Origin of the sequence: Aestuariirhabdus haliotis, assembly GCF_023509475.1 — a bacterium.
GTDB classification, from domain to species: Bacteria; Pseudomonadota; Gammaproteobacteria; order Pseudomonadales; family Aestuariirhabdaceae; genus Aestuariirhabdus; species Aestuariirhabdus haliotis.
Genome location: NZ_JAKSDZ010000011.1, coordinates 1 through 84,979, shown reverse-complemented (window position 1 = coordinate 84,979; position 84,979 = coordinate 1). Strand labels below are relative to the sequence as shown.

At 52.6% G+C, this 84,979-nt stretch carries 79 protein-coding genes and 1 other RNA gene; 41 read left to right on the top strand and 39 right to left on the bottom strand.

Translation table 11 applies throughout. The features are described 5' to 3' along the window. Positions 1 to 209: 209 nt before the first annotated feature. From hemB to MIB40_RS09435, 3 genes are all read left to right on the top strand, one after another. A complete protein-coding gene (gene hemB / locus MIB40_RS09445) occupies positions 210 to 1,223 on the top strand; it encodes a porphobilinogen synthase (protein ID WP_249693369.1) in 1,014 nt (337 codons plus the stop codon). An 83-nt stretch (positions 1,224 to 1,306) separates the two neighbouring features. Next, positions 1,307 to 3,487: a polyphosphate kinase 1 gene (ppk1, locus tag MIB40_RS09440; RefSeq protein WP_249693367.1), complete on the top strand. Its 2,181-nt coding sequence runs from the start codon at positions 1,307 to 1,309 to the stop codon at positions 3,485 to 3,487. Positions 3,488 to 3,752: 265 nt separating this feature from the next. After that, entirely contained in the window at positions 3,753 to 4,907 is a 1,155-nt protein-coding gene (locus MIB40_RS09435) for an acyl-CoA dehydrogenase family protein (RefSeq protein WP_249693365.1), read from the top strand. Positions 4,908 to 4,964: 57 nt separating this feature from the next. Here the strand turns inward: MIB40_RS09435 and hemH are convergent, their stop codons facing one another. After that, positions 4,965 to 5,972: a ferrochelatase gene (gene hemH / locus MIB40_RS09430; protein ID WP_249693356.1), complete on the bottom strand. Its 1,008-nt coding sequence runs from the start codon at positions 5,970 to 5,972 to the stop codon at positions 4,965 to 4,967. Between the two features lie 237 nt (positions 5,973 to 6,209). Here hemH and MIB40_RS09425 point away from each other — a divergent pair, with 237 nt between their 5' ends. Both MIB40_RS09425 and MIB40_RS09420 read left to right on the top strand, forming a co-directional pair. Then, positions 6,210 to 8,333: an FAD-dependent oxidoreductase gene (locus tag MIB40_RS09425; protein ID WP_249693354.1), complete on the top strand. Its 2,124-nt coding sequence runs from the start codon at positions 6,210 to 6,212 to the stop codon at positions 8,331 to 8,333. A 115-nt stretch (positions 8,334 to 8,448) separates the two neighbouring features. Continuing rightward, a complete protein-coding gene (locus tag MIB40_RS09420; RefSeq protein WP_249693353.1) occupies positions 8,449 to 8,805 on the top strand; it encodes a hypothetical protein in 357 nt (118 codons plus the stop codon). Between the two features lie 74 nt (positions 8,806 to 8,879). On the opposite strand, the gene MIB40_RS09415 is transcribed toward MIB40_RS09420, so the two are convergent. The 3 genes from MIB40_RS09415 to hppD all read right to left on the bottom strand — a co-directional run bounded on the left by MIB40_RS09415 (position 8,880) and on the right by hppD (position 11,656). Next, positions 8,880 to 9,893 (bottom strand): fumarylacetoacetate hydrolase family protein, encoded by a 1,014-nt coding sequence (locus tag MIB40_RS09415; protein WP_249693352.1) that lies wholly within the window; start codon positions 9,891 to 9,893, stop codon positions 8,880 to 8,882. Between the two features lie 79 nt (positions 9,894 to 9,972). Further along, positions 9,973 to 10,533: a VOC family protein gene (locus MIB40_RS09410; RefSeq protein ID WP_249693351.1), complete on the bottom strand. Its 561-nt coding sequence runs from the start codon at positions 10,531 to 10,533 to the stop codon at positions 9,973 to 9,975. Positions 10,534 to 10,543: 10 nt separating this feature from the next. After that, positions 10,544 to 11,656: a 4-hydroxyphenylpyruvate dioxygenase gene (gene hppD, locus MIB40_RS09405; protein ID WP_249693346.1), complete on the bottom strand. Its 1,113-nt coding sequence runs from the start codon at positions 11,654 to 11,656 to the stop codon at positions 10,544 to 10,546. 251 nt (positions 11,657 to 11,907) lie between these two features. Here hppD and MIB40_RS09400 point away from each other — a divergent pair, with 251 nt between their 5' ends. Further along, complete coding sequence (locus MIB40_RS09400) at positions 11,908 to 12,351, top strand: MarR family winged helix-turn-helix transcriptional regulator (RefSeq protein WP_249693345.1); 444 nt, start codon at positions 11,908 to 11,910, stop codon at positions 12,349 to 12,351. A 67-nt stretch (positions 12,352 to 12,418) separates the two neighbouring features. On the opposite strand, the gene hisC is transcribed toward MIB40_RS09400, so the two are convergent. Next, positions 12,419 to 13,474, bottom strand: a complete 1,056-nt coding sequence (gene hisC, locus MIB40_RS09395; protein ID WP_249693343.1) for a histidinol-phosphate transaminase — start codon at positions 13,472 to 13,474, stop codon at positions 12,419 to 12,421. Between the two features lie 142 nt (positions 13,475 to 13,616). Between hisC and MIB40_RS09390 the strand changes: the two genes are divergently transcribed. Then, positions 13,617 to 14,393: a hypothetical protein gene (locus MIB40_RS09390; protein ID WP_249693341.1), complete on the top strand. Its 777-nt coding sequence runs from the start codon at positions 13,617 to 13,619 to the stop codon at positions 14,391 to 14,393. 33 nt (positions 14,394 to 14,426) lie between these two features. Here MIB40_RS09390 and pdxH read toward each other — a convergent pair whose 3' ends face one another. Further along, a complete protein-coding gene (gene pdxH / locus MIB40_RS09385; protein ID WP_249693338.1) occupies positions 14,427 to 15,065 on the bottom strand; it encodes a pyridoxamine 5'-phosphate oxidase in 639 nt (212 codons plus the stop codon). A 148-nt stretch (positions 15,066 to 15,213) separates the two neighbouring features. Here pdxH and MIB40_RS09380 point away from each other — a divergent pair, with 148 nt between their 5' ends. Together MIB40_RS09380 and MIB40_RS09375 are read left to right on the top strand one after the other, a co-directional pair. Beyond that, the gene (locus tag MIB40_RS09380; protein ID WP_249693337.1) at positions 15,214 to 16,128 is read left to right on the top strand and encodes a diguanylate cyclase; all 915 of its coding nucleotides are present in this window, start codon (positions 15,214 to 15,216) and stop codon (positions 16,126 to 16,128) included. Between the two features lie 256 nt (positions 16,129 to 16,384). After that, positions 16,385 to 17,422 carry a GMP reductase gene (locus MIB40_RS09375; protein ID WP_249693336.1) on the top strand — a complete coding sequence of 346 codons (1,038 nt, stop codon included), beginning with the start codon at positions 16,385 to 16,387 and terminating at the stop codon, positions 17,420 to 17,422. 28 nt (positions 17,423 to 17,450) lie between these two features. Here MIB40_RS09375 and MIB40_RS09370 read toward each other — a convergent pair whose 3' ends face one another. From MIB40_RS09370 to rpiA, 3 genes are all read right to left on the bottom strand, one after another. Then, a complete protein-coding gene (locus MIB40_RS09370; protein WP_249693335.1) occupies positions 17,451 to 18,173 on the bottom strand; it encodes a sensor histidine kinase in 723 nt (240 codons plus the stop codon). A gap of 158 nt (positions 18,174 to 18,331) precedes the next feature. Continuing rightward, complete coding sequence (locus MIB40_RS09365; protein ID WP_249693334.1) at positions 18,332 to 19,960, bottom strand: tetratricopeptide repeat-containing response regulator; 1,629 nt, start codon at positions 19,958 to 19,960, stop codon at positions 18,332 to 18,334. A 27-nt stretch (positions 19,961 to 19,987) separates the two neighbouring features. Beyond that, entirely contained in the window at positions 19,988 to 20,659 is a 672-nt protein-coding gene (rpiA, locus tag MIB40_RS09360; RefSeq protein ID WP_249693333.1) for a ribose-5-phosphate isomerase RpiA, read from the bottom strand. 257 nt (positions 20,660 to 20,916) lie between these two features. Between rpiA and ilvA the strand changes: the two genes are divergently transcribed. From ilvA to MIB40_RS09345, 3 genes are all read left to right on the top strand, one after another. Next, complete coding sequence (gene ilvA / locus MIB40_RS09355; RefSeq protein ID WP_249693376.1) at positions 20,917 to 22,431, top strand: threonine ammonia-lyase, biosynthetic; 1,515 nt, start codon at positions 20,917 to 20,919, stop codon at positions 22,429 to 22,431. 157 nt (positions 22,432 to 22,588) lie between these two features. Continuing rightward, entirely contained in the window at positions 22,589 to 23,566 is a 978-nt protein-coding gene (locus MIB40_RS09350; RefSeq protein WP_249693332.1) for a helix-turn-helix transcriptional regulator, read from the top strand. A 267-nt stretch (positions 23,567 to 23,833) separates the two neighbouring features. Beyond that, complete coding sequence (locus MIB40_RS09345; RefSeq protein ID WP_249693331.1) at positions 23,834 to 23,992, top strand: hypothetical protein; 159 nt, start codon at positions 23,834 to 23,836, stop codon at positions 23,990 to 23,992. Here the strand turns inward: MIB40_RS09345 and MIB40_RS09340 are convergent. The 4 genes from MIB40_RS09340 to MIB40_RS09325 all read right to left on the bottom strand — a co-directional run bounded on the left by MIB40_RS09340 (position 23,977) and on the right by MIB40_RS09325 (position 25,387). After that, positions 23,977 to 24,573 carry a 5-formyltetrahydrofolate cyclo-ligase gene (locus MIB40_RS09340; protein ID WP_249693330.1) on the bottom strand — a complete coding sequence of 199 codons (597 nt, stop codon included), beginning with the start codon at positions 24,571 to 24,573 and terminating at the stop codon, positions 23,977 to 23,979. The genes MIB40_RS09345 and MIB40_RS09340 overlap by 16 nt on opposite strands. Before the next feature lie 11 nt (positions 24,574 to 24,584). Continuing rightward, a non-coding RNA gene (ssrS, locus tag MIB40_RS09335) (6S RNA) lies at positions 24,585 to 24,764 on the bottom strand. Positions 24,765 to 24,854: 90 nt separating this feature from the next. Then, the gene (locus MIB40_RS09330; protein ID WP_249693328.1) at positions 24,855 to 25,181 is read right to left on the bottom strand and encodes a cell division protein ZapA; all 327 of its coding nucleotides are present in this window, start codon (positions 25,179 to 25,181) and stop codon (positions 24,855 to 24,857) included. Further along, positions 25,178 to 25,387, bottom strand: a complete 210-nt coding sequence (locus MIB40_RS09325; RefSeq protein WP_249693326.1) for a TIGR02449 family protein — start codon at positions 25,385 to 25,387, stop codon at positions 25,178 to 25,180. The genes MIB40_RS09330 and MIB40_RS09325 overlap by 4 nt, the downstream gene beginning before the upstream one ends. A 138-nt stretch (positions 25,388 to 25,525) precedes the next feature. Between MIB40_RS09325 and MIB40_RS09320 the strand changes: the two genes are divergently transcribed. The 9 genes from MIB40_RS09320 (at position 25,526) to arfB (ending at position 36,857) form a co-directional block, all read left to right on the top strand. Then, positions 25,526 to 26,113 carry a UPF0149 family protein gene (locus MIB40_RS09320; RefSeq protein ID WP_249693324.1) on the top strand — a complete coding sequence of 196 codons (588 nt, stop codon included), beginning with the start codon at positions 25,526 to 25,528 and terminating at the stop codon, positions 26,111 to 26,113. An 81-nt stretch (positions 26,114 to 26,194) separates the two neighbouring features. Next, the gene (gene pepP / locus MIB40_RS09315) at positions 26,195 to 27,535 is read left to right on the top strand and encodes a Xaa-Pro aminopeptidase (RefSeq protein WP_249693373.1); all 1,341 of its coding nucleotides are present in this window, start codon (positions 26,195 to 26,197) and stop codon (positions 27,533 to 27,535) included. Continuing rightward, complete coding sequence (ubiH, locus tag MIB40_RS09310; RefSeq protein WP_249693322.1) at positions 27,532 to 28,761, top strand: 2-octaprenyl-6-methoxyphenyl hydroxylase; 1,230 nt, start codon at positions 27,532 to 27,534, stop codon at positions 28,759 to 28,761. Before pepP ends, ubiH begins: the two co-directional genes overlap by 4 nt. A gap of 68 nt (positions 28,762 to 28,829) precedes the next feature. Continuing rightward, the gene (locus MIB40_RS09305; RefSeq protein WP_249693319.1) at positions 28,830 to 30,062 is read left to right on the top strand and encodes an FAD-dependent monooxygenase; all 1,233 of its coding nucleotides are present in this window, start codon (positions 28,830 to 28,832) and stop codon (positions 30,060 to 30,062) included. 45 nt (positions 30,063 to 30,107) lie between these two features. Beyond that, the gene (locus MIB40_RS09300) at positions 30,108 to 31,610 is read left to right on the top strand and encodes a Wadjet anti-phage system protein JetA family protein (RefSeq protein WP_249693318.1); all 1,503 of its coding nucleotides are present in this window, start codon (positions 30,108 to 30,110) and stop codon (positions 31,608 to 31,610) included. Beyond that, positions 31,607 to 32,440, top strand: a complete 834-nt coding sequence (locus MIB40_RS09295) for a DUF4194 domain-containing protein (RefSeq protein WP_249693317.1) — start codon at positions 31,607 to 31,609, stop codon at positions 32,438 to 32,440. Before MIB40_RS09300 ends, MIB40_RS09295 begins: the two co-directional genes overlap by 4 nt. Positions 32,441 to 32,443: 3 nt before the next feature. Beyond that, positions 32,444 to 36,082, top strand: a complete 3,639-nt coding sequence (locus MIB40_RS09290) for an ATP-binding protein (RefSeq protein ID WP_249693316.1) — start codon at positions 32,444 to 32,446, stop codon at positions 36,080 to 36,082. 119 nt (positions 36,083 to 36,201) lie between these two features. Next, positions 36,202 to 36,432, top strand: coding sequence for a DUF1289 domain-containing protein (locus tag MIB40_RS09285; protein WP_249693315.1), 231 nt, complete (start codon positions 36,202 to 36,204; stop codon positions 36,430 to 36,432). Between the two features lie 8 nt (positions 36,433 to 36,440). Continuing rightward, positions 36,441 to 36,857: an alternative ribosome rescue aminoacyl-tRNA hydrolase ArfB gene (gene arfB / locus MIB40_RS09280; RefSeq protein WP_249693314.1), complete on the top strand. Its 417-nt coding sequence runs from the start codon at positions 36,441 to 36,443 to the stop codon at positions 36,855 to 36,857. Positions 36,858 to 36,894: 37 nt separating this feature from the next. Here the strand turns inward: arfB and MIB40_RS09275 are convergent, their stop codons facing one another. After that, positions 36,895 to 37,653: a YoaP domain-containing protein gene (locus tag MIB40_RS09275; RefSeq protein ID WP_249693313.1), complete on the bottom strand. Its 759-nt coding sequence runs from the start codon at positions 37,651 to 37,653 to the stop codon at positions 36,895 to 36,897. A gap of 81 nt (positions 37,654 to 37,734) precedes the next feature. Next, a complete protein-coding gene (locus MIB40_RS09270) occupies positions 37,735 to 38,952 on the bottom strand; it encodes a winged helix-turn-helix domain-containing protein (RefSeq protein WP_249693311.1) in 1,218 nt (405 codons plus the stop codon). Between the two features lie 919 nt (positions 38,953 to 39,871). Between MIB40_RS09270 and trpB the strand changes: the two genes are divergently transcribed. Further along, entirely contained in the window at positions 39,872 to 41,071 is a 1,200-nt protein-coding gene (gene trpB / locus MIB40_RS09265) for a tryptophan synthase subunit beta (RefSeq protein WP_249693309.1), read from the top strand. A gap of 219 nt (positions 41,072 to 41,290) precedes the next feature. On the opposite strand, the gene MIB40_RS09260 is transcribed toward trpB, so the two are convergent. Further along, on the bottom strand, positions 41,291 to 41,746 hold the full coding sequence (locus MIB40_RS09260) for a hypothetical protein (RefSeq protein WP_249693306.1): 456 nt from the start codon (positions 41,744 to 41,746) through the stop codon (positions 41,291 to 41,293). 1,063 nt (positions 41,747 to 42,809) lie between these two features. Here MIB40_RS09260 and MIB40_RS09255 point away from each other — a divergent pair. Both MIB40_RS09255 and MIB40_RS09250 read left to right on the top strand, forming a co-directional pair. Further along, positions 42,810 to 43,961 (top strand): iron-containing alcohol dehydrogenase, encoded by a 1,152-nt coding sequence (locus MIB40_RS09255; RefSeq protein ID WP_249693304.1) that lies wholly within the window; start codon positions 42,810 to 42,812, stop codon positions 43,959 to 43,961. A gap of 227 nt (positions 43,962 to 44,188) precedes the next feature. Then, positions 44,189 to 44,872 carry a spermidine synthase family protein gene (locus MIB40_RS09250; protein WP_249693302.1) on the top strand — a complete coding sequence of 228 codons (684 nt, stop codon included), beginning with the start codon at positions 44,189 to 44,191 and terminating at the stop codon, positions 44,870 to 44,872. Positions 44,873 to 44,923: 51 nt separating this feature from the next. On the opposite strand, the gene MIB40_RS09245 is transcribed toward MIB40_RS09250, so the two are convergent. Then, positions 44,924 to 45,787: an amino acid ABC transporter substrate-binding protein gene (locus tag MIB40_RS09245; protein WP_249693301.1), complete on the bottom strand. Its 864-nt coding sequence runs from the start codon at positions 45,785 to 45,787 to the stop codon at positions 44,924 to 44,926. A gap of 206 nt (positions 45,788 to 45,993) precedes the next feature. Between MIB40_RS09245 and MIB40_RS09240 the strand changes: the two genes are divergently transcribed. After that, positions 45,994 to 46,950 carry an SPFH domain-containing protein gene (locus MIB40_RS09240; RefSeq protein WP_249693300.1) on the top strand — a complete coding sequence of 319 codons (957 nt, stop codon included), beginning with the start codon at positions 45,994 to 45,996 and terminating at the stop codon, positions 46,948 to 46,950. A gap of 15 nt (positions 46,951 to 46,965) precedes the next feature. After that, the gene (locus MIB40_RS09235) at positions 46,966 to 47,436 is read left to right on the top strand and encodes an NfeD family protein (protein ID WP_249693299.1); all 471 of its coding nucleotides are present in this window, start codon (positions 46,966 to 46,968) and stop codon (positions 47,434 to 47,436) included. A 163-nt stretch (positions 47,437 to 47,599) separates the two neighbouring features. Here MIB40_RS09235 and MIB40_RS09230 read toward each other — a convergent pair whose 3' ends face one another. Further along, positions 47,600 to 48,238, bottom strand: coding sequence for a LysE family translocator (locus tag MIB40_RS09230; RefSeq protein WP_249693298.1), 639 nt, complete (start codon positions 48,236 to 48,238; stop codon positions 47,600 to 47,602). A 229-nt stretch (positions 48,239 to 48,467) separates the two neighbouring features. Between MIB40_RS09230 and MIB40_RS09225 the strand changes: the two genes are divergently transcribed. Further along, on the top strand, positions 48,468 to 49,592 hold the full coding sequence (locus tag MIB40_RS09225; protein ID WP_249693297.1) for a glutathione S-transferase family protein: 1,125 nt from the start codon (positions 48,468 to 48,470) through the stop codon (positions 49,590 to 49,592). A gap of 96 nt (positions 49,593 to 49,688) precedes the next feature. On the opposite strand, the gene MIB40_RS09220 is transcribed toward MIB40_RS09225, so the two are convergent. Then, complete coding sequence (locus tag MIB40_RS09220; RefSeq protein WP_249693296.1) at positions 49,689 to 50,243, bottom strand: TetR/AcrR family transcriptional regulator; 555 nt, start codon at positions 50,241 to 50,243, stop codon at positions 49,689 to 49,691. A 214-nt stretch (positions 50,244 to 50,457) separates the two neighbouring features. Between MIB40_RS09220 and MIB40_RS09215 the strand changes: the two genes are divergently transcribed. Next, positions 50,458 to 51,087 (top strand): hypothetical protein, encoded by a 630-nt coding sequence (locus MIB40_RS09215; protein WP_249693295.1) that lies wholly within the window; start codon positions 50,458 to 50,460, stop codon positions 51,085 to 51,087. Between the two features lie 98 nt (positions 51,088 to 51,185). Next, positions 51,186 to 51,887, top strand: coding sequence for a DUF4336 domain-containing protein (locus tag MIB40_RS09210; protein ID WP_249693293.1), 702 nt, complete (start codon positions 51,186 to 51,188; stop codon positions 51,885 to 51,887). A 93-nt stretch (positions 51,888 to 51,980) separates the two neighbouring features. On the opposite strand, the gene dbpA is transcribed toward MIB40_RS09210, so the two are convergent. The 3 genes from dbpA to MIB40_RS09195 form a co-directional block, all read right to left on the bottom strand. Next, positions 51,981 to 53,402 (bottom strand): ATP-dependent RNA helicase DbpA, encoded by a 1,422-nt coding sequence (gene dbpA / locus MIB40_RS09205; protein WP_249693291.1) that lies wholly within the window; start codon positions 53,400 to 53,402, stop codon positions 51,981 to 51,983. Between the two features lie 188 nt (positions 53,403 to 53,590). Further along, entirely contained in the window at positions 53,591 to 54,655 is a 1,065-nt protein-coding gene (locus MIB40_RS09200; RefSeq protein WP_249693290.1) for an MJ1255/VC2487 family glycosyltransferase, read from the bottom strand. Positions 54,656 to 54,695: 40 nt separating this feature from the next. Continuing rightward, positions 54,696 to 55,223 (bottom strand): phosphatase PAP2 family protein, encoded by a 528-nt coding sequence (locus MIB40_RS09195; protein WP_249693280.1) that lies wholly within the window; start codon positions 55,221 to 55,223, stop codon positions 54,696 to 54,698. Between the two features lie 134 nt (positions 55,224 to 55,357). Here MIB40_RS09195 and MIB40_RS09190 point away from each other — a divergent pair, with 134 nt between their 5' ends. Continuing rightward, a complete protein-coding gene (locus tag MIB40_RS09190; RefSeq protein ID WP_249693278.1) occupies positions 55,358 to 55,762 on the top strand; it encodes a putative signal transducing protein in 405 nt (134 codons plus the stop codon). 73 nt (positions 55,763 to 55,835) lie between these two features. After that, a complete protein-coding gene (locus MIB40_RS09185) occupies positions 55,836 to 56,561 on the top strand; it encodes a polyamine aminopropyltransferase (protein ID WP_249693277.1) in 726 nt (241 codons plus the stop codon). Between the two features lie 6 nt (positions 56,562 to 56,567). Here MIB40_RS09185 and MIB40_RS09180 read toward each other — a convergent pair whose 3' ends face one another. Next, a complete protein-coding gene (locus tag MIB40_RS09180) occupies positions 56,568 to 57,608 on the bottom strand; it encodes a histone deacetylase family protein (RefSeq protein ID WP_249693275.1) in 1,041 nt (346 codons plus the stop codon). Positions 57,609 to 57,674: 66 nt separating this feature from the next. Continuing rightward, positions 57,675 to 59,639: a fatty acid desaturase gene (locus MIB40_RS09175; RefSeq protein ID WP_249693273.1), complete on the bottom strand. Its 1,965-nt coding sequence runs from the start codon at positions 59,637 to 59,639 to the stop codon at positions 57,675 to 57,677. Positions 59,640 to 59,810: 171 nt separating this feature from the next. On the opposite strand from MIB40_RS09175, the gene MIB40_RS09170 reads away from it, so the two are divergent. Next, positions 59,811 to 60,836: an AraC family transcriptional regulator gene (locus MIB40_RS09170; RefSeq protein WP_249693271.1), complete on the top strand. Its 1,026-nt coding sequence runs from the start codon at positions 59,811 to 59,813 to the stop codon at positions 60,834 to 60,836. Positions 60,837 to 61,022: 186 nt separating this feature from the next. Here the strand turns inward: MIB40_RS09170 and MIB40_RS09165 are convergent, their stop codons facing one another. The 6 genes from MIB40_RS09165 to MIB40_RS09140 form a co-directional block, all read right to left on the bottom strand. Further along, a complete protein-coding gene (locus MIB40_RS09165; RefSeq protein WP_249693268.1) occupies positions 61,023 to 62,444 on the bottom strand; it encodes an MAC/perforin domain-containing protein in 1,422 nt (473 codons plus the stop codon). A gap of 184 nt (positions 62,445 to 62,628) precedes the next feature. Beyond that, on the bottom strand, positions 62,629 to 63,045 hold the full coding sequence (locus MIB40_RS09160) for an MAPEG family protein (RefSeq protein ID WP_249693267.1): 417 nt from the start codon (positions 63,043 to 63,045) through the stop codon (positions 62,629 to 62,631). 75 nt (positions 63,046 to 63,120) lie between these two features. After that, positions 63,121 to 63,855, bottom strand: a complete 735-nt coding sequence (locus MIB40_RS09155) for a crotonase/enoyl-CoA hydratase family protein (RefSeq protein ID WP_249693265.1) — start codon at positions 63,853 to 63,855, stop codon at positions 63,121 to 63,123. Positions 63,856 to 63,925: 70 nt separating this feature from the next. Beyond that, positions 63,926 to 64,525 carry a class I SAM-dependent methyltransferase gene (locus tag MIB40_RS09150; protein ID WP_249693262.1) on the bottom strand — a complete coding sequence of 200 codons (600 nt, stop codon included), beginning with the start codon at positions 64,523 to 64,525 and terminating at the stop codon, positions 63,926 to 63,928. 32 nt (positions 64,526 to 64,557) lie between these two features. After that, positions 64,558 to 64,887, bottom strand: a complete 330-nt coding sequence (locus MIB40_RS09145) for a hypothetical protein (protein ID WP_249693260.1) — start codon at positions 64,885 to 64,887, stop codon at positions 64,558 to 64,560. 27 nt (positions 64,888 to 64,914) lie between these two features. After that, positions 64,915 to 65,610: an aspartate/glutamate racemase family protein gene (locus MIB40_RS09140; protein WP_249693257.1), complete on the bottom strand. Its 696-nt coding sequence runs from the start codon at positions 65,608 to 65,610 to the stop codon at positions 64,915 to 64,917. Between the two features lie 83 nt (positions 65,611 to 65,693). Between MIB40_RS09140 and MIB40_RS09135 the strand changes: the two genes are divergently transcribed. From MIB40_RS09135 to MIB40_RS19855, 3 genes are read left to right on the top strand one after another with little or no spacing between them, the layout of a single operon-like run. Further along, positions 65,694 to 67,034 carry a glycosyltransferase family 39 protein gene (locus tag MIB40_RS09135; RefSeq protein WP_249693255.1) on the top strand — a complete coding sequence of 447 codons (1,341 nt, stop codon included), beginning with the start codon at positions 65,694 to 65,696 and terminating at the stop codon, positions 67,032 to 67,034. Continuing rightward, positions 67,027 to 67,965, top strand: coding sequence for a glycosyltransferase (locus MIB40_RS09130; RefSeq protein WP_249693253.1), 939 nt, complete (start codon positions 67,027 to 67,029; stop codon positions 67,963 to 67,965). Before MIB40_RS09135 ends, MIB40_RS09130 begins: the two co-directional genes overlap by 8 nt. Further along, the gene (locus tag MIB40_RS19855) at positions 67,962 to 68,357 is read left to right on the top strand and encodes a GtrA family protein (protein WP_406566449.1); all 396 of its coding nucleotides are present in this window, start codon (positions 67,962 to 67,964) and stop codon (positions 68,355 to 68,357) included. The genes MIB40_RS09130 and MIB40_RS19855 overlap by 4 nt, the downstream gene beginning before the upstream one ends. A 65-nt stretch (positions 68,358 to 68,422) precedes the next feature. Here MIB40_RS19855 and MIB40_RS09125 read toward each other — a convergent pair whose 3' ends face one another. The 5 genes from MIB40_RS09125 to MIB40_RS09105 form a co-directional block, all read right to left on the bottom strand. Beyond that, complete coding sequence (locus tag MIB40_RS09125; protein WP_264758506.1) at positions 68,423 to 68,854, bottom strand: GFA family protein; 432 nt, start codon at positions 68,852 to 68,854, stop codon at positions 68,423 to 68,425. Positions 68,855 to 69,202: 348 nt separating this feature from the next. Continuing rightward, positions 69,203 to 69,757 (bottom strand): DUF3592 domain-containing protein, encoded by a 555-nt coding sequence (locus tag MIB40_RS09120; RefSeq protein ID WP_249693249.1) that lies wholly within the window; start codon positions 69,755 to 69,757, stop codon positions 69,203 to 69,205. A gap of 121 nt (positions 69,758 to 69,878) precedes the next feature. Next, positions 69,879 to 70,334: a hypothetical protein gene (locus tag MIB40_RS09115; protein ID WP_249693248.1), complete on the bottom strand. Its 456-nt coding sequence runs from the start codon at positions 70,332 to 70,334 to the stop codon at positions 69,879 to 69,881. A gap of 237 nt (positions 70,335 to 70,571) precedes the next feature. After that, entirely contained in the window at positions 70,572 to 70,940 is a 369-nt protein-coding gene (locus tag MIB40_RS09110; protein ID WP_249693246.1) for a group I truncated hemoglobin, read from the bottom strand. 135 nt (positions 70,941 to 71,075) lie between these two features. Next, positions 71,076 to 71,732: a helix-turn-helix domain-containing protein gene (locus MIB40_RS09105; RefSeq protein ID WP_406566448.1), complete on the bottom strand. Its 657-nt coding sequence runs from the start codon at positions 71,730 to 71,732 to the stop codon at positions 71,076 to 71,078. A 398-nt stretch (positions 71,733 to 72,130) separates the two neighbouring features. Between MIB40_RS09105 and MIB40_RS09100 the strand changes: the two genes are divergently transcribed. The 4 genes from MIB40_RS09100 (at position 72,131) to gcvP (ending at position 78,410) form a co-directional block, all read left to right on the top strand. Beyond that, the gene (locus MIB40_RS09100; RefSeq protein WP_249693244.1) at positions 72,131 to 73,510 is read left to right on the top strand and encodes an L-serine ammonia-lyase; all 1,380 of its coding nucleotides are present in this window, start codon (positions 72,131 to 72,133) and stop codon (positions 73,508 to 73,510) included. 110 nt (positions 73,511 to 73,620) lie between these two features. Beyond that, positions 73,621 to 74,925, top strand: coding sequence for a serine hydroxymethyltransferase (gene glyA / locus MIB40_RS09095; RefSeq protein WP_249693242.1), 1,305 nt, complete (start codon positions 73,621 to 73,623; stop codon positions 74,923 to 74,925). A 111-nt stretch (positions 74,926 to 75,036) separates the two neighbouring features. Further along, positions 75,037 to 75,429: a glycine cleavage system protein GcvH gene (gcvH, locus tag MIB40_RS09090; protein WP_249693240.1), complete on the top strand. Its 393-nt coding sequence runs from the start codon at positions 75,037 to 75,039 to the stop codon at positions 75,427 to 75,429. A 71-nt stretch (positions 75,430 to 75,500) separates the two neighbouring features. Continuing rightward, positions 75,501 to 78,410, top strand: coding sequence for an aminomethyl-transferring glycine dehydrogenase (gene gcvP / locus MIB40_RS09085; RefSeq protein WP_249693238.1), 2,910 nt, complete (start codon positions 75,501 to 75,503; stop codon positions 78,408 to 78,410). A 116-nt stretch (positions 78,411 to 78,526) separates the two neighbouring features. Here gcvP and MIB40_RS09080 read toward each other — a convergent pair whose 3' ends face one another. The 4 genes from MIB40_RS09080 to MIB40_RS09065 all read right to left on the bottom strand — a co-directional run bounded on the left by MIB40_RS09080 (position 78,527) and on the right by MIB40_RS09065 (position 82,130). Then, positions 78,527 to 79,441, bottom strand: a complete 915-nt coding sequence (locus MIB40_RS09080; RefSeq protein ID WP_249693237.1) for a LysR family transcriptional regulator — start codon at positions 79,439 to 79,441, stop codon at positions 78,527 to 78,529. A 121-nt stretch (positions 79,442 to 79,562) separates the two neighbouring features. Further along, positions 79,563 to 79,895, bottom strand: coding sequence for a hypothetical protein (locus MIB40_RS09075; RefSeq protein WP_249693236.1), 333 nt, complete (start codon positions 79,893 to 79,895; stop codon positions 79,563 to 79,565). A 127-nt stretch (positions 79,896 to 80,022) separates the two neighbouring features. After that, positions 80,023 to 80,676 carry a vWA domain-containing protein gene (locus MIB40_RS09070; protein WP_249693235.1) on the bottom strand — a complete coding sequence of 218 codons (654 nt, stop codon included), beginning with the start codon at positions 80,674 to 80,676 and terminating at the stop codon, positions 80,023 to 80,025. After that, positions 80,673 to 82,130: a hypothetical protein gene (locus tag MIB40_RS09065; protein WP_249693234.1), complete on the bottom strand. Its 1,458-nt coding sequence runs from the start codon at positions 82,128 to 82,130 to the stop codon at positions 80,673 to 80,675. Before MIB40_RS09065 ends, MIB40_RS09070 begins: the two co-directional genes overlap by 4 nt. Before the next feature lie 147 nt (positions 82,131 to 82,277). Between MIB40_RS09065 and MIB40_RS09060 the strand changes: the two genes are divergently transcribed. Both MIB40_RS09060 and MIB40_RS19740 read left to right on the top strand, forming a co-directional pair. After that, positions 82,278 to 83,060 carry a response regulator transcription factor gene (locus tag MIB40_RS09060; protein WP_249693233.1) on the top strand — a complete coding sequence of 261 codons (783 nt, stop codon included), beginning with the start codon at positions 82,278 to 82,280 and terminating at the stop codon, positions 83,058 to 83,060. 118 nt (positions 83,061 to 83,178) lie between these two features. After that, positions 83,179 to 84,840, top strand: a complete 1,662-nt coding sequence (locus MIB40_RS19740; protein WP_249693232.1) for an ATP-binding protein — start codon at positions 83,179 to 83,181, stop codon at positions 84,838 to 84,840. Positions 84,841 to 84,979: the final 139 nt, after the last annotated feature.

Genomic DNA, 84,979 nt, shown 5'->3' with positions numbered 1-84,979 from the left:
CTAAAATGGTTTTTCTCGGTGTTGAAGCCCTTGTTCAGGTCTCGACATGAACGGCGAGCTTCGCCTTGATAAAAACCATTTTAGGATCTGCAGAGCTATCCGAATTAATCAGAAGTGCCTTAGCTTGATGCAGCGCATTGAAGCCCTCTAGCAATGGGTTATGATTAAAGGGAACTGCATGTACTACATTAATAGTTAGGGAGCATTTAGTGGCTTTTTCCGATTCTCAGCGTCAGTACCCGTCAACCCGTCCACGCCGAATGCGTTTTGATGAGTTCTCTCGTCGATTGATGCGGGAAAACCGCCTAACCTGCGATGACCTGATTTATCCGGTATTTGTACTGGAAGGGCAGAATCAGCGCGAAGCGGTACCTTCGATGCCGGGGGTTGAGCGTTTGAGTATCGATCTGCTGCTGAAGCAATCGGACGAGATGGTGGCCTTGGGCATTCCCGCCGTTGCGTTGTTCCCGGTGACCCCGGCAGATGCCAAGAGTCTCGATGCCCATGAGGCCTTTAACCCGGATGGCTTGGCCCAGCGAGCGGTCAAGGCCCTGAAGGATCGTCACCCTGAGCTGGGCATAATGACCGACGTCGCTTTGGATCCGTTCACGACCCACGGTCAGGATGGCATCATCGACAACAGCGGTTATGTCCTGAATCAGGAAACCATTGATGTTCTGGTGCGCCAAGCCTTGTCACACGCCCAGGCCGGCGCCGACATCGTTGCGCCGTCAGATATGATGGACGGTAGAGTCGGCGCGATTCGCCAGTTATTGGAAGCAGAAGGGCACTGCAATACCCGTATTATGGCGTACTCGGCCAAATACGCCTCGGCCTATTATGGACCGTTCCGTGATGCCGTAGGTTCGGCCGGCAACCTGGGTAAGGGTAATAAGTTCAGTTACCAGATGGATCCGGCTAACAGTGATGAAGCCCTGCACGAGGTTGCGCTGGATCTGGCCGAGGGTGCGGACATGGTGATGGTGAAACCGGGCATGCCCTATCTGGACATCGTGCGCCGGGTAAAAGATGAATTAAAAGTGCCGACCTTTGTGTATCAGGTCAGCGGAGAATACGCCATGCACAAGGCGGCGTTTGCCAATGGTTGGCTGGATGAAAACAGCGTAATGCTGGAAGCCCTGCTGGCCTTCAAACGTGCCGGTGCCGATGGCATTTTGACCTATTTTGCAATGGATGCCGCCCGTTTGTTACAGGACAGCTAGCCGCTAATGCGGCTAGTGATCGAGGGTAGTGTCAGGACGCGCGTAATCCACTGCGGCAGGTTTTAATTTATGGAGGGAGCCCTATGAATCAGAACGAAATTATTAGCCGTCAGGAGACGGAGAAAAAGGTCGATAAAACGTCGGAGAAAGCTATCGAAAAGGAAACGAAGGCGGCTTCAGTCGAGGTCGAGGCTCTGGTTGAGAAACTGACCGATTACAGCAATCCAGATTATTATATAAATCGAGAACTGAGTAACCTTCAGTTTAATCTAAGGGTGCTGGAACAGGCGGCCAATGAAGATCACCCCTTGCTGGAGCGACTTCGCTATCTGCTGATTTTCAGCAGCAATATGGATGAGTTCTTCGAGATCCGTGTTGCGGGTCTCAAGCAACAGATTGACTTCTCCCGTGAGCAAGTGGGGTTGGACGGTATGCAGCCCCAGCAGTTGCTAAAAGAGATCTGCCGTATTACCCATGAGAGTGTGGCCCGACAATACGACATGTTCCAGAATCAACTGCTTCCGGCATTGAAGGAACATGACATTCATATTTTGCGTCGTAGCGAGTGGACCGAGGCCCAGGCCAAGTGGGTGAATGAATACTTCTATTCGGAAGTGATGCCGGTGATCAGCCCGATCGGCCTCGACCCGGCGCACCCCTTCCCGCGCTTGGCCAACAAGAACCTGAACTTTATTGTCTCGCTGGAAGGTCAGGATGCCTTTGGTCGGGAAACCGGTATGGCCATTATTCCTGCTCCCCGCTCACTGCCCCGTGTTATCGCCTTCCCGCCTGAGCTCAGCGATGGTGGCACCTGCTTCACGCTATTGTCGGCGATGATTCACCAGCATGCCGAAGACCTGTTCCCGGGCATGACCATCAAGGGCTGTTATCAGTTCCGCCTGACCCGCAACAGCGACCTGATTCTGGACGACGAGGTGGAGGACCTGGCGACCGCCTTGCAAGGTGAATTGCAGTCCCGTCGTTGGGGCAGCGCGGTGCGCCTGGAGGTGGCCGATAACTGTACGCCGGAGCTGGCGCATTTCTTGTTGAAAGAATTTAACCTCACCGAAGACGAGCTGTATGAGGTGAACGGGCCGGTGAACCTGTCGCGCTTGATGGACCTGTGTAATTTGCCCAATCATCCGGATCTGCAGTACCAGCCCTTTACGCCCAGTTTCCCCAAAGGCTTGATGCCCAAGGAGAACCTGTTCGAGGCCATTACCGCCAGCGATATTTTGCTGCTGCATCCGTTCCAGTCGTTTACCCCGGTGGTGGATCTGTTGCGTCAGGCCGCCAAGGACCCGCAGGTACTGGCCATTAAACAAACTCTGTACCGTACCGGTGCCAAGTCTGAGATTGTCGACGCACTGGTCGATGCGGCTCGAAGCGGTAAGGAAGTGATCGTGGTGATCGAGCTACGAGCGCGTTTCGATGAGGAGGAAAACCTGACCTTGGCCCGTCGTCTGCAAGAAGCCGGTGCCATCGTGGTGTATGGCGTGGTGGGCTATAAGACTCACGCCAAGCTGATGATGGTTGTACGCCGCGAAGAGGGCAAAATTGTTCGTTATGCGCATCTGGGTACCGGTAACTACCATGCCGGCAATGCGAGGTTGTACACCGATTACAGCTTGATAACGCGAGACAAGGATCTCACCAACGATGTGGCAAAGATCTTCCAGCAGTTGACCGGCATGGGTAAAGCGGTTCGGGTGAAGAAGCTGTTGCATGCGCCCTTCACCCTGAAGAAAGGGCTGCTCGATCATATTCAGCAAGAAATCCAGCACGTTGAAGCCGGTGCCAAGGGCCATATTATTGTCAAGTGCAACTCGCTGACCGAATCCAAGGTGATCAAGGCGTTGTATAAAGCATCACAGGCGGGTGTCAGGGTGGATCTGATTGTACGGGGCATTTGCTGCTTGCGCCCGGGAGTCCCCGGTTTATCCGACAATATTCGCGTGCGCTCAATAGTGGGTCGTTTCCTCGAGCACACTCGCACTTTCTACTTTGCTAACAATGGCGAAGCGCGTGTCTACGGTTCCAGCGCTGACTGGATGGTGCGTAACCTGGATCATCGGGTTGAAACCTGCTTCCCGATTGAGCATCCCAAGCTGGCTGCTCGGGTCAAGAAAGAGCTGGATACCTACCTGCAAGACAACTGCATGAGTTGGCAGTTGCAGAGTGATGGCAGCTATCGCCAAAACCACCCGAGGGCCAACCAGCAGCGCAAGGATTCGCAAATTCTGTTGCTGGAAAAATTGACCTAAGCTGGATCAAGGCTGGGTACTCTGGCCACCGCCCCCTTGTTTGGGGTGGTGGCTCTCTTGCATTGCGCGACGTCATGGGGCACATTGGTGATCATAAGTTTACGTTTACGGAAACTTCCCCCACCAAGAGCCGCTGATTGTGCATGCATGCCCAAATGAGCCTGTGGGCTTCGGCCCCAATCATACCATTGCCCATGCGCCATCAGCCCCTGAGGCCCAGGAACCATAGCCTCGAAATAGCATAATAGATAATAAGGAGCCCGCCTTGGATCTTTCCCTGACCGAAGAACAATCCCTGATTCGCGATACTGCGCGCCAGTTTGCCGAAACCGAACTGATGCCAGTCGCTGCCCAGCTGGACCAAACCAGTGACGCCGAGCTATTGCAGCAACAGTTGCGCAAGCTCGCCGAGCTGGGTTTTATGGGTATCAATATCGATGCCCAATACGGTGGTACCGAAGCGGGCAGTGTGGCCTTTAGTCTGGCGATCACCGAGATCGCCAAGGGCTGCGCGTCCACGGCCGTTACCACCTCGGTCACCAATATGGTGGCAGAAGTGATCCAGGCGGTTGGCTCACAAACCCAGAAGCAACGTTACCTGCCGAAGCTTTGCAGTGGTGAATACGCTGCGGGTGCCTTTTGTTTGACGGAACCGGCAGCGGGTTCCGATCCGGCCGCCATGAAAACCCGCGCCGTTCGCGATGGCGATAGCTATGTGCTGGATGGTGGCAAGATATTTATTACCAGCGCCGAATATGCGGGTGTTTTCGTCGTCTGGGCGGTAACCGACCCGGCGGCGGCCAAGGGTAAGGGGATCTCCTGTTTTCTGGTTGAGGCGGGTACGCCGGGGCTGATCATCGGCAAGCGGGAAGAGAAAATGGGCCAAAAGGCCTCGGCCACCAACGAAGTTCGGTTCGAAAACTGTCGGGTTCCAGCGGAGGCCCTGATGGGGCAAGAAAACCAGGGCTTTCGCATCGCCGCGGGTGAGCTCGCGGGAGGGCGCATCGGCATCGGTTCGTTGGCTCTGGGAGTAGGTTTGGCCGCTATCGACTATGCCCGAGCCTATATCGCCGAGCGCCAGCAGTTTGGTCAGTCGTTGATTAACTTTCAGGGTTTGCAGTGGATGCTGGCCGACACTTACACGGAGCTGGAGGCCGCCCGTCTATTGTTGATGAATGCTGCCTGCACCAAGGAGCGAGGCGAGGCCTTCGGCAGTCAGGCGTCAATGGCCAAGCTGTTTGCTTCTGAAGCGGCGAATAAAGCCTGTTACACGGCACTGCAGTTGCTGGGCGGTTACGGCTATATCAAGGAGTACCCGCTGGAGCGCAATGCCCGGGATGTGCGTATCACCAGCATTTATGAAGGCACAAGCGAAGTGCAGCGTATTATCATAGCCCGAGAGCTGATGCGGGGCCTGTAACTCAATCTGATTTTGCCGCAACAGATGCTACTTGATTGCCGCAGACTGGGGGCGTGGTCAGTTCGCTTCGAGCCAGCCCCCGAGATGCTGTTCGGCGAGATCCGCCAGCAGTTCTATATGGGCTGGACTGGCGTTTAATGCAGGAATGTATTGATAGTCGCTGCCGCCGGCGTCGACAAAAATCTCCTCATTGGTTATGGCAACCTCTTCCAGGGTTTCCAGGCAGTCGGCACTGAAGCCGGGGCAGATCACATCCACGCCGCTCCGACCTTCCTTACCCCACTCGATCAGCGTTTCATCGGTGTAGGGTTGCAGCCAGGGAGCTACGCCGACGCGCGATTGGTAGGTCAGAGACCATTGGCTGTCGTTCAGCTGCAAGGCGCTGGCGACGGCGGTGGCGGTGGCTTCACATTGCAGAGGGTAGGGGTCGCCTTTCTTAACGTAACTCAAAGGCAGTCCGTGAAAGGAAAACATCAGATGCCCCTGGCGTCCCTGTTGCTGCCAGTGTTGTTTCACGGAATTGGCCAGGGCTTCTATATAGCCGGGTTTCTCATGGTACTGACGAATAAACCGCAGCTCCGGTATATTGCGTTCGCAGCTCAGGGCTCGGGCGATGGCATCGAAGCAGGCAGCCGTGGTGGTGGCGCTGTACTGGGGAAACAGCGGCATAACCAGAATGCGTTCGTAACCCTCTTGTTTGAGCTCAGCCAACGCATTCGCAATTGAAGGGTTACCGTAGGTCATCGCCAGCTCCACCCGTACCTGTTGTTCACCCAGGCGGGAATCCAATAGGGTTTGCAGAGCGGCTTTCTGTTGCAGGCTAATGGCTCGAATCGGTGAACCTTGCTCGGTCCAGATGCTGCCGTAAGCATGCATCAGTTTGCGCGGTCGAAAGGGCAGTATGACGCCATTCAGTACGCACCACCAGATCCAGCGGGGCGCTTCTATAACCCTGCGGTCAGACAGAAATTCTCTTAGATAGCGGCGCAATGCGGCGGTTGAGAGTTCATCCGGTGAGCCAAGGTTTAACATGAGCAGGGCGGTTTTGGGGGCTGAATGACTCATATCAATCGATGCAATCCTGATAGTCGCGGGGCGACAGTAAAATGAGGTTGCCTAGTGTATCCTGCCCGCTATCACGACGCACCCATCATCGATGTTTAGGTGTTTAGTCTGGTCGGAAAGCGTGGATTTCCGGGTTCTCGAATGTCTGGTGAAACAATTGTTACGGTGCCGCTTTCTATTCCTAGCAGTGACAGATTATGATGATGACAAGCCGCATTAAGGAAAAGTGAGCGTTCAATGAGTCGATCGAAGTGGATATTGCTGGGGGTGGTTGCCCTGGCTATGGTGTTGTTCTTTGTGTTGGATCTGCGTCAGTATTTGACCCTTGATCTGTTTTCCGAGCTTTACCGGGAGAATCCCGGCAAGACCCAGTTGATCTATTTCCTGGTCTACGTTGCCGTCACGGCATTTTCTTTGCCGGGCGCAGCGATTATGACGGTGGTGGGTGGCGCCGTGTTTGGCCTCTGGACCGGGGTTGTGCTGGTTTCGTTCGCCAGTACCATTGGTGCCACACTGGCATTTCTGATCTCTCGTACATTGTTACGAGACTGGGTTCAAAAGCGCTTTGGTTCCTATCTGGAAAGTATCAATCAGGGCATCGAACGTGAGGGTGCCTTCTATCTCTTTACCATGCGCCTGATCCCGGCCATTCCTTTCTTTGTTATCAACCTGGTGATGGGCTTAACCCCGATGAAGGTCTGGCGTTTCTTCTGGGTTAGCCAACTGGGTATGCTGGCTGGCACTTTGGTGTATGTGAATGCCGGAGCACAATTGGGCCAGGTGCAAGAGTTCAGTTTGCAGGGAATCCTGACTCCTGGGCTGATCGTTTCTTTTCTGCTGCTGGCTCTGTTTCCCTGGTGCGCGCGCTTCGCCCTGGCACGGGTTCGACAGCGCAAGCTGTACCAGAATTATCCCATGCCGGATAAATTCGATACTAATATGGTGGTGATCGGTGCCGGTTCAGCGGGGTTAGTTTCTTCCTATATCGCAGCGGCCGTGAAAGCCAAGGTGTCGCTGGTGGAAAAACATCGCATGGGGGGGGATTGTCTCAACACCGGTTGTGTGCCCAGCAAGGCTCTGATTCGTAGTGCTCGGGTCAAACATTATGCCGAGCAAGCGTCCCATTATGGCCTAAAGGTGCCTGAAGTTGAGGTGGATTTCCCCGCTGTGATGGAGCGTGTGCAGCGGGTGATCAGCACCATCGAACCCCACGATTCCATTGAGCGTTTTACCGGTCTTGGGGTTGATTGCGTGACCGGCAGTGCCGAGATCAAAACGCCTTGGCAAGTCGAGGTGAATGGCGAGACGATTACCACGCGCAATATAGTTATCGCTACCGGCGCTCGGCCCTTTGTGCCACCTATTCCCGGCCTCGATCAGGTGGGTTATCTGACCTCCGATAATGTCTGGGAGCTGCGCCAGCAGCCTGCTCGCTTGTTGGTGATTGGTGGTGGCCCGATCGGCTGTGAATTGGCGCAAGCGTTTTCGCGACTCGGAAGTCAGGTGGTTCAGCTTGATATGGCACCACGTATCATGCCGCGGGAAGACCGGGATGTGTCCGAGGCGGTTGCCGAACGGTTTGCCGCCGAGGGTATCGATATTCGAGTCGATCATAAACCGGTGCTGTTCGAAAGCGATGGTGATTGTAAATGGCTGATGGCAGAACACCAGGGGGAGCAGGTACGCATCGAGTTTGATCAGTTGTTGATGGCGGTAGGCCGTAAAGCCAATACGGAAGGCTTTGGCCTGGATCGTCTGGATATAGGCACGACGCCCCAGGGTACCCTGGAGGTTAATGAGTACTTGCAAACCAGTTACCCGAACATTTTTGCCTGCGGTGATGTGGCCGGCCCCTACCAGTTTACCCATACCGCCAGTCATCAGGCCTGGTACGCAACGGTTAATGCACTCTTTGGTCGCTGGAAAAAATTCAAAGTGGATTATTCCGTTATCCCCTGGGCGACCTTTACCGACCCTGAAGTGGCTCGTGTCGGCTTGAATGAGCAGGAAGCCGATGAGAAGGGGATCGAATACGAAGTGACTCGTTACGATATCTCCGACCTCGACCGGGCCATTGCCGACGAAGAAGCCCACGGCTTTATCAAGGTGCTGACGGTGCCGGGGCGCGACCGTATTCTGGGAGTAACCATCGTTGGTTATCATGCTGCCGAGCTGATTACCGAGTACGTCGGCGCTATGAAGCACAAGCTGGGACTGAATAAAATTCTTGGAACCATCCATATCTATCCCACCCTGTCCGAGAGTAACAAGTTTGTCGCCGGGGAATGGAAGCGGGCCCACGCGCCCCAGCGTTTGCTAGCCTGGGTCGAGAAATATCACCGACGTCTGCGGGGAGGTTGAGTTTACGCTGCCTTCCCGCTGCTGTAGCTTTAGGCTAATCTGACAAGGTTATCGCGTGGATTAAGCGCTCGATAATATGTGATGGATCGCTTGAAGACGTGGCGGAGGCCTATAGATGAGCAGACTTTTAGCTGTAGTGATGATGTTTCTGGCTATGGACGCCTATTCGTATCAGGGTTGCGATAAGCTGGCGACGGGGTATGAGGCGGGTTATACCCTCTATGTGCTGTGCGATGATCTGACCGGGATAACCGAGCCTGAAGCCTCGGCATTAATGAGAAAGCTGTTTGCGCAGTATCGAGGTCCGCGGGATGAAGTTCTGGTGTACTTTGTGAAATCCCCCGGCTCTTTTGGGCGCACGCAGTTTGAATCATCAAGTTTTGTGGGTGTGTATTACACCCATGACAATAGTTTGATTATCTGGCCGGAAATAGAGGCCAAGCGTGAGTCTTTTGCTATTGAGTGGGAATAGCTATAACAACCCCTAACGATCCTTGAGGGGGTTGCTATAAACAATCATAGTTGCCGGAATTAATCAGAGTTGCCTTAGGTTAGCTTTGTAATGGTTTGCTCGATTTGACCAAAGATAGAATCGCCTTGTTCATCATACATTTCGATTGAAATGCGGTCGCCAAAACTCATAAAGGCGGTTGAAGGGGATCCACTTTGGATGGTCTCAATCATTCGCAACTCGGCGATGCAGCTGTAACCCAGCCCACCTTTTTCGATGGGCTTGCCGGGACCATCATCCTGTTTGTTGGATACCGTACCCGAACCAATAATGGTACCTGCGCACAGGGGACGGGTGCGTGCTGCATGTGCGATCAGCTGGGAAAAATCAAAGGTCATATCGACGCCGGCGTTGGGTTTGCCAAAGGCTTTGCCGTTGAGCCAGGAGCACAGGGGGAGGTGTAGCTTGTGATTGTGCCAGTGGTTATCGAGCTCATCCGGGGTGACGCAGACCGGGCTGAAAGCGCTGGAAGGTTTAGACTGATAAAAGCCGAAGCCCTTGGCCAGTTCGCCGGGAATCAGGCCCCGTAACGAGACGTCGTTCACCAGCATTAGCAGTTTGATATGCTCACCGGCCTGCTGCGAGGAACAGGCCATGGGAACATCGTCGGTAATGATGGCAATTTCTGCTTCAAAGTCGATACCAAAGCCTTCGGACTGTGGCATCTGGATATCGTCGCGGGGCCCAAGAAAGGTATCGGATCCGCCCTGATACATCAACGGATCGGTCCAGAAGGATTCCGGTATCTCTGCGCCGCGGGCCTTACGCACCAGTTCAACATGATTGACGTAAGCGGAACCATCCGCCCAATGGAAAGCCCTTGGTAAGGGGGAGGCGCAAAGGGATTGGTCGAAGGGTTGGTGATTATTTATGTTGCCCTGGTTTAGTTGCTCATAACGTTGCTGAAGCTGAGCCTTTGTCACATCCCAGGTATCCAGTGCCGCTTGCAAGGTGGGTGCTATATCGCGGGCACTGACCATAAACTGAAGGTCTCGGGAAACAACTACCAGGGCGCCGTCACGACCCTCTTTCAACGATGCCAGTTTCATCTGTCTCTTCTCACTCTGTAAATTGTCAATCGGGCCGGGTTTGGATGACCATGGCCATAGTGCAATAGATACTGATTCGCTACTGCTCGGAAGCGGTGTTGAATTCTCCCTTACCGTGCAGCCAGTCGGCGTGGCGCGGAGCTTGTTTGGTTCTAGACCACTCTTCGAGCATGGCAGGGGCAACACGTTTCAATTCTTCGAGCATGCCAGGTTGCTGCGTATTGGCTGCCAGCTCGATGCGATGACCATTGGGATCGAAAAAATAGATCGATTTAAAGATCGTGTGTTCGGTAGGGCCCAACACATCGATGCCTGCATCTACCAGACGCCTTTTAGCCGCTAGCAAGGTTTCCAGGCTGTCGACTTTAAAGGCGATGTGTTGCACCCAGGCGGGTGTGTTTTGATCTTTGCCCATCGTTTTGGCGTTAGGTAACTCAAAAAAAGCCAGCACATTATCGTTACCCGCATCCAGGAATACATGCATATAGGGATCGGCAGCCTTGGTTGAAGGAACCTCATTTTCGGCAATCGCCAGCATGAAATCCATATCCAGATGCTGCTGATAAAAATCTACCGTCTGTTTGGCATCGATGCAGCGATAGGCGACGTGATGAATGCCCTTAAGTGCCAGTGATGTCATGCTGCGCCCTCTATTTGGTTTCGGTTTGTATCGGCTTCTGGTTGGTCTCGGAAGCCCCAATAACCCCTCGGGAAATCTGATCGCGTTCTATAGATTCAAACAAGGCTTTGAAATTTCCTTCACCGAATCCCTCATCCTGTTTGCGTTGTATGAATTCAAAAAAGATGGGGCCGATTTGGGTGTCGGAAAATATCTGTAGCAGCAAACGTGGATTGCCATCTTCTGTGTTGCCATCAAGCAGAATACCCCGGGATTTTAGCTTGTCTACCGGCTCATTATGGCCGGGCAAGCGTTCTTCGAGCATGGCGTAATAGGTATCGGGCGGAGCTGTCATAAAGGGTACACCACGGGCTTTCAGCTTGTCCCAGCAGGCATAAAGGTCATCGCAGGAAAACGCAATATGCTGGATGCCTTCGCCGTTATAAGCCATCAGGTATTCTTCGATTTGACCGGTGCCGCCGCCGGACTCTTCGTTCAGCGGGATACGAATCAACCCGTCCGGTGCGCTCATGGCGCGAGAGATCAGTCCGGTATATTCACCTTTAATATCGAAGTAGCGAATCTCTTTGAAATTGAAAATGGATTCGTAAAACTTAGCCCAGTAATCCATGCGGCCACGATAAACATTATGGGTCAGGTGATCAATGACATTAAAACCGCAACCCTCGGGGGAGCGATCAACGCCTTCGATCCATTCAAAATCAATATCGTAAATGGTGTTTTGGCCCTGATAGCGGTCGATCAGATAGAGGGGCGCGCCGCCAATACCTTTGATGGCGGGTAGATTGAGTTCCATGGGGCCGGTTTCCATAACCATGGGTTGAGCGCCCAGTTCCAGCGCTCGTTCATAAGCCTGGTGGGAGTTACGAACACGAAATGCCATGCCGGATGCACAGGGACCGTGTTCTTCAGCGAAGTAAGCCGCTGGAGATTTGGGTTCATAGTTAATGATGAAGTTGATGTCGCCTTGTCGCCACAGGGTGACATCTTTTGAGCGATGATTGGCTACTTTGAGAAAACCCAGTTTATCGAAAATTTCTTCCAGTAAGCCTTTTTCAGGTGCTGAAAATTCAACAAATTCAAAACCTTCTAATCCCATTGGGTTATCAAATAGATCGGCCATATGCGCTCCCGGCTAGGAAATTTTATTGTTTTTTTAATCGCGCGTTGCGTGGGCAACGGCTCAATAAATAGTTATGGTTGTTATAAGTAGACGGCTTATAATCGTTTTTTCGCCAAATATAGCGACAGGAAAGCCATCGAACTGACTGCTTCAGGATAATAGTTGCAAATGAAACTATTATCAAGCGCGTCTAAAATCTGGCGCAGTTAGTTAGAGTTTTCTCAATGGAGCCGCATCCCGGGAACCCTGCAATGAACCAGTCACCCTTACAACTGAACAACTTTTTGCCCTATCGCCTCTACGTGCTGGCGAACCGTATCAGCCGCTCTCTGGCAGATCATTACGAGCAGCAGTTCCAGATAACCCGGCCGGAGTGGCGCATTATTGCGGTATTGGGAGAGCAACCGGATCTCTCGGCAGCTCAGGTGGCCGAATTGACGGCTATGGATAAGGTGGCAACGTCTCGTGCGGTGACCAAATTGTTGGCTTCGAAGCTGTTGATAAGAAGTTTTGCGGTCGATGACAAACGACGTTCACAACTCAGTTTGTCTGCGAAGGGGCAAAAACTTTATCAAAAAATAGTGCCGATTGCGCAGGCCTATGAAGAGAAAATTGTCTCTCAGCTCAGCGATCATGAACGCGAATTGCTGCGCACATTGTTGGAAAAACTGGACCACCTGGAACTCGACTTTTAGCGGAGTTACGAACCCCAGGTGGTGAGTGATTGATGAGCTTCTGAGTCAGATTATTATGGCTGACGGGTTATATCAGTCCGATCAACTGTTCGATAAATTGCTTCATTTCGTCATCGGTACCGATCGTGATACGCAGGTGATTACCAATACGAGGTTTGTTGAAGTAGCGCACGAGAAAACCGGCCTGTTTTAATGCTGTATAGAGATCGCCAGCGTCATGTTCTGGATGGCTGGCAAGCACAAAATTGGCTTTTGAGGGCACCACTTTGAATCCCAGCTTGTTCAGCTCTGCGGTTGTCCATTCTCGAGTGGTGATAACTTTTTCGCAGCTTCTGATGAAATGTTCATGATCTTCAATAGACGCTGCTGCCCCGGCGAGAGCTGGGCGGTCGAGAGGGTAGGAGTTGAACGAATTTTTGATACGTTCAAGCCCGTCGATAAGATCTGGATGACCTAGCGCAAAACCGACTCGAATACCCGCCAGTGCGCGAGACTTGGACAGGGTCTGAATTACCAGCAGGTTGTCATAACGGGGTACCAGTGTCGCTGCACTTTCGCCACCAAAATCGATATAGGCCTCATCGATAACCACGACCGACTCGCGGTTACGTCGCAACAGATCCTCGATTTCACTTAATGGCAGGCAGCGACCCGTTGGTGCATTGGGGTTGGGGAAGATAATACCGCCGTTCTTTGTGGGATAATCTGGTAAGCGGATTGCGAAGTTTTCATCCAGTGGCTGGGGCTGGGTTTTGATGTCATACAGCTCACAATAGACCGGATAAAAGCTGTAACTGATATCGGGAAACAGCAGAGGCAGGTCTTTTTGAAAGAAACCCTGAAAGGTGAATGCCAGCACCTCATCTGAGCCATTGCCTACAAATACCTGGTTACTATCGAGCTGATAATAGTCGGCAATGCCTTGTTTTAGCTGGCGGCACTGAGGATCTGGGTATAACCGCAGGTCATTGTTGCAAGCCTTTTGCATTGCCTCTACAGCCTTGGGGGAAGGGCCGTAGGGACTCTCGTTGGTGTTCAGCTTTATATACTGCTGGTCCTGGGGCTGCTCGCCCGGTACGTAGGGAGTCAGGGCGTGAACCTTGCGGCTCCAGAGTCGGCTCATTATCAATGCTCGTGAAGGTTGAATCGGCTGCTCATTATAGCTATCTGGCGAGTCTGCGGACAGTGATATAGGCTAGATTAGGGCACTAACTGCAAGCGTGGACGGAATGAGGCGAACACAGGCTTTTCTTTCGGGATTACTCATGATGCTGATGGCGTCAGCCAGCTATGGGGGTGATCTTACATTGCGCTTGCCGATTATTGTCGATGCTCAGGACTCGCATCACTTCTTTCATGATGTGATGCGTGAGGCATTGGAGCACCAGGGGCACAAGGTGTCTGTTCAGTACGTGTCGGTGCCCCAGAATCGGGCTCGATTGATGTTGGCGCGGGGAGAGATTACCGCTTTCTGGATGCTGAGAACCGAGCGCCGTGATAGCCGCTTCCTGGCCATACCCGGTGGTTTGACGCAGGGCGTGGCTGGCCAGCGTATTTTGCTGATTAAACCCGGGCAGCAAGCCTTGTTTGATCGAGTGAATTCTTTGCAGGATTTTCGCGATCTTGAATTAGTCGCTGGAATGGGTACGGATTGGTTCGATGTTGATATTTGGCGGCTTAATCGGCTTCCTGTGAAAGAGCATTCGGGCAACTGGAACGCTATCTATCGCATCCTGAAAAATCGCAGAGAGTACGCTTACTTTCCAAGAGGTACGCACGAAATAATAAGTGATGCCATACAGTATCCCGGATTAGCGATAGAGCAACGGTTGGTCTTGGAATATGAGAGAGACTATATTTTTTACCTCAGCAAAGAGGGAGAGTTTGCCAGACCCGAGTATCGCTTGCTGATCGAAGACGCGATACGCAAAGCCCAGGAATCCGGGCTTATCACAAAGCTGATTGCTCAATACTGGGGTAAGGATTTACAGCAACTCAACTTCCCGCAACGTATTCGGTTGCCCTTGCAAGCTCCTCGCTAATTTTGCGGGTAGTGATAATGACTCGCAGCGGTTTTAGGGTGCCAGTCGTTCAATATCCCATAGATCATCTTCTTGTCGGGTATAGAGAAAGCGGTCATGCAATCGATGAGCGCCTCCCTGCCAGAACTCAATTGTCCGAGGTGCAACGCGAAAGCCACCCCAGAAAGAGGGCAAGGGAACCTCTCCATGGGTGAATTTGTGTTTTATCTCAGCAAACTTCTGCTCCAGTAGCTGGCGTGAGGAGATGGGGTGGCTTTGCCGCGATGCCCAGGCGGCCAGTTGGCTCTCTTTCGGACGGCTGAGGAAATAGCTGAGCACTTCTCGATTGCTGAGCCGGGAAGCGTAGCCACTGACGATTACCTGGCGATCCAGCTCCAGCCAGGGGAAATGTAAGCTGACCCGGTGGTTATCCTCAATCTGCTGTGCCTTGGCGCTACCCAAATTGGTGAAAAAAACAAAGCCCCGGTGATCGAGCTGCTTTAACAGCACAATACGCTGCGATGGATAACCCTCTTTGGAGACGGTGGCCAGGCTCATGGCCGTAGGGTCTGGCAGTTTGCCGTCGATGGCTTGTTGTAGCCAGATCTCAAATTGTGAAATGGGATCCTGGTGCAGATCCTTACGGTTCAGGCCACCGTGCAGGTACTCACGCCTCAATTGTTGGATGTCCACCTTAAAGCCTCCACGACTGTATCAATCAGGCATTATCCAGCCCGCAATGGGTTATGGCTAGTCTGGCAGGGTGGGATTTTGCGGTTTTGCCCGCCCTTGTTCGAGGGCTGATCTATACTGATGGGATAATCGACCAGAGGTATGGGAAATGAACGATAAGGACAAGCAGTCGGTACTGATTATCGAGGATGAGGAGATGAATATTCGCATCCTCGGTCAGATACTGAGCCGAGAGTTCAGTATCGATGTGGCAACCAGTGGCAAGGATGCCCTCGAAAGGGCGGAACTGGATGCACTGCCGGATCTTATTCTGCTCGATGTCAGCGTGCCGGATATCGATGGTTACGAACTCTGTCGGCAGTTGTCTGACAATGAGAAAACCTCTCACATCCCAATTATTCTCATCACTTCCGAGAGTCAGGAAAAGCAGGAGGCTTATGGCCTTTCCCTGGGAGCCGTTGATTACATCGTTAAACCCTTTTCGGTACCGGTATTGGTTGCACGGGTGCGAACCCATCTGCAGTTGAAACGCCAGCGGGATATGCTGACGGATCTGACCGTGCACGACAGCCTGACGGGGGTTTATAACCGTCGCAAGCTGGATGAATGCATTCAGAATGAGCTACGCAGGGCGTGTCGAAACCAAAGCTCGCTGGCGCTTCTGATGATCGATGTTGACTGCTTCAAGGCTTACAACGACCACTATGGTCATATGGCTGGAGATCGCTGTTTGCAAAGGGTTGCCGAGTGTTTGCTGGAAAATATTCAGCGTTCGGGTGACTTGCTTGCGCGTTATGGTGGCGAAGAGTTTGTGGCCGTTTTGCCCGAAACTGACCGACACGATGCGACCGTATTGGCGCAGTTACTTTGTGATGCCGTAGCGGATTTGAATATTCCTCATGCCCATTCTTCTGTGGCCGACAGGGTCACGATCAGTGAAGGGGTTGCCGCTATGGTGCCGGATATCGATATGGAAGCCAGTCAACTGATTGACGCCGCTGATTCAGCGCTTTACAAAGCAAAAGAGGCAGGCCGGAATTCTGTGCAGGTGTATGTTGGCTAGAGCGCTGTAAAGCTCATTTTGGCTAGTCCAGAGGGCTGTTTGTCTGCATATTAAAAGGTCGGGTTGTAGCTATTCGTTATTAACCGCCGAAATTGCCGGTGGTGGGTTTTTCCGGTGCTAGATAGGGAGCTTTACATTCGCCGATCAATATCACAGAATCGGCGGGTATAAGCTTCGGGGTGCCATTCGGTGACCCCTTTTTCTTGCTCTTCGCTTGTACGCAAATCTGGATACAACCCTTTATTGTGGAGTGATTATGCGCATAGAAACCGATATAAAACTGGGTTTCAAAGACGTCCTGATCAGGCCCAAGCGATCGACTCTTAAAAGCCGGTCCCAAGTTGCACTGGATAGAACTTACACCTTTGTACACAGTGGTAGCAGTTGGAGCGGGGTTCCCGTGGTGGCCGCCAATATGGACACCGTAGGCACCTTTGCCATGGCCAGCACCCTGGCCAATCACGGCATGGTGACCGCCGTTCACAAGCATTACAGTCTGGAGTTATGGCAGGAATTCCTGAGCGTTCAGGACGAGTCCATCTATCAGCACATTATGGTCAGTACCGGTACTTCAAGCGATGATTTCAGTCGCTTGCAGGCGATACTGAAACAGCACCCCCAGCTTCGCTTTATCTGTATCGATGTGGCCAACGGCTATTCCGAGGCTTTTGTGTCCTATCTGCGCAAAGTGCGTGAGGCGTTCCCTGATAAGGTGATCGTGGCGGGTAATGTGGTTACCGGAGAGATGGTGGAAGAGCTGATTCTTTCGGGCGCCGACATTGTTAAAGTGGGTATTGGGCCGGGATCGGTCTGTACGACCCGAGTCAAGACCGGTGTCGGTTATCCTCAGTTATCGGCGGTGATGGAATGTGCGGATGCCGCCCATGGCCTCGGAGGTTTGATTATCTCCGATGGCGGCTGTGCCTGCGCTGGAGATGTTGCCAAGGCATTTGGTGGCGGGGCGGATATGGTGATGATTGGCGGCATGTTTGCCGGCCATGATGAAAGTGGCGGAGAGCTGGTGGATCGTGACGGCAAGCGCTTCAAGCTGTTCTATGGCATGAGTTCCGAAACCGCCATGGACAAGCATGCTGGAGGCGTTGCTGAATATCGAGCTTCCGAAGGAAAAACCGTGGAAGTGCCCTACCGGGGACCGGTGGTGGAGACGGTACGCGATGTTCTGGGTGGCGTACGTTCAGCCTGTACCTACGTTGGTGCTGGATCGTTGAAAGAGTTATCCAAGCGCACCACCTTTATTCGGGTGATGGAGCAGGAAAATCAGGCGTTCTCCTAGGCCGTTGGCCGCCGAATATAGAGCGGTATCAGGGTAGATGCAGCCTGAAAACGCCGCCTCCCAAAGGCTCACCATTGGTGAGGTCGATATAACCGGATCGCCCGTTTTGCTGATGAAGGCGGGCGATTTCGGTTGAAAAGTATAGCCCCAGCTGGGTGCTGCCACTGCCAAAATTAACCACCCCCTGATTTGAGCTAATTCCTTCCATACCCTGTAGTGTTTGGCCCTGAACGCACATCTGTTCGGGGTAGCCGCTGCCGTTATCGGCGACCTCAATAACCAGGTAATCATTCTGTTGGAAGGCCCTGATGTGCAAACGATCACGGGTATAACGAATGCTGTTAAGGATGACGTTATTAATCGTGCCAGCAATCAGTTGTTGGTCAAAAAAACCGATCAGTTCCGGATCGCAATCGAGTTCGGGTACGATCTGTCTGGCTTGTAACAGGGGTTCGTTGAGTGCCAACTGCTCTTGTAACAGATCGCTGACGTAACTCTCCTCCACGGACAGCGGTAACATATCTTGCTGCAGGCGATAGATGCTGAGCAGTTGAATCAGGTTGTTATTGACTCGGGAGGCTTCGTAGTTCAGTTGTGAGTAACGGGCATAATCATCGGGGCTGTTAGGCGGATGAGCCGAGCACAGGCTATCTACCGAGTTGAGTAACAAGCCCAATGAGTTTTTCATATCATGAACAGACGAGGCCAATACGGTGGCAAAGTCGATCTTTGGGTCAGAGCCTGAGTTCATATTCTATCCTGCTTGATAATGTAAGCGATGGAATTGTCGTCGATATAATCTGGCTATTTGTTGTTCTCTGTGTTGCCACAACGGCGTTTTAAATCGGTATTGGCGACCTCGAAACTAATCATTAATAACTTGCTCGATGATAGTCGTGACCTATAGAGCTATCGGTCTGTTTTTTCCGGAAACTGTTTATCTACCTGTTGCTTCAGATGCTGGTAGCGCTCCCACTGATGATGGTTGGCGGTAAGGTGTGCAATGCGTTGTAAGGCGGTTTGGCATTGCTTTTCGTATTCCTTCCGAAATCCATCGAGGCGAGCTTTTTTTAAAATGGACTGTATCAGGTTCAGATTGATACCGGGATGTCGTCCCGACAGGGTTTGAGCGTCGAGGAAGTAGTCGATAGCCTCATCGAAACTGTCAGCCTTAAAGGCTTCGATGCCTTTTTTGTTAAGCTCCGCCGCGCGCTTTCTTTGGATGTTGCTAACGGGCTCATCCAGGATCTCATTAACAAGTGAGGTTAGCTCACTATTATTGTTGTCGACGACTAATTCGTTGAGAAGCTGTTCGCCTCGCTCATTGCTACCAGCTTGCAACAAGGTCTTACCCAGCTCCAGTTGCAGTGATTCGCGCCTATCGGAAGGCAGTTGTTCGAGTAATTCTCCAGCTTCTTGCAAGGCTTTGTCGGCGTCCTCGGTGTTGTTCTGGTTGATGTGTACCTGCGCTTCTACGATAGCGCTCTCCATCTGTATCTGCGGACTGTCACCAAAACGCTGTCGTGCCCGATCGACCATTTGCATGGCTTCTCTGGCCAGGCGACTACCAGATTCGGAATTGCCGCCGGCACTTTCTCCAAGGCAGCGGGCCAGGTTGAGATAGTGGTCCGGCGCTTCAAGGCAGGAATGCTGGCTCAGTCTGACGGTTGACCGCCACGCCTCGGTAGCAGTATCGAGATCTTCATTTTTCTGGCTGAGATTGGCAAGCGATTGTTGGCGTTCCAGGTAATGGGGGGAGATCGAAATGGCACGCTCAAGTGCCTTTTGTGCAGCCCTGGGGGCCATTAATGCGCGGTGACATTCCGCCATCAGATCACAAGCGCGTGCCAGATGAGGGCTTTTTATCAGCAGCTCTTCCAGTAGGGTAATGGCATCTTCAAAGCGCTTCTCATGCATAGCGACCTGTGCGAGCAATAGCCGAGGCAGGTCCTGTTGTCGCCCCTTGAGCAACTCATCGCAAGTCAGTTTAGCCCCCGGGTAGTCACCGGTTTTGATTTGCAGTTCGGCCAGTTGCTGCAGGCACCAGCTGCGATAGCGGCCGGGTTGATTCGCTTTTTGCTGGCACAGTTGCAGGGCTTGCTGATCGTTGTGTTGGTCCAGGGCGCTGAGGATGGGGGCCAGTTCATCTTGTTTGGAGAAAAAGGATTCCAGCCGTTTGTGGAGCAGAGCCTGAGTGAATGGCTTGGAAATATAACCGTCTGGGCTGTATTCCAGAGCACCCAGTACCATCTCGCGATTGGTTTCGGCGCTGATCATGATAAATAAGGTTTTGCGGGTCAGGATATCCAGATGTTGCAGTTCTTCCAGAACCTGCTGACCGTTTTTACCCTGCCCCAGATTGTAATCGCAAAGGATGGCATCGTAGGTTTTTTCCCTGCATAACCGGACCGCATCTCGCCCATTGCTGACGATATCGATATCGTGAATGCCAATGCTGTTAAGCATTCGCTTCAATGACAGTCGAAAATTTTCGAAGTCATCGACGATCAGCAAGCGTTTGGTGTCGTAGGTGACCATAGTGCGATAATAGGTCTCGATTCAGGATTAGTTTCGGTATTCCTTCACCCCGTCTTGTGTGCCCAGCAACAGCAAATCAGCCGGGCGTACAGCGAACAGGCCATTGGTGACTACCCCGGTGAGGTTGTTGATCTGCTCCTCCAGTGTCGTGGCCACAGTGATCTGTAGATTATGTACATCAAGAATCAGGTTACCGTTGTCGGTCACAAAACCGTCGCGATAGACAGGATCGCCGCCAAGTTTAACCAGCTCTCGGGCAACGTAGCTGCGCGACATGGGAATCACTTCCACCGGCAATGGAAAGCTACCCAAAACCGGAACCAGCTTGCTTTCATCGGCGATACAAATGAATTCTTCGGCCACTGCTGCAACTATTTTTTCCCGGGTCAGCGCGCCACCGCCTCCCTTGATCAGCTCGAGGCGGTCGTTGCTTTCATCGGCACCATCAATATAGAACTGGATACTGTTGACGCTATTCAGGTCGTAGACGGGAATGCCGTGGGACTTGAGGCGCTCAGCGCTGGCCTCTGAACTGGCTACCGCCCCGTCAAAAAGCTGTTTGACGTCAGCCAGGGCATCGATAAAGCAGTTGGCCGTCGAGCCGGTACCAATGCCGATAATGGATTCTCGTTCCAGCTTGGGGCGGATGGCCTCGAGGGCTGCGTTGGCTACGGCTTGTTTGAGCTCGTCCTGATTCATGGAAGTACCTGTGTTGAAGAGGAAAAATCGAGGGGCCAAGTATACCTCTGCAGCCCTGTCTGAAAAACCGTGGTGTCCTTATCGTACTGATGCCGTTTTACCAGTATAGCGATGAAATAGCAGGGTACGTCTACCGATAAACGGCTTATTGCTATGGGACATTTTATCGGCCCCGGTGAGTAAGACTGGGCGCCATTGCAATTGTTCGGGGGTGCCCTAGAATGGAGCGGATTTTACCCGATTCTGAAGTTGACTCGATGCCCCAGAAATATATCAAGAAGATTCTCGAAGCCCGTGTGTACGATGTCGCCGTAGAGACACCGATTCATGAGGCGCCTTTCCTGTCCGAGCGTTTGCAAAATAATGTGCTGTTGAAGCGCGAGGACCTGCAACCGGTGTTCTCTTTTAAAATTCGCGGAGCTTACAACAAGGTTTCCCAGTTGAGTGCCGAAGAGCGGGCCCGAGGAGTGATCGCGGCCTCGGCTGGCAATCATGCCCAGGGCTTGGCACTGGCGGCCAAGCGCTTGGGTATCAAGTCGATTATTGTCATGCCCAAGACAACCCCGGATATCAAGGTGCAGGCGGTCAAGGCGCGTGGCGCTCGGGTTATTTTGCATGGCGATGCCTTCGATGAAGCGCTGGCTTACTCGCAAAGACTGGTCGAGGAGAAGGGCTATGTGTATATCCATCCTTACGATGATGTCGATACCATCGCTGGTCAGGGAACTGTGGCGATGGAGATTTTGCGTCAATACAGTGATCCTATCGACGCTATCTTTGTGCCGGTGGGTGGCGGTGGCTTGATTGCCGGCATTGGTGCTTATATCAAATACCTGCGACCTGAAATCAAGATTATCGGGGTTGAGTATGAGGAGTCGGCTTGCTTGAAAGCCGCACTGGAGAAGAAGCGTCGCGTGACACTTTCTCAGGTCGGGATTTTTGCCGATGGCGTGGCTGTGGCCCAGATCGGCAAAGAAACCTACCGGGTGTGTAAAGAGGTCGTCGATGAGGTGATCACGGTCAACGCTGATGAAATCTGTGCTGCCGTGAAGGATATCTACGACGACACGCGCTCAATCGCCGAGCCAGCGGGTGCACTTGGGGTGGCGGGCATTAAACGCTATGTCGAGCGGGAAGCTGTTCGGGGGCAAACCCTGATAGCGATCGATAGTGGTGCTAACGTAAACTTTGACCGATTGCGCTACATCTCCGAGCGAGCCGAATTGGGGGAAAAGCGCGAGGCGATCATTGCGGTCACCATTCCGGAACATCCGGGCAGTTTCCGCAAGTTTTGTCATACCCTTGGCAAGCGAGCCATCACCGAGTTTAACTACCGCTATCACGACTCAGAACAGGCGCGCATCTTTGTCGGTGTGCAGACCAAGCCTGATACCGATACCCGGGAAGACCTGGTAGCGCTGCTGGATAACGCCGGATACCCGGTCGAAGACCTGACAGAAAATGAGATTGCCAAACTGCATGTGCGCCATATGGGAGGCGGTCATGCACCCGAGGGTAACAATGAGATCGTGTACCGCTTCGAATTTCCGGAGCGGCCAGGAGCCTTGCTTAATTTTCTCAACAAGCTCGGTGAGCGCTGGAATATCTCGATGTTCCATTACCGTAACCATGGTGCCGCCTACGGTCGGGTGTTGATCGGCATGCAGGTACCTCCGGCTGACAAGCATGAGGTTGAGCAGTTCCTGGATCTGATTGGCTACCACTATTGGGAAGAGAGTGATAATCGGGCTTACCAGTTGTTTTTGGGCTAGAGCCCCCGTGTAGCTGGCGGTTCAGTCTGTGACCGGGGTCTGTGCAAAGACCCCGGGCTTGGTCTATGGTTGATTCTAAAGGGGTTGTAAGATAAATTTTTAACGGTTAATCAAGAATAAAAATAACAATAACAAAACAACGAGAACAGATAGTCGCATGAATCGTGTTCCTGCCAGTTATTTATCTGCTTTAGTAGAGCTTGCCCAGCAGCAAGGTGTGCCTCAAACCGAACTGTTTCATCCTGACGACCTCAGGCGAGGTGAGCTTCCGGTTGAGTTTGCGTCTATTGATGAAATCAGCTTTAACCAGGCGCTTAATTTCCTCAAAGCCCGCAGCGGCCGCTATCCCCTGATGCTTGAATATGGCAAGTTACTCGCGCATCAACTCAGTGAGCCCTACTTGAGGGGCGAGGTTGAGGGCGCTTATAGCCTGCGTGATGCGATCTTGAAAGAGTTCTGCGGAGATAACCCGTTACTCGATTTCAGTCTGCAAGAGCGTGGAGATCGTAGCCGACTGGCTTTATTGGCGCCGCGAATGGTCGATGCCGAAGTGGTGGAGTTCAAGCTCAGGACGCTGTACCGCTTTATTCTGTGTTTGTGCGAACTGGAGCGAGATGAGATTTCAGTCGAGTTCAGTCACACCGTCCCCGTCTATGGCGCAGACACCCAATCGGCGTTTGCTTCCGAGTTGCGTTTCTCTCGTACCTATAACGAACTGATTATCGCCAGTGAGCAGTTGGCTCGTCCCTTGCCCGGTCAGGCGGCAAGAAACAACCATAATGGTGATCCGGCGATTAAGCGCCTGCGGGACAATCATCCCCTGATTCGAGACACGCTCGACTTTATCGAGCTCAACCTGTCCAAGGTGCCGCTCAAAATTGAGGATGCGGCAGGCGAGTTTAATATGAGTCCCCGTACTCTTCAGCGTCACCTTAAGCGTCATGAAATTACCTTTGTGCAGTTGCGTGATTGCGTGAAGAAACACCACTCGTTACGAATGCTCCAAGACCACCGCCTTAATCTGGCTTCTATCTCCGACCAGCTGGGCTTCGCCGATGTCAGTGGTTTTCACCACGCCTTCAAGCGTTGGACGGGCCATTCCCCCAAGGAGTATCGCCAACGCTATTGCGTGTGATACTTCAACCTGTCGATGGGCAATATGTGAGACTTATCACATAACTTGTCGCGATAATAATTGAAATGCTGAGACTTTTTCGCTTTACTGGTGAGCGCTTGAGTAAGTAGTGAGCAGAATGTCACAGCTTCTCTTCTGGAATAAGGGTACAGTTTGGCCTTGTTCTTAAGGGGTTATCGTTGTGATTACCACTCTACTCAAAACGTTGTACCTCGGGATGGGGTGCGATCTGATGCCAGTGAAGGCTCAATCGCAGGGTGTATAAAAATGACGAAGAAAAAACCCGATTTTTTAATGGTAGTAATGCTTATTTTTGGCCTGGGTGTGCTTAGTACAGGCTTTGCCGGTGTAGCTCAATCTGTATCTGAAGTTCCTGCCGTCGAGCAGGTGTCTACCGCTATGGATACTGATCAGGCTGCCCGGTAAACGCGCGTATCCGTAACGATTTTGCTCAGTGGGATATCCCAGCTATCACAAGGCAATGCGTCAACTCGCTGGCATTCGTGTGCCAGTCCGACCAAAGCAGGGCGGCGTATCGGTTTTTCCTGGTGCAGGAAGCTGAGGCTACGATCGTAATAGCCTCCCCCCATGCCCAGCCGATTGCCGGCGGGATCGAAACCCACTAACGGCATCAGGATCAAGTCGAGGCTCCAGGTGGGTCGGTGCTGGCCGTGATGCTGGGCGGGCTCGTCGATACCGTAACAGTTGGCTTCCAAGTGGGTTGTCCGATGATACGGGGTAAACCAGAGCTCGTTATGAGAGCCGGGTTTAAGTACCGGCAAATAACAGTGTTTACCCATTCGCCAGGCTTGCTGGAACACCGGTGAGGGATCTATTTCGCCATCATTGGCCAGGTACAGAGCAATATGCTGGCTGCGTAAAAAGACAGGGTGAGAGATCAGTTGGGCGCAGAGTCTGGCGCTGGCTTGACGTTGCTGCTGTGCCGATAGGGCGTTGCGACGCTGTCGTAGTTCGCGGCGCAGTTCTGGGCGAGATAGTTGGGTCATAAGAAATGGAAAAACTCCCCGGTTTGCCGCGGCCATAGAGGCCCTTGAACCCTTGGCTCAAGGTGGAGACTGCTGTAATACGTTGGGCTTTCCACTACGAGGTGGACTTGCACGCCAGTATTAACGAGGAGCCGCCGATGCATCAATTATCGGCTCAGGGACGTTGTGGCTCGCAAACAGACCAGGGAGCTTGAGGTCATTATAGCGGTTGCGGATTGGCGCTGGCCACTGTTTTCAAACACAATCCTGATCGTCAAGGGCAGCGCCCTACAGTAGCGGGTTTACAGTTCCAGCTGACGGGTATTTTGCAGTGCGACCTCGAGTTTTTTAATCATCTGTTCGATGCGCTCTTTGCGCTCCGGATCCGAATCGGCTTTCGTGCCGTCTCCAGTCGTATCATTGAGCAGCTCGTAGGTAATGTTAAGAGCGGCCATGACGGCGATACGTTCCAGGCCGATGGTTTTACCGCTGCGGCGTATCTCGCGCATCTTGGTATCCAGGTAGTTGGCTGCGCTCAGCAGTGCGTTACGCTCGTCATCGGCACAGGCGACCCGATACTCCTTGTCGAGAATCTGGACGCTGGCTGTGTTGGGGGGATCCTGACTCATAGTTCCGTATCCAGTGCCTTAAGGCGGGTAATCATCGCCTCAACCTTGGTGCGGGCGAGTTCGTTCTTTTCGATGAGCAGGGCGCGCTCTTCACGCAGGCCATGCTCGCTTGAGCGCAACAGGTTGTTCTCCTGTTTGAGTTCATCGCAGAGTGCGATTAGCTCATCCACCTTGGTGGAGAGATTGTCGATCTGGCTGTCGTCCATCGGATTTCATTCGCCGCTTGATTTGATCGAATACTATAGGGCAGCGGCCCGCAGGGGGTCAATCATCGGTACAGTGTCGGGCGTTGAAATGGTAGCATTGAGAGCTTGTGCACATTCGTGATGGAAAGCCTGAATTCGATGATAAAGCCAATTTTGAGCGGCCAGAATAATGCCGTAGATTTTGATGACCTCTGCAACCTCTTCGTTGAGCTGGAAAGCTGCAATGCCCCGGCCGAGCTGCACGGCATTATGTGCGGGCAGCTGGCGGCGGGAAAACGACTGAGCGCCAACGAATGGATTGCCCTGGCTATTGAGCAGATGCAACTGAGCGAATTACCCGATGCGGCCCGAGCCATGTTACAGGCATTTTACGACCAAACCCTGAAGCAACTATTGGGCGGTGAGTTTGGCTTGCGCCTGCTATTGCCCGATGAAGAGGACGAGATCGAGATTCGGGCCGAAGCCCTCGGGCAGTGGTGCCATGGCTTCCTTGGTGGGTTCGGTCTGGCCAGCCCGAAGGCGGACGCGCTCTCTGAAGAGGTGGTCGGTGTACTCCAGGATTTCGCCGAGATAGCCCAGATCCAACTGGATATGGAAGAGTCGGAAGAGAACGAAGTCAGCCTGATGGAAGTCTCTGAATACGTGCGAATGGGCGCCCTGGTGGTGTTTTCGGAATGCAATCCCGAAGCGCCGGTGATCAAGCCCCCAAGCACCTCCTTGCATTAACAGGGCTGCTCATACCGATATCCTGAGTTGTTCCGGTTTCAGCACGCACCTCTTACCTGTCCAGATGTAACCTAGCCCATGATGAAAATCAGCAAAAAAGAATACGCCCGCCGCCGCCAGCAGTTGATGGCGCAGATGGAAGATAACAGCATTGCCATTTTACCTTCTGCCCCGGTTCATATTCGTAATCGCGATGTCGAGCACCTGTTTCGACAAGACAGCGATTTCTACTACCTGGGCGGTTTTCCGGAGCCGGACTCGGTCCTGGTCTTGATCCCCGGTCGCGAGCATGGCGAGACGGTGCTGTTTTGTCGCGAACGTGATCCGGCCATGGAGCTATGGCATGGCTACCGTTATGGGCCCGATGGTGCTATCGATCAATTTGGTATGGACGATGCTTTTCCCATTGGGGATATTGATGAAATCCTGCCTGGGCTGATTGAAGGGCGTGACCGCGTCTATTACGCCATGGGCTGCAACCGGGATTTTGACAACCAGATTATGAGTTGGGTCAACACCATCAAATCCAAGGCCAGCCAGGGGGCACACCCTCCGGGCGAATTCCTGGCGCTGGATCACCTGCTGCACGACTTGCGGCTGTATAAGAGTGCCGGCGAGATCAAGTTGATGCGCGAAGCCGGCGCTATCTCGGCCCGGGGCCATATTCGTGCGATGGAGTTGTGTCAGCCCGGGGTCTACGAGTATCAGCTGGAGGCCGAACTGAATCATGAATTCCAGCGCAGTGGCTCGCGCTGGCCCGCCTATCCGTCCATTGTGGGCAGCGGCAAGAACGGCTGCATATTGCACTACACCGAAAATGACGCGGTCGTTCGTAATAATGATCTGGTATTGATCGATGCCGGTTGTGAGCTGGACTACTACGCTGCCGACATCACCCGTACTTTCCCGGCTAACGGCACGTTCAACAAAGAACAGCGGGCACTCTACGAACTGGTGCTGAAGTCGCAACTGGCGGCGATCGAGCAGGTGCAGCCCGGTAACCACTGGAACGACCCCCACGAAGTCGTGGTGGAGGTATTGACCGAAGGCTTGCTCGAGCTGGGCCTTCTCCAAGGTGAGCTTTCAGAATTGATTGAAACAGAGGCTTACAAGCCCTTCTTTATGCACCGTACTGGTCATTGGTTGGGAATGGATGTCCATGATGTTGGTGACTACAAAGTAGGTGGTGAATGGCGCGTACTGGAACCTGGTATGGTGCTGACAATCGAGCCCGGTCTCTACATTGCCCCCGATGAGGCATCGGTTGCCAAGCGTTGGCGAGGCATCGGCATTCGCATTGAGGATGATGTGCTGGTGACCCGCGACGGTTTCGAAGTTTTGTCGGCAGGGGCTCCCAAGACGGTCGATGAAATTGAGACCCTGATGGCTGCCGCACGTGAACGTCGTGAGGCGTGTGCATGAAGCACTACGACCTGCTGATCATTGGTGGTGGCATGGTAGGAGCCAGCCTTGCTTGTGCCTTGCGCCCCTTGATTCGCAGGCAAGGGCTGACGCTGGGCATCATTGAATCCCAGCCCCTGACCAATGACCCCGGCGTACTGCAACCCAGTTACGACGCCCGTTCTACCGCGCTGGCCTGGGGCACGCGGGAGATATACGAAGAGCTGGGTTTGTGGTCGGCGCTGAGCCGCAATGTCACCCCCATTCGCAGTGTGCATGTGTCCGATCGAGGCCATTTTGGCATGAGCCGTCTCGAGCACGAAGAGATGGGCGTTGAGGCGCTGGGGTATGTGGTTGAAAACCGCTGGTTAGGTTCGGTGTTGCAGTCCGATTTGCAGTCTGATTCAACCATCGAATGGATCGCCCCGGCTCGGGTTAACCGCTTGCGAGCCGGCGATACCGGTATGTTGCTGGAGCTGGACAAGCAAGGAGAAACAGAAACGCTCAGCGCCGACCTGACGATTCTGGCCGATGGCGGTCGCTCCGGACTGGCGCAGCAACTGGGTATTGGTGAGCGCAGCAATGCCTATCAGCAGCGAGCACTAATCGCCAATGTCACGACCAGTAAGCCCCATCAGGGGGTGGCTTACGAGCGTTTCACCGACCAGGGCCCGATGGCATTACTGCCCTTGTCGGATGGCCGCAGTGCTCTGGTGTGGACCTTGCCGGAGGATGAGGCGGATGCTGTTCTGTCGCTTGACGACTCGGCGTTTTTACAGCGTTTGCAAAGCCGTTTCGGCTATCGCCTGGGACGGTTACAGCGGGTCGGTGAGCGTTTTAGCTACCCATTGAGTCTCAAGTGGACCAGCGAGCAGGTGCGTCCCGGATTGGTGGTGTTGGGTAATGCGGCCCATAGCTTGCACCCGGTGGCAGGACAGGGCTATAACCTGGCCCTGCGGGACCTGATGACCCTGGTACGAGTGTTGGAGCAGGGGGTGGCCGAAGGGAAGCCCCTCGGTGAGCTGAGCCTGCTGAGCCACTATGTCGCATTGCAGCAGCAAGACCAGACGCGCACGGTCGGTTTCAGTGATCGGGTGGTGCGTCTGTTTTCTAACCAGCAACCACTGCTCAATCAGGTACGAGGTCTGGGCTTGCTAGGGTTGGAGCTGAGCCCAGGGCTGAAGCACTGGTTTACCCGCCAGGCCATGGGTCTGGTTGGGGAACCCGGGCATTCCCGGTTCGATTAATAAAGTCAGGGCCGATCAATAAAGTCGGGTGCGATAAAGGGCAGGAAACGGGCTAGGTGAATACAGCGATGCAAACAACATTCGATCTGATTATCGTCGGTGGCGGTATGGTAGGCAGTGCGCTGGCCTGCGCGCTTCGTGACGCCTCTTTGCGAATAGCCCTGATCGATGGCGGCCCCCTGCAGCGGGATAATTCGCCACAGAATGAGCATGAATTTGACCCTCGAGTCAGCGCTCTGACTGTCTCTTCCCAGCGCTTTCTGGAGCATCTGGGTGCCTGGTCGCTGATGGTCGATGAACGGGTCAGCCCCTATCGGCATATGCAGGTATGGGATGGCTTGGGAACCGGCCACATAGAGTTCCATGCCGATCAGATTCAGCATCCCGTATTGGGTCATATCGTGGAAAACTCAGTGACTCAGGCCGCGCTGCTGGATCGTCTGCAAACCCAGGACAACCTCAGCTTGCTGGCCGGTGAGCGCTTGCAAACCTTGCTTGACGATGGCGAACTGGGGCCAAGGTTGCGGCTCGAATCCGGACTGGAGCTGGAGGCCCGTCTGCTGGTCGCTGCCGATGGGGCCAACTCCCAGCTGCGGGCTTGCGCCGGGTTTGCGATGCGTGAGTGGGATTATCTCCACCAGGGTATTGTCACCACGGTGGAGGTGAGCGAGTCCCACCGCAAGACCGCCTGGCAGAGTTTTCTGGAAACCGGTCCGCTGGCTTTCTTGCCGCTTCCGGACAGCGACGATGGGCGCCATTTTTGTTCCATCGTCTGGTCCAATGTACCCGACCAGGCTGAGCGCTTGATGGCGTTGGACGATAGCAGCTTTTGCCAGGAGCTGGAGCGGGCCATCGAAGGTCGCCTGGGCTCCGTGCTGACAACCGACCAGCGTTACTGCATCCCATTTCGTCAGCGCCATGCCGTCGATTATGTGATGCCCGGCATTGCCTTGATCGGCGATGCCGCTCACACTATCCACCCGCTGGCCGGGCAGGGCGTTAATCTGGGCTTGATGGATGCTGCCGCGCTGGCTGAAGTCATCCTGCATGCCCATGAGCGGGGCGATGATATTGCGCGTCTCGCGGTGTTGCAGCGGTATCAACGTCAACGCAAGGGCGCCAATCTGTCGATGATGGGCGCCATGGAATTCTTCGAACGTCTGTTTCATGATCGCTCGATGCCGCTGCGTTTGTTGCGTAACAGTGGCATGAATTGGGTGGATGGTGCCCCTATGATCAAGCAGCAGTTGATCCGTCGGGCCATGGGGCTGCAAGGGGATATTCCCCGCTTGGCTCGTTAATTGTTTTTTTATGGCCCATTTCGGGCGCGCAGGTTGTAGTCGCGTATGAACCAGACCCTGTTCTTTGTTGATCAGCATCGTCATTTCTTTAAGCCCCTGAGCGGCAAATACCGGGAAGGTGTGGCCCAGTGCCTGCGGGCGCTCTATAACCATGTGTACGGCTCCATGGCCGACTACGGTCATCATCTTGGGCGCTCACAGGTGATCGATCTGTTCGCCGAGGCTCTGGCCCTGGCGCCAGCGCTGGACGATGAAAGCGGCGAGACTGGCACGGTTGCCGACCACGAAGCCGATGCCGAATTGGCCGGGTTACGTGGCGAGCGGGAACGGGCCGGTTGGGTGCTCAACCGTTTGATTGAGCAGGGCTGGATCGAGCAGCTGTTCGATGAAGTGAACTTGCAAGGCAGTTACCGTTTTACTCGCAACGGACGTTTGTTTGCCCAGCCGCTGGTGGATGTCGAGCAACAACGTTTTCGCACTCGCCATCGTAACACGCGCAATACGCGTAACGCCCTGCGGGCTTTTTACGAGCGCGGTGAAATCCATGATCTGCTCGATGCCTGGGAATTTTCCGAGCGTATCATCAGCGACTTTTCCGATCTGGTTACGGAGCTGGAAGATCGCAAGCGTCAATTGGTTATGGCGGTTGAGCAACAGTTGGTGGTACAGCAGGCCAGCGAAGAATTTTTTGACTACATGGACACCCGTTTCGAACCCGATATCGCCGTACGCCTGTCCGCCGATAGCGTGGAAAAATACCGCGAAGAGATCAACCGACTGCTCCGCGGCATCAAACGCAAGGACAGTACCTTCAAGGTCGAAGCGGAAAAACAGCTGCGTACCTCCTTGCCCGATTATGTCGAGGATCGTCGGCAATCGCTGCTGATGCAGGTGCTCGAAGGGGTCGAGCTGCGGGTGCGTAACGCCTGCGAAGTGATGCTGCCCCAGGTTCGCCAGGCCTTGCAAAGTTACACCCAGCGGGCCGACATTATTATTCGTCAAATGACCTACCTGGCCAGCCAGCAACGTGCCGATATTCAACAGGTGTGCGAGCGTATGCAACAGCTGCCGCCAGCAGTGCAACAACAACGCTTGCAACGCGCGGCCGAACAGCTGGCCGGTGTCTCTATTAATCTGCTCGATCCGGCTTCCGTCAAATTGCGCGAGCGTCGCAGTTTGCGGCGTGTTCAGACCCGGCTAGAAGGGGACGTGGAGATGGATCAGGAAGCGCGCCAGCAAGCTTTTATCAAAGAGGCGTTAGACAAAGCTTTTGTCATTAACTCCCGGACCAGCCGCCGTTATTTGAGTGAACAGCTGGCTGCCGGTGAGCGTATTCGCAGCGACCAGTTGCCCGTTACCGATGCCATTCAATTGCTGTCTCGCACGCACCTGATCGAGCTGGCGTCGATCAATGACCGCTCCAGCGAGCAACGCATTTGCGTTCGTTTCTTTAACGACGATGAATCAACCGTCGCTAGCCCCGACCATGATTTTTTTACACGCGCCGATTGTTTTGAAATCTGGTGCGAGGAGATAAACAAGCCGTGATAACTGATCTGTTGCAGGAACAGCTGGGCAAGCAGCAGCTGGAGCTGAGTGCTTTTCAGCAAGTCGTACAACGACTGCTGGACTACGGCGTCATTTGCCGGGACGAAAGCCAGACCGAGCAGGAACTCTACGACCGTTACCTGCGCATTAAATCTCTGGTGGACGATTACCTGCGGGTGATCGGTGTGCGGGTCCAGCATGATGATCTGTTTCATTATCTGCGGCTCTATCCCCCTGGTGCCCAGGTGCCGGGCATGGACGATGAAGATCAGGGTTTCAGCGGCTTCCGTACCCGCCCGGGTCAGGGCGAGGTGGCCTTGCTGTTGGTATTGCGCAGCCAGTACGAACAGCAATTGCGCGAGGGCCAAATCGATGATCGGGGTTGTGCCATGGTGTCACTGGAGTCGGTCAGCATCGCCATGAAGAGCTTGCTCAACCGCACGTTGCCGTTACAGAGCACCGATCGTCGCGCGCTGTTTCGTGCCCTTAAACGCATGCGAGTGATTCAATTTGGCCAGGAAGAGATGTTGGACAGTGGCGAAGCCTGGTTGCGTATTCGGCCGATGATCACCTCGCTGGTGAGTCATGAAGTGCTGCAGGGTTTGCTCGAACCCGAAGCCCCAAGTCTGGAAAGCGAGTGTGAGAGCGAGCCCGATCAGGATGAACAGAACCCGTCACCGAATCCCGATCAAATCAAGGACAGTCGCAGTGAAGGCTCGTCTGATGCTGCGCTACATACCGCTGAGCCGTTGTCCGATAATAATGATAAGGATGAACTGAAGCAGTCCGAAAAAGGAATACCCTCATCTCTATTTGGTGGAGAGTCCTAGTCGATGTATCTCAAGCGATTTGTATTTATTAACTGGGGCAATGTGCCGGCCACCGAATTTGATATGGGGCCAGTGAACCTGTTGTCGGGTGCTTCAGGCAGTGGTAAAACCACCGCCGCCGATGCCATTCAGACCATCATGACCGCTGCCAAGAACAATCTGTTCAATTACAATCCCGGGCAGGATGAAACGACCCAGAAAGGTCGTGGTGGCAAGCAGGTGCGAACCCTGGCGTCCTATGTGCTCGGTTGCGATGACGGCAGCTTTGCCCGGCCCTGGCGCTGCGATGGCTTTCTGGCAGCCGTGTTTTATCCCACTAAGGGGGAGGACGCTACGCCCTTCACTGCCATGATCGGCGTGCGAGCCGATTATGATACGGCGGGTAAGCAGGCCGTAGCTCGGGAACTGGATTCGCGCTTTTTTATCATTCCCAACGAGCAGTTGTGCAAGCAGGATTTTTTTCGCGACAGCGATCAGTTATTTACTCTCGATGAGTTGCCGGTCGAATTGCAGCGCCGTTTTGGTAAGCGTGCGGTGGAAGAGTACGGCACCAAAAAATCCTATCTGGGCCGGCTCTACGGTGCGTTGCGGGGCAAAGAGGGTTCGGTGAGTGAGCGAGAATCCCATCATGCTGCGCGTGCCTTTTCGCGGTTTATGGCCTACAAGCCAGTCGGTTCGATTACCGATTTTGTCGCCCAGGAGATACTCGAACCCCGGGACCTGGGCGAGGCCATTCGCTCCGTTTCCACCATGATGAAAACCATCAATGGTATGGAAAGTGATGCCCGCCGTATTCAACAAGAGATCGAGCGACTGGACGGCGCTGCAGTGTTGGGTGAGCGTTATCTGCAGGAGTGGGTGCGCAGCAATACGCTGCGTTACACCGAAGCGCGGGTGGATTACCTGCAAGTGCAGCAGCAATATCTGAAAGAGAAGCAGCGTCAGCAAACGCTACGCGAAGGGCTCGAGAGCAATGAGTCCGAGGCGCGCAACTTTGAAGAGCAGCAGCAACGCTTGCAGCAACAGTTGATTCAGCTCGAAGCGCGTCGTATGGGCACCGCCGTGCTGCAGGAAAAAGACGAGCTACAGCAGAGTCTGGAACAGACCCAGCAACAACTGGTCGAACAGGCGGTGCAGTTACTCAGCGAAGACAGTTTGCTCAATGCCAACCTGGATGCTGCCGTGATGCAGCAGCAGGTGCTGGAAGACAAGGGGCTGCGTGACCAGCTGGAGCTGGGTGGTCTGTATGAACAGGCGCAACAGATACTGGAACTTGGCGGTAACGGCCTCGACTACACCAGCTTGCAGCATCAGGATTGGGTGGATATCGCACCATTGGAAGCCCAGCTAGAACAAGCCCGTAAGCTGCAGAAAGTCCACGGTCAACTGGCGGTCATGTTACAGGGGGAGGACACGCCCTTGCCGCGCCTGCAACGCTTCAGTGGCCAGCGCGAAGAGCAGTGGCAGCGTCTGGACAACCAGCGTAAGCAGCTCGAACGGGACATTGGTAACCTGCAGAATACCCAGCGGGTACGCTACCCTCGGGGCGTCGCCGACGCCTTGCAAGCCATTCGAGAGCAGTGTCCGGAGGCTGATCCGAAAGTGTTGTGCGAGTTCGTCGAGGTGATTGATGCCGATTGGCAGTCGGCGATCGAAGGTTATCTGGGTGGCAACCGCTTCGGTTTGATCGTCGAACCCGAGTTTGAGGCTCGGGCTATCGAGATTGTACGGGCCATGAAAGGCCGCAGCAGTGCCAAGGTTATTCAGGGCAGCAAAGCTCGGCAGGATGCTGCTCGTCAGCAACCGGATAGCGACTCGATCATCCAGTTGATGGAGTTCGGTCATGTGGTTGCCCGGGATTACCTGATCGCCAGCTACGGCAATGTGCAACAGGTACGCAGTGCCGATCAGCTGCGCCAAACCCGCCGAGGCGTAACGGCTGCCGGTATGGGCTCGGGCAATTACAGTATGTGGCGTTGCGATCTGGATGATGCGGAACTGGTGTTTGGCAAGGCGGCGCGGCAGCGGGCTTTGGCGGCCAAGCAGCATGCCTTGCTGGAGCTGCAACAGCAAGCCGAAAGCGCGCGTCAGGCCAACCAGCGTATGGAGCAGTTACTGAATTCGCTGTCCCGAATTCGCCCGCTGCGGGTGGCCGATCGTATCGAGACCATGGTGTCCCATCAGCGTCAAATCCTGCAGTTGGAAGCCCAGCTAAAAGGACTGGACCTGAGCGATCACGACGAACTGGAAGCGGAGCTCAACGCGTTACGCGAGCGCGTGCGCGATTGCGAACAGCAGTTGCTGAGCCAGCGCGAAACCCGCGGTCGTGATCAACAGCAATTGGAACAGGTCGAGCAGGCGTTAAAACGTTTTGCCGATCGCCAGGATCGTTTTCTGGAAATCCTCGACGAGCGTGAAGCCGACCTGATGGAGGTCGCGCGTCATCTGCCCGAGTGCAATCCGGAAGTGCTGTTGGCAACCGCCGATCGTGAAGCGGTGGGCGCCAGTATCGAACGCTTGCGCCAGGAAAGCGAGGGAGCGGTGCGCGAGTTGCGCCAGTGCTGCAGCGATCTGGTACAGCGAGTGCGGGATCACAACCAGAACTGCCTGGCCGGAGACGCCATCTATCTGATGATCGACGGCGCCGATGAACCCGATGCGCGGTTGTTTGCCAGTATCAGTAAAATTCATCATGAGTTGCAGCTGGTCAGCAATAAGCTTAAGGGCAACGTGCTGGTCGAGAAACAGGATCGCATTCGTTCGCTTAAGCGTAAATTTGACGACACCTTTATCGATCATCTGTGTGGCGCCATTCATCAATCCATCAGTGATGGCAAGCAGGTGCTGGAGGATCTGAACGAAGAGTTGGCGCATCACCGCTTTGGTCATGAGCAGGAAGTTTACGAATTCCGCTGGCAATGGATTCCTGAATACCGCGAGTACTGGCGCTTCTTCGAGGAGGTACGACAGATTCCGGTGGGGGACGGCGGTAGCCTGTTCGCCAGCGAACTGCCAGCAGCGCTACAACAGGTGCGGGATCGCCTGGTTAATATGCTGCTGGATGAGGACGAACAGAAAGCCCTGCTCGAGCTGGAACGGATCGCCGATTATCGAAACTATCGCAGCTATGAAATCGTCAAAAAGATCGAGGGCAAATCCGATATTGCGCTCAGCCAATACGGTACCGGCAGTGGCGGTCAGTTGGAAACTCCGGCCTATGTGATACGTGCTGCGGCGATCACCTCGGCGTTGCAATTCAGCCAGGGCCATAGCCATCTGCGCATGGTGCTGGTGGACGAAGCCTTCTCTAAAATGGATGAGGCCCGTTCCCGTGCGGTGCTCGATTACCTGACCCAAAGCCTGGGTCTGCAGGTGATCTTTATTATGCCCTCCAAAGCCTCCGGGCCCTTTATGGATATGGTCAGCAACCAGTTTGTGTTTGCCAAGGCACCGAGTGCGACGCCGGCCAATGGCAGTCAGCTTAACACTCGAGTTTTTGTCGATCGTAAGGAGCTGAACCAGGAGAAGATCAAGGTGCTGTGGGAAAATCACCGTCGCACCATTCGCCATCAGGCTGCGCTCGACTTTATGGAGACCGTATTGGCCGATGAGGACGAATCGAAAGAACCTCTGCTGGGGTAGGACCTGCTGCCTAGCGGGTGTACTGGAGATGCGCCTGTGGACAGGTATAATAGTTGACTGAAATGGTTGGGCAAAGGCCTGGCACACTGGGCGTTGCCCAATAACTGCGGAGTGATGGTATGAAGTTTTCCCCCTGTATCAGTGAGTGCGTTAAAGATGACGCGGTCTGCGGCGGTTGTGGCCGCACCAGGGAAGAGATTAACGGTGGTCGTGCGTTGGTGCAGGAACTGGTCGATTTTATGGATCGTATGGATTACGACAATCCGGAAGAGTTTCTGGAAGTGATCCGCACCAAGGCGCTGAAAAAATACAACGGAATGCGGGCCCTCAAGCAAGCCCAGCAGGCTTAGGCTGAACCATGCCGTTGTTGGTTTCCAATCAGGTAGTTCTGGCCGATAACGAGTGGGAAATCAGTGCCGTTCGCGCCCAGGGCGCGGGCGGTCAAAATGTGAATAAGGTCTCGACCGCGATTCACCTGCGCTTCGATATCAACGCCTCATCCCTACCGGAGTTTTATAAGGAGCGCTTGCTGGCGTTGAAGGATAGCCGTATCACCCGCGAGGGTGTGATCATCATCAAGGCCCAACAGCACCGTACCCAGGAGCGTAATCGGGAAGATGCACTGGAGCGTTTACAGACGCTGATTAAAAGCGTGGCGATCGTGCAAAAGCGTCGTATCGCCACCAAACCCACCCGGGGTTCGCAACAGCGACGACTGGACAGGAAATCCCAGCGGAGCAGTATCAAGGCCGGTCGCAGCAAGCGCGATTGGTAATGCAACCGGTGACTGTTGCAGATCTACCCCAATAATTTTACTGAGGGTCCGGGTGGATTAGTTTGTCCAGATGCCTTTCGGCTTTCATCTCTAATGTGACCAGTTGTCCTTTATAAAACACGCTGTTGATGATCCAGGGTATCGGCATTTTGCGACCGTCTTTTTTGCTTTTTATATGATGGATTGTCAGGGGGATATCATTGTTCTCGGCATAGTCTCTGAGCAATTGATTGGTGTAATAGTCAGTAAAAGGGCAGCTGTTTGAATAGTAAGCCGTGATGCCATTGTTATCAGGACATACCCCGGATTTGGCACTTTTCATAATTGTCGGGTAGCGTGATTCGGGGTTGGTTTTCAGGCCCCAGAGTTTAGAAAAAGGCGGAGCTTCATCAATAATTTCAAATCCCTGGTGTTTTAAAAAATCAGGGTCGCTCATAAAAGGCCGTTTTTTGTCGCTGGAAATGGCCACCACACCATCCATGTTGCCTGCATCCTTCATGCACTGTTGCAACAGCTTTTTCCCGTTTCCCTCTCCTTTGAATTTTCCTGACACCCAAAAACAGTTAATGACCATAAAGTTGCTGCCTTGCAATGGTAACCAGGAGTGTTCGATGGGAACGTATTCGATGAAAACCTTTCCTCGAACATCAAATTTTTGAAAGGTATAGCCATTCTTGAACTCGGACTTTAACCAGGTTTGTTTCTTTGCGTAGCCATCGCGGCACTTCTTATCGCTAATGGCGCAGCACAGGTGTTGGTCTTCAATGTTGTGTTCGGTCAGTTTTAACATTCTCATAGTTTATCTGGCCTTCTTTAAGTGGTGATGCCTTAATGCTAACCAGTGTAGTGCGGGAGAAAGATAAGGGCCACGGCTCTACTATAACCGTTTGATCGCGCGCTGGAGTTGTCGATGAATGCCGGTTGGCGGGTGGTCCAGCAAAGATGCGGAGTCGCAATTTTGAAATAAGCAGAATGATTGAATGGCCGAAGCAAAGACATCAATTACCGCCTCTTGATCGAATGGCTTGTCTTCAAAATGCAGGGACTTGATCTCCAGGTGCCGGCTTTTGCGATGGGCTTTGCAGTCCATGCGACCAATAAATTCATCTCGATAGAGCAGGGGCAGGCTGAAGTAACCGTGTTGACGTTTGGCGGCGGGAACATAGCATTCCAGCTGATAATCAAATTGGAACAGAGCTTTCAGGCGCTCGCGCTGAATCACCGCATTGTCGAATGGAGACAGGATTAACAGGCGGTTACTGACTCGAGGTTTAGGACGCTCGAAGGCGCCGGATTCGAGTAGAAACCGTTCACCGTTGGTTAACTGAAATTGTTCCAGAGAGCCCTGGGTGAGTCGCTTCTGTACCAGCTGTTTGACCGTTTGGCGGAGTTTGTTGTCGCGTCTCAGGTAGGTGAAGCCTTTAAGGGAGACCAGGCCATGGCAGGCCAGTTGATGGTCAACAAGATGAGCCGCAAACTCTTCCGCGGTAGGTAGGGATGAATCGATATGGGAAGGTAACACTCGCTCGGTCAGGTCATAAGTCTTCTGGAAACCGGTGCGATCGCACACCATCAGGTCACCTTGCATATAGAGTTGTTCGAGCGCCTTCTTGGCAGGTTTCCAATCCCACCAGTCGCCTCGCTGGCCTGTACTGGTTTCGATATCCCGGGACCGGAGTGGCCCGTCTGAGCGTATGCGCGATAAAAGCTCAGCCATCAGTTTTTGATCCGGGTTTTTATACCAATGGACCCGCCCCTTCTTGATGGCCTGCTTGTAGGGTAAAGAGAAACGATAGTCGGCAATGGGGATAAAGGCGGCCGCGTGCGCCCAATATTCAAAAATATCACCGTCGAGTAACATGCGATTGGTCATTGCGGGCTTGTAGTTCGGTACCCTGGAATAGATCACATGGTGGTGGGCACGCTCTACTACGGAGATCGTATCGATCTGTATGTATCCCAGGTGGCTTATCGCTTTGCGCGCTCCGGCTAAGCCTCTGCCAAAGGGTTGCGCTTGCAGCAGACCTTGGGCCGACAGGGCCAGGCGGCGTAATCGGGAAAGATCCTGCGGACGAGTTAGTATAATTGGAGGCATAGGGTGCAGTGTATTGAGTCGGGGCTCGTCTAACAGGTAAAACCCTGAAAGGCCCTCAGCTGCTGGCCCTCTTTACTCTTTTTCTACGTCGATAAACAATAAAGTAGTAAGGAAGGGTAGCACCAAACCATACCAGCGAGGTAGCAAAAGCCCAGACCCACTTATCATGCTTGATCATATTCGCCAGCGTTAACAGTAGATGTATAAATGTTGGGATCAGCAAGACCAGTATTAACACAATGAAACCTCCCTCCCCGAGGAGGGCGTCAGGGGTATCACCAACCAGACTAAGACCCCCTTCTGGCCAAAAGACAATTCCCATTATGGCCAGGACAAATAGCGCAACGGTGTGATACGCACAATAGCTAGTCAATGGTTTACCTCATTATTCAGAGATGTTTTGTGTATGGATAATCGACCATACGTTGTTTGAAAAGGGTATGCATAGGAGAAACTAACATCAAGTGATAACTAGGGCACCTCTGATTAATTCAGATGAACTCTGGCTTTCAGGCGAATCAGGCAGAACTCAGCGATACCTGAGATAACTTTTTATGACGGCGAAGTGCGTCATACAGGACAAGAGTCGGAAAAGAGAAGTATTCTCGGGTGGCCCTGCGGGGCTTCCAGAACTTTACTGTGCCTCCTCGAAAGCCTCGGCCGTATTTCAAAGGCGTACTCTGACTCTGAGCTGGCCGGGAGACCAGGATTTACCCGAATCAATCAGGATGATCTTAGAGCCCGGTTGAGAAGGAAGGCTGGACACAAAGTACACGAGATAGAGCGTTCGTTCGTCCATAAAGAGGGGAATGTTTACCGATTGAGTTTGACAGCATTCTTATGACTCTTCTCTATGATTCTTTGTCGGGTGAAATCCGATATACTTTTTTGTCTTATAAAAACATTTGAGGGTGCCACTATGTCATTTGAATTTGCTCCAATGCCCGATGAGCGAGGGTATTTTGGCGAGTACGGTGGGCAGATCGTTCCGCCGGAACTTAAACAGATCATGGATGAGATTAACGAAGCTTACGAGCAGGTTAGTCAAACTGAGGCCTTTCAGCAGGAATTGCGGTTATTGAATGCTGATTATACGGGGCGACCCAGTCCTATCTATCATGCTAAGCGTTTGTCCGATCAGATTGGTGGGGCGCAGATTTTTCTGAAGCGCGAAGACCTCAATCATACCGGTGCCCATAAAATCAATCATTGTCTGGGGGAGGCTCTGCTTGCCAAGCATATGGGCAAAACCAAGGTGCTGGCAGAAACCGGTGCGGGTCAACACGGTGTCGCTCTGGCCACCGCGTGCGCTTTGGTGGGTATCAAATGCGAAATTCATATGGGGCAGATCGATATCGAAAAAGAGCACCCCAATGTGACCAAAATGAAAATCCTTGGTTGCAAGCTGGTACCCGTTACTCGAGGTACCAAAACCTTGAAAGACGCCGTTGATAGTGCCTTTGAGGAATATTTGAAAGATCCGGTCAATTTTTTCTACGCGATAGGTTCTGTCGTCGGACCGCACCCTTTCCCTCGAATGGTGAGAGACTTTCAGAGTGTTATCGGCAAAGAAGCGCGGGCACAGTTTCTGGAAAAAAAGGGAAAACTGCCGGATATGATCACCGCTTGCGTAGGCGGTGGCTCAAATGCCCTGGGTCTCTTCACCGCTTTCCTTGAAGACAGAGATGTGAAAATTGTTGGTGTAGAACCCGCCGGAAAAGGTTTGGATACAGCCGACCATGCTGCCACGCTAACATTGGGAAGCAAGGGAGCACTGCATGGGTTTGAGTGTTACAACCTGCAAGATGATGAAGGTAATCCTTTGCCGGTTTACTCCATCGCTTCGGGGCTCGACTATCCAGGTGTAGGGCCTCAACATTGCTACCTGAAAGACATTAAGCGTGTGGATTACCAGAGCGCGACTGATGAGGAGTGTCTGGATGCCTTTATGACGCTTTCTCGTGTGGAAGGCATTATTCCTGCGCTGGAAAGTGCCCATGCGGTAGCCTATGCGATGCGAGCCGCCAAGGCGATGCCAAGCGATCAAAGTATTTTGATCAATCTTTCGGGACGGGGTGATAAAGACGTGGATTTTGTTGCCAATAAACTCGGATTGTAGTGGCAAGTTTCAGCGATCAGAGTGCTGGATCTATTGCATCGGTTAACGATCAATAGATCGGCGCTCTGCTGTGCTTATGGGCCAATCATCAAGCCGCGTGAATAACCCAAGGGCTATATCGCGCTGTTGCTATGAAGTTACAGTACGGATCGGTTCAAGCATCGAACAGGATGCAGCATTATAAAAAAACTTGATGTTTCTATCGTTATTCTCTGTCCATCAGTTGGGTATTTGTAAGGGGGCAAAACCTTTATAATCCTGATCTCGAAGATGCTTAATGATTGCATCAACCCCTTCTAATCCTATTTCCATTGCGTTGGCCAGTAAATTGATCTTGAGTCGTTCCTCGTATTCTATGGGGCGAGCGGTAAATATAAGCAGGTAGGCGGCTTCAATAAGTAACACTTTATCCAACCAACTTAGTCTTCTGGCAACCTGCTTCAAGTCGTCTGGTAATTGGTTGTTCTGTTGGATGTTGTCGACCCTTTCCTGTAAATCTGAAAAATCAATTTTTGATCCGGTCGCGGACTGGAAAATATCTTTGGCGGTCTCTACGCCATTAATAAGCCCATAGCCGGCCAACAGATAAGCCAGGATTGATTTCAAAGGATCATAATAGGTTGGTTCTGAATCGGTTTTAGAGGAAAAAGCATGGCCGCAATCTGAACATTTCAAATATTCAGCGATGGTATCCAGGGGAATGTACGAATAAAGAATATCGTAAAATAATTTCGATTTTTAATATCGAGTAGGTGGGTTGAATGTTTGCAAACCGGGCAATCAAAAGAGCCAAGGTCTTCCGATTGTTCGATAGTTTTCTCGCCCAATAAAAAGATCATAGAATAATGATTTTCCTGCTGAAAAACTCGAAATCACCCTGAAGCTATCTGGTAACTTACTGTTAGCTGATTTCTGGGCTCTTTGATCATCATTATGCTATCAGTCCGACATCAAATCCATCTTCTGAATTAATCAGCGGTGCCCTAGGTATAAACCGAAATGAGTAATTGGTCTTTCTATGACCCGCGTCAGTCTTTGCTCAGGTCTGCCAGAAATACGTATAGGATTTTTTGCTTGTTATGACTAGAGTTTATTTATTGCTTCAGGTTGTTCGGGAAGCTCAGCGGAATGTGCTCCGGTGTGGATAGTATTCAGCACGCTTGAAGTAGCCATGAACGTATTTTTGGTAGATCCAAAGGGCACTTCAGGATCGTAAAAAGTCAGGCTTTTGGTTATTGGGTAGAAAAAGCTAATGAATCGAGCACCCAAAATTCTATGGGCAGTAACTCGCCGTTATCGGTGTACCGGGTTCTTGTACGCCGTTCTTACCTTATTTGCCATGACAGGGTGCCAGATATCCCCAAATAGAGTCAGTCGCTTGCAAAACAACGGTAACAATTAGGCTATATTCTTTTTTGTCTGGAGTCGCGCTTTTTTAGGTTAAATCGTTTCCTGCGTTGGCCACTAGTCCAGCAGTCGAGCCTGATCTGGAAATGCAGGAAAAAGCCAAGCTTAAGCCGCAGCTTGCCAATGCTTAAGCAAGGCAAAGTAGTGATCGGTTGATGTAAAGGGCAGCGTTGACTGCCCTTTCTTGCCTGTAGCAAACGAATCGCTGATGCAGCGGATTGCTACAGAAGGTTTTCCAGAGGTCGCTGAAGCCGCTTCGATGTTATTGCTTCATCACCGCCTCGGTCTTGGAATTGGATGCTTTTTTATATTTGATTGTGAGGAATAAGCCATGAGTAACGCCTTTTATATGCCCCCTATGTCTTTGTTGGGTCCTGACGCCATTAAAGAGTTGGGCCCGGAGCTGACCGCAAGGGAATTCAAAAAAGCCCTGGTGGTGACCGACAAGGTTTTGGTGGATATCAAGCTGGTTGATAATCTGACCCGTGAACTGGATAGTCATCAAATCGATTTTGTTATTTTCGATGATGTAAAGCCCAACCCGACCGAAAAAAATATCGAAGATGGCCTGAGTTTGCTGCAGCAAGAGGGCTGTGATTTTGTTATTTCATTTGGCGGTGGTTCGCCCCACGATTGTGCCAAGGGCATTGCTCTTGTAGCGACCAATGGCGGTCACATTAGTGATTATTCAAAAGGGGTCCACCTGTCCAAAAAGCCTCAACTGCCGTTGGTTACTGTGAATACCACAGCGGGCACGGCGGCCGAGATGACCGTCTTCAGTGTGGTCACCGACGAAGCCAATCACACCAAGTATCCGGTGGTGGACAAAAACATCACGCCGATTATCGCCGTTAATGATACCGAGCTGATGGTAGCTATGCCCAAGCACCTGACGGCGGCGACCGGTATGGATGCCCTGACTCATGCAGTTGAGGCCTATGTTTCCACCATGGCAACGCCAATTACCGATGCGTCCGCGATCAAGGCGATAGAATTGGTTGCCAACAATCTGGAAGCGGCCGTTCAGAACGGTGAAGACCGTGCTGCCCGGGACGCCATGCAATATGCCGAGTATCTGGCCGGGATGGCGTTTTCCAACGCCTCGCTGGGTTATGTGCACTCCATGGCGCACCAGCTGGGAGGTGTTTATGACCTGGTGCATGGCCTGTGCAACGCGATCCTGTTGCCCGAAGTGGCCCGCTTTAATGCCGCAAAAACGCCGGAGCGTTTTGCCGACATTGCCAAGGCAATGGGGGTTGATGTGACCGCAATGAGTGCGTCCGACGCCGCCGAAGCTGGCGTGCAAGCCATTGAGTTGTTGTCCGCCAAGGTGGGTACCAAGCAAAAACTGGGTGATCTCGGTGTGAAGGTTGAGCGCCTGGAATTTATGGCGATCAATGCCCTCAATGATCCTTGTTCGTTGACCAATCCGAGGGAAGCGACTAGCGATGAAATCGTCGGTATCTATCAAAAACTGATGTAAGCCTGAGTGGCTCACGGCGCCTTGGTGGGGGCCGTCGAGTCTACTTGAAAGCCAGGCGTCCATCGGACGTCTGGTTGAATGCCTTCCTATGTGCTGATCTTTGCCGGCCAGCAGCTAACCTCGGTCGCTATCCGAAATAATCAGGGGTGCCCTAATTAATCACAGGTGCTTCTAAGCAACTGTGGTAGAGTGCGCGCCATTCCTTCGGCAATATTTTTGAGGCGGTTATGAATCCCTGGACAGAATTGGGTGTGGCAGACATTCCGAACGGTGGTGGTCAGCTAAAGCTATCCCAGCGGGATAAGGAATTTTCGATCCGCCTGTCTGGCGTTCGCGGCGAGCTGATGAACAGCCGGGTGCACAGTTCGGAAGAGGCTTTATCGGAGCTGGGTTGTGCCCACCTGAGCGAAGCCGATGATGCCCAGGTTCTGGTCGGCGGACTGGGTATGGGGTTTACTCTTGCGGCGGCACTCAAGGCGGTATCAGCATCGGCCACAGTGACCGTGGCTGAGCTGATTCCCGAAGTGGTCGAATGGAATCGAGGGCCGCTGGGGGAATGTGCCGGTCACCCTCTGCGAGACAGTCGTACCCGCATTCATGCCGGTGATGTGGCGCAGCTGTTTGCACCTCGTCAGCCAAGTTTTGATGCCATCTTGCTCGATGTGGATAACGGCCCCGAAGGTATCACTCATACCGATAACAACGGCCTCTATTCCATGGCAGGGCTGGCCGCGATATACGACAGTCTGCACCCGGAAGGCATGCTGGCGATCTGGTCGGCAGGTGCTGATCCCATGTTTAACATTCGCCTCAAGAAAGCCGGTTTTAAAGCCAAGACTCGCACCGTGAGGGCACGGCAAGGCAAAGGCAGTCGCCATACCATTTTTCTGGCGCAGAAGCCCTGGCGCTAGGCAAGCATCAAGCTCGCCTAGCGCCGGTTATCAAATCAGGCGATTAGTGAACTATTTTGGTGTAGCGTTCAGCTGATACATTGCCTGTAAAATCATGGGTGCTTTTTCGCCAAAGCGGCCGAACCACTGATTATAGATAGTGCCGATTTGACCGCTACGATAGAGCTGGGCCAATACTCGATCGGCGACCAGTTGGAAATCAGCATCGCCTCGCTGCAGAGCGATGGCAAAAGGTTCGAATGAGTACATCTCTTTGGACAGGGAATATTTCTTCACACCTTCCCGGTCGATGATCTGTCCGATCAATACCGCCTGATCAGAAGAGAAAGCATCGATCTCTGATTTATCCAGCATATCCATCGCTTCAACGGCCGACTCGACTTGGACAATTTCGGCATCGATCAGGCGCTCAGTGATAATGTTTTTAATAGTTTCCAGAGTCGTGGTGTTCTTGACTACGGCGATGCGTTTGCCTTTCAGATCCTTAATGCTGGGAACTTCTTTTTCGGTCAGGCTCAGCATCGAGGCACCCGTGACAAAGGTAAGCTGGGTAAAACCAACCAGCTCCGACCGGCTCAGGGTTTTCGTGGTGGCACCACAGAGCAGATCGATCTCTTTAGACTGAACAGCGCTAAAGCGATTCTCGGCAGTGACCGGAACGTAGTTAACTTTTATGTCGGAGCGTTCAAGCTTGAGCTTGACGCCAGCAACGATCAGATTACAAAGATCGATGGTATAGCCGACCGGTTTGCCATCGGGATCATGGAAAGACATGGGTGGTTCGTTTTCACGATATCCCAGGTTGATCTCACCGGATTTATCGATCCGCTTTAATGTCTGGGTTAAATCGGCAGCATTGGCACTGGTTGAAAAGTACATGCTCACCAGCATGAACGCCGCAATAGCAAAACGCATATTTCTCTCCTTGATTAGATCCGAATCCGTCTTTTTTATGAAGGTTCAGTCTATAGGTATAAATACGTACAAGTACAGATTTTAATCATAATCCCGGCTTCCTGACGGAAGCGTAGAGCTGGCTCAGGGTTTTACCTATATCTCAGCTTTTTGCTAACTGATCTGCTATTGTGGTCGGCTCATTCAAATATCACGGAGAGTAAAGAATGGCGATCGAACAGCTATTTGGCTTCATCTTTAATTTTTGGGTAGTGCTGGCAGTACTGGTTGTTATTCTGGTCAAGTCGTCGGTCAAGTTTGTGCCGCAGAATCAGGCTTTCGTCGTCGAGCGCTTCGGCAAGTACAACAAAACCATGGTAGCCGGTTTGAATATGCTGGTTCCCTTTATCGACAAGGTAACCTACGAGCAATCCCTGAAAGAGCACGCCTACGATGTGCCTAGCCAGGCGGCCATCACCAAGGACAATATTTCTCTGGTCGTGGATGGTGTTCTGTACCTGAAATTGCTCGACCCCTACAAGGCTTCCTACGGTGTCGATAACTACGTTTACGCGGTGTCCCAGCTGGCGCAAACCACCATGCGTAGTGAGATCGGTAAGATCGATCTGGACAAAACCTTTGAAGAGCGTGAAAGCCTCAACATCAATATCGTGAACGCCATCAATACCGCGTCCGAGCCCTGGGGCATTCAGGTGATGCGTTACGAGATCAAGGATATCGAGCCACCTCGTACCATTCTTGATGCTATGGAACGCCAGATGAAAGCGGAGCGTGAAAAGCGCGCGACCATCCTGGAATCCGAAGGTCAGCGTCAATCGGCGATTAACGTGGCCGAAGGTGACAAGCAGGCGCAGGTGCTGTCGGCGGAAGCCGACAAGGCCGAGCAGATTCTACGCGCCGAAGGTGAGGCGAAAGCCATTATTGCCGTGGCCGAGGCTCAAGCCACCGCCCTTGAGACGGTTGGTAGAGTTGCCGATACCCATGAAGGCCAGAAGGCGATTCAGTTGAACCTGGCCGATAAAGCGATCGATGCCAAGCAAGCGATTGCCAAGGACTCCACCGTAGTCCTGCTGCCCGAAGGTAATACCGGCGCGGCCGGTGTTGTTGCCGAAGCCATGACCATCATTAATACCCTGAACGCCGACAAGAACGTTCAATCCTAGTGGGGAGGTTCAGCGATGATTGAATACATCGTCAACCACCAGGCGGAATTCTGGTTGGTCCTGGGCCTGGCCTTGCTGGCGGTTGAAGTGCTAACCGGTTTTGTTACCGGCGTATTTCTGTTCGCCGGCTTGGGTGCGTTAGCCAGCGGCGCGTTAATGAGCCTGACCCTGATTCCGGAAACCTGGACTGCCGGTGTGGCCTGTACCGGTATCAGCACCGGTATTATCACCGCCTTGTTGTGGCGACCGCTCAAGCGTTTACAGGGTGGTCGTAAATCCCAAAAAGACAACAGCAGTGATTTTATTGGTCACGAGTTTGTGCTGGAGAGCGATATTAGCGCTACCCAGCCGGGCTCAACCCTGTATTCAGGGATAACCTGGAAAGTCGAGGTCGACCACAAGGCCGGTGTCAGTGAGATCAAGGCTGGCCAGCGAGTCGCGGTAACCTCGGTTGATGTGGGACGTTTTCGCGTTAAGCCCGTGTAATAAGCTTCCACGATCAGATCTCTGGGGTTTATAAAACGAGAGTCTCAGCAGACCTGAGAAAGAAGCCCAGTAGTGAAAAAGCCGTCCGGTGGATCAAACCGGGCGGCTTTTTTTCTGTAGATAATGGCAAAAGTTGCCCCATCCCTGCCGGCAATGCCCAGGTCTATTTAGGTTGCAGCGCCATCAGCTTTGCGCCAAAGCCGATAAACACCACGCCGGTAACACCCTGTAGGACTCGTTGGAAAACCGGATTTTTGCTCGCACTAACCAGACGTGAGAACAACAGCACCATGGAGGAAAACCAGAGTAGATTAATCAGCGAATGAACCGTGACCAGCAAGAACGCATAGCTGATAGCGTTGTCGCCAATGGGCATAAATTGCGGAAAGGCGGCCAGATAAAACATCGACACTTTGGGATTCAGGGCGTTGGTCAAAAAGCCTTCGAGAAACGATCGGCTCAGCTTGGCTTTGCTGCGGCCGGGTATTGCGTTGGTTTGAGGTTTTGGGCTGGGACGGGTAGCGCTTAGCAGGGCTTTGAGACCAATCCAGGTGAGATATGCTGCACCCAGCAGTTTGACCACAAAAAAGGCTTCCGCCGACTGGGTCAGGATCACCGAAATACCCAGAATCGACAGGCTACCGTGAAGGTAGAAAGCGGCCAGAAAACCGGCAACGTTGGCGAATCCGGCTTGCTTGCCAGCGCTGGGCACTGTTTTCGCAATCAACAGGCCATTGGGCCCGGGGGAGATAACCAGCAGCAGGGCGATTATGGCAAAGCTGATAACTTGAAGATAATCCATCACGGGCTCCTTGTGATAGTGATAAGCAATAACGACAGTAATATACCCCGTGCCTGCCGACACCTGAAGGTCTTTTCAGTGGTGCTATTTAAACGGCCTTACTTTAAACGCCAATATGAGTTTTGCCGTCATTACTTGCGGCCATTCCGTATGAACGATACGGCAATTGGTGCCTGCCGATCCTTAGGGTAGGCTAAGCTATCGCCTGGAATAATAACAAGGACAGCTGATGCCCAAGTCGAAAGACGCCTCACTCCAGTACCGCCACTACGGCTGGCAAGTGTCGCCCTACACAGCCAAGACCCGTGCCGGGTTACGTTTCAAGCGGGCGTCTTTCGAGGATATAGCGCCCGATTATCGCACCATGAAAAAACGCCTGGCACCTAAGGTTGGGCGGATTATTATGCCGGTGATGGAGACGCCTGAGGGCGAGTACTTGCAGGACTCCACGGTGATTCTCGATCATCTGGAGCAGCAATTTCCCGAGCGGCCATTGTTACCGGTTACGCCTCGCCAACGGCTGTTATGCCGATTGATCGAGCTCTACGCCGACGAATGGTTACCGAGCATTGCGCTGCATTATCGCTGGTATTACAAAGAGCAAAATTACGCCTTTATTACCCGGGAATTTGGTGCCAGCGCATTGCCCAACTGGCCCGGTTTTGTGCAGCGGTTCCTCGGTCGAAAACTGGCAGACCGAATGCAATCCTATTTGCCGTTGTGTGGCGTTACGGAACGATCGGTACCAGCGGTGGAGCGCTGGTGCGAGCGTTTGTTATCGATTCTGGAAGATCATCTACAGCAACATCGGTATCTGTTGGGAGCATCCCCCTGTGTGGCCGACCTGGCTTTGTATGGGCCTATCTATGCTCACCTGTATCGTGATCCGTATTCCAGCGCATTGGTCAAACAACACCCGGCGCTAGTCGATTGGATTCATCGGTTGGGCGAGGGTGCCCCTGAGGCGAAGGCTGGACAGTGGCTGGAAAAGGATGCGGTGCCCTCGACACTGGATCCCCTGTTACAGATGATCTTCGGGGAGATGTTTCCATCCCTGAATCAACTGGTAGAGCGCGTGTCAGTCTGGCTGGAGGAACACCCCGATGCCGATACCCTGCCCAGGGCGTTGGGCAAGATCGATATGCATATTCAGGGTGTCACCGAAACACGAGCCTGCATCACCTATACCTATTGGATGTTGCAGCGGGTGCTGGACGATTACCAATCCCTGAGTTGTGCTGAACAGCAAAGCGTCGATCAGTGGTTGGAACCTTGCGGAGTGCTCGATGCCCTGCAGCTGCGCCTTCCCGAGCCTTTGAGGCTTGAACGGTGCCGCTTGCGGCGCAGTCTTTGATGACAATGATTGGACTAGCCTGAGATATCGCGAGTGTTGAGAACTACGGGAACAGGGTCTCTTTTTTAGTGACTTGCCTGTGTGTCAGGAAAGCGCTCAATCTGGGGTTTGCGCTTTCTCCACAAGTGCTTCGATCCAGGCTTGAATCTCATCGATAGTCGTTTGATTGCCGTTGAACAACCTGAGTAGTAATCCTCCCATCATCAGAGCATAGGCCTGTTCTGAGTGCTTGGTGCCTACTGCTTTGGTGAGCTCGTTAAGAAAGGCCTGGTCGGCTTTTCTTAACAGTGGATCATTTTGTATATCGGCACTATCTCGGTCTTTGACATAGTCCAGTAGCAGAACCATCTCGCCCCGGAAACGATTATCCAGGGTTGTTAACAGTGCCTTTAATGGCTCATCGATTGTGTCGGATTTTGCATGATCACTATCCTGGCCATAGAGGCTGTAGGGTTGCGTGATGAACTCGGTGCAGGCTTCAAACAGTGCCTTTTTGCTGGGGAAATAATGATAAAGCGCACTTTTAGAGACCCCCATTGCTTCGGCTATACCACGCATACCAAGCCCGTGGTAGCCATGCTCAGTAAACACCGCTACGGCTTTGGTGGTTAATTCCTGTCGGTAGGCCTCGTGGTCAACGACTTTGGGCATGTCTCTCATTGCTCCGAATGTATTACAAAAAGCACAGTGGTGAGGACTATAACATGCCTTATAAACCCTAAAAAGACCAATTGGACTAAAAAGATTGACTTGGTGCGTGTGGTGTTTGTATTATTTAGTCCGATCGGACTATATAGGGTCTGGTCCGTTAACCGGAAATGGTTATGTATTGCCTGAAAAGCCGAAAAAATGTTGGAGTGGATAGATGCAGATAGATAAGTTCAGAGTTAAAAATGCAGATATAGATTGGAATTGTTCAGGTGACTTTAGTTTTACCGCGGGTTTCGGAGCAACAAAAGCAGAACGAGCGCTGGCCAATTATGCAGCATTCTGTGCCCCTGTTATTTTGTACTTCCTGGTATGGCAAGACCTGGAATGGAGCTTGTTGCAATTGATCGTTGCGAGCGCTCTGGTGTTGGATATGGTGGGTGGTGTTATTACCAATTCGTTGGGTTCTATGAAGCGCTTCTTGCATACCGATCAGTCACTGAAATTATCCTGGTTAGGTCGTTTGGTAGGCAGCAAGTTTGTCTTTCCTGCTATTCATTTCCAGATATTTGTCGCGCCATTATGCTTTGATGTGACCTGGAGCTACGGGTTTTTCTGGTATGGATTGATGATGGCTTCAATCCTGGTTCTCCATCTATTACCTCTTTACCTCCACCGTCCGGTGGCGCTGCTTATCGTTATGCTCTCAATCATTATTGGTCAGGTTGCTTTCTCTGCACCTGCCGGACTGGAATGGTTGGCCCCTATCTACATAATTAAACTGGTTCTCTCCCATGGCGTACGAGAAGAGCCGTATCGTCCAGCGGAAGTATCGGAACGCCCATAAAATTGCGGGCGCTATCCGAAGGCAGAGGCGCCCTGGCAAACTCCTGATGTTCGTTATCGAGGTGGAGAGGGCTCTGTATTGATATAAGAGGACAGTTCATGGAAAAAATCTGTAGCGACCTCTGGGTCTGCAATGGAACATCGGTTCCCTTTTTGACGATCCCTTTTTCAACCCGAATGGTGGTTATACGACTGCCGCAGAACAAGCTGTGGGTGCATAGCCCTATTGCATTGACGGAAGAGATTAGAGAGTGGATTGATGGGATCGGGGATGTGCAGTACCTGATCGCGCCCAATCATCTCCATCATTTATTCCTGCACGAATGGCAGCAAGCCTATCCCTCGGCATTAACATACGGGACCGAAGAGCTTATTAAAAAACGAAGTGATCTGGTGTTTTCTGGAGAATTAACCACTGCAGGGCATTACCCCTGGAAGGTTGATATTGAACAGCTTCTCTTTACCGGTTCGCCCTTGATGCAGGAATCGGTATTTCTGCATGTGGCATCAAAGTCGCTCATTGTTACGGATTTAATCGAGAATTTTTCTCCAGATGGCTTTAGCTTTACCCAGCGCATCCTGTTAAGGCTGACCGGCATATTAGCCCCAAACGGCAGAACCCCTATAGATTGGCGATTCAGTTTTCTGTTTGGTCGTAACGAAGCAAGGCGGCATTATGATCGTCTGCTTGCCTGGAAACCGGTTCGAATCATTATGGCTCATGGAGAAATTATTGAGACGGATGCCGAGGGCTTTCTGAAAAAATCCTTTGCTTGGCTAAGGCCGGTAGAAAAGGTCTAGCCATCAGTCGTCAACGCATTGATTGGTCACAAACGGTGTTCAGGTATTGAGGCTGCTGCCGCCCCCGCTGTTAGATCCCGGCGGCGTGCCAACTCAGCGGCGTCTCGGAGGCCGTTCATCACCCAGCGGTAAACCGGCCTCCATTGGACGGACCTTGAACTTGCGCCCCTTGATTTTGCCGTTGATCAAGCGTCCCAGGGCCTGATTAGCGGTGTCGCGTTTGATGGCGACAAAGGCCACGTGGTCGAGAATATTGATCTTGCCGACCAGGTCGCCGGCAATGCCTGCTTCGCCGGTTAGTGCGCCCAGGATATCCCCGGGACGAACCTTGTCCTTGCGCCCGCCGGAGATACACAGCGTGACCATGCTCGCGTGCATTGGCGTTACCTGCGACGGCAAGTCACCCATTTCTCCCAGCGGTAACGGCTGTTGCTGGTACTCTTCGATGGCGCGTATTTTTCGGCTCTCGTAATCGGTATAGAGGCTCAGGGCCAGACCCTCCTTACCCGCCCGGCCGGTGCGGCCAATGCGGTGTACATAGGTTTCGGAGTTGCGCGGCAGGTCGTAATTGATCACCGCCGGCAGGTCGTTGATGTCGAGCCCGCGCGCGGCCACATCGGTCGCTGCGAGTATGGAACAGCTGCCATTGGCAAACTGGATCAGCATCTGGTCCCGTTCTTTCTGCATCATATCGCCATGCATGGCGCCGGCACTGAAACCCTGGTCGCGCAGCATGGCGCTGATGGTTTCGCACTGTTGCTTGGTATTGCAAAACAGCACGCAGGACGCGGGGCGGAAATGGCTCAGTAAGCGAACCAGCAGATCATCCTTGTCCGCTTCGCTGGTGGGGTAGCACAGCTGGGTAATTTGTTGCGGGCTGTGTACCGACTCGACACTGACCTCGACCGGATTGTTTTGGAACCGCGAGCTGAGCTGGCGAATCTGTTTCGGGTAGGTAGCCGAGAACAGCAGGGTTTGTCGGTTGCCGGGGGTGTGATCGATGATGCCTTCGATGGCTTCGATAAAGCCCATATCCAGCATACGGTCGGCTTCGTCCAGTACCAGAGTCTTGACCTTATCCAGCTTGAGAGTGCCTTTGCGTAGATGGTCGGCAATACGACCTGGTGTGCCCACGACAATGTGCGCGCCGTGTTCGAGCGAACCGATCTGTGGGCCAATGGGCTGGCCACCGCACAGGGTGATGATCTTGGTGTTTTGCTGAAAACGCGCCAGCCGACGCAGCTCGGTGGCCACCTGGGTACTGAGTTCACGGGTTGGGCACAGCACCAGGGCTTGCACCGCAAAATGGGCGGGTTTAAGCCGTAACAGTAATCCGATACCAAAGGCGGCGGTTTTGCCGCTGCCGGTCTTGGCCTTGGCAATCAGGTCTTCACCGGCCATCGAGCGGGGCAGGGACTGGGCCTGAATCGGCGTCATTTTTTCGTAACCGAGCTGTTGCAGGGTATCGAGCAGTGCGGTGGGCAGGGCCAGAGAGGAAAAAGCAGTATCGGTCACGGAGGGCTCGCAGCAAAGGGGGAAGCGGGGCGCGCATTGTAGCAGATTTCGGTTGCGCGGTAGCGTCCCCGTACGCTGCGATTGGCGGCGGGTCTGGGGCTTCGACAGAAACTCATAGTATGGGCTCCTTCGTCGGTGAATGCGGTACCGAACCACAGGGTTGTGCTGAGAACCCTTCAATCATTTCGCTAAGCGGCTTGCGAGGAACCCTGTTGTTGCATGGCGGCTGGCTGCGGGTCGGGCCATAGGTCATTCAGTAGCGATTGGGTATCGTACCAATAGCCTTTGCTGATCCACTGCGCGAGCGCACTGGCGACATCAGGGTACTCCTGGGGCGCGCCCAAGCGACCGGGTGCCAGAGCGTCGCGCAGGCAGTCGGTATCGAGCGTCGTCAGTCGATCCCCCAGACACAGTTGCTCCAGGGCCAGAGCATTGGCTTGTTGCTCTATCTGCCCCGAAACGGGTTTAACCAGCGGTTGAATGCCCAGGTGCAGGGCTTCGCTGACCAGCTCGAAACCGGCGTTGCAGATCACTGCGCCGGATTCGCACAGATCCTGTTTAAAGCCGCGCAGATTGGGTGCCCGCAAATGGATATGCCCCTGATCGGCGAAAGAGAGGCCGGGACCATAGATAAAAAGCTGGTACTGTTTCAGGGGGAGCAGGCTTTCGATCACCCGCTGTTGATGTTCGAAAGGCAGGTAGACCAGCACTTTTTCCTGGCGAGGACCTTGGGGCGACAAGCGGGTATCGATGATGGGCGGCAAAATGGGTTGGTTGAAATGGTGCCAGTGCAGGCCAATGGCAGTATCGACCGGTGCAAAGTATTTCAACAATAGAGCACCCGACAGGTCGTGGCCGGGCCTGGGAACGTCGTGGCAGAAGGCGTACTGATGACCGATGCCGACACAGGGCACGCCCTGGCGACGAGCGGCCCAGGCGACCACGGGTTCATAATCGCTGATCACCAGATCGTAACCGCTCAAGTCGAGCTGGCGGATCTCGCGCCAGAACTGCCCCACATTGTTCAGCCGTATCGTCGCGGCATAGTCGATGGCCCCGTCTCGGGTGGCAAAGCTTAGCCCTCGGCACACTCGATAATCACCAAACACCTCCATACCAAATAGCGGATGGTGCTGGCGACCGGAAATCAGGTAATCCACCTCGAGGGGTTGTTGTTGCAGGCGTTCCGCCAGCAGCCGGGATCTTGTCAGGTGGCCGTTACCGGTGCCTTGAATACCGTAGAGAATTTTCATCGTTGACTCCCTGTGTTGAGTGGGGGCGAGGTGAGTGGCGTCAAATCACCAGAAGCAGGCAGCAATAGCCGATGCCGCTGCCGATGAGGGCGCCGGCAACAATGTCGCCGGGAAAATGCACGCCGACCAGTACCCGTGACAGGCCAACGGCGCTGGCCCAAAGCCATAAAGCGAGGGAATAATCCGGCAGGAAATGCCCTACCAAAACGGCCAACAGGAAAGCGGCGGCGGTATGCCCCGAAGGAAAGCTGAATTCGTCGGAGGCAGTAACCAGGCTGACCACAGACGGGAGCTGATTGGGTGGGCGGCGGCGTTTAAGCCCCTGTTTAAGCCAGCGATAGCAGCTGCGCTCGATGCTGAAAGCGAGCAATATCAGCATCAGCAGCGGCCAGCCTCGCTCCGGATCCAGCCACAGAATCAATAGGGGTAAGACAACTTGCAGATAACCGTCGCCAGTGCGCGACAATGTTCGGGCAAGAAATGACAGGCTCAGGTAACGGCTATGATAAAACGTCCAGTGGAAGAGCCGGGTGTCCAAAGTCTGCAATCGTTGTAACAGCATCATCATTGATAGCCTTTGGTTTTATCATTCTGGTTTCATCCTGCGCCTCGCAAGCTGCAAAAACATGACCGGCAGATGACAAAATGATGATGTTCTTCCGCAGGGTAGAACTGCTAAGCTGAATGAAGGAGGACCACTTAATGCTAGTAACGATCGCCCGTTACTCCTTTCCTTACGAAGCACAGATCGCCCGGTCACGTTTGCAGGCTCAGGGTGTCGAGGCCTATGTGGCCGATGAGCACACCATCAATATGCAGTGGCTGTATTCCGATGCCCTCGGCGGCGTAAAGGTGCAGGTGCCTGCAGTTGACGAGGTGCGGGCGCGCTCGATTCTGGCCGAAGACCTTTCTATAGAAACCGAATTCGAAGCTTTCGACAGCGTCCCGTTACCCCGGCAATGCAATCACTGTGGCAGTACGCGGCTTGAACCCTACCGCCAAGGCAAGCGCACGGCATTTTTGATGTTTCTGGCGCTGCAGTTTCCTCTGTGGCCAACCCGGGATGCCAAGCGTTGCCGCGATTGTGGTGAAGTGATTCGATACTGAGTGAGGGCAGACAACGGCAGTGAGATGATAAAGGTGCTAAGGTGGTTCATCGTTTTCTGCGCAGGACCCTGCCATGAGTTTTCTGTTTGAAGAGCTGGATTACCAGCAAACCCCCCACGGCGATATCAGCCTGCGTAAACGCGCCGAGCCACGACTCGATGGCAAGATCCTGTTTGAGGTAAAACTCAACGATGAATGGTTGATGTCGAGCCTGTTTACCGAAGCCGAAATACAGTTATCCAAACTGGGTCTTGCGGCGCTCGATGCCGAGACACTCGACGTGGTGGTGGGTGGTCTCGGGCTGGGCTATACCGCGGCTGCGGCGCTGGAAGATGTGCGAGTAAAAAAACTGCAGGTGGTCGATGTGATGGCGCCGGTGATCGACTGGCACCAGCGGCACCTGGTACCGCTGGGTAAAACCCTGACCGATGATCGTCGTTGCGAATTGGTACATGCCGATTTTTTTGATGTCGCGACTAACCCGAAGCGAGGCTTCGATGGCAGCGATAACAATTGCCCGGTCGATGCGATTCTGCTCGATATCGATCACTCACCCAGCCATTGGCTCAATCCGGGCAACAGTCATTTTTATTCCCTGGCGGGTTTACAGGCCATGGCCGATAAGCTCAACCCGGGTGGCGTGTTTGCGCTCTGGTCCAACGATCCGCCAGAAACCGAATTTGTGGCCTTGCTTGGTTCGGTGTTTGGAAATTGTGAATCCCATATTGTGCGTTTTCCGAACCCGTATCGCATCGAGGAATCGACCAATACGGTCTATGTTGCGAGTAAAACGCGATAACGGAAATCAGACCTTGTTGGCAGCCTGAAACCCGTCCAGCACATTGGCGGTGTTGATGCCGATCTCCTCTACTGCATAGCCGCCTTCCATTACAAACAGGGTGGGAATACCCAGCGCGCCAATGCGTTTGCCGTAGTCAAAAAAATCATCGGAGGTGAGTTTAAAAAAACTGATGGGATCGTTTTCATAGGTATCAACTCCCAGGGAAACCACCAGGTAGTCGCAGTCGTATTGTTGAATAGTATCGAGCGCTTGGCCCAGAGCTGCACCCCAGGTGACATAATCGGCCGCGGGTGGTAACGGATAGTTATGCGTAAATCCCTTACCTTTCCCGGTCCCCGTTTCATCGGCATAGCCTAGGAAATAGGGAAAGGCATGAGCAGGGTCGCCGTGCAGCGAGATCGTCATGACATCGTCGCGCTGGTAGAAAATCTGTTGGGTGCCGTTGCCGTGGTGAAAGTCGACATCGAGGCAGACCACGCGGGCAGCGCCCTGGTCTCGAAGATGCTGCGCCGCGATCGCGGCATTATTCAAAAAGCAGTAGCCGCCAAACTGATTGCTGGCGGCGTGGTGCCCCGGCGGTCGGCATAACGCGAAAGCGCTCTGATCGCCCTTAAGAAGCAAGTCTGCCGCCGTAAGCGCCACATCCTTAGCCGCCAGCGCCGCCTCCCAGGTGCCCCGGGTAATGGATGATTCGGACGCCAGAGCGTAATAGCCGAGCTGTCCCTCAATATGCTCGGGAACGATATCGGAGCGCATACTGCGGGCCGGCCAGACATTGGGAATGGCTTCGCCTTTGTATCCGGCATCGCACCAGTGTTGCCAGACTGTGCTTAGAAAATCGACATAGTGTTTGTCGTGTACGGCCAGCACGGGTTTAAGGGAGTAGATATTCTCTGGCAGTGGAGTCGAGTAATCTCGTCGCGCCAGCTCTTTCAGTATGTAATCGACCCGCTGCCGGCATTCAAAAGGGGTAACCAGCTCGCCGCCATGCAGTTCGGTTTTGGGCTGGCGCAGGTGATGTTGAGGGGAATAGATAATCTTCATACAACACCTGACCTTAGAATACTCATTACGAACTCCGATCTTTTGTTTAGGACATCGTTGTTTTACTCAGATATGCCCCGATTGTTCGCAAAGTATTAAATCGGATTGAGGTCGACATTGGCAAGCCAAAGTAAAACCCTGTTGTTGTTCGGCCGGAAGAATCGCCACAGCATTCGGGTTAGCCAGCGTTGCCTGACCGTTGGTGATTTTCATCATGCAACAACCGCACTGTCCAACGCCGCAGGCATGAGGGATGGACAGTCTTTGCTGGCGAGCGACTTCCAGTACAGTCTGGTTAGAAGCGACATCCAATTGATGCTGTTGTCCATTCGCTAGCTGAATCTTGACCTGATGTAAAACACCTTCAGGCTGTGGAATATCTAAGGAGAAATTTTCTACCAGTATTTGCTGCTCCGTTACAGACAGGTCGCTCAATGTTTTCATAACCATTGCTTTCAACGCCTCCGGTCCGCAAAGGTAGAACAGGGTTTGCACTTGATCGAAAGCTAATGTTTTCAGGGATTGTAGTAGAAAATTTTGTTTGGCCGCTGAGTGGCAATCGGTACTCGAAGATGGATTGTCATCATCGAAACCGTGGATGATGGTGAGACGGGGCGACCAACGTTTTTCCAGCGCAATTAGTTCATTCATGAACAGGGCGCTGGCTTGAGAACGGTTGAAATAGATCAACTGCACATGAGTGCATGAATCCCTTTCCAGGGCGGTTTTCATTAAAGATAGAATCGGCGTGATGCCGCTTCCGGCGGCAATAAAACAATACTGTTCCAGTGGCTTGGTTCTTGGTACAACCGCCCCCGCCTCCAATGTGAACTCTCCGAAAGGGCCGGCAACGGTCAGACAATCGCCGGCTTTGAGCTCTCGATTGAGATAGTTGGACATCAAACCATTAGCGACTCGTTTGACGCCAATTGATAGCTTACCGGAAGAGGGTGATTCGCAGATGGAATAGCAGCGGGTAACCTGTTCTTGGCCGAACTGTTTGCTGACCGTAATGTACTGGCCGGCCTGAAAACGTAGTGGTTGTTGATTGAGGGTTTCGAATTCTATCACTACTGCATCAGGTGTTTCGTGGCGAATATGGGTAACGCACAGGTTGAGCTTTAGTGTCTCGTTACAATCCAGCGGACCGTAGGAACTGGGCGCTTTCAGGAAATGGGGAACCAGATTTTCGATGGCGGCGTTGTTGGCTTCCAGCTCGGGGCGCACTTCATGGAACACGCGCTCGTAATGATACCATGGCACTCGTGGGTACATATGGTGAATCAGGTGGTAGTTCTGACCCAGTGTCAGGTATTTTAATCCCGGCGCCCTATAGATGCGGGTATTGCGATAGCGTCCCTGATGCTTGCTGGGCGTGTGTGGAATCCAGTCAAAAAGCATAGCCAGCACGTACAGGGAGATCAACAGGGGCACAACACCGAGCATTAAAAGCTCCCAGCCATAACCTGCAGTCAGCATCAGGTAGATGAATGTGCCAACGAGTAGGTAATGTAGAATCGAGCTATAAAAACTGCCGGCAAATGCCGGATTACGGTAAAGGCCGGTGGCAATTCTATACAGGTAGTGCCATATCTGGGAGAAACTTCGGTACGAGGCTTGCCAAAAAGAGCCGGAGCCCACCCAATAGTCCGGATCTCGCTCGGGATCGTTGGTGAAGGCGTGGTGCTGGTCGTGGATCGCGGCAAATAGACGATAGGGCAAAATAAAGAAAGGCAGTGCCGATAACCAGCCCATGGCGTTTTCTAATGGTTTCATTGTGGCTCGGCTCTGGATAATGTTGCCGTGGCCAGCTTCATGCATCACCGTGAAGGAAAGATAGCAGAGGAGTGTCGACAAAGGGAGGGCCCACCAAATAGCGGCACTGCCCTGAATAGTGCTGATGAACAGAAATCCGTAACCTGCAACGATAACGGCAAATAAGGCTACGGTTCCCCAGGCAATCGTTAGCGTACTACCTTTCCAGTAGTTGGATGATAGAGGTGGGACGATATTGGATGCTGCACCGGTCATGAATTCACCTTATTGTTGATATTATTGAGGTCGCGCTGGGCGCTTGGCGGTATGACGAGCATATCGGTCGCATAAGAGAGGGGGTTATCATTTGGTGCCAAAAGTTTTTCCTTTGGTGCCAGGATGGCTAAAGTGAATCCTCGTCCTTGAAGGTTGCATCCAGATATCGTTATGGCCGTCACTCACTACATTAATAACAGTTACCTGTTACGGTTCAGCGAACTGGTACTGGCGCGTCGCGGCAATATGGCACAGCTATACCAGTTGGCGGGATTAAATATGAAGGCAGTACAGGGAGATAATGTCCTGATTCCGCTCGCCGGCTTTGTGCGTTTGCTGGATATCAGTGCAGAGTATTTGGATTTCCCGGATATAGGTTTGGCGTTGGCGTCGAAGCAGGATGTCAGCACGCTGAGCCCTCTGGTATTGATGCTGAGCAACTGCCAAACTGTAGAAGATATGATTGATACGGTAGTTAAGTATTTTCAGGTCATCGTATCGGGCATTAGTATGAAGGTAGTTCGCCAGGGTGACTCCATAACTCTGCAGTTTGAAACGTCCCTGCGCTCATTAATGAATAGTGTCCAGTTCCAGGACTATGTTCTGGCAGCAACGACAAAAACCCTTAGGGAGGTGACTGGGAATAAATATCCGTTGCGAAGTGTCTACTTTGTTAGAGAAGACTCTGATTCCGCGCGGTTAGAGTATTACACTTCCTATTTTGCTTGCCCGATTGCTTATGGTAGCGAACGATTGCAACTGGTAATCGATAATAAAGTCTTATCAGAATCGATCGATATATTCGCTCATCTTGCCAGTGCGCGGATGCAGATGATGCTAGAGTCCAGGCAAGATATTGCCGACGATGTGATGAAAATAATCGGCCTCTACTTGCCTAGTGGGAATGTCACTATTGATAGCGTTGCCCAGTCGCTTGGGTATACCCGACGAACCTTGCAGCGGCGATTGGATGACGCATCCACTACGTTCAGTGCCCTTATAGAAGCTGAACGAGCAGTGCGTGCTGAACAGTATTTAAAACATACCCGGTATCGCCTGACCGATATCGCTGCCCTGTTGGGTTACAGTAATCTCAGTTCATTCAGTCGAAGTTGTCAGCGGTGGTACGGTGTTGATCCCGGTAGTATTCGAAAGGCTCAACAGGATGATCCGGCGAATGCTGCCTTTCCCAGGTAATTGATGGTGATGAAGCCCCCATTGTCGCTCGCCGGTTTGCATGAGCATCAAAGCTGTGTCGTTTGCCAAAACGTTCAGGGAGTCCCCGCCAATGGCTCCTACTCTGTGATATACAAGTTCGCATCGGTGACGGTTAACTTGGCTCGCTTCTGGTTCCTTCGTTAAACGGGAACCGATGCTCGATCATTATTCATTGCTCCAAATGCTGTCCCAACCCTGACCTTTGGCCGGATGCTTGCATTTGCAGCCGCCAACTTTGTAATAACAGGATCTGTTGGGGCCTTTATTTTTTCCTGAAATTTTTGTGCTGTAATTGACTACCGAGCTGCCTCCGGTGCCACGATTAACACAGTGGTCACCGTAACATTGGCAGTAATTGCCTGTTGTTACACCGTAGGAGTAATGGCAATCTTCATCGCGCCGACAGCCCACCACGGGTTGTTCACAGCGATAGCTGGCATAGGCTTTATCGGTCTGGATAAAGCGTCTTAAGGTGACGTTTTCTTTCTTATCTTTAACGAGGCTGCACCCGCAGCCATATTGCTGCTGGCAATTGGAAGCAACAAAGCCTTCAAAATACGCCTCCAATGTGCGTGCTCTATTTTTCATTGATTGGTTGCTGCCTGCACGATTGAGAAACAGTTTCCAAATAGGGGTTAATGAATATTGGACGCCATCCTGCTCTGTATCGGCGGTGTCAGAAAACTTTGCCAAAAGCTCCGGTGTGATAGCGGCTCCTCCGGCAAGCTGGCTTCGCAGTGTTTCATCGCCTCCGAAAGCGGTGGGGTTGCTGGTATAATCGGTTAGCTTCACGCTTTCAATCTGCTTTTGATTAATGCCTTCGCATCCGTTGAGCGACAGCATGCCAGCCTCGGTGGGTAACTTTTGGGCGGAGATACAAGCAGCAATGGCAAGTTCTGATTCATTGACCGATTTATAGGGTTTTTTGAAGGTATAGTTGCGATAACGAGCTCCTGCTCGCACCTGATCGACATAATGGCTGCCGTATATTTCCAGAAAGCGTTGATAGGGCTCCCAGGCTCTGGTCCGGGATGGATCGCTAACAGGGTAAGGCAGAGCATTAAAGGCTTCCAATAAGGTTTGATCGAGTTGTCCTTTGCCTGTGCGAGCAGTTATGCATTCTGAAGAGAGGGTAAACAGTTGCTTGTAAGCGTTGAACTCATAAACGGAACCGGCGATGGTTGTCGTGCGATCGACACTTCGTTGGCTGGCAGCGCTAAGGGAAGTCGAGAGCACAGCGACATTGGTCAGAGAGACCCCGACCTTGGTGTCTGAATTGAGATAACCGAAATAAGCTTCTGTTTTGGTCCAGGTATGAACCTTGCTGCTGGATTCTTTGCTTTTCGGATCAAAGACTACGCAATTGTCATCATCCAGGTTGGCGAAGACCTGGCGGCCTTGCCCTGCAGCAATCGGTCGTCCCAGATCAGTTTCCGGTAAATATATGGCACTGCCTACGGTCGATTGACTTGCACCCAGGTTACCGGTAGTTGAAGGTGATAATGAAGTGCAGCCCGTCAGCAATAGCGAGATCAAAGCAACAAAATGAAAGCTGAGCCGGGCACGGTTGGAATTGATGGAGAGCATAGGGGAGGCACCTGAACGAATAAGCAGGAGATATCCCCATAGCGTAGTTGAGTAATATCGGGAGTTAAGTTTATTTAGCAATAGTTGGTTGTTGCTATTATCTCGTTATCTGTTTTTAGAAACGATGGTGCGAATAGTACTCGCGTCTTTCTGTTCGATGGCTGAAATGTTATTTATCTCGAAACTATAGCAGCGTTCTAAATATGCTAACCCAAATACCGCACAGACAGACCAAACTAAAGCCAAAAGTAAAAAAACGATAGCTGACGTTGTTGCTGCCCAAATGAATAAACGTATGGACAATGCGTGCGACAACAAACAGCCAGGAAAAAAGTAGCACCGAAAAGCTGTCGTTGTGGGTCAGATAAGAAAGAATAATACCGATATAAAAGAGTGGCGGTGTTTCAAAATGGTTCTGAACATGGCGGGCTAAAAGGTGTAATCGTCTGGGTTGAGTGCCTTCATCGTAGGTGCGGAAAAAACTGATCTTTACCTGATGATTTCGGATGGCAATAAAGCGCAAGAAACCCATATAAAAGATGACCCCTAATGTGAGGCAAAACATCGCAAAGGCGGGGTACAAAATCGTGGAAGAACTCATTGGTTATCCTGTTGGATTAATAATTATTGTAAATGGGGAGAGGGTGCCTGGGTGGGTTGTGAAAATCCGCTCAGGTTACTTGCTGCCAAGCATTCGTTTGATACCTCGAATGACAAAGTCGATTTGATCGGCCCGCATGGCACGGCGCAGCGCTTTGAGCATTGAACGGCGCATGCGTTGTTTACTCTGACGGTGAGCGGATAAATCCAGCGAGGCAAAATGGGTGGCCCATCGCTTTGCTTCTGACTTAAGTTCGCTGGCGGGTACAATCTGATCGAGGAACCCTGCGGCCAATGCACTTTCTGGATGATAGTGCTCTGAGAGTAAAACCGTTCGATCAAAATTGGCCGGCTTCAAACGTTGACGGCAGATCTCGATGGCCGAATAAGGCATTGTCAGGCCAATCTCGACTTCGTTGGCGGTGATTTTGCTTTTTCCCTGTACGCCAATTCGGTAGTCTCCCGATAGCAACAGGAACGAGCCCATTGCTATTGCATGGCCGTTGCAGGCGATAATCACGGGGGTTGGGAACGACAGCAAACGGTGGGATAGGCGAAATCCGCCCATCAACATGGCAAAGGTATTTACCACGCCGGTTTTAAGGATCTTCAAATCAAAACCCGCGCTAAAGATTTCTTCTCTACCGGTGAGAACAACGACCGCGTTAACGGCTTCTGCCTGATCCAGGGCACGGTTAAGCTGATCTAGCATGGTTGGGGAAATCAGGTTATTTTGCCCGTCGTCCATAGTAATGGTGGCGATGTTGCTATCGATGGTGCAGTGAACCAGGGGTGATTGCTCTGGAGTCATGGATGTTCCTTTGCGGTACGGTGCTTGTGTTGAAAAGTCTATAGGGTCATCCTGTAGTGGGCCTAACAACTCAGGGTTTCTGTGCAATAAAGTAACTATGAAGCTCCGGGTACTGATCGTATTCAAAATGCTTGAGCTGACAACCGCTATCTGTAATAACCTTGATAAAACCTGCCACACCCAGGGAGGCATAATAGACTTCGGGCCCCATATAATCATCGGTATGTTCTCCGGCCTGATCGACGGCGCCTGCGGAAAAAATCAAGATACCTTTGCTATTAAGGCAAGAGGCCAGAGTCGACAATAACCGGGCTTGTTGTTTAAGCGGAACATGCCAGATGCTATCCCAGGCGGTGATCAGGTCGTATTTTCGTGGAGCCACCCATTCGCAAATATCGTTGTGATAGAACCTGAGAGCGGGATGCCTTTGCTGTGCCAAAGCAATCATCTGCGCTGAAACATCGATGCCTTCCGGGTCAAAGCCATATTCCAGCAATAAATCAATAATACGACCGTTGCAACCGCAGCCGACATCCAGTGCGTTTCCCCTGGCGTCGGTGAAGGCGATTGCTCGCCGATGTTGCTCGATTCCGTTTTGTCGATTGAAATCATCGCTTTGCCACAACTGAGTAATGGTATCGTAAGCCTTGCCAATATCTTCGGGATTCATTGGGTGCTACCAGATTAAGTATTATGCAGTAATTATTTCAAATATTTTTCATAGCTGAAATAAATACCAATACGGGCGGATATAAAAATAAAATTGAACACACCCGCAAAGAAAATAATCGCCGGGTTGTGTTCGGTCTGGTTTTGCAGAAGCAGCAGCAAAGCAAGATTGCATAAAATCATCAACGTCCAGAAGGCCAAACCGGTTGGGAAACGGCCGGTAAATCGATTGAGCTTACCCAAACTGGAACCAGGATGTTCCAGGCAATCGGCGTGGTAGGGTTGTAGCAGCTTGCCGGCAACAGCCAATTGATCCCTATTGTCGATCGCTTGCTGACATTCTGTACAGATAATGGTTTTCATTGTTTTTGGTACCTTAATCTGCCGTCTCTATTGCTTGCCAATGGCTTTGTCTAGAGCGGCGCGAGCCAATAATCGGGTCGAGTCCAGAGTGGGCAAAGACGCGTTGGTATCATTAATGATCAATGGGATTTCGGTGCAGCCCAGAACCACGGCATCGCACGCTTGCTGTTTTAAATCATCGATAACCGATTGAAAGTAACGGACACTTTCCGGGCGAAAATCGCTGTACACCAGTTGGGACATAATAATGTTGCCGATCTGCTCAATCTGCTGTTGATTAGGGCGCGCAAAATCTAATCCTTGTCGTGCAAGCGCATCGGGGTATACCGAGCTTCGCACCAGCCAGCTGGTGCCCGTGATCCCGACCTTTTTATAGCCTCGAAAGACAGCTTCGCGGGCGACCACATTGGCAATATGAATCCAGGGCAGAGGGCTGCGTTCGGCTACCCAGTCGAAGGCTTGATGGATGGTGTTGTCGGGACAGATCAGAAAGTCGGCACCGGCGTTAGCCAGAATATGAGCGGACTCCAGCATCAACGAACCCACGCCTTCTATATCGCCGGTATTGAGACAATCGACATAGCGAGCTAACGAGGGCGTATGCAGGGTGATCTCCGGGTGCTCGTGAGGCCCCATGAGTTTGGGTGCCTCAGTGCAGATGGTCTTATAGCAGAGTGCGGCGCCTTCGGCGGAGCAGCCTACGATGCCAATGTGAAGTGACATAGAATGAGTACTCTGTGGTGGTGATTATATTTTTGGTCTGTAAAATGGCTACAAATATTTTCTTAATAGGTTAAGGGTAAAGCATGGCATCGCCATCAAACCGTATGTTTCTAATAGTATTTTTCATGCTGCTTGCTATCGCAGCCTATTTTCGTTTAACCGCCATAACGCATACAGTGGTTGATCACCCCATAAGAGGGGATGCAAGAGACTATTACAGTTATGCATTAAATATGAACAAATTTGGGATATATTCAAAGAATCCAGGGGCGCTAATGGGGAAAGACTCTATACCCTCACCCGATGCTGCAAGAACCCCGGGGTATGGCCTATTCTTATCCTTGTTTGTTGATCAGTATCCGACAAAAAAGCAATTTCTGAATATCACATTGGCACAAGCTTTGGTTGGAGTCATTACTGTACTCTTGGTGCTCATAATTGCTCGTCAATTAATGCCTTTACCTTGGGCTGTTTTGGCGGCCGTGATGACAGCAATATCTCCACAGCATATTGTTTCAAGTACGTATTTTATCACAGAAACACTCTTTTCATTTTTCCTGATTGCTTGTATTTATTGCTTGCAAAAGCAGTTTAAGTTCCCTTTGAGATTATGGTTACCAGTCGTAAGTGGTGTCTTGATTGGTTTAGCTGCGCTTACCAGGCCTACCCTGCAATATTATGTTCTAGCTATTTTCCCCTTGATATTCATGTATATGCCAAAAGCGGTACGGCTGAAAAGCTCTTTGTTGCTGGTGGTGGGGTTTTCGTTAGTGATGTCCCCCTGGCTTATTCGTAATGTCACATCACTGGGTGAGATGAGTGATTCTACGCTGGCAATCAATGGTCTGGTTCATGGGCATTATCCTAATATGATGTATAACGACATCCCGGAGAGTTACGGCTACCCTTATAGATATGATCCTGAAGTTCATGAACTGAGCACGAGTATTTCTGCGTCCCTATCCGGTATTTATAATCGAGCACTATCTTCACCTAAAGAATATTTGGAATGGTATATTTTGGGTAAACCTCAATCCTTTTTTAGTTGGAACGATGCAGCCAGTACCGGTGATATCTATACATACCCAGTTGTTTATACGCCATACTTTAATAATCCACCGTTTGTTTGGACGAAAGCCTTTCTAGAAAAAACCCATCCTGTATGGATTATACTTGCCTTATTGGCTGTAGTGTTCTGTTGTTATAAATTTTTTTCAAAAGGCAGTAAGTCAGATGAAAATTCCTTGTTATCCATTTCATCAGTAACGGTTGTCTATTTTCTAGCTATTCATATGGTTACTTTTCCTTTAGCGCGTTATTGCATTCCTATACTTCCGATTATCTATTTGTTGTCTTCATACGTTTTGTATAAAGCCTTTTCTAAAATTTCTGTATTTAAAAGGTCGGAGTTGAATAATGCATAACAACATTCGAGTTGCAGTATTACTTCCTTGCTTTAATGAAGAGGCGGCAATTGAGTCGGTTGTTAGGGACTTTCGTGAATCTCTTCCTGATGCCGAAATATTTGTATTTGATAATAACTCTACTGATAGAACCGTAGAGTTGGCTCGAAATGCAGGGGCTACCGTTTTTCTCGAAAAGCACCAAGGTAAAGGCTATGTGGTGCGTCGAATGTTTTCAGATGTTGATGCAGATGTTTATGTATTGGCTGACGGGGATGGCACCTACTTTGCTCCAGCTAGTAAGCTTATGGTTGAAAAGCTTTTATCCGACAACCTCGATATGGTTGTCGGAGTAAGGAAAAGTAAACCGCAGGATGATACTTACAGGATGGGGCACCATTTTGGTAATCGATTGTTTACGAAAATCGTGGGATTCATATTTGGTAATGAGTTTACGGACATCTTGTCAGGATACCGAATCATGTCGAGACGTTTCGTCAAATCTTTCCCCTCAAACACCAGAGGGTTTGAGATAGAAACACAGTTAACAATTCATGCTTTAGAATTGACTTTGCCCTGTGAAGAATATCCAACCCCATATGTGTCACGAGTAGAAGGCAGTGAAAGTAAGTTAAATACCTATAGGGATGGATTTAGAATTTTGTTCACTATAGGAGTTCTGTTTAAAGAGACGCGGCCTTTTTTGTTTTTTGGTTTGATGGCTGTTATGAGTGCTTCTCTTTCATTCGCTTTAGGATTGCCTATTATTGTCGAATATATTGAGACGGGGCTTGTTCCTCGGATCCCGACGGCGGTTCTGGCTTCTGGAGTTGGTGTGATGTCTCTTATTTTTATTATTGCAGGTATTACATTGGATACAGTTAGCAGAAAGCATAGAGAGTTAAAACGCTTGTTTTACAATAGTTTAAGCAGTGTTAGGGGGAAGCTCTGAACGAAATTCCACGCTGGTTAAAGTTTACGGTCGTAGGAGGAGTTGGGTTTTTTGTTGATGCAGCGATTTTATATGTTTGTGTTCACGTTGTAGGTTTTGGTCCAATAGGATCAAGAATTGCCAGTTTTTCAATCGCGCTATTGGTAACCTGGTTTTTTAACCGAACCTTCACCTTTGAGAGCGCAGGACGATTTAGCCGTAAGCATGAGCTTTTTTTATACGCTGTCGCCAGTGTTGTTGGTTTTACAGTAAATTTCTCATTTTACGCCTTGTTAGTGATTCTGTTTAGTACTATGTCTGAATACCCACTTCTAGCATTGGTACCAAGCTCTATAGTCGCTGCATTTGTAAACTATTTTGGTGTCAAAAAAATAGTATTTCGAGCATCGTAGGTTGGTGGCTTCCAGTCGTCGACTTATTGATATGCATGGTTTTTGAATGCTTCAGAGAATGTGGCCTATTTATAATCATTTTTAAAAGCCCCGTTTGAAGAGCCTGAGAATTGGGGCAAGTTATCGGTGATCTCATAAAAACCGGCTTTTTCGCCAACGAAGATATGCCCCATGGTTTTAAGCTTGTCTGGGGTGTCGAGAGAGCCGGCAATAATCCCTGTGGCATCCAGATCGAAGGGCTCCCAGAACAGGCTCGATCCGCACTCGCGGCAAAAACCACGCCTTGCTACATCGGAGGTTTTGTACCAGGCAAGCCCTTTATCTTCTGTAAGGCGGATGTTTGCCTTTGGCGCTTTCGTGTGAGGGCCAAAGTTGCCGTGCAAACGTTGGCACATGCTGCAATGGCAATTAACAACATCGCGTAAGGGGCCCCTCACCTCATAACGCACGGCGCCACACAGGCAACCGCCTGTTGTGATTTTTGTTTGATCTTCCATAGCTATAAATACCTCCTTGTCATCGGCGATTGATGAGAGGTGTCTTAGGGCACCTTTGATTGATTCAGATGAACTCTGGCTTTCAGGCGAATCCAGAATCGCGGCACGTCTTTGCAGTAAGGTCCAGACCTTTCAAAAAGGCGTAACAAAGAGTTTGGGTTCGCCTGAAAGCCCCGTAGGGCGGCCCTAAAAATGGTTTTTCTCGGTGTTGAAGCCCTTGTCCAGGTCTTGACATGAACGGCGAGCTTCGCCTTGATAAAAACCATTTTTAGGATCCGCAGAGATCTATCCGAATTAATCAGAGGTGCCCTAGTATTGTCTACTCCGAAATTGATCGTGGAAAATCTGTTAATAGCTAATAATTCCCGCCCAACTTAAGGCCGCTACAATGACGGCCCCTGAGCCGATAATGATTCGTAGATAATGCACAAGATGCGTTCCGGGATGAATTACATTCACTGACGGATCGGAGGGTTTATAGTAGATGGCGACCGACGTGGACGACTGGATGTTATCGATTATGGCTTGTGATTTTTTCTTATCGGTAGCGCTTGCACTGAAGTCATATTCGGTCCCGCTATAGGTTTTTCCGTTGATCGTAAATTGGCAGCGAATATTCGGAGTATAGCGTTTCGATCCTTTGGATGTGCGCCATTCTAGCGAGCAACCTAGTAGCTTGGCTTCAATTTTTGGCCAACGAACACTTCGGGCCGCATCCTGCCAGGTGATCAGGCCGGTTATCAAAATAAATACCCCCAAAACGATCAACAAAAACCAGGCAATTGCATCCAGCCACTGATAAGGGGTGAAGACTGCGGCCGGCGCGACAATCATAAATACAATCAGGAAATAGGTCGAATAGATGCTTCTTCCAGTAGCGATACTCATCAGTCCATTGGGCATTGCTGTAGGGCTCTTACTCGGGGCTTGAATCGCTATAGAATACCATCAGGGTCACGGATTTGAGCAAGTGTGAATTTGGGTAAACCGCTGTCGGGTGCAGCTTACCCGCGGAAATAATCGATCAGATGCGATATATAATGGCATCCCTCTGATTGGGAAACAGCCGCCGGTCTAATTCGGTTGCACCCTCTTTACACTCGCCTCGAATGCGAGCAAGTCCGCGTCGGCTGAAGTGATCGAGTTCGATATAACCTTCTCGACAGTACCCGGTGTCCTCAAGGGCGTTATCGATGCTATCGGTCAGGGCTTCCAGTAACGGATTGGTATTTGATTGAACCTGGCGTTTCTGGCTATGCCCGCCACCGGGTGGCCGATTTGTGCGGGACTTTTGTGTTGGTTGCTCGGCAACGGAATGCTTGACGGGTAAGGTCTCGTAGACAAACAGCTTGAGGCCATTGTCCTTGATATCGGTCTTTAAGGCGGCAGCTTCTAAAGGTGGAGGGTTATGCCCTCGGCCGGAACAGGCGGTTAGTGTGAGAGCGATTAGCACAAGCGGAACGATCTTGTAGTACGGCATGTCTGAAATCCATTGCTGAAGTATTCTGTACAGAGTGGCCGTATTATTTTGGATTAGCCCCTCAAGTTCAGTGTTGTTGCGTCGTCAACGCAATCAGGTTGTGATACTGACAGCAATCGATAATAAGGGGCGTCAGGGGAGTGTAAGGGATTGGTAAGGAGGGCGGCGAAAAAGAGACGAATGCATTCACCGCCGGTTTTGTAACTCGGATGGATGCTCTGGTGGCCGGCCTTGTGGTTACTCCACAATCTCGGCTTTCAAGCTGCTGACAAAATCGACCACATCCTTGCATTCCTGCTCGGGAACGCCCAGCTCGGTCATGGTGTCGCCGGCGTGTTTGAAAAACGCCTGCCAATCGGCTTCGCTCACGCCCATGCCTTTGTGGGTCAGGACCATATCGCGTCCGGTGTAGAGTAACGGGCCGCCGGCATTGGCGCAGAGATAATCGATCAGCAGCTGTTTCTCCCGCTCTATGCCGTCGGTGCCCCGGTTCTGCCAAAACCGGCCCAGTAAATCATCGCCCTGAAGGCGGGGTAACAGATTGTTGACAAAGGCATTGATTCCATCATAACCGCCGAGGCGCTGGTACAGGGTTGCTTGGCTCATGGTGCTTTCCTTTATCTACGGGGGGAGAGTAAAGGAGTATAGCCTATGGGGCTTATCTGAAATGGGGCTGTGGAAAATCAGAAATCTGGTGGTTTGGCGGCGCGTTTCGGAGCAGGGGAAGTCTGGTTGATGCCCTCAACTCGATGTCACCCAAAGTACCTCGGCATCTTCTTCGCTGATCGAGATCAGGGCGTGGCCCATGCTGCCGTCGTAGTAGCTGCTATCGCCGGTTTCGAGGTCGACGGGTTCGTAGAATTCGCTGTAGAAGCGAACCCGACCACTAAGAATAAGTAAAAATTCCTCACCTTCGTGACGAACCCAGTTGGGGTAGTCGTCGAAAGAGCGCGAGCGCACGATTGATTTGTAGGGCAGCATGCGTTTGTTGCTGAGCTGGCTGGCCAGCATCTGGTGCTCGTAGGTGGGGGTGGGATGCAATCGACCTTCGCCGCTGCGGGTGATGTCCCGTCGACCGGCGCTGCGGGATTCCTTGGCCGAGGCAAACAGCTGGGGAATGTCGATATTCAGGCCTTTGGCCAGTTTTTGCACCGCTTGAAAAGTAGGGGACAGTTGCTCGTTCTCGATCTTGGACAAGGTCGAGCGGGCCAGTCCGGTACGTTGGCTGGCCTCTTCCAGGGTCAGGTTATGACTCAGCCGAATCTCCCGCACCCGTTTGCCCAGCTGTAGGTCGGTAACCTGGGATTCGCTGTCGCTTTGCTTGGACTCAAGGGCGTTCTCCCGTTGAATTTCACGTTCCCTGTCCAGCATGGAGGCTGGGTTTTCCTGGTCCGACATGTCTGACTCCCGGGTGTTTCCTAAAGTGAACGGGGTTAACGAAACGCTCTTGTCAGCGTTCTTTGGTGCCCTGATATGGTGGAAAATAATACACCAATCCCACAGAGCAACCAATTTGTGGGTACTTTTAGGTGATATATCTACTATTAATGGATAAGTTTCCTATACGAAATAAAAGTTGACCATGTTTCCTTGTGGGGTTACTCTCGCCTCTATTGATAGTGGCGGCCCTGCATGCAGTGACCGTCGATAGAACGGATCGCAGCGCGACAGGCGTTAGTGCAGGGCGCGCAACGACAATAACCATAAAGAGCCGTCACCCCCGTGGCAGGGCGCAAGCAGGCGGTTGAATTTCGTTTTCAGGCAGCCTGGCCAGGCAACGTATCCGGAGCATCCCCATGTCGCTCAGCATTTTCGATCTCTTCAAGGTGGGCATCGGCCCCTCCAGCTCCCATACCGTAGGGCCTATGTGGGCGGCTCAGCGTTTTCTTGCCTTGGTGGTATCGAAAGGGCTGTTCGAGCGTGTCGGCCGGGTGCGGGTCTCCCTTTACGGCTCGCTGGCGATGACCGGTAAAGGGCACGCCACGGATACGGCGATACTGCTGGGTCTCAGCGGTGAGCGTCCAGACCGGATTGATCCCGATGATGTTGCGCCACTGTTGACCGGTATTCGCCAGCAGAAAACCCTGTTACTGGCCGGTAAACGGAAGATCCCTTTCGATGAAACCAGCGACCTCTGTTTTTTGTTTGGCGAAAGCCTGCCCCAACATCCCAATGGCATGCTGTTTGAGCTGTTCGATACAGCAGGCATACGACTCTTTTCTCGCCAGTATTTCTCCGTCGGTGGGGGCTTCGTGCTCTGTGAAGACCAGATTTCCGAAGCGTCATCCAAAGCCGATAGTCAGCCGATTCCCTACCCTTTTGAAACCGGACTGGAGCTGCTTGATCGCTGCAACGAGAGTGGCCTGAGTATTGCCGAGGTGGTGCTGGCCAATGAGCGCGCCATGCGTACGAACGACGAAGTAGAGAATAATCTGCGTCAGATCTGGCAAGTGATGGAAGCCAGCATCGAGCGCGGTTGCCGCGAGCAGGGTGAGCTGCCCGGTGGCCTGGGTTTGCAACGTCGAGCCTATCTGCTGCGTAAGGAGCTGACCGATAAACCCGAAGCCACTATGTGCGATCCACTCAATGTGATGGATTGGATCAATCTCTATGCGATGGCGGTTAACGAAGAGAACGCTGCCGGCGGCCGTGTGGTGACAGCGCCGACCAATGGCGCCGCGGGCGTGATTCCGGCCGTACTGTCCTACTACAATCGCTTTGTCCCCGGGGCCAACGAGCAGGGGATATTTACCTTCCTGGCGGCTTCCGCGGCGATCGGCATGCTGTACAAAAAGAACGCCTCTATCTCGGCCGCCGAAGTCGGTTGCCAGGGTGAAGTCGGGGTAGCCTGTTCCATGGCGGCCGCTGGCTTGGCGGCGGTGATGGGGGGCAGCAACGAGCAGATCGAAAACGCCGCTGAGATTGGCATGGAGCACAACCTGGGGCTCACCTGCGATCCGATCGGCGGCCTGGTACAGGTGCCCTGTATCGAGCGCAATACCATGGGTGCGGTGAAAGCAATTAATGCCGCCCGGCTCGCCCTTCGAGGTGACGGTTCTCACCAGGTGCCCCTCGATAGCGTGATCGAAACCATGCGCCAGACCGGCGCCGATATGCAAGCCAAATACAAGGAAACTTCCGAGGCAGGGCTGGCGGTTAACGTCGTCGCCTGCTAGTCCCGGATAATTGATGCCTGCTCGTACGAATGTGAACGATTAGATGGCGTCTCAGTGAAAAAGCAACGCAGTCCACAGCAACAAAATACCCCGAACAGAGAGGGAAAAAGATGAGCAACAGTAACCTTTACCAAAACGATTCCCATCGCGAACGTTTCTTTTCAGCATCCCTGTCTGAGGTGGATGGGGATATCCAGGCCTCGGTGACTCGCGAATTTGACCGTCAGGAGCGCCAGATCGAACTGATCGCCTCCGAGAACATCACCTCCAAGGCGGTGATGGAAGCCCAGGGTACGGTATTGACCAATAAATACGCCGAAGGTTATTCCGGCCGTCGCTACTACGGTGGCTGCGAATACGTCGATGAGGTGGAGTCCCTGGCGATTGAGCGGGCCAAAAAGATTTTTGATTGCGAGTTCGTCAACGTGCAGCCTCATTCCGGTGCGCAAGCCAACGGTGCGGTGATGCTGGCGCTGTTACAGCCCGGAGATACCATTCTGGGTATGTCGCTGGATGCCGGTGGTCACCTGACCCATGGCGCGCGTCCGGCGCTATCCGGCAAGTGGTTTAATGCCGTGCAATACGGCGTGCGCGAGAGCGATTGCCTGATCGATTACGACGCCGTCGAGGCCCTGGCGGTGGAGCACAAACCCAAGATGATTATTGCCGGTGGTTCGGCGATTCCGCGCCAGCTGGACTTCGCCCGCTTTCGCAACATTGCCGATAAGGTCGGTGCCTATTTAATGGTGGATATGGCGCACATCGCCGGCCTGATTGCCGCCGGCAAACATCCGAGCCCATTACCCCACGCCGATGTGGTGACGACCACCACCCACAAAACCCTGCGTGGTCCCCGGGGCGGTATGATCCTGTCCAACAATCTGGAGTTGGGCAAGAAAATTAACTCGGCGGTGTTCCCCGGTTTGCAGGGTGGCCCGTTGATGCACGTGATTGCTGGTAAGGCCGTGGCGTTTGGTGAAGCCCTGCAGCCGGAATTTTCCGATTACATCCAGCGGGTGATCGATAACGCCCAGGCGCTGGCGGCGGTGATGGTCGAGCGCGGTTGCGACATTGTCACCGGCGGCACCGACACCCATTTGATGCTGGTGGATTTGCGCCCCAAAGGCTTGAAAGGCAATACCGTTGAGGAAAGCCTGGAACGCGCCGGCATCACCTGCAACAAGAACGGCATTCCCTTCGACCCGGAAAAACCGATGGTGACCTCGGGCATTCGTCTGGGTAGCCCCGCTGGTACCAGTCGCGGTTTTGGTGTCGAAGAGTTTCGCCAGATCGGCCATCTGATCAGCGATGTGCTCGACGGTCTGGCCGCCAACCCCGATGACAACAGCGCCGTAGAGCAGCAGGTCCTGCAAAAAGTGGAAGCGCTCTGTGGCCGTTTTCCGCTGTATCGTTAGTCATTGGCCTATTCGATAAGGTCGCCGTTGTTCGCAGCAGAGATCGGGGCAGCGGCGCAACCATTTACACACTTTTTATTCAAACCTTTAACCCAAGTCAGGAACGGATTGATGAGTACTATTCCCGAGAATTTACGTTTTGCGAAGAGCCACGAATGGGTGTTGGATAACGGCGATGGTACGGTTACCCTCGGCGTTTCCGACCACGCCCAGGAGCTGTTGGGCGATGTGGTATTTGTTGAGTTGCCCGAACTGGAACGGGTGCTGGAAGTCGGTGAAGAGTTTTCCCTGGTGGAATCGGTGAAGGCGGCGTCCGATATCTACAGCCCGGTTGCCGGCGAAGTGATCGCGGTTAATGATGCCCTGGACGATGCCCCCGAAACGGTCAATGAAGATCCCTACGGTGACGGCTGGATTGCCAAAATCAAGCTGGCCGATGCGAGCGAACTGAACGATTTGCTCGACGCCACCGCCTACGCGGCTATCGTCGCTGAAAGTGAATAAGCTTGAAATGACAAAAACGATTAAACCTCATTTGTAAAAGGCCATCGATTGCCTCGTTAACAGGATTACCTATGAACGCCCCCACACTTCCCCGTCTTGCTGCGCTTATTCACTCGCAGGCGTTTAGCGAGCGTCACCTCGGACCCGATGGGTCACAGATTCAGCAGATGCTGGAGAGCTTGCAGCTGGAGTCGGTCGATGCGCTGATCGATGATACCGTGCCCGAATCGATCCGTTTGCCCGGGCCCCTGGCGCTGGCCGAGGGGCGAAGCGAATCGGATGTGCTGGCCTACCTGAAAGGCTTGGCGGCGCAGAACCGGGTGCATAAATCCTACATAGGTATGGGTTATTACAATACCCTGGTGCCCAACGTAATCCTGCGTAATATGCTGGAAAATCCGGGTTGGTATACCGCTTACACGCCGTATCAACCGGAGATTGCCCAGGGTCGATTGGAAACCCTGCTGAATTTTCAGCAGATGACCATGGATCTGACGGGTATGGATCTGGCCAATGCCTCCTTGCTGGATGAAGCGACGGCGGCCGCCGAGGCGATGACGCTGTGCAAGCGAGCGAATCGCAAGAAGAGCAACCTGTTTTTGATCGCCGATGATGTGCATCCGCAAACTATCGATGTGGTAACGACCCGGGCCGAGTTTTTTGGTTACGAGATCATGGTCGGCAAGGTGGATCAGTTGCTGGCCGAGCAGGATGCCTTCGGTGTGTTGTTGCAGTACCCGGCCACCGGTGGTGAGCTTTCAAACATCGAGCCGGTGATCGAATCAGCTCATGCCAGCAAGACTCTGGTGGCGGTAGCGGCCGATCTGCTCAGTCTGGTGTTGTTAAAATCACCCGGAGAAATGGGCGCCGATGTGGTGTTTGGTTCGGCCCAGCGCTTCGGCGTACCCATGGGCTTCGGCGGCCCCCATGCAGCTTTCTTTGCCACCCGCGACAGTTACAAGCGCTCGACGCCGGGACGCATTATCGGCCAGTCGATCGACGCCAATGGCAAGCCCGCGTTGCGCATGGCGATGCAAACCCGTGAGCAACATATTCGGCGTGAGAAGGCGACCTCCAATATCTGTACCGCACAAGCGCTGCTGGCCAATATGGCCTCTTCTTATGCGGTATATCACGGACCCGAAGGACTCAAACGAATCGCCGAGCGCGTGTTACGCCTGAGCAGTATTCTGGCCGTCGGCATTCGCTCGATGGGCGACACCAGTGGTCAGTTGCAGGTGCTCAACCAGAGCTGGTTTGACACCCTGAGCTTGCAGGTGAGTGATGCTCAGGCACTGGCCGAGCGAGGTTATCTGCAAGGCATTAACCTGCGGATAATCGACGACACGCGGGTCGGTATCAGCCTGGACGAAACCACCACCACGGATGATGTTGAACAGCTATGGGCGCTGTTGTTAGGTCCGGATCACGGCCTTGAGCTGGATGCGATCGATGCAGCCATCACCGCCGGTCAGCCAGACGGTATTCCCGCCAGCATAAGGCGCACCGATGCCATTCTTAGCCACCCGGTGTTCAACCGTTATCATTCCGAAACCGAAATGCTGCGTTACCTGAAGCGCCTGGAAAACAAGGATTTCAGCCTGGCCCATGGCATGATTCCGCTGGGTTCCTGCACCATGAAGCTGAACGCCAGCGCGCAGATGATTCCCCTGAGCTGGCCCGAGATGGCCAATATTCATCCCTTCGCGCCGCGAGACCAGGTGACCGGCTACCTGCAGATGATCGACGAGCTGGAAGCGATGCTGGTGGAGATCACCGGCTACGACAAGGTTTCCATGCAGCCCAATTCCGGTGCCCAGGGCGAGTACGCCGGGCTGTTGGCGATCCGTAATTATCAGCAAAGCATTGGCGAGGGTCACCGGAATATTTGCCTCATTCCCAGTTCGGCCCATGGCACCAATCCGGCCTCGGCGGCGATGGCGGCCATGAAGGTGGTGCTGGTGGAATGTGATGAGCAGGGCAATGTCGATGTCGAGGATCTGCGCGCCAAGGCGGAAACTCATAGTGAGGATCTTTCGTGTTTGATGGTGACCTATCCTTCAACCCATGGTGTGTTCGAGGAGGAGATCATTGCCATCTGCGACATCGTTCACGCCAACGGCGGTCAGGTCTATATGGATGGTGCCAATATGAATGCCCAGGTTGGTCTGTCCAAACCCGGCCTGATCGGATCCGACGTGTCGCATCTGAACCTGCACAAAACCTTTGCCATTCCTCACGGTGGTGGTGGCCCGGGTATGGGGCCGATCGGCGTCAAAAGTCATCTCGCGCCTTTCTTGCCCAATCATGCTGTGAGCCTTATCGAGGGTCCTGACGCCGGCATGGGCGCGATCGCGGCGGCGCCTTTTGGTAGCGCTTCGATTCTGGCCATCTCCTGGGCCTATTGTGCGCTGCTGGGGGCGGAAGGCTTGAAGCGTTCCACCGAGCTGGCCATTCTGAGTGCCAACTATCTGACCGAGCGGTTAGCGCCCCATTATCCAATTCTGTTCCGGGGCCGTAATGGGCGGGTGGCGCATGAGTGCATCATTGATATTCGCCCGCTAAAGGACAGCTCGGGCATCAGCGAGGAGGATATTGCCAAGCGTTTGATGGACTACGGATTTCATGCGCCGACCATGTCGTTCCCGGTGGCGGGCACCTTGATGATCGAGCCCACCGAGTCGGAATCGAAACAGGAGCTGGACCGTTTTATCGACGCCATGATCGCCATTCGCGAAGAGATTGCCCTGGTCGAAAGTGGTCACTGGACGCTGGAAGACAATCCGTTGGTGCGGGCTCCCCACACTCAAGGCGATCTGGTCAGTGATTGGGATCGTGCTTATTCCCGCGAACAGGCTGTGTTTCCGGTCGAAAGTTTGCGCGAAGGGAAATTCTGGCCCAGCAGCAACCGCATCGACAACGTCTACGGCGACCGCAACTTTATTTGCGGCTGCCCGTCTATTGATAGCTATCGGGATTAACCCTAAACGCCGTTATTGGTGACAAAAGGGAAATCGTTAAGCCAGCAGGGCTCAGTCTCTGCTGGTTTTTTTGTGGAGGTTATCGCTTGCTGCACAGACGATAAGCAATCGTTGCTCTAGTGCGCAGGCGCCAGAGACAGGCAGCAATCGAGCAGCACTTGTTTCAGCCAGGTCTGGCCCGGGTCCATGGTCTGTTGATCACGCCATACGGCAAAGCAGGGTACTTCAAAATCGAACGGAGAATCGGTGCTGTAAAGGTCGAACTTTTGTTGATAGTAACGGGCCAGGCGGGCCGGAACCGTGCAAATGGCCGTTGAGGACTGCAGCACATAGGGCAATGCGTGTAGCGAGTAACTGGTGATGGCCAGTGACCGTTGGTGACCGCGTTGTTTCAGATGCTGATCGATCAGGGGGTAATCTTCGTGGGTCAGCTTCAGTTGGATGTGATCGTAATCGAGGTATTTATCCAGGGTGAACGGGGGCTGGGGATGGGCGGCAAACCGGCCCATAATACAACGTAAACTGTCCCCCAGAGCGTTGACCGAAGAGAGCCCCGGCGCGTCAATGGGCCGGTTGCACAAGGCGATGTCGATGCTACCGGATAATAACCCCTCCTTCACCTGTTGGTGAGAGGCGGGAATGATCTCCAGTTTGATATTCGGGGCGCGCGTGCGAAGGTGATCCAGCAGCAGGGGCAGTATCAGGGTTTCGCCGTAATCGCCCAGTACGATCGTGAAGCCGCGCTGGCTTTGGGAATAATCAAAACCACTACGGTCACTCTCCAGTTGGGCAATATTTTTCAGGCTCTCATGTACCGCCTGCGCCATCTCCTGGGCATGCAGGGTTGGGCTCATGCCTGAGGCTGAACGAGTGAAGAGTTCATCGTTTAATAAGGTGCGCAGTCGCTTGAGTGCATGGCTCATCGCCGACTGGCTGATGCCAACTTTATCGGCGGCGCGAGTCATGTTGCCTTCGCCGTAGATCGCATCGAACACAACCAATAAATTCAAATCTATAGATTGTAAATTCATAAAGTCATGCTCCCTGTCCATAGTTTAACGAACGGTGAAACCCGTTTTTTTTACGTTGTCTTTGTTTACCGTGGTCGGTACGTCTTGACGAAACTGCCCGCTGAATATCAGATGGGTTCGATCAATGCTGGTCCGAAAAGTACTGTTTGATCCACTGATAAAACTGCTCTTCGGTGACGGCCGATAAAGGTATCTGTTGGTATTCACTGGCCGGGTCCTGGTCGCGCAAGCAAAACTGATAATCGACCTGATTGGGTTTGCTGTCGTGCAAAATCAACAGAATACGCTTGCCGGTTTTAAAACAATCGATGGTCATCGCATCGGCAGGGTAACCCGCTTCTCGCATACTGCGCAGTACGCCGATCACCGGGTCGATCTGGCTGAACTCTTTTTGAATTCTGGCCTGGGCAAGCGCCGCAAGATCGCCAAGCTCCAGTATTTTATCGTTGCTCATCGCGTTGTTTCCAATTTAAAAAGGTCTTTGGGAAAAGGGCTTCCGATGGTAGACGATTGAGAAACGAATGTCTGCTGAGGTCGCAAGGAGCCTTTTTGAGCGGCTCCTTGTTCCGGTCGGCTATTGATTAGCGTTCTGCAATCAATCGATCCAGACGTTCCAGGTCGTTCATCACCTGCCAGTAACCACCGCCTTCGACCACGCGCTTTTCCCAGTCTTTCAGACGATTCAGATAATCACGCGGGTCGATATTGTCGGTGCGCAGCTTGGTGACATTGAGGGCGACCACACGAATCCCTTCCAGCTCGATAGGGAAGTCGCGCACGTGACCGCTTTGCAGGTCTTCTTCCAGATCGGAGAAGATCAGGATATAACGCTCGCCGGCACCGGTTTCGTTAAGGAACTCCGCCGCCTGAATCAGGCCGCCGGTGATGTCGGTATGACGGCTGCCGCCGGTAACGCCGTGCACATAGCTGTCCAGCTGCTGTTTGAACATGCGCTTCTGCTGGTTGGCGGTGCTGGGGCGTTCGTCCAGTACGGCCTTGGCGATAATGTCTTTTTCGCTGAAGCTGCCGCTGTCGATTCGGGCCACGGCGATGGAGTCACCGCTGTCCAATGTCCCCAGCAGGTAGTTGACGATGCTTTGGGCTTTTTCCAGCTCCTGGGTGTAGGTACCGGAGGTGTCCATCAGCAGGTAGATGGCGTAGCTGTCGGGGGGCGTTTCGGCGCAACCGGTCAGCAATGACATAACAAGAGTAAGGCTCATCATATAGCGTTTCATGATTCGGCTCCTTGGTGATCGCTGGCAGTCAGGGCCAGAGGTTCGGGTTTGCTGTCTCGTACGGGTTTGTCTTGCTGGCGAACGATCAGGCGTTCGATGCTGAGCGGCACCATAATGATCAGGTCGTACAGGTGTATCAGTACCTTGCAGAAGTAATTGACGGCATTGCCGATCAAGCGTGCGACTACGGCCAGTGCACGCAGCACGCCTTGGCCTATCAAGCCCAGCACAGTACGCAATGAGTGAATAAAGGATTCCAGCGGGATGGCCACGAACGCCAGCGCGAAGGGCAGAATAAAGCCCATCACCATCTGGCCGATGGAAGGGATCCAGCGGAAGTTGGCTTCTACCACGCCGGCGCCGGCCAGGGACTGCTTGAGTGCCTCGCGGTCCAGCGCCAGCAGGTCACGCATATAGGCAAGTGAGGCTTCGACGGTGGCAAGAATGGTCAGGATCAGCAGGGTGATCACTATCATGCGACGGCGCAGAGTATCGTCCAGCGAACCGATGATCGGGAACAGGTGGGTGATGCGCAGGGATTCCAGCAGGAACAAGCCCATCGCGATCTCCACCATAATGATCACCAGCGCGGCGATATCGGATGTCTTCATGGCGCCGATATAGCTGGTACCGCCAACCATTTCCGACATCGGCATGGCAATCAGCTGAAAGTTGATCAGGCCGCCCATGACCGCGATAAACAACACCAGAGCGGAGATAAAGAACTGGGTCAGGGAGGAGGTGGTCAGTCCCTGCAGGGTGGCATCATCCTTGGCGCGAATACGCTCATAGTTTTGCATGTGCTGGTCGATCACCTCGGCGCGCTCTTCCAGGCCGTCGATGTTGCGCTTGACGTTGTCCAGATCACTGATCGCCTGACGCCACAAGGGCTGCATCTTACTCAGGGTCTTGTGAGATTGCTGGCTGTTCTTGTTGTAGGCATCCATGGTCTCACGATGGGCATCGCTGACGGTGTCATGGATCTTGTCGAGGATTTTGGCCACCGCCGGATCACCGTTGCGAGGAATCGCCGCGACGGTCTCTACCACTTCCAACCAGGCCGGAGGCGAGGGGGGTGCCTCGATGGTGCTGTTGTAATCCTGCTCAATTTTGCTGACTGTATCGCTGATTTGGCGGTGCAGAGTGGGATAATGGCTCAGGTCCCGGGCCACGATACCGTTAACGCGTACGAATTCGCGCTCGATGATGCGTTGGCTCTGGGCTTCGCCTTCGGCCAGCAGTATGGCCCGGTTACGTTCGGCCAGGCTCGATTGCCACAGGTTGAGGGAGCGGGCGCACAGGCGCATGGTCCTGTGAATGCTGCGACCACTGGTGCGTAGCAGTTGATGGGACTGATGGCGTCCCAGGTACATAACAAGAATTAGCAGGCTCAACCAGACAACCAGCGACAGCGCGGGTTGTTCGGGCCAGATCATCAGGGCGTTGGTTAACATGGTGTCTCTCCATAACAGTAACGGCTCAGGCTCGCGTTATGGTGTTTGGGTTACAGCGAGCCGCCTGATGACAGGTATACGAGGCACCGGTGAAAAATCGGTGAGAAACGGAAAAATAATCTTGGCAACCGCGAGCGAGTTCACATAATGGCCAGCATTTTCTGGGTCGAGGACCAAAGCCACTGGATCGACAAGTTCAGTCCAATCCTGGAGCAAACCGATTTCGACGGTGGTGAAAACCAGCTGCAGGTGTACCGCTTTGCCGATGCCGCCAAGCAGCGCATCGCCGAGCTTGGGGTGGAGCAAAAGCCCGATATTGCCATATTGGATGCCCGCATGAAGGGCAACGACCAGGCGGGCTTCGGCGTCTCCAAAGCCCTGCACCGCAAGTGGCCGGAGTTGCCCATTATCTATCTGTCCGAACACAGTGGTACGGGCATCGAGGGCGAGGCCTTTGAGTTGGCCAACACCCAGGATTTTATTGCCAAGCACCAGCGCAATGTCGAGGCGGTACTGTGCTGGCGGATCAAGGCGATACTACGTCAGCAATCGATCACCGAACAGCACACCGCCGACACCATCACCAGCGGCGAGTTGACCATCGACCTGATCACCTGGGAAGTCTACTGGCGCGGGATTAAATTAATGAACCCGACCAACCCCAAACGCCCCCTGCCTCCCATGCCGCGAAAGATTTTGCGGTATCTGGTAGAAGCCTCCCCACGGGCAGTGGGCACCGACCGTATGGCGGAATGCCTGGACGCCGACCCGGAGCGCTTCTCCTACGCCAACTATCGCCAACATATAAAAACCTTGCGTCATGCCTTTGATTTGGCGGAAGGTAAAGAAGGGCACTTTATCCAGCACTGTAAATCAGGCCGAGGCATTGTCACCTTTGGGGATCAGGGGGCGTATTGTTGGGTGAAGTAACGGGTGAACCTGGACAGTCCTGGCGGTTTGAAATGCTGGTACCCAGAGCGTTAAGAAAGGCAAAAGAGATGCATTATCAAAGTAACAGCGACCGAATGCTAACGAGGGAGAATAACCCGTGATCAACCAACGCTTTCCGTTTCCCTGGTTCAGCGCCCTGTTGTTGCTGGGGTTGTGCCTGTACCTGTATTTGCTGGGTAACCCCGATGCGGCACGCTTTTATCGGTTGCCCGAACTGCTCTTTATCTGGCACGTGCAAATATCAGCGATCGCCGTGGTCTTGGTTGTATTGATGATTGATGTGCGGCGCTTTTATCGACGACAGCAGCGCTTTTTGAATGATGTCAGCGACATGCGCGAAGAGGTCAAAGCGCTGAAGGCGAGTAAGAAACAGTTGCAGGCCAAGGCGCACAGTTATTCCAGCCAGACCGATAAACTCAAATTTTTTATCAGCGACCGCTTGCTGGAATACATCGAATACGATGAAAAGTTTATGCACTTCAAGGGGATTGCTGCCGAAGTGCGTCATAACGGTATCATCTGCTATGACAAGTTGCTGACGGCGCTGCAGTTTGCCCGGGACAGCGACAGCGACAATGAGCTATACCCCGAGGCCTTAACCAGCCTGAATTACCTGTGGGATCTGCTCGACCTGTCCACCGCCGATAACATCGCCCTGCATATTAATAATCAACTGAGCGAATGCGAGGAATACTTTTATCAGGCCCAGTTGCAGCGCGAGAAACCCCGTTTGCAAGCCGATACCCTGGCGGCCGAGACTTTGCCCTATACGCCGACATTCAGTGCCCATAATGCGATTCTGCGGGCCATTCGCCCGTTGATGAACGAAACCGATACCCAGGCCATGCAGGAGCAGGAAGAGCGCTGGTGTCATGGTCATCCCCTGACGTCCTTTCATTACGACCTGAGCAAAACCTGCGAACTGCTCGGCAATGAAAATCACTTGGTGCTGGTGGTAGAGAACCTGGTTAAGAATGCCCAGTTCTACAGTGCTCGGGCCAAGTCGGATTGTTCGCAAGCAAAGAAATACCAGAGCTTGTCGATCGCCCTCAGCTCTACCGAGCGTCACGCCAAGCTGGCAATTTACAATCAGGGTCCACATATTCCTGCGGAGATCGCCGAGCAGATTTATCAGCTGGGCTATACCACGCGAAAGGCCAAGGAGCAGCATGGCCGTGGTTTGGGGCTCTACTTTGTCAAAGAGATCGTCAATGGTTACGAAGGCAACATTGAGCACTCTAATATTGATAATCAGCCCGACAGTTACTCCGTACGTATCGAGTTTGAGGGCTCCGGATTTGCGGGGCCTGAAGTGATAACCGAAATGGTCGACATTGCGCTGGATGACGAGCAACGTCTGTGCTGTCATTTGCAATCCGAGCATCAGGATGAAGAACGCAGTGATTCTGAGCACGTCGAGCAGCGTACCGTTGAATGGAAACGCAGCCGCGCCATCAAGAGCGTGGAGATTACCGCTCGCTCATCGGGCCAAACCCATGCCTATCGGGATTTTCCGGTGAATGAAACCACCCATGTGCTCGACCCGGATCATCCTCATATTCCCCGTTGGGCGATTGAGATTCAGGCGCGTAAGCGCTCCAGCAAATTAACGCTGATTCCGCTGGATAACACCGGTGTGCTATTCAACGTCACGCTGCCTCTCGCCGAAACCCAGTTTGAGTACGACGAAGAGGCGGTCCAGGTGAGTGATACTTATATTAACGGCATCGAGGAGAAGTTCCGCTCGATTGATGGCTAGGGCAATTCAGAATGGACCTGGCCAAACAAGCTAAAGATAAGGGTTGTGAACCTCCCCCGCTTTAACGGATACCAACATCTAACTGAAGATGAGGTATCCAATGCCACGCTACAACAATCCAAGAAGAACCTGGCAGTAC

Coding starts and splice junctions, on each gene's coding strand:
- ppk1 (WP_249693367.1), top strand. CDS start 1,307: ATGAATCAGAACGAAATTATTAGCCGTCAGGAGACGGAGAAAAAGGTC.
- hemH (WP_249693356.1), bottom strand. CDS start 5,972: ATGAGTCATTCAGCCCCCAAAACCGCCCTGCTCATGTTAAACCTTGGC.
- MIB40_RS09425 (WP_249693354.1), top strand. CDS start 6,210: ATGAGTCGATCGAAGTGGATATTGCTGGGGGTGGTTGCCCTGGCTATG.
- MIB40_RS09420 (WP_249693353.1), top strand. CDS start 8,449: ATGAGCAGACTTTTAGCTGTAGTGATGATGTTTCTGGCTATGGACGCC.
- MIB40_RS09415 (WP_249693352.1), bottom strand. CDS start 9,893: ATGAAACTGGCATCGTTGAAAGAGGGTCGTGACGGCGCCCTGGTAGTT.
- MIB40_RS09410 (WP_249693351.1), bottom strand. CDS start 10,533: ATGACATCACTGGCACTTAAGGGCATTCATCACGTCGCCTATCGCTGC.
- hppD (WP_249693346.1), bottom strand. CDS start 11,656: ATGGCCGATCTATTTGATAACCCAATGGGATTAGAAGGTTTTGAATTT.
- MIB40_RS09400 (WP_249693345.1), top strand. CDS start 11,908: ATGAACCAGTCACCCTTACAACTGAACAACTTTTTGCCCTATCGCCTC.
- hisC (WP_249693343.1), bottom strand. CDS start 13,474: ATGAGCCGACTCTGGAGCCGCAAGGTTCACGCCCTGACTCCCTACGTA.
- MIB40_RS09390 (WP_249693341.1), top strand. CDS start 13,617: ATGATGCTGATGGCGTCAGCCAGCTATGGGGGTGATCTTACATTGCGC.
- MIB40_RS09380 (WP_249693337.1), top strand. CDS start 15,214: ATGAACGATAAGGACAAGCAGTCGGTACTGATTATCGAGGATGAGGAG.
- MIB40_RS09375 (WP_249693336.1), top strand. CDS start 16,385: ATGCGCATAGAAACCGATATAAAACTGGGTTTCAAAGACGTCCTGATC.
- MIB40_RS09370 (WP_249693335.1), bottom strand. CDS start 18,173: ATGAACTCAGGCTCTGACCCAAAGATCGACTTTGCCACCGTATTGGCC.
- MIB40_RS09365 (WP_249693334.1), bottom strand. CDS start 19,960: ATGGTCACCTACGACACCAAACGCTTGCTGATCGTCGATGACTTCGAA.
- rpiA (WP_249693333.1), bottom strand. CDS start 20,659: ATGAATCAGGACGAGCTCAAACAAGCCGTAGCCAACGCAGCCCTCGAG.
- ilvA (WP_249693376.1), top strand. CDS start 20,917: ATGCCCCAGAAATATATCAAGAAGATTCTCGAAGCCCGTGTGTACGAT.
- MIB40_RS09350 (WP_249693332.1), top strand. CDS start 22,589: ATGAATCGTGTTCCTGCCAGTTATTTATCTGCTTTAGTAGAGCTTGCC.
- MIB40_RS09345 (WP_249693331.1), top strand. CDS start 23,834: ATGACGAAGAAAAAACCCGATTTTTTAATGGTAGTAATGCTTATTTTT.
- MIB40_RS09340 (WP_249693330.1), bottom strand. CDS start 24,573: ATGACCCAACTATCTCGCCCAGAACTGCGCCGCGAACTACGACAGCGT.
- MIB40_RS09330 (WP_249693328.1), bottom strand. CDS start 25,181: ATGAGTCAGGATCCCCCCAACACAGCCAGCGTCCAGATTCTCGACAAG.
- MIB40_RS09325 (WP_249693326.1), bottom strand. CDS start 25,387: ATGGACGACAGCCAGATCGACAATCTCTCCACCAAGGTGGATGAGCTA.
- MIB40_RS09320 (WP_249693324.1), top strand. CDS start 25,526: ATGATAAAGCCAATTTTGAGCGGCCAGAATAATGCCGTAGATTTTGAT.
- pepP (WP_249693373.1), top strand. CDS start 26,195: ATGAAAATCAGCAAAAAAGAATACGCCCGCCGCCGCCAGCAGTTGATG.
- ubiH (WP_249693322.1), top strand. CDS start 27,532: ATGAAGCACTACGACCTGCTGATCATTGGTGGTGGCATGGTAGGAGCC.
- MIB40_RS09305 (WP_249693319.1), top strand. CDS start 28,830: ATGCAAACAACATTCGATCTGATTATCGTCGGTGGCGGTATGGTAGGC.
- MIB40_RS09300 (WP_249693318.1), top strand. CDS start 30,108: ATGAACCAGACCCTGTTCTTTGTTGATCAGCATCGTCATTTCTTTAAG.
- MIB40_RS09290 (WP_249693316.1), top strand. CDS start 32,444: ATGTATCTCAAGCGATTTGTATTTATTAACTGGGGCAATGTGCCGGCC.
- MIB40_RS09285 (WP_249693315.1), top strand. CDS start 36,202: ATGAAGTTTTCCCCCTGTATCAGTGAGTGCGTTAAAGATGACGCGGTC.
- arfB (WP_249693314.1), top strand. CDS start 36,441: ATGCCGTTGTTGGTTTCCAATCAGGTAGTTCTGGCCGATAACGAGTGG.
- MIB40_RS09275 (WP_249693313.1), bottom strand. CDS start 37,653: ATGAGAATGTTAAAACTGACCGAACACAACATTGAAGACCAACACCTG.
- MIB40_RS09270 (WP_249693311.1), bottom strand. CDS start 38,952: ATGCCTCCAATTATACTAACTCGTCCGCAGGATCTTTCCCGATTACGC.
- trpB (WP_249693309.1), top strand. CDS start 39,872: ATGTCATTTGAATTTGCTCCAATGCCCGATGAGCGAGGGTATTTTGGC.
- MIB40_RS09255 (WP_249693304.1), top strand. CDS start 42,810: ATGAGTAACGCCTTTTATATGCCCCCTATGTCTTTGTTGGGTCCTGAC.
- MIB40_RS09250 (WP_249693302.1), top strand. CDS start 44,189: ATGAATCCCTGGACAGAATTGGGTGTGGCAGACATTCCGAACGGTGGT.
- MIB40_RS09245 (WP_249693301.1), bottom strand. CDS start 45,787: ATGCGTTTTGCTATTGCGGCGTTCATGCTGGTGAGCATGTACTTTTCA.
- MIB40_RS09240 (WP_249693300.1), top strand. CDS start 45,994: ATGGCGATCGAACAGCTATTTGGCTTCATCTTTAATTTTTGGGTAGTG.
- MIB40_RS09235 (WP_249693299.1), top strand. CDS start 46,966: ATGATTGAATACATCGTCAACCACCAGGCGGAATTCTGGTTGGTCCTG.
- MIB40_RS09230 (WP_249693298.1), bottom strand. CDS start 48,238: ATGGATTATCTTCAAGTTATCAGCTTTGCCATAATCGCCCTGCTGCTG.
- MIB40_RS09225 (WP_249693297.1), top strand. CDS start 48,468: ATGCCCAAGTCGAAAGACGCCTCACTCCAGTACCGCCACTACGGCTGG.
- MIB40_RS09220 (WP_249693296.1), bottom strand. CDS start 50,243: ATGCCCAAAGTCGTTGACCACGAGGCCTACCGACAGGAATTAACCACC.
- MIB40_RS09215 (WP_249693295.1), top strand. CDS start 50,458: ATGCAGATAGATAAGTTCAGAGTTAAAAATGCAGATATAGATTGGAAT.
- MIB40_RS09210 (WP_249693293.1), top strand. CDS start 51,186: ATGGAAAAAATCTGTAGCGACCTCTGGGTCTGCAATGGAACATCGGTT.
- MIB40_RS09200 (WP_249693290.1), bottom strand. CDS start 54,655: ATGAAAATTCTCTACGGTATTCAAGGCACCGGTAACGGCCACCTGACA.
- MIB40_RS09195 (WP_249693280.1), bottom strand. CDS start 55,223: ATGATGATGCTGTTACAACGATTGCAGACTTTGGACACCCGGCTCTTC.
- MIB40_RS09190 (WP_249693278.1), top strand. CDS start 55,358: ATGCTAGTAACGATCGCCCGTTACTCCTTTCCTTACGAAGCACAGATC.
- MIB40_RS09185 (WP_249693277.1), top strand. CDS start 55,836: ATGAGTTTTCTGTTTGAAGAGCTGGATTACCAGCAAACCCCCCACGGC.
- MIB40_RS09180 (WP_249693275.1), bottom strand. CDS start 57,608: ATGAAGATTATCTATTCCCCTCAACATCACCTGCGCCAGCCCAAAACC.
- MIB40_RS09175 (WP_249693273.1), bottom strand. CDS start 59,639: ATGACCGGTGCAGCATCCAATATCGTCCCACCTCTATCATCCAACTAC.
- MIB40_RS09170 (WP_249693271.1), top strand. CDS start 59,811: ATGGCCGTCACTCACTACATTAATAACAGTTACCTGTTACGGTTCAGC.
- MIB40_RS09165 (WP_249693268.1), bottom strand. CDS start 62,444: ATGCTCTCCATCAATTCCAACCGTGCCCGGCTCAGCTTTCATTTTGTT.
- MIB40_RS09160 (WP_249693267.1), bottom strand. CDS start 63,045: ATGAGTTCTTCCACGATTTTGTACCCCGCCTTTGCGATGTTTTGCCTC.
- MIB40_RS09155 (WP_249693265.1), bottom strand. CDS start 63,855: ATGACTCCAGAGCAATCACCCCTGGTTCACTGCACCATCGATAGCAAC.
- MIB40_RS09150 (WP_249693262.1), bottom strand. CDS start 64,525: ATGAATCCCGAAGATATTGGCAAGGCTTACGATACCATTACTCAGTTG.
- MIB40_RS09145 (WP_249693260.1), bottom strand. CDS start 64,887: ATGAAAACCATTATCTGTACAGAATGTCAGCAAGCGATCGACAATAGG.
- MIB40_RS09140 (WP_249693257.1), bottom strand. CDS start 65,610: ATGTCACTTCACATTGGCATCGTAGGCTGCTCCGCCGAAGGCGCCGCA.
- MIB40_RS09135 (WP_249693255.1), top strand. CDS start 65,694: ATGGCATCGCCATCAAACCGTATGTTTCTAATAGTATTTTTCATGCTG.
- MIB40_RS09130 (WP_249693253.1), top strand. CDS start 67,027: ATGCATAACAACATTCGAGTTGCAGTATTACTTCCTTGCTTTAATGAA.
- MIB40_RS09125 (WP_264758506.1), bottom strand. CDS start 68,854: ATGGAAGATCAAACAAAAATCACAACAGGCGGTTGCCTGTGTGGCGCC.
- MIB40_RS09120 (WP_249693249.1), bottom strand. CDS start 69,757: ATGCCCAATGGACTGATGAGTATCGCTACTGGAAGAAGCATCTATTCG.
- MIB40_RS09115 (WP_249693248.1), bottom strand. CDS start 70,334: ATGCCGTACTACAAGATCGTTCCGCTTGTGCTAATCGCTCTCACACTA.
- MIB40_RS09110 (WP_249693246.1), bottom strand. CDS start 70,940: ATGAGCCAAGCAACCCTGTACCAGCGCCTCGGCGGTTATGATGGAATC.
- MIB40_RS09105 (WP_406566448.1), bottom strand. CDS start 71,732: ATGTCGGACCAGGAAAACCCAGCCTCCATGCTGGACAGGGAACGTGAA.
- MIB40_RS09100 (WP_249693244.1), top strand. CDS start 72,131: ATGTCGCTCAGCATTTTCGATCTCTTCAAGGTGGGCATCGGCCCCTCC.
- glyA (WP_249693242.1), top strand. CDS start 73,621: ATGAGCAACAGTAACCTTTACCAAAACGATTCCCATCGCGAACGTTTC.
- gcvH (WP_249693240.1), top strand. CDS start 75,037: ATGAGTACTATTCCCGAGAATTTACGTTTTGCGAAGAGCCACGAATGG.
- gcvP (WP_249693238.1), top strand. CDS start 75,501: ATGAACGCCCCCACACTTCCCCGTCTTGCTGCGCTTATTCACTCGCAG.
- MIB40_RS09080 (WP_249693237.1), bottom strand. CDS start 79,441: ATGAATTTACAATCTATAGATTTGAATTTATTGGTTGTGTTCGATGCG.
- MIB40_RS09075 (WP_249693236.1), bottom strand. CDS start 79,895: ATGAGCAACGATAAAATACTGGAGCTTGGCGATCTTGCGGCGCTTGCC.
- MIB40_RS09070 (WP_249693235.1), bottom strand. CDS start 80,676: ATGAAACGCTATATGATGAGCCTTACTCTTGTTATGTCATTGCTGACC.
- MIB40_RS09065 (WP_249693234.1), bottom strand. CDS start 82,130: ATGTTAACCAACGCCCTGATGATCTGGCCCGAACAACCCGCGCTGTCG.
- MIB40_RS09060 (WP_249693233.1), top strand. CDS start 82,278: ATGGCCAGCATTTTCTGGGTCGAGGACCAAAGCCACTGGATCGACAAG.